The following is a 115343-nucleotide window of genomic DNA, read 5'->3' on the forward strand; positions in this document are numbered from 1 at the left end:
TCAACAATTTGATAAAAATCAATCTTTTACTTGTGGATAAAGTGCCTTCATAATACCCGGTCTTGGGTCGCTTATTTGGCCAACTGAACGTAATAAATGTATGATTTTTAATCATTAATGATGTGCGGGAATAAAAATTATATCTCTGGGAGTTTAACTGTGTATCTGTCGGTTTGGCAAAGTTGTTTATATGTATTGCAAGATGAGCTGCCTTCGCAGCAATTCAGTATGTGGGTAAGACCACTACAAGCAGAAAGTACCGAAGATACCTTAACTATTTATGCACCTAATCGCTTTGTACTTGATTGGGTGAGAGAAAAATACCTAAATAGAATTAACGAATTATTAGTAGAAATTTGTGGTGTAGAAGCACCAGAGCTGCGTTTTGATGTAGGTAGTAAGCCTTTATTAAATACCCAAGCTGCACCAGCTGTTGAAACTCAATCAGCGCCAAGTGCTCAGCAAACAGCTACAAAACAACAGCCGCGTGAACAAAAGCCTGTTGTTGAACCTGCTCCTAAGTCAGGTTATAAATCTAATATAAAAGAAAACTATACCTTTGATAGTTTTGTTGAAGGTAAATCTAACCAATTAGCAAAAGCTGCAGCAACTCAAGTTGCTGATAATCCAGGCTCTGCTTTTAACCCTGTATTTATATATGGCGGAACAGGTTTAGGTAAAACTCACTTATTACATGCAGTAGGTAATGGCATTATGGCAAATAAGCCTGATGCTAAAATTGTTTACATGCATTCAGAGCGCTTTGTACAAGATATGGTTAAAGCACTACAAAATAATGCGATAGAAGAATTTAAGCGTTACTACCGTAGTGTTGATGCATTGATGATCGATGACATTCAATTTTTTGCTAATAAAGAGCGTTCTCAAGAAGAATTTTTTCATACCTTTAATGCGCTACTTGAAGGTAATCAACAAATAATTTTAACCTCAGACAGATACCCAAAAGAAATTGAAGGCGTTGAAGACCGTCTTAAATCTCGTTTTGGCTGGGGTTTAACTATTGCTATTGAGCCACCAGAACTTGAAACGCGCGTTGCTATTTTGATGAAAAAAGCCCAGCAGAGTAAAATTAACTTACCGCACGAGGTGGCCTTTTTTATTGCTAAAAAATTACGTTCTAATGTACGTGAATTAGAAGGTGCACTTAACCGTGTAATAGCTAACGCCAATTTCACGGGTCGTCCTATTTCTATCGACTTTGTAAAAGAAGCACTGCGTGACTTATTAGCACTGCAAGACAAGCTTGTAACTATAGATAACATTCAACGCACGGTAGCCGAGTATTACAGAATTCGTGTATCAGATCTGCTATCTAAGCGCCGTAGTCGCTCTATAGCAAGGCCTCGCCAAGTAGCAATGGCGTTATCTAAAGAATTAACTAATCACAGCTTACCTGAGATTGGTGACGCATTCGGCGGGCGTGACCATACCACCGTATTACATGCGTGTCGTAAGGTAAAATCACTACGTGATGAAAGCCACGAAATAAAAGAAGATTATCAAAATTTAATAAGAACATTGTCATCTTAGGGCTGACTTTATTATGCAAATAACAATTTCAAGAGAACAATTTTTAAAGCCATTAGTGCAAGTATCGGGTGCTATAGAGCGTAAGCATACGTTACCTATTTTATCTAACGTATTGTTAGTGGTAGAAAACGGACAACTTTCAATGACAGGGACAGACCTTGAAATTGAGTTGGTTGCAGGCGTTTTTGTAGGTGATGATATTGCCGATACAAAATTAACGTTACCCGCTAAAAAATTACTCGATATTTGTAAAAGTCTACCAGATGGTTCAGACCTTACTTTAAGCTTACAAGAGCACCAACTACTTTTAACAAGTGGTAAAAGTCGCTTTTCATTAACTACACTTGCTGCTGAAGACTTTCCTAACTTAGAACAGTGGGATGGTGAAGTTGAGTTTCAACTTACTCGCATAGAGCTTCGTAAATTACTAGAAAGCACGCATTTTTCGATGGCTAATCAAGACGTACGCTATTACCTAAATGGTATGTCGTTTGAGGTCGATAACACTGATATAAAAACAGTTGCGACTGATGGCCACCGTTTAGCTATTGCTCAAAAAGAGCTGACGCAATCACTTAATACACAGCGCCAATTAATTATACCGCGTAAAGGTGTGCAAGAAATTATGCGCCTTATGGTTGCTGATGATGAATTAGTAACTATTCAATTTGGTGCTAATCATATTCGTATTATTGATGTTGAGTTTACTTTTACCAGTAAATTAGTTGATGGGCGCTTTCCTGATTACCGTCGTGTATTACCACGTGGTGGTGACAAAGTGATTACAGCTAATCGCGAGTGGTTACGAAATGCTTTCCAACGCGTATCTATTTTATCTAACGAAAAATTTAGAGGCGTGCGATTAAATCTTTCAAATGGTTTACTTAAAATTACAGCTAACAACCCAGAGCAAGAGCAAGCTGAGGAAGTGGTAGAAGTAAATTACGAAGGTGATGATTTAGAAATTGGTTTTAACGTATCTTATGTACTTGATGTTTTAAACACATTAAAAACAGAAGATGTTTTATTTACATTAGCCGATTCAAACAGCAGCGCACTTATCGAAGGTGCAGGCGATGAAGAAGCTATGTACGTAGTTATGCCAATGCGCTTATAAGACTATAAATATATAATGAGCTTAAGTCATTTGAGCCTCAAATATTTTCGTAATATTGAGGCATTGACGCTAGAACCAGTCAACGGCGTTAACATAATTTATGGTGAAAACGGCAGCGGAAAAACCAGCCTTTTAGAAGCTATTTATTACCTTTCTCACGGCAAATCTTTTAGAACACCAAAACATAAAAGCATTATTTCGCATCAGCAAGAACAATTTGTAATTCATGGGCGTAAGGCGCTTCACGATTTATCGATCCCAATTGGTATTAGTAAAACCCAAAGTGGTGAAACTAATTTAAAAATCCAAGGCAAAGCAAGTAGGAAAATGTCTGAGCTTGCGCAGTTAATGCCGGTACAAATTATTACGCCTGAGAGCTATTCTTTATTTTTTGGTGGTCCGAAAGAACGCAGGAAGTTTTTAGATTTAGGTTTGTTCCACGTGGAACATGAGTTTTTTTCTTATGGCAGTCGTTTAATAAAGTACTAAAACAACGTAACGCGCTACTTAAAACTAAGCCTAAGAATTATTTTGACCAAATTAGGTTTTGGGACAAAGAATTTGTTAGACTGGCTGAACAAATAAATAAATTAAGAATGGCGTATATAAGTAGGTTTAAGCAGCAATTTTTTGGTAAAATGTGTGCAGAATTAACGCTTATACGCGATTTAGAAATTAGCTATAACGCAGGCTGGAAAGAGACTGAATCTCTTAACGATGCATTAGAGCAAAGCTTTGAGCGAGACTCTCGCCAAGGATTTACAAGTAAAGGGCCTCATAAGGCTGATTTTAGTTTTAGTGTCGCTGGCAACAGTGTTGAGAACACGTTCTCTCGCGGTCAATTAAAGCTGCTATTGTATGCGTTAAAAGTAACGCAAAATAGTTTAATTGAGTCAGAGACAGATAAGCAATCTATATTGCTAATAGATGATTTACCTTCAGAGCTAGGCGAAGATACAAAAGAGAAAGTGGGGCAATTGCTTGCTCACTGCAGTTCTCAAATTTTTATATCTTCAATTTTATCTGAAAGTATTTCTGCTGTGGTGGAACCCATGCAACGAGAACTACAAATGTTCCACGTGAAACATGGCAACCTAATAACAAGATAAGTGGGATTAACCATGTCTGAGAATTATGACTCGTCGAGTATTAAAGTACTTAAAGGATTAGACGCAGTAAGAAAGCGTCCTGGAATGTATATAGGGGACACCGATGATGGCACAGGCTTACACCACATGGTGTTTGAAGTAGTTGATAACTCTATCGATGAAGCCTTAGCAGGTCATTGTGATGATATTTATGTAACTATTCACTTAGACGGTTCTGTCTCAGTACGAGATAACGGTCGTGGTATCCCAACTTCTATCCATGAAGAAGAAGGCGTATCAGCAGCCGAAGTTATCATGACGGTACTTCATGCTGGTGGTAAGTTTGATGATAACTCTTATAAAGTATCAGGTGGCTTACACGGTGTTGGTGTTTCAGTTGTAAATGCGCTTTCTGAAAAGTTAAAGCTTACAGTTCGCCGTGAAGGTAAACTTCATGAACAGTTTTATACTATGGGTGTGCCAGATGCACCACTCGCTATTATTGGCGACTCTGAAACAACAGGTACTGAATTACGTTTTTGGCCAAGCGGCGAAACATTCACAAACCTAGATTTTCATTATGATATTTTAGCTAAGCGTTTACGCGAGCTTTCATTCTTGAACTCTGGCGTTAGTATTATCTTAAGTGATGAGCGTGAAGAAAATAAATCTGACCACTTCAAATACGAAGGTGGTATTCAGGCATTTGTTGAATACCTAAACCGTAATAAAACACCGGTACATAAAGGTGTATTCCACTTTACTCACGAACGAGAAGAAGATGGTATTAGCGTTGAAGTATCAATGCAGTGGAACGATGGCTTCCAAGAAAACATCTACTGTTTTACAAACAACATTCCACAACGTGATGGTGGTACTCACTTAGCCGGTTTTAGATCTGCGCTAACACGTACACTTAATAACTATATGGAAAAAGAAGGCTTTAACAAAAAAGCTAAAACAACCAGTAATGCAACGGGCGATGATGCACGTGAAGGCTTAACTGCAGTTGTTAGTGTTAAAGTTCCTGATCCTAAGTTCTCATCACAAACGAAAGACAAGCTAGTATCAAGCGAAGTTAAATCTGCAGTTGAACAAGCAATGGCTGAAAAATTCACTGATTTCTTATTAGAAAATCCAATGGATGCCAAAATTGTTGTAGGTAAGATTATTGACGCAGCTCGTGCTCGTGAAGCGGCGCGTAAAGCACGTGAAATGACACGTCGTAAAGGCGCAATGGATTTAGCTGGCTTACCAGGTAAGCTTGCAGATTGCCAAGAAAAAGACCCAGCCCAGTCTGAACTATACATAGTGGAAGGGGACTCTGCTGGCGGATCAGCCAAGCAGGGACGTAACCGTAAAAATCAAGCTATTCTTCCGCTAAAAGGTAAAATTTTAAACGTAGAGAAAGCGCGTTTTGATAAAATGTTATCTTCGCAAGAAGTAGCTACGCTAATTACTGCATTAGGTTGTGGTATTGGCCGCGATGAATATAACCCTGAAAAACTACGCTATCACCGTATCATCATCATGACCGATGCGGACGTGGATGGTTCTCACATTCGTACGCTACTACTTACTTTCTTCTACCGTCAAATGCCGGAAATTGTTGAGCGTGGATATATCTACATTGCACAGCCGCCGCTTTATAAAGTGAAAAAAGGTAAGCAAGAGCGTTATATTAAAGATGATCCAGCACTCGTTGATTACTTAACTTCGTTAGCACTAAATAATGCTGCACTTTATACAAGTGCAGATGCAGGTGCGATTGAAGGTGAAGCACTAGAGCAAATCGTTCATGATTACCAAAACACAGTTAAAGTAATTGAGCGCTTAAAACGTAAATACCCTAATACGGTAATGGAACGTTTAATTTATCAAAGCGAGCTGAAAACAGATGACCTTTCAGACGAAGCTAAAGTAATTGCTTGGACTAAAGAGCTTGTTGATGACCTTATTGAACGTGATGAAGACGCAACAATTTTCCATGCGGGTACTGAGCATGACGCTGAGCGTAACCTATACTTCCCGGTTGTGAATATTCGTCAGCACGGTGTTGATAAAGCACACGTACTTCATTATGACTTTATTGCATCACGTGACTACCAACGCATTGCTGTGACTGGTACTAACATTGCAAATATCCTTGGTGAAGGCGCATATATTCAACGCGGTGAGAAAACAAAACCTGTTGATAACTTTGTGGATGCTTTGGGATGGTTGATCACAGAATCTAAGCGCGGGATCTATATTCAACGCTATAAAGGATTAGGTGAAATGAACCCTAGCCAACTGTGGGAAACTACAATGGATCCTAGCGCTCGTCGTATGTTACAAGTAACTATTGAAGACGCAGTTGCTGCGGATCAATTGTTTGCAACATTAATGGGCGATCAAGTTGAGCCTCGTCGTGAGTTTATTGAAACGAACGCACTACGCGTAGTTAACTTAGACGTGTAAAAAATTATACTTACATCTTAAAAGGAGCCTAATGGCTCCTTTTTTATTTTATCAACAGCACAAACTGCTTAAAACCTGAGTGTGCACAAGGTATACTGAGGGTAATTTTCACGCTACTTCTCAGATAGTAAAAAGCCAAATATGCAAAAATATGACGTTAAAACCTTCCAAGGTTTGATCCTGGCTTTACAGGATTATTGGGCGCAGCAAGGCTGTGTCATTATTCAACCACTTGATATGGAAGTGGGCGCAGGGACATTCCACCCGCAAACATTTTTAAAATCGATTGGCCCAGAGCCAATGTCGAGCGCGTACGTTCAGCCATGTCGTCGTCCTACGGATGGTCGCTATGGCGAAAACCCAAATCGCTTACAACATTACTACCAATTTCAAGTAGTACTTAAGCCATCGCCAGATAACATCCAAGAGCTTTACTTAGGCTCGTTAGCGGCAATGGGTATTGATACCCTTACTCACGAAGTTCGCTTTGTAGAAGATAACTGGGAATCACCTACGCTAGGTGCATGGGGCTTAGGTTGGGAAATCTGGTTAAACGGTATGGAAGTAACTCAGTTTACCTACTTTCAGCAAGTAGGCGGCTTAGAGTGCTCACCAGTAACAGGTGAAATTACTTACGGCCTAGAGCGTTTAGCAATGTACATTCAAGGCGTAGATAGCATTTACGACCTAGTATGGGCTGACGGTCCACTAGGGCGTGTAACATACGGCGACGTGTTCCATCAAAATGAAGTAGAGCAATCTACTTATAACTTTGAACATGCAAACGTAGAAGACTTATTTGCACAGTTTGATAAGTGTGAAGCAGAAAGCCAAAAGTTAATTGAAGCTAACTTACCACTACCTGCATACGAGCAAGTAATGAAAGCATCGCACGCATTTAACTTGTTAGATGCTCGCCACGCAATATCGGTAACAGAACGTCAGCGTTATATTTTACGCGTTCGTGCGTTATCTAAAGCGTGTGCACAAAGTTATTACGATGCACGTGAAGCGCTTGGTTTCCCGCTGTGTAAGGATAAGTAAAATGTCAGCACAAAATTTATTAGTAGAAATTGGCACCGAAGAGTTGCCACCAAAAGCACTGCGTAAATTAGCAGAAGCCTTTGCTGCAAATTTAACTCAAGAGCTAGAAACACTAGAGTTAGCACACCAAGGTGTAAGCTGGTATGCATCGCCTCGTCGTTTGGGTTTACAAGTAAAATCGCTTGAAGCTAAGCAACAAGACAAAGAAGTAGAAAAGCGCGGCCCAGCTACAAAGGCAGCGTTTGATAGTGAAGGTAACCCAACTAAAGCAGCTATGGGTTGGGCACGTGGTTGTGGTATTGACGTAAGTGAAGCGCAAACACTTGAAACCGATAAAGGTGCTTGGTTATTGCACATTGCTAAAGTAGTAGGGCAAGAAACTAAAGCGCTAATGACAGATGCCATCGCTAAAGCATTAAGTAAATTACCAATCCCTAAGCCTATGCGTTGGGGCGCGAATAAAACACAATTTATTCGCCCAGTTCATACAGTAACTATTTTATTTGGTAGTGAGTTACTAGAAGGCGAAATACTTGGTAAACAAGTAAGTAACCAACTACAAGGCCATCGTTTCCACCATCCAGAAAAAATTAGTATTAACCATGCTGATGATATTTTTGATGTACTTAAATCGGCTTACGTTATTGCTGACTACGAGCAGCGTAAAGCGCAAATACGTACACAAATAGAAGAGGCAGCAAGCGCAGTTAACGCTGTTGTCGCGATGGATGAAGACTTACTAGAAGAAGTAACATCACTTGTAGAGTGGCCAGTTACTTTAACTGCTACATTTGAAGAAGCATTTTTAGATGTACCAGCCGAAGCGCTAATTTACACCATGAAGGACGATCAAAAATACTTCCCGTTATTAGATCAAAACGGCAAACTTTTAAATAAGTTTTTGTTTGTATCTAACATCGAAAGTAAAGATCCAAGTGTGGTTATATCAGGTAACGAAAAAGTAGTGCGCCCACGTTTAGCTGATGCACAATTCTTCTTTGAAACTGATAAAAAGAAAACATTAGAAAGCCGTCTAGAGTCGCTTGATACCGTTTTATTCCAAAAGCAGTTAGGTACGCTTAAAGATAAATCTGTACGTATTAGCGAACTTGCTGGATACATTGCTGAGCAGTTAGGCGCCAACAAAGACCTTGCTAAGCGTGCTGGTTTATTAAGTAAAACAGACTTAATGACCGAAATGGTAATGGAATTTACCGACGTACAAGGTGTTATGGGTATGCATTACGCTCGCCACGATGGTGAAGCTGAAGATGTAGCTATAGCGCAAAACGAGCAATACATGCCACGTTTTGCAGGCGATAGCTTACCTACAAACCTAATTAGCTGCGCGGTAGCGATTGCAGACAAGTTTGATACGCTGGTGGGTATTTTTGGTATAGGCCAAGCACCAAAAGGTGATAAAGACCCATTTGCGCTTCGTCGTGCTGCTATTGGTGCACTACGCATCATGGTAGAAAAAGAGCTCCCACTTGATATTTTAGACCTAGTAGCAAAAGCACAAACATTGTTTGGCGATAAGTTAACTAATCTAAATGTATCAACGGATGTATTTGATTTTATGCTAGGGCGTTTTCGCGCATGGTATCAAGATGAAGGTATTGAAGTAGACGTAATTCAAGCTGTGCTTGCACGCCGTCCTACTAAGCCAGTTGATTTTGATCGCCGTGTTAAAGCGGTAAGCCATTTCCGTACATTAGACGAAGCAGAAGCGCTTGCAGCGGCTAATAAGCGTGTAGGTAATATTCTGGCTAAAAACAATATTACTAGTCAAGGTGATGTTGATGAGAGCTTATTAAGCGACGACGCTGAAAAAGTATTAGCATCACAAGTGGCAAAATTTGCCACTGAGCTTGCACCACTTTATGCAGATGGAAACTACCAAGAGGCGTTAAGCCAATTAGCGGGTATTCGTCAAAGTGTTGATAACTTTTTTGACAACGTAATGGTTATGGCCGACGATGAAGCAGTTAAGCAAAATCGTCTTGCGCTACTAAGCCAGTTAAGCGGATTATTTTTAGGTATTGCAGATATTTCTGTGTTACAAAAATAAGCTAACTTAGCAATTTAAAAAGCCAGCGATTTGCTGGCTTTTTAGTTTTCACAGAACGTAAAGGATACCTATTGATGATCCCAATGAAACGAATTTTAACCCTTGCTATTGCCGGCTTACTTACAGCCTGTACTAGCCAAATTTCTATTAACGACGTACTGCCACAACAAGAGCTAGATAAAACCATTTACTTAAGAGGCGACTTTACGCTTTGGGATGCTGAACCTCAGTATCAATTTATGCCAGTAGGTCCTGCGCTCTACCAAGCAGAAGTTAAATTTAGTACGCCAGGTAAAGTATACGAGTTTAAAATAGCCGATGCCGATTTTAGTGAAGGCTACAACTGTGGCTATAGCGACGTACAACCTGAAGGGCAAAAACTAACACTTGGCCAACCAGCGCTTGCCGACTGTAATACTATTTATAATTACTTTAGCTACTCGCCCGCAATAAAAGGCACCTACATAGTAAGCATTGATTACAGTGACTACGATGAGCCGAAAGTGACTATAACTAAGAAGTAAGAGCTGTAAGCTATAAGCCGTCAGCTTTTAGCTTTTAGCTGCCCGAGTGAGTTGATAGATTTATTAGTAAAGGGATTTAGTTGCGCAAATGAAAAACTATATAGAGTATTATATTCAGGAAGGTGACGGCCAAGGCTATAGCATCAAAGCTAAAGAACTAACAATTGATGAAGCTGTAGAGTATCAGAAGAAATATAAAGCACTGTCTCGAAAGTTTGAAATTGAAAATATTTTTGATGTTTTTATAGAAGAGTTTAAAAGGTTCAAAATATTACTAACTGAAGCTCAGTTTTCACAAGAAATGGATAATCATTCAGGCCCCAGTGCTAATATAGAGGATCACAGGACTAGAACAAAGCTGAATGTATCCTATTTAGGTATTTTAAATACAGGGAAGTTATTACTTGATCGTTTATATTATGAAAATAAAGAAGGTAATAGTATTTCTTCAATAATAAAAGAAATTGACGAGTCAGTTTTAGCTGCATTTAAAAAAGTAAGAGATAGGGTTTTCGTTGATAATAATTTTTATGCTTTTGCTTGTAAATATAGGAACCTGTGTCAGCATAAGCTCCTTCCAATAAACTTATTAATTTTATACGAGAATTTGAATAAAAAGAGAAGTAAGTTTTCTATACCATTAGAACTCAATTCATTAGGTAGTAAAGATAGAAGGGATCTTTTTTCAAAACTCAATACTGACTTTAAAGAAAGTATCAAAAGAGAGGGTCAAATAGACTTGAATCATGTCATTGATGGCTACTTTGAAGGTATATTTGATTTAATCATAAGCTTAAGAAAGCTAGTTAAAGAGGCTATTAGTGAAGCTGAAAATTATTTAACTAATAAAGATGACAATTTTGGTAGGCAATTAAAAGCGCCTGTTTTGTATATAAATGAAAAAGAGGAATTTAATTTTAATTTTGAGTGGTTTGAGGTTGCTCACTTTTTAGAAAAAAAGAATTCAACATATTTAAAGAGCTCCGTGGTAACTAGAGCATAATATATTGATGAACCTAGAACCTAGAACCTAGAACCTAGAACCTAGAACCTAGAACCTAGAACCTAGAACCTTTACAGTCCTTTCTTCACCACATACCTATACGGTGCTTCTTCAACATCTTTAGCCACCAGCGTGTGATCCATAAACGTACAAAAGCTTGGAATGTCACGGGTGGTTGATGGGTCGTCGGCAATGATAAGCAGTGTTTCGCCTTCATTAATTTTGCGAATAGCAGCGCGTATCATCATTACAGGTTCTGGACAGCGTAGGCCCATGGCGTCTAATTGGTGATCGGGATTATCAAAGCTCATAAAAAGTTACCTGTAAAAATATTCGCGGCTTGGTTAGGTCCGGTAGTTTAGCGCAAATAAACCTGTGGGTTAACTATTTTACATATAACGAATCAGCTCAATAAAGTAATAAATAATCTGGCTTAAATTTAATACACCCGATCACATTATTCATTTAGCTGGTGGCACAATAAAAAAAGGCGAACTGATTTGCATCAGTTCGCCTTTTTAATCACCAAGATGGTTTACATGTTTAAGCTAATAGTTAGTCTTGAACACGTTCAAATACAGTGGCAATGCCTTGGCCTAAACCAATACACATAGTTGCTAAACCGTATTTTGCATTTTTGTCTTCCATTAAGTGAATAAGCGATGTGCTAATACGCGAACCCGAACAACCTAGAGGGTGACCAAGTGCGATTGCGCCGCCGTTTAAATTCACTTTTTCGTCAACCACATCTGCTAAACCTAAGTCTTTAAGTACAGGCAGTGATTGTGCTGCAAATGCTTCGTTAAGTTCTGCTACGTCAATGTCATCAATGGTAATACCGGCTTGTGCAAGTGCCTTTTTACTTGCTGGTACTGGACCGTAACCCATGATTGATGGATCGCAACCTGCAACAGCCATAGCTCTAATGCGTGCACGAATTGGTAAGCCAAGCTCTTTTGCTTTTTCTTCGCTCATTACTAACATGGCTGATGCGCCATCAGAAAGAGCAGAAGACGTACCTGCAGTAACCGAGCCTGTAGCTGGGTTAAATACTGGGCGAAGCTGAGATAAACCTTCAACCGTTGTTTCAGGACGAATTACTTCATCATCTTCAACTAAAATAAGTGAGCCATCTGCTGCGTGACCTTCCATTGCTAAAATTTCGCGGCGGAAACGTCCTTCAACTGTTGCAGCATGTGCACGTTGATGTGAGCGATAAGCAAACTCATCTTGCTGTTGACGGCTAATACCGTGAATAGTAGCAAGGTATTCAGCTGTTAAGCCCATAGAGCCAGACGCTTGTGCAATTGAAGTTGCTAAGCCTGGGTGAAAGTCGTTACCGTGAGTCATAGGAACGTGGCCCATGTGCTCAACACCACCAATTAGGTAAGTGTCGCCAGCGCCTGTCATAATAGCGCGTGCTGCGTCGTGCAATGCTTGCATTGACGAGCCACATAAACGGTTAACGGTTGTAGCTGGTACTGAGTGTGGAATACCCGCAAGCAGTGATGCGTTACGTGCAACGTTAAAGCCTTGCTCTAATGTTTGCTGTACACAACCCCAATAAATGTCGTCGATTGATGCTGGATCAACCGCTGGGTTGCGTTCTAGTAAGCCCTTCATTAAATGAGCGCTTAAGTCTTCCGCACGCTTGTTTTTAAATACGCCGCCTTTTGAGCGACCCATTGGTGTGCGGATACAATCTACAATTACTGGATTATTCATGATATTAACCTTCCACCTTATAGAAAACACGACCTTCTTCGGCCCATTTGCGAGTTTGCTCTGATACTTGGTAAATCGCACCTAGGTGAGCATATTTGTCTGCTGATGCAACAAAGTTAGCTAAACCAGTTTGATCTAAGTAACGGAACGCGCCGCCTCTAAATGGAGGGAAACCAACGCCGTATACAAGGGCCATATCAGCTTCTTGAGGAGAAGCAACAATGCCTTCTTGTAAACAAAGTAGTACTTCGTTGATCATTGGGATCATACAACGGTCAATGATTTCTTGTTTATCAAATTCTTTAGGTGCATCAGTAATTGGTGCTAGTAGCTCAACTGCTGTTGCATCGCTTGATTTTTTAAGACGACCACGGCGGTCTGTTTCGTACTTGTAGAAGCCCGCTTTGTTCTTTTGACCAAAACGTTTTTCGTTAGCAAAAACAGTTACCGGATCTTTTTCTGCACGTGCCATACGCTCAGGGAAACCGTCTGCCATTACGCCAGTACAATGGTAAGCCGTATCAATACCTACAACATCAAGTAGGTAAGCTGGGCCCATTGGCCAGCCAAATACGTTTTCCATTACTTTATCTACTTTTGCAAAGTTAGCGCCTTCAACCACTAATTTGCTAAAGCCTGCAAAGTACGGGAATAAAACTCGGTTTACAAAAAAGCCAGGGCAATCGTTAACAACGATAGGTGACTTGCCAAGTTTAAGGGCGTAATCAACTACCGCATTAATTGTTTTATCAGAAGTTTTTGCACCACGGATAATTTCTACTAACGGCATTTTTGGCACTGGATTGAAAAAGTGCATACCACAGAAGTTTTCTGGTTTATCGAGTGCTTCTGCAAGCAAGTCGATACAAATAGTCGATGTGTTTGATGTAAGTACAGTGCCTTCAGGCATGTTCTTTTCAAGATCAGCTAATACGGCTTGCTTAACTTTAGGGTTTTCTACTACGGCTTCAACAATAATGTTGGCATTTTGTAGGTCGGCATCGTTAAGCGTTGGTTTAATTTTGCTAAGCGTTGCCAGCATTTTTTCCATTGGCATATGGCCGCGTTTAACTTTTGCACCAAGTAGTTTAGACGCTTCGCCCATACCTAAATCTAGCGCATCCTGCTGGATGTCTTTCATTATGATTGGTGTGCCTTTATAAGCTGACTGGTATGCAATACCGCCGCCCATAATACCTGCGCCTAATACAGCGGCTTGTTTAATTTCAACATCGCTGTGCTTAGCAAGTTTGCGTGCTTTGCCTTTAATGAACTGGTCATTTAAGAAAATACCGGTTTGTGCTGCAGCTTCGTTAGTGCGCGCAAGTTTTGCAAAGTTAGCATTTTCGATTGCCATTGCTTCATCGCGAGTACAGTTTGCCGCTGCTTTAATGGTACGTACTGCCATAACCGGTGCAGGATAGTGGCCTTTGGTTTTACCCATTACCATACCTTCTGCCATAGCAAAGCTCATGCCTTGCTCAACGCGGTTTAATTTAAGTGGCTGTAGTTTTACGTTGCGCTTTGCTTGCCAATCTAACTTGCCAGCAATTGCTAATTCAAGTGTTGCTACGCTTGACTCTAGTAGTTTGTCAGTACTAACTACCGCGTCAAACGCACCTACTTTAAGGGCATCAGCTGCGCGGTTTTCTGCGCCTGAGGTAATCCACATCATTGCGTTATCGGCGCCAATGATGCGTGGTAAGCGCACTGTGCCTCCAAAACCAGGCATTATGCCAAGTTTAACTTCTGGTAGGCCCATTTTAGCTGTTTCGCTTGCAACACGATAATCGGTAGCAAGTGCCCACTCACACCCACCGCCAAGTGCCATACCGTTTATAGCGCTTAGTGTTGGGAATGGTAGATCTTCGATTGCATCAAAAACGTCGGTTGCGTTTTTGATCCACGTTACTAATTCTTCTTCTGGTTTAGTAAACGTAGGTAAAAATTCGAAGATGTCGGCACCAATAATAAAGTGGTCTTTATCACTGGTAAAAATCATGCCTTTGATATCAGTATTAGCGGCTAATTCTTTTAATGCTGCCGCGCAATCTGAAAGAGTTTTTTGAGATAGAGTGTTTACAGAACCTGCAACACAAAACTTAAACTCGGCGATGTTTTCCTTAAGGAAGCTAACTTCAAAGGAATCGCTTTTATATAACATTATTATTCTCCCTAGTTGACGAACTAAGACTGGTACGATGAGTTTGCATTTCAATCAGTGTGCTTGCTTTAAATTAAAAATGCAACGAAAAATTTAACTCGGTTACAAACGGCTGGTTAAAATATAGCTGGTTTGGTGCTAAGGTGTGATGGAAAGTTTTTAGTCATCGCTTTAATTTTTTATTAAAGGACATTATGAAAAAATATTTATTAAACGTTGCGGCAGCTGCATTTATATTTCCTCTTTACTCTGCCGGGGCGAGTATCGATAACGATGCATTTTTAGATGCTGAAAAAAAAGCACGTTACGGTAGTTATCAAGACTTTAAAGAAGCGGTTAGTGGACTTAATCATCCGCTAAAACCGTATGTTGAAAAAACCTATTGGCAGCGTAACCCAAACTTTAAATACCAGGCTGAAATAGAAGACTACTTAACTGTTTATCAGCATACGCCATTAGAATGGCCTGTGCGAAAAGCGTGGTTAGAGTACTTAAAAGATAAAAACAAAAAAGCGGCATATATTCGTAATTATCGCCAAACCTCAAATGCTGAGCTTACGTGTGCTTATTTGGATTTTCAGCTTGATTTAGGGGCTCCTGAAAAAGCAATTTTTAATCAGGTTACTGATTTGTGGGCTGTTGGAAAGTCGCAGCCCAATGAGTGTGATGCGCTTTTTTCTCAGTGGCGGAAAAAAGGCTACATGAAAGAAGAAACCGTATGGCAACGCGTTACACTCGCAGCGCAAGGCGGTACGCAAAGCTTATTACCTTATTTAAAAACACTATTGCCTAAAAATGAACGCTATTTAGCTGATTTATATTTAAAAGTACGCCGCGATCCAAGCGCAGCGGCTGGTTTATATCGTTATAAAAATAAATCGGCTAAAGAAGGCGAAATAGCCCTTTATGGGGTTAAGCGTTTAATTTGGCGCGACAAAGAGCTTGCATTAAAAGCATGGGAAAAGTTAGAAAAAATATTTAACTACAGCGAAGCTTCTAAGGCTGATGTGTATTACACCTTTGCGCTATCGCTTGCATCAAGCGGGCACAAACAAGCTAGCTTTTGGTTAAATAAAGTACCTAAAGACCGACAAGATAAAAAGTTAATACAATGGCAGCTGGGTAATATGCTCAAAACCCAAGATTGGGAAGGTATAGCTGCATTTTTTACAGGCAAAGAAGATTTAAGCTTAGGCCAACAATATTGGTTAGCGTATAGCTACGCTAAACGAGGCGAGCAACAAAAAGCGGATGATATTTGGAAAAAAGTGGCTGCTAATCGCGATTATTACGGCTTTTTAGCTGCTGCGCGTTTAGGGCTGCCTATTGATTTAAATAACCACCCTTTAGCGGTTGATCAAAAGTTGGTAGATAAAGTGAGTAATGCACCAGGGTTTAAACGTGCAAAGGCGCTTTACGATATAGAACGATTTACCTCAGCGCGTCGTGAGTGGAATTACTTAACGGATACCTCTAGTGCTGACGAAAAGTTAGCTGCATCAATACTCTCTACCGATTTAGGTTGGCACGACAGCACTATTTTTACACTTGCTAAAATAAAAGCGTGGGATAATGTAGAGCAGCGTTTTCCGTTTGCATATCAAGATGTATTTGAGCGTTACAGCAAACGTAGCAAAATTGATCCAGCTTGGAGTATTGCAATTGCAAGGCGTGAGAGCTCGTTTGCGCCCGATGCTCGCTCGCATGCTAATGCGCGTGGGTTAATGCAATTATTGCCAAGTACTGCTGAGTACGTAAATAAAGGAAGTGTATCGAGTAATCGTTTGTATCAGCCTAAAACTAATATTAGATTAGGTACAAGTTACTTACAGTATTTAAAAAAGAAAAACCACGGCAACGAAGTACTAGCAACAGCTTCTTATAATGCGGGGTATCATCGTATAAAACGTTGGTTACCCGATGAAGCAATTCCGGCTGAGTTATGGGTAGAGCTTATTCCGTATCGTGAGACCCGCGACTATGTAAAAAATGTATTTGCATATAGGCAGGTGTATCACACTCGAATGGGCAGAGAAGGTAATATACTTGCGCCGCTGCTTGAAATGAAAATGGGTGGTTGAATATATAATACCCACCGAGTAATAACTTAACACGATTGGTATAAGCATTAAGAAGGGGGATATTTACATGTTAAATATCCCCCTTTTTTGAGCGCTCAGCCTTTAAGTGGTAGACTCAAAGCAAGTTAAATTTAACAGATGGATTAACAATGGATAAATTAGCCGTTTTATACGCCGAACATATTGCAACACTGCAACAGCGTACTCGTACAATTTGTGACCGTGAAGGGTTAGAGGGATTAGTTATTCACTCAGGCCAAGCTAAGCGCCAGTTTTTAGACGACATGTATTACCCATTTAAAGTTAATCCACAATTTAAAGCTTGGTTGCCTGTAATAGATAATCCACATTGCTGGGTTGTGGTTAATGGTAGCGATAAGCCAAAGCTTATTTTTTATCGTCCAGTTGATTTTTGGCATAAAGTACCTGACGAGCCACGTGACTTTTGGGCTGAGTACTTTGATATAGAGCTATTACTACAGCCTGATCAAGTAGAAAAGCTACTTCCATACGATAAAGCTAAATATGCGTATATGGGCGAGTACATTGAAGTAGCACAAGCACTTGGTTTTAGTTTAATGAACCCTGAGCCTGTATTAAATTACTTTCATTTTCATCGTGCATACAAAACGCAGTACGAGCTTGAATGTTTACGCCAAGCTAACCGCATTGCAGTAGACGGGCATAAAGCTGCACGCGATACGTTTTACAACGGTGGTAGCGAGTTTGATATTCAACAAGCGTACCTTATGGCTACACGCCAAAGCGAAAACGAAATGCCGTACGGTAATATTGTTGCGCTTAACGAAAACTGCGCTATTTTGCATTACACACATTTTGACCCTAAAGCGCCGCATACTCATAATTCGTTTTTAATTGATGCAGGTGCAAACTTCAACGGTTACGCTGCTGATATTACTCGTACATACGATTTTAAAAAGCAGGGTGAATTTGCTGAGCTTGTTAATACTATGACGGCTACGCAAATTGAGTTAGGCAAAGGTTTAAAACCAGGTATGTTATATGGCGATTTACATGTTGAGTGCCATAACCGTATTGCGCAAATTCTTAGCGACTTCAAAATTGTAAACTTACCAGCGGCAGAAATTGTTGAGCGTAAAATTACGTCTACTTTTTTCCCGCATGGACTCGGGCATCATTTAGGTTTACAAGTTCATGATATGGGCGGTTTTATGAGTGATGAAAAAGGAGGGCATCAGCCGTCACCAGAAGGGCACCCATTCTTGCGTTGTACTCGAAAAATTGAGAAAAACCAAGTATTCACTATAGAGCCGGGTTTATATTTCATTGATTCACTATTAGGTGATTTAGCACAAACCGACAACAAACAGTTTATTAACTGGGATAAAGTTGAGACATTTAAACCTTATGGCGGTATTCGTATTGAAGACAACATTATTGTTCACGAAGATAGCCTAGAAAATATGACTCGTGATTTAGCGCTCGACTAAATCCTTATAAAGACGAGTTAGCTAATACGCGCTAAAATACGCGAATACAAAGGGGCCTTTTGGCCCCATTTTTAATTGAGCTTTAACTATGTCTGAATATAAATACCCTGCCGAAGATGTGTTTCACCAAGAAGAAATTAAAAAAAGCACTTTTATTGTTCATATAGCTCATACACCTGATTTAAATGCAGCTAAAGCGTTTATTAAAAGCATTGAAGAAAAGTACTCAGATGCTCGCCATAATTGTTGGGCGCATGTAGCAGGTAATCCTGGTGGCAGCCATGTTTATGGTTTTTCAGATGATGGAGAGCCAAATGGCACAGCAGGCAAACCTATGTTAAATGTGCTGGTGGGATCGGGGCTTGGTGAAATTACCGCAGTGGTTACACGTTATTTTGGGGGTATTAAGTTAGGCACGGGTGGTTTAGTGCGTGCTTATGGCGGCTCGCTTAATAATGCGCTTACTCAACTTAAAACAGTCACTAAAGTACCTAGCGTAGAAATTATTGGCCAAAGTGAATACAACATGCAAGGTGCAATAGAGCAGTTATTAAAAACCAGTTATCAGGTACTTAATATTGATAAGCAATTTACTGCTAATATTGAATGGGTGATCACAATAGATAGCCGACAAGCCCAGCAAGCAATAAAAGATATTTTTGATTTAAGCCACGGCGCAGTTGAGTTAACTATTAAAGAGTAATAACCTACACAAATTGCATTTAATGCATACCTGTTTAATTTGATCTGATTGAAGTTACTCAATCTCAGTTTACTAATAATAAAAGCGATAAGCTAAATGCAATTTCGTACCATCATAAAAATTCTTGGCCAACTTGTTGCGCTGTTTAGTATTACCATGGTGCCACCGGCACTGGTGTCTTTAATTTATAAAGACGGTGGTGGTGTTCCGTTTGTTTTAGCATTTATATTCAGTGTTGTTATTGGCATGATGGCTTATTACCCAAACCGCCATGAAAACGGCGATTTAAAAGCACGCGAAGGCTTTTTGATTGTTGTTTTGTTTTGGTTGGTACTTGGGGCGTTTGCGTCCTTGCCGCTTATATTTTTACAAGAGCCAAACTTATCTTTGGCTGATGCCGTATTTGAGGCATTTTCAGGCCTTACAACCACCGGTGCTACTGTACTAACGGGTATTGAATACTTGCCAAAATCAGTATTATTCTATCGCCAGCAACTCCAGTGGTTTGGCGGTATGGGTATAATCGTACTTGCTGTCGCTATACTGCCCATGCTTGGTGTGGGTGGCATGCAGTTATACAGAGCTGAAATACCTGGTCCTGTTAAAGACTCTAAAATGACCCCTCGCATAGCCGATACTGCCAAGCACCTTTGGTATATTTATGTGTCGTTAACTATTACGTGTATGCTGGCTTATTGGGCTGCAGGAATGGAGTGGTTTGATGCTATATGCCATGCGTTTTCTACAGTCGCGATAGGTGGTTTTTCTACTTACGATGCGTCTATGGGTCATTTTGACAGCCCAATGATTAACTTTATTTGCGTGTTCTTTTTAATTATTGCCGCCGTCAACTTCTCTTTGCATTACGCCGCAGTGGCGAGCAGAAACATTCAAGTATATATACGTGATCCTGAGTTTAAGGTGTTTTTATGTATTCAATTAGCGCTGGTGGTTATTTGTTTTACTGTGCTTTCATCCAACGAAATATTTGCCAATGGCGACGAGACCCTCGATCAAGCTTTGTTTCAAGCGGTATCTATGAGTACAACAGCAGGCTTTGCTACCGATAACTTTTCTACTTGGCCGCTGTTTTTACCTATTTTACTTATATTTTCGAGCTTTATTGGTGGCTGTGCAGGCTCTACCGGTGGCGGTATGAAAGTAGTAAGAGTGTTTTTACTTTACTTACAGGGCGTACGTGAACTTAATAGGCTTGTACACCCACGCGCTATATGCTCTATTAAACTCGGCCGTAAAGCATTGCCAGATAAGGTTGTAGAGGCCGTGTGGGGCTTTTTCTCGGCATATGCACTGGTGTTTATTATTATTATGCTGGCGCTTATGGGGACTGGTATGGATAACATAACGGCGTTTTCTGCCACTGCTGCATGTTTAAATAACTTAGGCCCAGGTTTAGGTGATGTTGCCTCGCACTATGGTGCAATTACCGATGGCGCAAAATGGTTGCTAACTATTGCTATGGTATTTGGCCGGTTAGAAATATTCACGTTATTAGTATTATTTACGCCTACTTTTTGGCGCGGCTAAACGCTATTAAACTAACTCAGGGGTAGAGTATGCCAGCGTCAAATCTAAATAAATTACACCAACTCATTACGAGTGGCTTGGTTGACTTAGAAATACTCACTCCCACCGACAGTAAGCGCATTAAAACCGAGTTTGTAGGCTTGCTCGAAAATAAATTTATTATTTTAAATTACCCTAGTTCAAAGCGCTTGCCTGCGAGTAGTGATTATTTACGCGATGGTGTAATGGTTATAGTAAGAGCATTAATAGAGGGCAGTGGCGGGCAGATTATTGCATTTCGACAACAAATAATGTCGGTGGCTTCTCATCCTGCTAGGTTGATTTTTATTAACTACCCTAAGCAAGTACAGCTTTTTGCTCTGCGCTCTCAAGCACGCATACCTACCTTATTACCGGCTAAATTAAAAGTGAGCGATGACAGAGTACTTGAAGGCATCATCAAAGATATTTCACTCACTGGTGTTATGTTTGATGTTAGGGGCGATCAACAAGACGAAGACTTAAAAAACATGCAATGCACTGTAATACTAGATACCAATAGTAAGGATTTTCAGGGTGAGATTTGCAGTGTGAAAGAGCACTCATCGGGTGTTAATTGCGGAATTAGGTTATTAGCCAGTGAAGATGAAATGAAAGCATTTATGAAAGAACATTTTATCGACCCATCAGTACTTGATATGGCTGTAGAGTAGTAACGTTTCGCCTTTTTGCAACAAAAAGGTATTTTGTGTAAAAATTTAAAAATACTTCTTCATTTAATTTAAAAATAAATATAATTTCCTTAAATAACAGTTTGTTGAGTTAGTTGAAAATAGAATTATCATTTTCACTGCAAACCTACTTAGCTTATAGTTTACTTAAATTTTCTAGGAAAGCCCCCTCATTTCTATTAAATACTCAAAACTGTAGCTTTTTACTTAATTGTAACTATCTGTTTTTGTTTAATTTAATTTCTTCATTATAAATCGCGTTGCTAAATAGCAACAAAAATCACAGCTAAAATCTTCAAAAAACGAAGGTGTTATCTTAATGCATTGATATATATAAACTTTTAAATGTTGGCATTTAAGTTGTAATAGTCTAAGTGTACTGAACGAAAACGTGATTTACAGTGAAAGACTTAATCGCACACACATAAATTTGAAGGATACATATTATGAAAAGCATTGATAAAACTTTAGCACTAATCGCTATTGCATCTTCATCAGCAGCTTTTGCAGCATCAGATTTCGATACGTTAGATGTAGATGGTAATGGCGCAATTAGCCAAGCAGAAGCATCGGTAGATGCAAAGCTAATGAGCATGTTTTCAGAGCTCGATACTGACCAAAATGGTGAGTTATCAAAAGAAGAGTTTTCAAAAGCTTAATTTAAAGTGATTTATCCTGAGTTGCCAAAGACAACCTAAGCAGGCAAGGGAGCTTACGAAAGAGGATAACAAGGAAGTGAATTTGACTTTAATTTTAGCAAACCAATTTTTTGATAAAACATTGAATATGAAGGAATACGCTATGAAACATCTAAATAAAGCACTTGCTCTTATTGCTATCGCATCTTCTTCAGCTGCATTTGCAGCATCAGATTTCGATAGTTTAGATATCGACGGCAGTGGCACTATCAGCCCAAGCGAAGCGGCAGTAGATACAGATTTAATGGCTGAATTTATTGAGCTAGATACAGACGGTAGTGGTGAGCTTTCTAAAGAAGAGTTCTCAAATTACTAATTAACCTATAAAGGTTAAGCATTTTCACAGTTAGGGATCTTTGAAAAGGACTTCCCATCTTACTAGGAATATTATTATGAAAACATTAAATACAACACTTGCAGTTTTAGTTTTAGCATCTTCATCAGCAGCTTACGCAGCAGTAGACTTTGCCTCATTTGATGCCGATGGTGATGGTGCAATCACTAAGCAAGAAGCGCAAGTAAATGCACAATTAGTAAAGATTTTTGATGATTTAGATGCAGATGGAAACGGCGAGCTTTCAAAAGAAGAGTTTGCAAAAGTACAGTAAGCACACGCTTCATACTCCACTAAAGCCGCCTTAGTCAGCGGCTTTTTTGCGTTTATGCTAAGTGATTATAAGAATATAGCACTTACTTGGAATAGCTTTTCTACAACGGTAATGTGTTTTTTGTCGATTAAAAACATTATTACATGGTCGCCCGACATGATAATTGTATCGTCGTGGGCTATAAGTACATCGTCGTTACGTACTATTGCGCCAATAGTAGTACCAGCAGGAAGTTTAATATCGGCAATGGCACGGCCAACAACTTTTGAAGTGTTTTCGTCGCCATGAGCGACGGCTTCAATTGCTTCTGCTGCACCTTTACGTAATGAGTAAACATTAACAATATCACCACGGCGTACATGAGTAAGCAATGCCGATATAGTGGCCTGTTGCGGCGATATGGCTATATCTATTTCCCCACCTTGTACTAAATCAACGTATGCACCACGCTGAATAAGTACCATGGTTTTTTGTGCACCCATTCGTTTTGCAAGCATAGCCGACATAATATTTGCTTCATCGTCGTTAGTTACGGCAATAAATACGTCAACTTGCTCTATATGCTCTTCAGATAGCAGTTCCTGATCTGATGCATCACCACAAAATACCACTGTGTTGTCGAGCATTTCAGATAGTTGCTCAGCGCGCTCTTTACTGCGCTCAATTAATTTAACACTGTGGTTTTTTTCAAGCGAGCGGGCAAGGCCGGCACCAATGTTACCGCCACCAGCAATCATAATTTTTTTGTAAGAGCGTTCTAGCTTTTGTAGCTCGTTCATAACCGCGCGAATATGCTTGGTTGCGGCTATAAAAAAGACTTCATCGTCGGCTTCAATTACTGTAGTACCCAAGGGTTTAATGGCTTTACCTTGGCGGTAAATAGCCGCAACGCGAGTTTCTACATTAGGAATGTGCTCTTTTAAAGCAGAAAGCGCATAACCCACTAATAAGCCACCGTAATAAGCTTTAACAGCCACTAAAGAGAGCATACCATCGGCAAATTGTAATACTTGTAATGCACCAGGGTAGTCTATTAAGCGGCGAATATATTTGGTAACGAGTGCTTCTGGGGCAATATAATGGTCGATTGGTAAATCGTCATTTTGGAAAAGTTTTTCGCGGTATTTTAAATATTGCTCTGAACGTATTCGAGCAATTTTAGTGGGGGTATTAAAAATACTGTACGCTACTTGGCAAGCAACCATGTTCACTTCATCTGAACTGGTTACCGCTATAATCATATCGGCATCTTCAGCGCCAGCACGGCGTAATACATCAGGGTGCGCGCTGTGGCCCATAACCCCTTGTAGGTCGTACTTATCTTGAAGCTCACGCAAACGGTTGCCGTCTATATCTACAACCGTAATTTCGTTTTGTTCGCCAACTAAGTTTTCAGCAAGCGTAGCGCCAACTTGCCCAGCTCCGAGTATGATTATTTTCATTATTTACCCGTATTAGTAATCAACCTAAAAAGAGATTAATTACCGTTTAATTAAAAAAATAGCCATTTAATATCTCATAAATGGCTAACTATTTAGTGTACGGTTATTAGGCTTTTTTAACTAGCTTAGCGTAATAAAATCCATCACTTTCGCCCGGTAGTAATTGCAAACCCGGGTTAGTAACAGTGTCGTTCTCGTGCAATGGAATATGTACTACATCGTCATTATTAGCTAAAAACTTAGCAACTTGTTGCTGGTTTTCTTGTGGGAGTACCGAACACGTAGCGTATACCAGTGTGCCACCTGGTTTTAGTAGTGGCCAAATGCTATCGATTATATCACTTTGCAGTTTAGCTAGATCTTCGATGTCTGATGCGCGGCGTAACCATTTTATATCTGGGTGACGGCGTATAACACCAGTTGCAGAACATGGCACATCTAATAATATACGATCAAACTGTTGCTCATCCCACCAAGTATGAGGCTGTGAAGCGTCACCACATTGTAAATCGGCACCTAAGCCAATACGCGTAAGGTTTTGCTTAACACGCTCAAGGCGAGTTGAGTCGCTATCTAGGGCTAATACTTCAGCATCAGCAAGCTCTAATATGTGACATGTTTTTCCACCAGGCGCTGCACAGGCATCTAAAATGTATTCATCAGCTTTAGGTTCTAAAAAGCGTGCTGCAAGTTGTGCTGCTGCATCTTGCACCGAACATGCACCTACATCAAATTCTGGCAGCGAGAATACATCACGCGGCTTAGCTAGCTTAATACCGTCAACAAACTCTGGGTTTAATGTGTGTTCAATATCGTTAGCCGTTAACATTTCGCTGTATTCTTGCGTGCTGTATTGAGCTTGATTTACACGCAGCCACATAGGGGCTTGTTGCTGATTTTCTTCAAGCAATGCTTCCCAGCTATTTGGGTATGCAGCTTGCACTTGTTTAATAAACCAATTTGGATGGTTGTATAAACACACCGGTATTTGCTTCGCTTTTTCTTCAAGCTCGCTCTGTTGGCGTTGAAAGCTACGTAAAATAGCATTTATTAGGCCTTTTAAACCCAGTGCGCGCATTTGAGCGAGTGCATTTACGGTTTCTGATATTGCGGCATGCGGTGGCACGCGCATGTGCTGTAGCTGGTATATGCCTACATATAACAAAAACTGAAATATTCTACGCTTACCTTTTAACGGCTGCTCTACTAAGTGTTGGCAATAGTTTTCAAGGCTTGGTAAGTATCGTAATACGCCATAACAAATTTGCTGCAGTAAAGCTTTGTCTTTTGGGGGTAAGCCTTGGCTCGCAAAAGGAAGCTCTTGATTAAGCGATGCGCCTTTATCAACGACGTTATATAAAGTTTCTGCGGCAAGCGCGCGTACATTTGGAACATTACTCATTATTTTCGCCTAATACTGTACCCGGGGTTACCCAATCACTACGACCATTTAAAAAGTCACTAATTGCCATTGGCTTTTTGCCTTGCGGCTGTAATTGCGTAATGCAAATAGCATGTTTGCCACACGCTACAACCACACCCGTTTTATCGCTGGATAAAACTTGGCCTGCACTACCTGTTTGATCAACTACTTGCGCTTGATAAATTTTTACCGTTTGCTCACCCATTTGTGTAAAGCACACAGGCCAAGGGTTGAAAGAGCGAATATTTCGCTCTATTTGAGCTGCATCCATAGACCAGTCAATATTTGCTTCGTCTTTAGATAGCTTTTTAGCGTAGTTAGCCTGCTCATCGTTTTGAGGTTCAGCTTTAAGCTCGCCTTTTGCTAATTTATTAACGGTTTCTATAAGCGCATCAGGGCCAAGCTCGGCCAGTTTAGTGTATAAACTGGCACTGGTTTCATCAGCATTAATTGCACAGCGACTAATATGTAACATGTCGCCGGTATCAAGCCCTTCATCCATTTGCATAATAGTTACGCCGGTTTGCTCATCACCCGCCCAAATTGCACGTTGAATAGGTGCTGCACCACGCCAGCGCGGTAATATAGAACCATGCACATTTAGACAACCTAAACGTGGAGCTTCTAATATTGCTTTTGGTAAAATTAGCCCGTAAGCCACTACAATCATAATGTCGGCATTTAAGTTTTTAAGCTCTACTAATGCGTCATCATTTTTTAACGACTGTGGCTGAAAAACCGGTAAGTTATGCTCAAGCGCTAGCGCTTTAACTTCACTGGCTTTTAATTTTTTACCTCGGCCAGCAGGGCGGTCAGGTTGGCTGTATACACCTACTATTTGGTGCTCGCTTTGTATAAGCGCTTGTAAATGACGAGCGGCAAAATCCGGCGTACCGGCAAATATAATGCGTAATGGTTGGGTCACTGAGTTTTCCTAAGGTGCTTATTACTGTGCTGCAAATTTAGCTTCTTTTTCAAGCTTTTTACGAATACGTTGGCGTTTTAGTGGTGATAAGTAATCAATAAATAGCTTACCTTGTAAGTGATCAAGCTCGTGTTGAATACAGATAGCCAGTAATTCGTCTGCATCTAATACAAACTCTTCACCGTTTTCGTTAAGCGCTGCAACAGTTACTGTTTCTGCACGGTCTACTTTTGCGTACGAGTTAGGTACTGATAAACAGCCTTCTTCGCTTACGGTAGAGCCGTCTTTTTTGATAATTTGTGGGTTAATAAGTACTAAAGGCTCATCGCGCTCTTCAGATACATCAATTACCACGATGCGTTGATGAATATCTACTTGCGAGGCTGCTAAGCCAATACCATTTTCATCATACATAGTTTCTAGCATGTCTTTAACAATTTGGCGTACTGTATCGTCAACTTGTTCAACGTCTTTTGCTACTGTACGTAAACGCTCATCTGGGAATCTTAAAACTTCTAACCTAGCCATAGTTACCTTTTTACACTTGTGCTTAATTTAGGGTATTGTATGCTCTTATTTTAGCCATTAGCGTTCCCCTTTAACAGGTTTTGGACAATAATAATGAAAAAACAATACAAGGAAGCTCAATGAAATCTCCATTACTTGCAATCATGCTTGCGTTAAGTGCTGCTTTTCCGGCAGTTGCTGATGTACTTAAAATAAAAAAAGATGCACCAAAACAGTATGTTGTAAAAAAAGGCGATACACTTTGGGATATTTCAGGCATTTATTTAGATGAGCCATGGCTGTGGCCTGAACTTTGGCAAATGAATCCACAAATTGATAACCCTCACCTTATTTACCCTGGTGATGCGCTCGCTTTAATATATGACGCTGATGGAAATCCACGTTTGGTGATTAATAAAGCGTATAGAAAACTATCTCCTCAAGGGCGCATTACACCAAAAGGCACTAATGCAATAACTACTTTACCACTTGAAATGATCAAACCTTACATCAGTTACGAGCAGGCAATTGATAGTGACGATATAAAAGATATGCCTTATGTTTTAGGTGCAAACGAAAATACTAAAACACAAACCTTAGGCCATATTTTGTATGTTAAAGGTGACTTAAAAGTACACAAAGCGTATGCCATTTATCATGAAGGCGAACCTTATACCGACTTAGAAACCGGTGAAGTACTCGCAACGCGTGCCTCTTATGTGGGTATGGCGCGTGCATTTAGAACGGGCGATGAGCAAAATGGAGTACCTTCATCATTACGTGTTGAGTCTGTTAAACGTGAAATTCAGCAAGGTGATTTTTTAATGCCAGCAATGCAAGGGCAATTACTTCCTGCATACTTTAATATTCATCGCCCAGACAATGCAGTATCGGGTCATGTTATTGCATCTCCGCGCCAAGTAAGAGAATTCAGCACAATGGATGTTGTAGTGCTAAACTTAGGTCGCGACCAACTAATAGAGCCAGGGCATGTGCTTGATTTAGAACGTCAGTCTCCGACAGTTATTGATGGCCCTCGTGGTCCTCGTTATCCTGAGGATTCGAGTAAATTCGAAAAATTACTATCTGACGCTAGTCAGTTATTTGGTGATGAGTCTGATGAAGAAAATACTACGTGGACAATGCCTAAAGAAAAAGTTGGAGAGCTTATTGTTTTCAAAGTGTATGACAAAGTAAGTTATGCATTAATAACTAAAAATCAGCACCCAATTCGCATTGGAGATATTGCAGTTATTCATTAAGAAGTAGCGAGTCGGTGCTCTAGGAGAGAGCATGGATCAATCATCTGGCAAGCTAGCCCACTGGCTTGCCTTTTATATGTGTAAAGGGTTGGGCATTAAAACCCTTTTGGCACTATCTCAAACACATTCCCTTGTTTCGTTATTTGATTTGTCGAGTAATGAGCTTCAGCAACTTGGCTTAACGGCAAATCAGGCCAGTAATTTACTTGGTACTAATTGGCAGCAAGTTGATTATTACCAGCAACAAATAATGCAAAACAATATAACTGTTATATGCTTTTTTGATGCGCTTTACCCCACCGATTTAAAGCAAATAGCCAGTGCTCCATTACTTTTGTTTTGCAAAGGCGACACATCATTACTTTCCAGTCCGCAAATAGCGATTGTCGGTAGTCGAAATGCCACACCGACAGGGCTTGAAATAGCGTCAGAATTTGCATATCAACTTACTCTTGCGGGTATAACGGTAACCTCTGGTATGGCGCGAGGAATAGATGGTGCAGCACACAAAGGAGCCTTAGCCGGAAGTGGAAAAACAATTGCAGTGTTAGGTACTGGGGTTGATATTTACTACCCAAAGCGCCATAAATTATTAACAGACCAAGTGTTAGAGCATGGTTTGCTGATCAGTGAGTTTTTACCTGGTACGGCTGCTAATGCGCATAACTTTCCTCGCCGTAACCGTATTATTTCAGGGCTATCGTTAGGGGTTTTAATAGTAGAGGCTGAAATTAAAAGTGGCTCGTTAATTACTGTACGTTATGCACTTGAGCAAAATAAAGAGGTGTTTGCAGTACCGGGTTCTATTAAAAACCCGCTTGCGCAAGCAAGTCACTTTTTAATAAAGCAGGGTGCAAAACTAGTTGAAAACGTAACTGATATATTAGATGAAGTGAGCTTTTCTTATCAAAGCGGTCTATATAATAAAGACGAACCTGTTAACGAAGAGTCAGACTGTGAGGTATTAAATAGTATTGGTTTTGAGGTAACCAGCGTTGACGATATTGTACGCCGCGCTCAGTGGCCTATAGATAAAGTATTGGCTAGGTTGCTTGATCTAGAGTTAGACGATCAGATTGAGCGAGTGTTAGATGGCTACATAAAGTTAAGTACCCGGGGGTAATATGTTTGATATTCTTATGTATCTTTTTGAAAACTACATCCATAACGAGGCCGATATTTATGTTGAGCAAAATCAGCTAACGGATGAATTACTTCGTGCTGGTTTCAATAAACCTGAAATATTTAAAGCGTTAGATTGGTTAGAGCAACTTGCAGATTTACAGTACAGCGACGAGTCGCCTTACTTAATTACTAAGCCTCAACATGCCATAAGGGTGTTTACCGACAGTGAATGCCAAATGCTTAATGTTGAATGCCGTGGTTTTTTAATGTTTGTTGAGCAAATAGGCGTTATTAATAGTGTAACCCGAGAAATGGTTATGGACCGCCTATCAGCACTAGATAAACCATATATAGGATTAGACGATTTAAAGTGGGTAGTGCTCATGGTGCTCTTTAATGTACCTGGCTCTGAAGAGGAGTATGGACAAATGGAAGATTTAATTTTTGACGAACCCAGCGAGCTTTTACATTAAAAGCTCGCTCAAACTACTTAAAGGCATATGCACAGCTTGTATCTTTAAGTGGTTTGGGTATATTAGGCGAAAATTCATTAACCTTTAGGATCAGCATGAGTAAAATCGACCATTCGCTTTTCTCAGCGGATAAGCACGCCTTAGAAAAAGAATACGAAATATGCCCACAGTGCGGTTCTGAACTGGTTATACGTAATAGTAAGTCGGGTCCATTTTTAGGCTGTGCTAGTTACCCTAAATGCGATTTTATTCGCCCTCTTGCTCATCACGACAGCAATGAAATTAAAATACTTGAAGATTCGGCTTGCCCACAATGCACTAAACCGCTGGTGGTTAAGAATGGCCGTTATGGTATGTTTATTGGTTGTACGGGGTATCCCGAGTGCCATTACATTGCTAACGAAGATGATGAAAAGCAAAACGAAGAGGCGTTACCTCCTTGCCCTAAATGCAAAAAGGGGCACTTAGTTGCGCGAAGTAATAAGTTTGGAAAAACGTTTTACTCCTGCGATAGCTACCCTAGTTGTAAGTACACATTAAATAATAAACCTATAGCAATACCATGCCCAGAATGTGATTGGCCACTCGTAATCGAGAAAAAAATGTCCAATGGCACTGTGCTACAATGCCCGCAAAAAAGTTGCATGCACAAGCTTGCCCCAACTAAATAACGTTTAATCAATTTTGGAGAGTATTTTGTCAAACCCCTCTAATACGCCTACGGCTGTTTCGTGTTTAGAACAAGGTGGCGTTATTTTATATCCAACCGAAGCTGTTTTTGGTTTAGGTTGCGATCCAGATAACCAACAAGCTGTAGAGCAGTTATTGGTTATTAAACAGCGACCAGTAGAAAAAGGTCTTATTTTAATCGCTGATAATTACGGTCAGTTATTAAAGTATGTTGACGATGCTAAATTACCAATGGATAAGCGCGCTGATATATTCTCTAGTTGGCCTGCACCTATTACTTGGGTTATGCCAGCAGCTAAAAGCACACCTAAATGGCTAACTGGCCAATTTGATACCATCGCTGTGCGCGTTAGCAACCACCCAACAGTAAAACGTTTATGCCAGGAGTTTGGTAAGCCACTCGTTTCAACAAGTGCAAACTTAACGGGTCAAGAAACCGTAACAAGCATTGCACAAGCCCAGCTGCAATTTGCAGAGCAAGTAGGCTTTTATGTTGACGAGCCGTTAGGCGGTAACACGCAACCAAGTACAATTAAAGATGCCATGACCGGCAAAGTGTTTAGAGGTTAATATGCAAAGCGAATTATTAGAACAAGTAAAAGCCTACTTTATGGCTTTGCAAGACACTATTTGCCAAGGCTTAGAAAGGGCTGATGGCAGTGCAAAGTTTGTAGAAGACAGTTGGCAGCGCGCCGAAGGTGGCGGGGGTCGTACCCGAGTAACCACTAATGGTAACGTAATTGAACAGGGCGGCGTTAATTACTCTCATGTATTTGGCGCATCCATGCCAGGCTCTGCTACTGCGCATAGGCCAGAGCTTGCTGGGCGTAGCTTTCATGCTTGTGGTGTATCGTTAGTTATTCATCCTAAAAACCCACATGTACCTACAAGTCACGCCAATGTACGCTTTTTTATTGCTGAAAAAGAAGGTGAAGAGCCTATTTGGTGGTTTGGTGGTGGATTTGATTTAACCCCTTTTTACCCTGTATTTGAAGACGTACAGCATTGGCATCAAGTAGCACACGATATTTGCGCACCGTTTGGCAGCGACGTTTATCCAAAATACAAAACCTGGTGCGATGAATATTTTTACTTAAAACACCGCGACGAAACACGTGGTGTGGGTGGGCTATTTTTTGATGATTTGAACGAGCTAGGGTTTGAGCAGAGCTTTGCATTTATGCAATCTGTGGGCAATGGCTTTTTAGATGCTTACTTACCTATTATCGAACGTCGCAAAAATGATGAATTTACACAGCAACAACGTGATTTTCAGCTTTATCGTCGCGGTCGCTACGTTGAATTTAATCTAGTGTGGGACAGAGGCACGTTATTTGGGTTGCAAAGTGGTGGGCGTACTGAGTCTATATTAATGTCTATGCCACCATTGGCGCGCTGGGAATACAATTATAAACCAACTGCAGAGAGTGCTGAGGCTGACTTATATCAATACTATTTACGCCCTCAAGACTGGCTAACAACTCAACCAAATGATTTGATAGCCCGGGAGTGGCAGTTGTAAATAAGCGCTAAATGTTTAAATACATTTTAGGATAAGACAAATCCACTTACTAAATAGGCGCCTAACAGCGCCTTTTGCTATTTAGGGCTCATTAATCATATGTGTGGCAAGTTGACCAAACGATTGCTTCAAGCCTTCACGCAGTAGTGGGTTATCCACTTCTATATCGAGGGTTTTATTCATGCAATACATCCATTGATCACGTAGGTCTTTATTTATTGAAAAAGGCATATGGCGTTTACGCAGCATAGGTTGGCCATGTTTTTCAGTAAATAGGCTAGGTCCGCCTAACCAACCAGATAAAAATTCAAAAAATACTTGGCGAATTCGATCTAATGGCAGAGGATGCATATCATATAATGGTTTAGCGTATTCATCTGACTCCATTATGTCGTAGAATCTATTAGCAATAGCACGGACACCGGTTTCTCCACCAATTATTTCGTACGGTGTTTTTTCAGGAGTAGGGGCTTGTTGCTCAGGAGTTGGCTTAGATTTAGAAAAAAGTCGTTTAATCATATTACTTATCATCGTTAATAGGCAGTGTTATAGCTGCAAAGAGGTTGCTTTAAAATGGACAAATATGCGGTTTTTGGAAATCCAATCAAACACTCAAAATCCCCCGCGATACATAAACAATTTGCTATCTCACTGGGTGAGCAAATCGACTACCGCGCAATATTAGCACCTATAGATAACTTTGAAAAAACAGTATCGTCTTTTTTTGAGCAAGGTGGTAAAGGTGCCAATGTAACAATGCCATTTAAAGAGCAAGCTTTTGCTATGGCTGATGAACTAACTCCTCTTGCAAAAATAGTGGGCGCGGTTAATACACTCAAAAAAAGAGATGATGGTACATTATTAGGAGATAACACCGACGGTGTCGGCTTTGTAAATGATCTACTTGCAAATGAAGTAGTGATTGCTGATAAGCGTATTTTAATAATTGGTGCGGGCGGTGCTGCAAGGGGAGTTATATTACCTTTGCTTGAACAAAAACCCGCAGAAATCATTATTGTTAATCGCACAGCTCAAAAAGCACAGGACCTTGCTCAATTATTTTCTGAATATGGATCTGTTTCTGGCTTTGGTTTTAATGACTTACCAGTAAGTGATTACTCACTAATTGTCAACTCCACCTCTAGCAGTATGAATAACGAGTTACCCGCACTCAATAAAAAGTACTTGAAAGGCTGTGATGTTGCATATGATATGTTTTATTCGCAGACAAACACTATTTTTATGAGCTGGGTTGAAGAGCATAATAACAATACTAAGCTTTTAGATGGCAGTGGTATGTTAGTAGGGCAGGCAGCACAAGCATATTATGTATGGCATAACAAAATGCCCGAAATCCTCCCTGTAGTTAAAGCGCTTAAACAAGGCTCACTAAAATGAACCAAGCTATACAGTTTATAGATAGACTCGAATTTAGAGAGCCTGATCACCAGTTGGTGTTTTTTGCTCAAGTGAGTGGGATGCTGGTGGAGTGTGTTATTGCAGTCAAAACACTTAAACTAACTGATGAAAGTCATGCTACAGATTATTTTGAAAAATATCGTTTTGAATACGAAGAACGTGCCGAGCAACTAATAGAAGAAGAAAGTTATAACTCGGCAGGACAAATAGAGGTGGGCTTAGTAAACCTCAACTAAATATTCATCTTTTAGTTGCACATAGTTATCTGCAGATATTTTTAAAAAGGCGAGTTCCTGCTCAGTCAATGGGCGGGCTTGCTTTACAGGGCTTCCTACATACAGATAGCCTGATTCCAAGCGCTTATTTGGTGGTACTAATGAACCCCCACCAATAATAACATCATCTTCTACAGTTACATTATCCATAACAATAGCACCCATACCCACGAGTATACGGTTTCCAAGTACACACCCATGCAGCATCACCTTGTGACCAACCGTTACATCATCGCCTATTATAAGGGGGTAACCGTCTGGATTATTTTTAGTTGCACGCGATAAATGTAATACACTGCCATCTTGAATGTTAGAGCGCTCACCAATACGTATATAGTTAACATCGCCACGGGCAGCAACTAAAGGCCATACGCTACTATTATCACCCAGTTTAATATCGCCAACCAAAACTGATGACTCATCAACGTATACAGATGAATTAAACGAAGGCATTACACCTTTATAAGAACGGATTGCCATAGTTAGTACCTTTTTAGATAATAGTTATTAGCTCTGAGTGTATCAGTAAGGTTATTTCTGTACCACACAGGGTTCTTTTTGATTACAAAAGTATCAGTTTTAGGGGGGGGAGTTCAGATACTGACCGAACAGACTGTTTTTTTAGTTTTTCTTTAAAAAAGTACTTGCGTAAAAATCTGTTCTCCCTATAATGCGACCCCACTGAGACGGGAAACGCCGACGCATAGCAAGGCAGCAGCGGCTCAGAGAGTTAAATAAAACTTCGGTTTTGAATCTTCTAAAAAGAAAGTTTAAAACAAAGTGTTGACTCGAAAAATAAAGGGTGTATTATTCGCATCCCTTGAGACGCTAAAGCGACTCAAAACGTTCTTTAACAATATAAAGCAATCATCTGTGTGGGCACTCGTACAGATTGAGTTCTAACAGCCAACCTACTTCGGTAGCGAGGCAAACAAATTAGAGTCTCAATTGAAACTGAGTGACCAACAGAGTAATTACTTAGGTAGTTATTCAGCACAGTCAATTCAATATCGAAAGATATTAAATAAATTCAGAATTCATTGAGCTGTCGAAAGACATAAAACTTTTTTAATTGAAGAGTTTGATCATGGCTCAGATTGAACGCTGGCGGCAGGCCTAACACATGCAAGTCGAGCGGTAACAGAAAGTAGCTTGCTACTTTGCTGACGAGCGGCGGACGGGTGAGTAATGCTTGGGAACATGCCTTGAGGTGGGGGACAACAGTTGGAAACGACTGCTAATACCGCATAATGTCTACGGACCAAAGGGGGCTTCGGCTCTCGCCTTTAGATTGGCCCAAGTGGGATTAGCTAGTTGGTGAGGTAATGGCTCACCAAGGCAACGATCCCTAGCTGGTTTGAGAGGATGATCAGCCACACTGGAACTGAGACACGGTCCAGACTCCTACGGGAGGCAGCAGTGGGGAATATTGCACAATGGGCGCAAGCCTGATGCAGCCATGCCGCGTGTGTGAAGAAGGCCTTCGGGTTGTAAAGCACTTTCAGTCAGGAGGAAAGGTTAGTAGTTAATACCTGCTAGCTGTGACGTTACTGACAGAAGAAGCACCGGCTAACTCCGTGCCAGCAGCCGCGGTAATACGGAGGGTGCGAGCGTTAATCGGAATTACTGGGCGTAAAGCGTACGCAGGCGGTTTGTTAAGCGAGATGTGAAAGCCCCGGGCTCAACCTGGGAACTGCATTTCGAACTGGCAAACTAGAGTGTGATAGAGGGTGGTAGAATTTCAGGTGTAGCGGTGAAATGCGTAGAGATCTGAAGGAATACCGATGGCGAAGGCAGCCACCTGGGTCAACACTGACGCTCATGTACGAAAGCGTGGGGAGCAAACAGGATTAGATACCCTGGTAGTCCACGCCGTAAACGATGTCTACTAGAAGCTCGGAACCTCGGTTCTGTTTTTCAAAGCTAACGCATTAAGTAGACCGCCTGGGGAGTACGGCCGCAAGGTTAAAACTCAAATGAATTGACGGGGGCCCGCACAAGCGGTGGAGCATGTGGTTTAATTCGATGCAACGCGAAGAACCTTACCTACACTTGACATACAGAGAACTTACCAGAGATGGTTTGGTGCCTTCGGGAACTCTGATACAGGTGCTGCATGGCTGTCGTCAGCTCGTGTTGTGAGATGTTGGGTTAAGTCCCGCAACGAGCGCAACCCCTATCCTTAGTTGCTAGCAGGTAATGCTGAGAACTCTAAGGAGACTGCCGGTGATAAACCGGAGGAAGGTGGGGACGACGTCAAGTCATCATGGCCCTTACGTGTAGGGCTACACACGTGCTACAATGGCGCATACAGAGTGCTGCGAACTCGCGAGAGTAAGCGAATCACTTAAAGTGCGTCGTAGTCCGGATTGGAGTCTGCAACTCGACTCCATGAAGTCGGAATCGCTAGTAATCGCGTATCAGAATGACGCGGTGAATACGTTCCCGGGCCTTGTACACACCGCCCGTCACACCATGGGAGTGGGTTGCTCCAGAAGTAGATAGTCTAACCCTCGGGAGGACGTTTACCACGGAGTGATTCATGACTGGGGTGAAGTCGTAACAAGGTAGCCCTAGGGGAACCTGGGGCTGGATCACCTCCTTATACGATTTAGAACTTATTTGTTCGTAGTGTCCACACAGATGATTGTTAATTGTAAAGAGAACAACACTTATTGTTTGGGTCTGTAGCTCAGCTGGTTAGAGCGCACCCCTGATAAGGGTGAGGTCGGTAGTTCAAATCTACTCAGACCCACCACTTCTTCTTAATCTTATCACTAAGCTTAAAATGAAGTTGGTATACAAACAGTAAGACCAGCATATGTGGGGCTATAGCTCAGCTGGGAGAGCGCCTGCCTTGCACGCAGGAGGTCAGCAGTTCGATCCTGCTTAGCTCCACCACTTTACTTCTTAAAAATAAATATTCTTTATCGGGCAGCAAAATCGCCTGAGAATAGAGTGTGTTTAATTTTGAGAAGTTTTTGATTCTCTGCTCTTTAAAAATTTGGAAAAGCTGATAATAAAATTCTGATAGATACTTTGTATTTATCAAGAGTTTTCAAAAGTAAAAAAGAATGATAGCAGTATCATTCAGTGCCATTTAATCACTCTTTGAGTTGATTGATTGGTATCTACTTTAGTATTCAATATTAACTTCTGGCGAAGTTAAACTGTCACTAACAAAGACCCGTTTGGGTTGTATGGTTAAGTGACTAAGCGTACACGGTGGATGCCTTGGCAGTTGGAGGCGATGAAGGACGTATTAACTTGCGATAAGCCTAGTCAAGCTAGTAAAAAGCGCTTGAGACTAGGATTTCCGAATGGGGAAACCCACCTGCTTGCAGGTATCGTTAACTGAATACATAGGTTAACGAGGCGAACGCGGAGAACTGAAACATCTAAGTACCCGTAGGAAAAGAAATCAACCGAGATTCCGAAAGTAGCGGCGAGCGAAATCGGAACAGCCCTTAAGCTTATTATGTGTTAATGGAAGGCTCTGGAAAGTGCCACGATACAGGGTGATAGTCCCGTACATGAAAAGACATTTTAAGTGAAATCGAGTAGGTCGGAGCACGTGAAACTTTGACTGAATATAGGTGGACCATCATCTAAGGCTAAATACTCCCAACTGACCGATAGTGAACCAGTACCGTGAGGGAAAGGCGAAAAGAACCCCTGTGAGGGGAGTGAAATAGAACCTGAAACCGTGTACGTACAAGCAGTAGGAGCCTACTTGTTAGGTGACTGCGTACCTTTTGTATAATGGGTCAGCGACTTATATTTTGTAGCGAGGTTAACCGTATAGGGTAGCCGTAGGGAAACCGAGTCTTAACTGGGCGATTAGTTGCAAGGTATAGACCCGAAACCCGGTGATCTAGCCATGAGCAGGTTGAAGGTTGAGTAACATCAACTGGAGGACCGAACCCACTAACGTTGAAAAGTTAGGGGATGACTTGTGGCTAGGAGTGAAAGGCTAATCAAACCGGGAGATAGCTGGTTCTCCCCGAAATCTATTTAGGTAGAGCCTCGGACGAATACTTACGGGGGTAGAGCACTGTTAAGGCTAGGGGGTCATCCCGACTTACCAACCCTTTGCAAACTCCGAATACCGTAAAGTAATATCCGGGAGACACACGGCGGGTGCTAACGTCCGTCGTGAAGAGGGAAACAACCCAGACCGCCAGCTAAGGTCCCAAAGTCATAGTTAAGTGGGAAACGATGTGGAAAGGCCCAGACAGCCAGGAGGTTGGCTTAGAAGCAGCCATCCTTTAAAGAAAGCGTAATAGCTCACTGGTCGAGTCGGTCTGCGCGGAAGATGTAACGGGGCTAAACTATGCACCGAAGCTGCGGATTCAACGTTTACGTTGAGTGGTAGGGGAGCGTTCTGTAAGCCGTTGAAGGTGTGCCGGGAGGCATGCTGGAGGTATCAGAAGTGCGAATGCTGACATGAGTAACGATAATGCGGGTGAAAAACCCGCACGCCGGAAGACCAAGGGTTCCTATCCCATGTTAATCAGGGTAGGGTAAGTCGACCCCTAAGGCGAGGCCGAAAGGCGTAGTCGATGGGAAACGGATTAATATTTCCGTACTTGGTATAATTGCGATGGGGGGACGGAGAAGGCTAAGCAAGCATGGCGATGGTTGTCCATGTGAAAGTGAGTAGGGCGTTTGTTTAGGTAAATCCGGACGAACATTAAACCTGAGACACGAGACGAGTCACCAAGGTGATGAAGTTGTTGATGCCATACTTCCAGGAAAAGCCTCTAAGCTTCAGATTATACCGAATCGTACCCCAAACCGACACAGGTGGTCAGGTAGAGAATACTAAGGCGCTTGAGAGAACTCGGGTGAAGGAACTAGGCAAAATCGTACCGTAACTTCGGGAGAAGGTACGCTCCTATCTGTGATGAGACTTGCTCTCTAAGCGGACGGGAGCCGCAGTGACCAGGTGGCTGGGACTGTTTATTAAAAACACAGCACTGTGCAAAATCGCAAGATGACGTATACGGTGTGACACCTGCCCGGTGCCGGAAGGTTAATTGATGGGGTTATCCTTAGGGAGAAGCTCTTGATCGAAGCCCCGGTAAACGGCGGCCGTAACTATAACGGTCCTAAGGTAGCGAAATTCCTTGTCGGGTAAGTTCCGACCTGCACGAATGGTGTAACCATGGCCACGCTGTCTCCACCCGAGACTCAGTGAAATTGAAATCGCAGTGAAGATGCTGTGTACCCGCGGCTAGACGGAAAGACCCCGTGAACCTTTACTACAGCTTGGCACTGAACATTGAACCTACATGTGTAGGATAGGTGGGAGACTTTGAAGCAGAGACGCTAGTTTTTGTGGAGTCGTCCTTGAAATACCACCCTTGTAGTTTTGATGTTCTAACGTTGGCCCCTGAATCGGGGTTACGGACAGTGCCTGGTGGGTAGTTTGACTGGGGCGGTCTCCTCCCAAAGAGTAACGGAGGAGCACGAAGGTTGGCTAAGTACGGTCGGACATCGTACGGTTAGTGTAATGGTAGAAGCCAGCTTAACTGCGAGACAGACACGTCGAGCAGGTACGAAAGTAGGTCATAGTGATCCGGTGGTTCTGAATGGAAGGGCCATCGCTCAACGGATAAAAGGTACTCCGGGGATAACAGGCTGATACCGCCCAAGAGTTCATATCGACGGCGGTGTTTGGCACCTCGATGTCGGCTCATCACATCCTGGGGCTGAAGTCGGTCCCAAGGGTATGGCTGTTCGCCATTTAAAGTGGTACGCGAGCTGGGTTTAGAACGTCGTGAGACAGTTCGGTCCCTATCTGCCGTGGGCGTTTGAGAATTGAGAGGGGTTGCTCCTAGTACGAGAGGACCGGAGTGAACGAACCGCTGGTGTTCGGGTTGTCATGCCAATGGCATTGCCCGGTAGCTACGTTCGGAACTGATAAGCGCTGAAAGCATCTAAGCGCGAAGCAGGCCTCGAGATGATTTCTCACTAGACTTTTAAAGTCTCTGAAGGGCCGTTGAAGACTACAACGTTGATAGGCAAGATGTGGAAGTGGTGTGAGCCATTAAGCTAACTTGTACTAATTACCCGTGAGGCTTAACCATACAACGCCAAACGCGTTTTGTGACAGTGAAGCGACAGAAGTTAATAACTAGAGTAGATAGTTACTGAAAGACTTAAAAAATATTATCAGATATTTTCCAAATTTATGAGGTGACTCTTAGCGCGTAGCGTTAACATTGAGGCACCTTGCGCAAAGGAAAAAGCAGCACTACGTGCTTGTCATTACTCCTTTGCACCTAATTTGCTTGGTGACAATAGCGTTTTGGACCCACCTGATTCCATGCCGAACTCAGTAGTGAAACGAAACAGCGCCGATGATAGTGTAGCATTTGCTATGTGAAAGTAGGACATTACCAGGCTTCAAATTGTATAAAGCCCGACTAGAAATAGTCGGGCTTTTTTACGTCTGCAGAAAAGTAGAATACGCTTAGTTAATATAGACTCATCAAGCCTCTATCGCGTAGGTCGGGCGAAGCGTTTCCTGACGCTAAAATCACCGCAAGTACCTTTTTAAATAGGTGCTTCAATTCGAACCTTATTATATAGCTTCATATTTCACTAAATCATACTCTGATTACAGAGATGCTCGTTTCTTCTCACTTTGTTGCAATTTCATTCTTGGTTTAATAAGTGACCTGTGTAAAACTGTTGCGGTTAATTTTGTAAATCAGGTGACATGAATGTCGAATATAAAAGCTTGGAAACTTATGAGCCTGTTTTGTTTGTTCGCAGTGCTTATGGGTTGTCAATCTAAAGAAGAGCAGTTGCAACAAACAATTCAAGAGTCTATTAAAAAGGCAGATGTTGAGCTATCACAGCTTGGTACCGCGCTTGATAATGGGAGCATACGTAATGCTGTACTTTTAAAAGAGTACGGCCAACTTCTAAAACAGCAGCAACCAGAACTAAGTAAGGTTGTTGATGTAATTACCCTTGATGCCACAAGGCAAGGTGCACTTTATAGTGGTTTAACACAGCGACTTAAAGACATTAAAGGGACTTACTTAATTCCACCCTACGAAGATACGCTCCACAGTATTGATTTACTGCGTGAAGCTGTAAAGCCTACGTTGTTTTCAGATGCGTTGACCGATCCTATTAATATGCTTGCTGATATGTCAAAAGGCAGCCTTGCTCGTATTGGTGCAATTAGCCAGCAAGCTGAAGGAGAGGGGGTTGGTAACCAAATGGTAGGTAACCCTAATTATGGAAACTGGCAAACTAATAGTAACGGGATTAGCTTTTGGCAGTGGTACGGTATGTACCGTATTTTAGGTGATGTGTTCGATCGTGTTGAATACGGTAGCTGGAGTAAGCGTCGCAAGTATAGTTATTACAATGACTATGGCCGTGCTCGTTACTCAAGCCCTAAGCAAATTAAAACACAAAGCGCGCTTGAAACACGTACACGCCAATCATACCAACGCCAAGGTAAGCAGTTTACAAGCCCATATGCGAGCAAAAAAACAGGTGCAACGGGTTTAAGCCGTAGTAGTTATACGCCACCTAAAAGCCGCAGTAGTTACTCGCGTTCGAGCAGCTATAGCAATAGCTCAGGATCGGTACGTGATAGCGGTAGCAGAACCTCTCGTGGCGTGAGCCGTGGTAAGTAAAGAATAAGTTGGAGTTAGAAATATGTACGAATTTAATGGAATAACTATGTGGTCGCTACAAGCACTGGCGATTGATTTTGCAATTATTGTGTTGCTCTTTGTAAGCCTAAAATACATTAAAGGTTGGGTTTCAAATTTACATGCGAATGACGAAATAACAGAGCGCGATAACTTTGCTTTTGGTATTAGCTTTGCCGCAGGCTTGGTTGCCCTTGCAATTGTATTAACGGGCGTGAGCAGTGGAGCTTTTGCAGCGTCGCTTCAGCAAGAAGCACTGCAAATGCTAGGTTATGGTGTGCTAGCGATTGTATTAATTAAGTTAGGCCACTTTTTTCAAGATAAAGTAGCGCTACGTAAAGTAAGCCTACACGATGAAATTGTTAAAGGTAATGTAACAGCCTCTATAATTGACTTTGGTCATGTAGTGAGTGTTGCTATTGTTATTCGCTCTGCACTTTTGTGGGTAGCAACAGAGGGCTGGCACGGTCTGCCAATTGTAGTGGCAGCATTTATTATTGGAAGCTTTGTATTATTACTAGTAAGCCAATATCGCGTGCAACTATTTAAACGCACTAATAAAAGCGGCGACTGCTTACAACAAGCAATTATTGATGGAAACTTAGCAGTAGGCATCCGCTACGCTGGCTTTTTAGTTGGTAGTGCATTGGCAATTACTGCAGCAACAGGTATTGCACCTTATGCAGCCGATAACATCAATGCAAGCTTGCTTTACTGGGCTGTTAGCGCGGTTGTTTGCTTAATTGCATTTATTATTTTGCACTTAGTGACAATAAAAATTATTTTATCTGGCTGTGATATTTCAGATGAAGTAAATCGCCAAAAAAATGTAGGCGTAGCTACTATTTCTGCAGCGGTATCGTTTGCTGTTGGTATTACTATGGCAACTTTATTAGGCGCATAATCAGTGTCATTAACTAACACTAGCCCAAGTAAAGCACGTTTACTTGGGCACGATATATTACTTATTACGGTTATGGCCATACTCGCAGGGTGTGGCCTTATTTATGAATACTTACTTTCGCATTACGCAGGGCGTGTACTTGGCTCTGTAGAAAGCGCAATTTACGCCATGATTGGCACGATGATAGTGGCTATGGGCTTAGGTGCTTTTTTAGCTCGTTGGTTTAAAGATGCATTTACCGCTTTTGCTTGGCTAGAAAGTATAATTGCATTAGTTGGCATGGGCTGCATTTTAGCTATTGCTGGTGTGATTGCTGTAAGTTATTCGCTCCCTCATTTATTTTCTAGTATTTTTAATTTACCTCCCGATGTTGTACTTAACGGCTATGTATTTCAAAAGTTGCAAGAGTGGTCACGATTCCTTCCTTACGTATTTGGTTTAATACTGGGTTTATTTATTGGTATGGAAATACCGTTAATAGCGCGTATTCGCCAACATGTGTACGGGCGGTTTTTAGAAAACAACGCAGGAACAATTTACGGTGCCGATTATATTGGCGCAGGTATTGGCGCGGCTATTTGGGTAAGCATTATGCTCTCAATGCCTATAATGCAAGCTGCAGCGTGGACAGCACTTTTTAATATAATCGCAGGGCTTGCCTTTCTATGGCGCTACCATGCGCATGTGCGCTTTGCTAAGGCACTTTTAGTTTGTCATATCGTATTGCTGGCATTATTTGGGTTTATTTTAGTGCTGGGTAGTAGTTGGATGAATAGCTTAAGTAACGTGTTATATAAAGATAAAGTTATTTACTCTCAAGCCACTAAGTACCAGCATGTAGTGTTAACCGAACGCTTAAGTAAAAATCAGCCAGAGCCTATTACTGATTTATATTTAAATGGGCGCTTGCAGTTCTCAAGTATTGATGAGCAAATATATCACTCGATGCTGGTTTATCCGGCAATGCTTGCCTCAAACAGGCACGACCGCGTATTAATTATTGGTGGTGGCGACGGGCTTGCCCTTAGAGATGTTTTAAAATGGCCTGTGAGCGAAGTAACGCTGATTGATTTAGATGCTCAGCTGCTTAATTTATTTGGGCATAAAGACGGTGATTTTACGCCCCCAGAGCCTATTAATAACCGCCTATTAAAGCTAAATAATAAATCTATGCAAGACTCTCGTGCACATATAATTGTGGGTGATGCATTTTTAGAGGTTGAAAAATTACTCGATCAAAGTAAGCAATTTGACACTATTTTAATTGATTTACCCGATCCTAATCATCCCGATCTTAACAAAATGTACAGTGACTACTTTTATAACCATGTACGTCAACTATTGGCACCCGATGGCGCAATGGCAGTTCAATCAACATCGCCTTATCATGCTAAAAAAGCGTTTTTAAGCATAGCCAAAACGGTTAAAGCAGCAGGGTTTAGTTATGTTGAGCAATATCAGCAAAATATTCCTTCGTTTGGGCAATGGGGCTGGACTATTGCCACTAAAATGGGTCAACCCGCAAGTGGACGAATTAAAAACATAAGCGAAATGCCTGTGCCATCTAGGTGGGTTAGTAAAGAATATTTACTGGCAAGTTTTGTGTTTCCTAATCAGTATTTTGAACAAGTAAAAATCATTGAGGTCAATAGGTTAGGCTCTGGCCAGTTATACGATTATTACCGTACAGCTTGGCAAATAGAAAGCGAATTGTACAAAAATTAATAAAATAGGGTTGACATAATATGTCGGCCGTGCGAATCTTAACTCAGACATAATATGTCAAACGACAAAAAAGGCAGAGACATGGAATTAAATGAACTTTCAATAAAATTAGCTTCTTTTGAAACTGAAGGTGCTAACTTTGAGTCTTTCTTGATTGCCAATCCAGGTGAGCAAGATGTTTTACAAGTCATTGTTGACGGAAACGATGAGCTTCCAATTTTTGTTACGCAAACTCAAGAGCAGTTGTTATGTATTAGCTACTTGTTTGGCGAAGACGAAGTAAAAAGTGAATTACGCAACGAGTTAAACGAAACACTACTACGTTTAAACGTGCCAATTCCACTGAGTGCATTTGCTAAAATCGATAACAAATACGCGATTTTTGGTGCACTGTCGGTAAATTCATCGTTAGATGACGTTACCCACGAACTAGTGACACTAGCTGACAACGCTATTGACGCACTAGAAGCCGTGACCTTGTATTTAAACGATTAGTAACTAGTTAGTGGAGTTAAGATTATGAGTATTTTAAAAAAATTATTTACAGCAGTACGTGGCGGCGCTCGTGAAGCAGGCGAAGCAATTGTAGATGCAAACGGTATCCGAATTTTTGAACAAGAAATTGCAGATGCACAAAATGCACTTCACCGTGCTAAAAAAAGCCTTACAGAAGTAATGGCTAAAGAAATGCAAACTAAGCGTAAAATTAGCGCTGTTGATGCATCAATTGCTGAGCACGAAGCATATGCAGGCCAAGCACTTGAAAAAGGTAATGAAGCCCTAGCATTAGAAATTGCCGAAAAAATTGGTGACTTTGAAGCTGAAAAAGCTGAAAACGAGCAAGTATTATCTGGTTTTAGCAATCATATTGTGGCGCTTAAACAACAAGTTAAAGACGCTGAAAAGTCGATTAAAGAAAACCAACGTCAGCTTACTATGGTTAAAACCACAGAAAGCGTACAGCAAGCTACTATGGCTGTTAACAGCACGCTTAATACTAATAGCTCGTCTATGACATCGGCTCGCCAGTCGCTTGAGCGTATTAAGCAACGCCAACAGGATCGTAGCGACCAGCTTGGTGCTGCAAAGCAACTTGAGTCGGACGTAAATGGCGACGATTTAAAAGCAAAAATGGCTGAAGCCGGTATTGGCGATACAAGCCCAAAAAGTGCTGATATTTTAGCGCGCATTAAAGCCAAGCAAAACGGCTAATAGTTAGTACATTATTTATAAAAGGTAATTAAGCTTAGCTTAGTTACCTTTTTTGCTTAGGGATGCCTCATTATGTTTAATTTTTTCAAATCTAAAAAAGAGCCAGAACGTCAGCTTAATCATGCAAGCGAGCTTAAAAAAGGCGATATGTTTAGTGTTATCGACTCATTTGCATATCCGTCGTGGTTAAAAGGTGAAACGTTACGCGTTACTGATATTCAAACATACCAATATCAGCACAGTAGTGACACTGAGTTTGTGCTTGAGACCAACAGCGGACAGGTTGTATTTTTACAAATTGAGCAAGATGATGGTGAGCAGTTTGCTAACTTTTCAATAAAAATTCAGCGTGATGAAGTAGAGCAAATATTTGGATTAGATGACTTTGCGCGTATTTTTGATGAAGAATCATTAACTAATATCCAGGTGCAAAACACACCCGAGCGTTTTATGCAGTTTTTAGCTAAAAGCTATCAACAAAGTGAATCGCCATACGTATGCTACTTCCATAATAAAGACTTTCGTGGCCAGTCACTACCGCGTTATGAGCAAGAAGGTGGTGAGCCATGTGAAATGATTTGTTTAGCATCGCCTGACGAAGGGCATGGTTTAAATATCGAAATATGGGAAGGCGGTGAAACCGAAGTATCGCTAACGCTTACACGGCCAATCACCGATATCGTCGACTTATTTCCAGGAGATGCTAAGTGAGTGATGCTAAAGATAAGTGGTTACGCCAAGAGCAAGCCGTGCGTGCCACACAAATGGCATTTGATTTAAGTAGCGAAGTACAAAAGTCGATAAAAAAACAAGCCATCGATCAAGAGCTCACGCCATCAGACATGATCCGTAAAATTTTAGGTTTGGACGTAAAATCTAAAAAAACACGCCAGCGTTTATCGTTTAATTTAAATGACGACGAAATAGCACAACTCGCAACGCGGTTTGATGTACAAAGCGATGATAAGCGAGCCGTAAAGCAACAAGTAGCAGAGTTATTAATTGCTCATACTAAAAACACTAAGTAGTTAATTTAGATTTATATGAATATTATTTTAATTGCTTACCTAATTATTTTTGCTTTATTTGGCACAGCTGCGAGTTACTTTGTGCGATTTATTTATGCGTACTGGGTGCTTAAGCAAATGCCAATGAAATACATCATTAAAGCGGGAGTGTGCGTGGTGATGGTGTTAATAATTTCAGCGTTAATACCTTTTATAGGTTAACGCTGAAATTGACGTTTAAGCTATTTAATATCAAACGACTGGCATTGCTTATTAATACATAACGATTGCACTTCAAGTACAGGAGAGCAATCGGTTAAGCCTTGCGCTTTATTTTGTATCTCTTCTTGTTTTGTTATTTGTTGAGCAAGCTGTTCCGCTTCTTCTTGAGAGGTGTTTAGCGTTGAATAAACCGCGTATGTACTCGGTCCACCGCATGCGCGGGCGCCAACTTCAAGGACTTTGCACTGAAAGCTCGCGGTGCAACTATTATTGCTCACCATGTTATTCAGATCGTAGTTTAAGTCAGATAAAGTTTTGCTTTGTTCATTACCTGACGTTGCCGTGCTGGCACAGCCACTTAGTAATAAAAAGCTGCTAGCAATGCTTATAATTGATAGTTTAACTGCCGATGGTAAACAACTCATAACGTTATCCTTAAAATGCACTTACCGCTGAGCCTTCAAGTTTAACACATTTATTTTCAACACACTGCGTGCTTGGTGTCGTTAAATGCTGACAAATACTCATCATTTCATTTTGAGCATTGTAGTGGCTTTCAAGAGACGTGATTTTTTTACTTTGTGCTAAAACGTCAGTTTCATTAGCGGTTTTAGTTGAGTAAACGGCAAAGCTACTAGGGCCGCCACATGCACGACTGCCAACAGGGGTAACCCTACACTGCTCACTGGTGTCGCATTGATTATCAGCAATGAGCGAATTTAACTCGGTTTTAGCTGTTTTTATATCCTCAACAGATACTTTTTTTAACTCGGTATTTGAAAGTTTTTGTGCTGCTGATTTTGAGTGTTCTTTTTTATTTTCAACAAGCGTTGTTTGCGGTACTTCTTTTAATTTATTTTGAGTAGTTTGCTCTGTATCGGCTGATGTTGTTTCTAGGCAAGCAGTTAAACAAAGCGGTAAAAGTATGGCTAACAATGGGGTACGCATAACAAACCTTAATAGTGATGAAATATTCATCACTATCATACACGGTGCATTTTTTACGGCAATAAAAACTATATAATCAAGTAATTAAAGCCGTATTTAGATTTTCAAAAAACTACAAGCCACCTTGTGTGAGCTTAGTAGGGTTTAGTAGTTTTTCGAGCTCTTCGCGTGGTAAGTCAGTTTCTTGCTCGGCTACATCGATAATAGGTCGGGCTTCTCTGTAGGCTTGCTTAGCTATTTTTGCGGCTTTTTCGTAACCGATCACCGGATTAAGCGCTGTAACTAAAATTGGGTTTTTAGCCAATGCTTTGTCTATATTGGGTTGGTTAACTTTAAAGCTCGCAATAGCTTTATCTGCAAGGGCTTGTGCGCTATTAGCAAGTAGCTCAACACTTTGTAAAATATTATGCGCAATAACAGGTAACATCACATTCAGCTCAAAATTACCGGCTTGGCCTGCAACGGTAATAGTTGCATCGTTTCCTATTACTTGAGCGCTTACCATGGCTGCCGCTTCTGGGATCACCGGATTTACTTTACCCGGCATAATAGACGAGCCTGGTTGTAGTGCTTCAAGCTCTATTTCGCCAAGACCAGCAAGTGGACCTGAGTTCATCCAGCGTAAGTCGTTTGCTATTTTCATTTGTGCTACAGCGAGTACTTTTAACTGCCCTGAGAGCGCTACAATGGCATCTTGCGAACCAATATTATAAAAAAAGTTACTGCTTGGTTTAAAGCTTATACCCACATTTGCGCTTAAGTTTTTAGCAAACTTTGATGCAAACTCGCCATCGGCATTAATACCGGTACCAACAGCTGTACCACCTTGAGCAAGCTCACATACTCGCTCTAAGCTATGGCGAATGCCTGAGGCTGCGTTATTTACCTGTGATTGCCATGCACTGAGTGTTTGCTCAAACGTAACGGGCATCGCATCCATTAAATGTGTACGGCCTGTTTTAACTATTGCGCCAACTTCTGCCTTTTTTTGCTCTAAGCTTTGCGATAGTTTTTCAAGTGATGGTAGTAATTCATAAACTACGTTAATGGCACTACTAAGGGCAATGGCTGTAGGGACTACATCGTTAGAGCTTTGCCCCATATTTACGTCATCATTAGGATGAATTGACTCATTACCAATGCGAGTTGCAAGCGTTGCGATGACTTCATTGGCGTTCATGTTAGAGCTTGTACCTGAGCCGGTTTGGAAAATATCGACAAGGAAGTGCTCATAATGCTCGCCATCAATAATTTGTTGGCAGGCTTGCTCTATGGCCGTCGCTTTACTTTTACTCAAATGATTTAGCTCAAAATTACTCTGTGCAGCGGCTTGCTTAATGTAAGCAAGCGCCGTAATAAATTGCTTGGGCATTGTTAAGCCGCTAATTGCAAAGTTATTTACTGCGCGTTGGGTTTGCGCTTGATATAAAGCATCAGCAGGTACCTGTAACTCGCCCATACTGTCTGATTCTGTTCTAAAGTTACTCATATTTTACTCCTTAAAAAGGGTTGAATTCGTGACTAAGAACGCGCGCTTCACGTTCAAGTAATAAAAACTTGGCTGTGTTGTTATGCGTTTTGTAATAACGTTTTAATGCCAGTAATGGTTTATATAACTGCTCAAGGCACTGTTTGCGAATGGCATTGTGTATTAGAGGGTCGCACATTTTGTTGATAATTTCATATAGTGTGCGTTTTAAATAAAGCTCTTGAAGTAGAGGATTGCGTTGTTTTTCAAAGCTTTTAGCTAAGCTTAGAGCGGTTTCGATGTAGTTTGCCACGAGCATAGGGGCATGAAGGCCCGGACGTAAGCAATGACATGTTAGTTCATGATGATAATTACGCAGAGCGTGATCTGAAGACATAAAAAACCGACCTAAGTTAACGATAATAGTTATCATTACATTTAATCGGTTTCAGTGTAAACAGTTATTGTAAAAATTATTTACGGGTTTAAATTTAGTATCAATTGTAGCCAAGAATGAATATTTGGTCTGTTTCATGTTTTTTTAGCGCCTGTTGATTTTGGTTACAGTGAGAAAGTAAATCGATTACAGTGGCTCTACTATCACAGGCGCTACTAGGCTTTTCTATGTTTTTTTCTGTTACTGAGACAACAGCGTCTACAGCAGTGTATGGGGGTAAATGCATAATTTTGATCCTCTTTAATTAATATAAGTTGAGCCTTTTACAGACTCACTATAAAAAAGCATAATATATACCAATAAAATAGCTAACTTTTAATATATTGATAAATATAAAAATTTTATTTTTTAGGGTTTTACTAAGTACAAAGTAATCAAAATTTGCTTTACTGTTGTGCATTAGCCTACAACTTTGGTGCAAACCTATGACAAAGCCATTTTCACAAGCGTGTGAAAACAACAAAGCTCCTATTTTGGCGCAGTTAAAAAAAGCATTTAAATCAAGTTGCAGTGTGCTTGAGATTGGTTCTGGTACGGGGCAGCATAGCGTGTTTTTTGCCGAACAATTACCTCACTTACAATGGTATACAAGTGATCGCGCTATAAACCATGAGGGGATCAGGTTATGGCACGCCCAGGTAAGCCTCAATAATTTACACGCACCACTTACGCTTGATTTAAGCCACGATTGGCCGATTGATAAAGTAGATGCAATATTCACGGCAAATACGTTTCATATAATTAGTTGGCAGTTGGTAGAGCGTTTTTTTGACGGAGTTAAGCGCCATTTAAATAACGAAGGTATGTTATGTATTTATGGGCCGTTCAAATATCAAGGTAAATTTACCAGCCCAAGTAATGATGACTTCAATACGTTTTTAATAGATCGCGACCCGTTAAGCGGGATAAGGGATTTTGAAGCAGTTGAGGGCTTGGCAAAACAGGCAGGACTTTCGCTTATTAGCGATACAGCCATGCCTGCAAATAATCAGTTACTCGTTTTTAAACGGCAGTAACTCAGCACACTGATCTTTATAGATATGAATGTGTTGGCTCTCTCTTTTAAGGTAATCACTAATAGCATTACTAAAGTCGCCATCAACAATGTGGTGAGCAGAGTAGGTAAGTACGGGCTCAAACCCGCGCGCTATTTTATGCTCACCTTGCGCCCCAGAATGAAAGCAGCTCAGGTTATGCTTAATAGCAAACTCAATACCTTGGTAATAGCACAGTTCAAAATGCAGTGAATCAACATCCTCGTTTGCACCCCAATAGCGCCCATAAAGCGTGTTTTCGCCAATTAAACTAAGTGTTGCTGCAATTACTTTATCGTCTTTTTTTGCGAGCATAATAACGAGTTGTTCGCTCATTAGCGCATGTAACAGTATAAAAAATTCCATATTTAAATACCCTAAATGCCCAGAGCGCTTTAAATAAGTACGCTGATAAAACTCGCAAAAAAGCTGCATGATTTCGGGGGTTATTTGCACGCCATGTAGCCATTCAATAGTTATATTTTGCTGGACTATTTTAGCGCGCTCTTTTTTAAGTGTTTTACGTTTTCGTGCAGTTAAGGTCTGTAAAAAGTCATCAAAGGTATTAAAGCCTTTGTTAAACCACTGAAACTGCACTCCCACTCTTTGCATTACTCGCTCTGTACAAAGTGAATTTGCCTGTGCTTGTTCACAAAAATTTATATGCCAGCCAGACCAACTTTGATCAATGCTGTGTGTGTTTAGCTGCTCTTTTATGTAGTGATATACCAAGTCGTGATCATTGTGCTCTATGGCAATTCGCTTACCTTCAATAGGGCTAAAAGGCACACCACATAGCCACTTAGGGTAATATTCTAACCCGTGTTGCTCGTATGCTTCTGCCCATGCCCAATCAAATACGTACTCTCCGTATGAATGGCTTTTTAAATACCCAGGCGCTAATGCAATGAGTTTATTATTTTCATACACTGCTAGGTGCTTAGGCTGCCAGCCTGTTTGCTCATTTACGCATTGGCTTTGCTCCAAGGCATATAAAAATGCGTGGCATGTAAAGGGCTCGCTGCCAAATAAGCGTTGCCATTCATTGGCATCTATTTGATTTATGCTTGTAAACCATTGGTGCGAAAGAGCACTCATAACTGCTTACCTTTTATGTGTTCTAGGTTTTTAATAAATATTGAAATTTGTTTTTCCAGCTCGTTAAAGTGTGGATTAAAAGTGAGCCGCTGTAATGCAGGATAGTTTTTTAAATTTGCTTTTGTACGTTCACCTAATTGTGGGTGTGGTGTTGTTTTACAGGTTTGATACTGAGCATCGTCGTTAATAAAACTACCACAATTACGATAGGTAGCATCTACGCCGTAGTGTGGGTTTTGTGGCGAGTTAACAATCGCAATATGCGATATACCATGAATACTTTTACATCGTTTTGTCGTGCACTTTGGGTTTATTACTTTGTAATTAGCAGCAAATCCTGCAGGCAAAGTATCAGTATTGCCATAAAATACTAAAGTATCGCGTGTTTTATATTTAGGCGAGTTACCCTTATGCAGGGCACTTAATAATTTAAGCGAAGCGCGCGTATCAATTGTGGTATCAATATCACTAAGTACACTAAAAATAGGTAGTTTAAGTGCGGAGCGTTTACTTAATTGATCAATACTTACCAATTGCATGGCATCGTATGAGGCTGCAGCAGCATGAAAAGGGAATGACTCATACTTAGCAAAATCAATATCAGCGTCTTTATCTATCCAATCTACAAATGGAATAGCGTCTATCCATTTAGCAAGCCAGCCATTTTTATTATGTGGCTCAGTACCAGGTGAATACAACATAAGTGCTTTAATTTTAGGTGATGGCGTTTGCTTTGTTAGGTAATCAATAACGAGTGCAGCACCTGTAGAGTAGCCACCTAATATGACCTCATCAAAATCGGTTAAAGCGCGGTTTACTCCATAATTTACTGCTTTTTGCCATTGCTTTACGTCTACGTTTTGTAATGCACTCGCAGCGCTTCCATGGCCGGGTAATAAAAGCGTGCGAACGCTATAACCTTGCTCGTAGTAAATGCGTGCTAAATCGTGATAAGTAAAAGGGGAGTCTGTTAGTCCGTGTATTAACAAGGCAACCTTGTTACTTGCTGGGTGCTTAAGTTCAAAGGGGGCAATAATATCGGCAATATTAGGATTTGTGGTTCGTACACCTTGCTTAACAAGTTGTTTGTAGGTATCAGTTATTACAGGGCATGGTAAGTTTGCACGCGGGTTTGCTTTATTAATATGATCATACGCATAATCTAAATAGCGCTGAAATGGCAAAAGGGCTTGATAATTGAATGACTGGTGGGTGTGCTCGTTTTCAAACCTAAATAACCCTTGCTGCTTAGCTTTTAGTATAAAGCTAAAGCTGCTGCTTTGAGTAATACAGTCTTGAGCTGCAGCAAGGTGAGATAAAATACTTAAAACAAAACCTATACAAACTTTTAAAACTAACCCGTTATTGTTCATTTACTTCTGCATATTGGACAAGGCACTCGGTTAGCTTAATGAGTTCGAGTGGTTTTGCAAGGTGCAGATTAAACCCTACTGCACGAGCATGCGCTTTATCCTCTGGCATTACGTCGGCAGTTAAAGCAATAATGGGTAGCTCTTGTTCTGTTTTAAATTGCCTAATTAGCGCTGTGGCTCTATAGCCATCCATAACCGGCATTTGGCAATCCATAAGTACTAAATCAAATTTTTGTAGTTTTACTGCATTAACAGCAAGCTCACCATTATCTACAATTTTTGGCACTATGCCTAAAGAGCCCAGCATTGCTTTAATCACCATTTGGTTAACAGGGTTGTCTTCGGCAACGAGAATGTCTAGTGATGCAATATTTGTATCTGCATATGCAATTTCAGGTGACTCCTCAGGCTCTGTAGTAGGAAGAGTGATAGCAAGTGTAAAGGTTGAGCCTTTTCCAAGCTCACTTTGTAGAGCTAAATTAGCCCCCATTAGTTGGCTCAGCTCTTTTGCTATTGTTAAACCAAGCCCTGTACCACCAAATTGCCTTGATGTGGAGCTATCAGCTTGAGTAAATGCATTAAATAGTTTTTTATGTTGGCTTGGTTTTATGCCAATTCCCGTATCTATTACATCAATGGTAATTTGTACTTTATTAGCGGCAGTAAATTCACCTGCAATATTTAATGCAACGCTTCCTTCATTTGTAAATTTAACCGCATTACTGCACAAGTTAAGGAGTATTTGCTCTATACGCATTGGGTCGCCAATGTACCACGTGTTTACTGGTAGCTTGCACTCTACTTGCCAGTTTATTCCTTTGTTAAAGGCGCTTTGTTCAAACATATTATTTATACGAGAAACTAATGCATGAAAGTCGAATGATATCGATTCCATCGCGAGCTTTTGCGACTCTATTTTTGATATGTCGAGAATGTCGTTAATTAAATTTAATAAGCTTTTAGATGAGGAGTTTATTTTGTCTAAGTAGCCTACCAATGTTTTAGTGTCGTCGACTTCGCGTGCTAACGACGAAAACCCAATAACAGCATTAAGAGGTGTGCGTATTTCGTGACTCATATTAGCCAAAAATTGACTTTTAGCCTGATTGGCAAGATCAGATTGCTTTTTAGCTTGCGCCAATGAATGGGTGCGCTCTGCTACTTGGCGAGTAAGCTCTACTTGCTGCTGATTAAATAATAATAAAATAAGTAAAATAAGTGAGCACACAGCGACCTGTAAAATAAGTAGTAGTAATGTAAGTTGGTTGTTGTGCTGGGCTAAAAACCCTTCTTTAAGCGCAAGTTTAACAATCCACCGCTGACCACTAAAATCAACATTAAAAGTCATAATTCGACTCCCCGCAGCTTGGTCAAAGCCTTTGGAGTTACTATAAAAGGGGGGGTTATTAATATCCTCATAAATATTAATAGCGAACATATCTGATTGCGCTTTTGAAATAGCCTGATTAATAATGTTGTCTACTAAAAATACACCCGTTGCATAGCCTTTAACAGGATCAGCTTCATTATCTTGATAGTACACAGGAGCAAAAAGTAAGTAAGCGGGGGTCGGTTCTTTGGTTTGTACGAGCTGAATAATTTTAGTACCTACAGGTTGAAATCTTATAGTCGGGTTAAGTAGGGATTCTTTTCTGTCAGCATTTGAAAACACATTAAAGCCAATCGCTTTTTGGTTACCATTAAATGGCGCTATGTATTTTACAATAACCATGGGGTCGTCTTTTTCTAACGGCTCACCGACTACATCGTAATCTAAATGGTAAATGTCAGAAATGGTTTGGGTAAACTCTTTGCGCTCGTCTTGTGATATTTTTACATTCCATGAAAGGGCTTTTATAAAAGAATGCTGAGTAAGTAACTCGCTCGCATAAGCGTAAAACTCTTGCTGACTAAGCTGTGAAGACGATTGTACTTGGCTTGCCAAACTCTGCACGGCAATAAGGCTGCGGTTAGTATAACGATAAAGGCTATTTTCAATTACGTGGACTTCTCGTTCGGCTATTTTTATTGTATTAGTGCGATTTTCACTATCGTAAAGCTGAGTTGTTACGGCTACCGATACAAATAAAACACTACACACAGCAATGGTTGGTATGGCAGAGATATGGTATTTACTTGAGGTTTTAGGTAATAACAAGAGTAAAAATGGCGTGGCAATTAATACGCCTAAGGTATCGCCAAGCCACCAATAAATCACGTTTCGCCAATGGTTATCTATACTGTACGCGGGGTTAAACTGGCTAAGTGCAAACACCCCAAAGTTAGCCGATATTAAGCTGGTTATGATTGCGACAAAAACAATAAAATAAATAATATTTTTACGGTTTTTAAAGCGCAGCGGATGGCCAAGCCAATATTTTAAAAGGGCTGCCCCCACCATCGCCTGAATAACAACTCCAAAGGCAATATACATAGCCTCATTAAACGAATTGCCAACAAGTACCATTTCGTGTGCTGAGTTATCAAAAATACTTAAATTAAATGTAATTGCAGCAATAAATAATGGCGGGATGAATCGCCACCACCAAATATAGCACCCAACTAAGGCAATGCCGGCAGGTAACCAAATAGGAATAATTTGCGAATTAAAGGCGAGCTTAGTAAGCGTAATTCCAACAAAAATATATGCCAAGGCAAACAAGATGTAAAAAATACTAGAGTGATATTTTGAATTAAAATCTTTCACTTAGGTCCTTGGCAATTATTGTTATTACTTTTTGAATAATCAGTATAGCTAACAGTAGCTTATTTGAGGAATTTTTTATAATGGCAATTGTTTTTTACTAAATGATTGTTTAAGTACTACGGTCGATTCTATATTTGCAATACAGCTCAATCCTCCTAGTTGGTGTTTTACAAACAGCTCATAGCTCTCTAAATCATGAGCTATTATTTTAAGTAAATAGTCATAACTTCCCGATATAACTGAGCACTCTAATACATGGGGGAGCTTTTCTACATGTTGTTCAAATTGCTGCGCTGCACTCACTGAATTTTGACCTAAGCGTACAAATGCATAAACCAAAACATTCAAATTAAGTGCTTTTGGATTAATTGCTGCATGATACCCCGTAATTACTCGCTCTTGTTCAAGCTTTTTAATACGCCTTAAACATGGAGTGTCTGAGAGATTAATGCTATTTGCTAATTCGCTCACGGTTAGACGAGCTTGTGCCTGTAAAGCGATAAGTAGTTGCTGATCTTTTTTATCTAACATGTTTGTTGGCTTTCATTATTTATTTTTATATTTATAGTGATTATTGCTAACTAAGACCATTTTTACTAACTTTTTTGACGTTTTACCCTCCTTGAACTCTGCTACATTTAATAAAAAATAATAGAGTACACACAATGAACACACATACGGCTATATTTGACCGCTGGATAAGAAAAGGTTTTGTAGAGATAAATAGCGAGCTTGAAAAGCTTTATTGGCAACAAGCTGATAAAGCAAATGTAGAGGGTATTGGAGAGACACTAAAAGAGCAGTTAGCCCTCGAAGGTAATGCGCTTATTATTAACTTACTCGCCGAGGGTAACACAGATGAAGGCTTTGATAGCGCTTTTGATTTACTAGGAAACGTAGGGCTTTTTATGGCCGCATGCCGCCGCCATGAAATAACTGAGCCAAGTCGTGAGAGTGCATCACCACTTGTTGAGGCATCAGCATTAGCAATGCATATTGGCGCCTCCATAGGCGTAACTCCTCGCTTTGCAACTGCACATTTAACCACACACAATAAAGCGGTCAATGGTATTTATAAGCGCTTTACTGATCTAGCCGACGAAAAATTATTTATAGATTACAACACTCAAGGTATTTTGGCTTATAAGCGCGCAAGTGATGCATTATTAAAAATAGTACCCCTGGGTATTTCACACCCCTTATGTGGTGAGCTTTTAAAAGTAGTTAAACATGCACTTATTGATGTTATTGAATCTAATAATGCGCTTTATGAGCAGCTAGATACAGAGCGCTTTTTTAATTGCGTACGTCCTTATTACAAGCCATACCGTGTAGGAAAAGAGATTTATAGAGGCGCCAATGCCGGTGATTTTGCAGGTATTAATGTGATCGACATGCTACTAGGAGTATGTAGTGCTAACGAGCCTAGTTACTCACAAATGCTGGTGGATAAATTTTTATACATGATGCCGGAAGATCAACAAATATTGCGTGAAGCAATGCGAATACAAAGCTTTATGGATGATTTCCTACAAGCGCAGCACTATAAAAATACCGACTGGTTTAAATCGCATGCAACGCTATTTATACAAGTATGTAAGTTACATGGAGACACGGCAATCGGTCATCATAATCAGCTAGTAGAAAAATTTATTGCCCAACCTTCAAAAAATATGCAAGAGCAACACATGAGCAAAGTGACAGCAAGCGGGCCGCCATTGCATGTGCTGCTTGACTCGCTTGAAAAACTCAGAGATAGACGTGCTTGCGCTAAGCGCGCTGATATTCAAACGCGATTTGACGACCTCAATACTTTAAAGCAGTGGGTGTAATAATATGTATAAAAATGATTTTTGTATGGCCGAGGGCAGCTATTTACTTAATCACTCAGTGGGGCGAGCGTTCAAAAATACTCAGCAGTACTTAGCTCAGCATTACTTTGCACCGTGGCAAGACTCTAATAAAGAGCCATGGCAGCAATGGCTACCTGCTGTTGAGCAATTTACTAAGGCATTAGGGGATTTATTTAACGCGCCGAGTCGCGAATTTTGCCCACAAGTAAACTTATCAAGCGCCTTAACGAAGTTATTGATGTCGCATCCTCAAATACAAAAAAAACAGTGTAATGTACTTATGGCGCAAAGCGATTTCCCTAGTATGGGTTTTGCTATGCAAAAATCGCTGCCCAAAGACGCAAAAATAACATTTATCCCGGAGTATGAAAATTTATCTGATATTAATGTGTGGGAGCAGTATTTAACTCCAAATATAGATTTAGTTTTTATTAGCCATGTTTATTCAAATACAGGAGTGCAGGCCCCTGTAAACGACATAGTGGCTTTGAGTAAGCGCACTAGTAGTTTATCTATCATTGATGTTGCTCAATCTGCAGGTGTTTTACCGCTTGATTTAACTGCACTTAATGCCGACTTTATGATTGGCTCAAGTGTTAAGTGGTTATGCGCAGGTCCTGGTGCTGCCTACTTATGGGTAAACCCTGAGCAGTTAGCTAGTTGCGAGCCTAAAGATGTTGGTTGGTTTTCACATCAAAACCCTTTTGAATTTAATATACATCACTTTGAATATAACAGCAGTGCACTTAAATTTTGGGGAGGAACGCCCTCAGTTGTCCCCTATATTATTGCTGCAAATAGCATTATGTATTTTGCAAAGCTTGGGGCTGACAAAGTAAGAGATCACAATTTTGCAATGCTAACGCTTATTCATCAGCAGCTAAAAGAGTACGTTGTGTCACCTACACATAGGCAACATTGCAGTGGGACGGTTATTTTAAACTTTGCAAAACATCAAAATGCAGTGCTTAAAGCGTTGGATGAGGCAAAAATTAGTGTCGATGAGCGAAAGCAGGGGATACGAGTATCGCCACATATTTATAATACGCGTGACGATATTACTCAATTTATTTTAGTTATACACAAAGTGCTTAAGGATTTTGGCTAAGTAGCTGCTTTTGTTGTTTTAAAGCGTTTATTTGCTGCTGCATCTGGTTAATTGAGGCGTCATAAGCCTCTTTTAACGCTGCTGTTTTAGTCGCTCTGGCATCGGCAATAGAAGATGCTCCTAAACGGTTTGCTTGATCTTGAGTTATATAACTAATTTGCTGGGCCTTTGCGGTGTATTCTTTTTGGCTTTGTTTTATTTCCAACTGTAGCTTTTTTATTTCACGATCTATTTCTTGAACTTTTAAAAAATTATCGACGGATGAGTCGGTAATCCCCTTACCTGGCGTTGAGCTTTTATATGCCTCAATCACATTTATTTCTTTAAGGGTGATAACTTGTGCGTCTTTTGCACAAGGTGTTTGGCTAAAAGTAGGCACGCCTTTAATAACACATTTATACACAGTCGTATTTTGTGCAAAGGAAATAAATGGTACTGCACACGCAAGTAGCAATATGAGCCTGATCATAGCTAAACCTAAATTGGCTAAAGTTATATCAATAATGCACTAAGTTATTGTTTGGCACAATTTGTTTAATTTTTATGAGGGATAGAAGGGCCTATAGAGGGCGTTTTAAAGGCGGCAATCATGGATAACATCATAAATTTATAATCAAGCTAGCGCTTACTAATCTATTTATGTGGTATCACTAAATTTTAGGCACAAAAAAACCACAATTAAGTGGCTTATATATAGTATATGGTGGAGAGGGAGGGATAGACTTGCTTACATCCATGTAATCAATCGCTGCGCGACGCTTGCAGCGGTCTAAAATGTTCCAGGCATTTTGTCGAACCCTGTCGAGGGTTCTCACCCTCCCAATTTAGTATTGGTGTTAAATTTTAGGCACAAAAAAACCACAATTAAGTGGCTTATATACAGTATATGGTGGAGAGGGAGGGATTCGAACCCTCGATAGAGCTACAAACTCTATACTCCCTTAGCAGGGGAGCTCCTTCGGCCACTCGGACACCTCTCCAACGCATAACCGTTTGTATTGATGGAAGTAAAATAAAGCCACCAATTAAAATGTGGTGGAGAGATAGGGATTTGAACCCTAGATAGGCTACAAACCTATGCCGGTTTTCAAGACCGGTGCATTCGACCACTCTGCCATCTCTCCGTGACGCAGAATAATACTTAGGTGATACCGCTGTGTAAATAGCAAAATGACTGTTTGCCTAAAAAATGTACGTAAATGAGGTTTTTTTTGTAAATAAGGGGAAATTAAGGCAATTTTTAATAAAATAAATAGATTGCAGCAAACAAGAGGAGCTAAATAAGTGACTTAATTTAGTGGTTGGGTGTTTGCTGCACCGAAAAAATAATCATAGTTGGGTGATTATTTATATTGAGCTGTGCCGCTAAGTGCTAGTCTTTTACCAATACGGTTAAGCTTGGCTAACATTTTTGCTTTGCGGTTAGTTGGTTTTACTGCAACGTGAGTATCAGCTGTTTGGTTTGGGGTATTTATTGGGTTCATTAATTTGCTCCGGGTTGTATCTGTTGAAATCGTGTGCATTTTGCACGTTGTTTGATTAAAAATAAAGCAATAAAAATTGAGCCTGAAGCATTAGTTAAACTAATGCGATTTTTATTTGTTAAGATTCGATTCAGTAAGTTTTTTTGTTTTTCTGCATAGTTATGTATATCTGGATAGTCTTTTTGGTCTTTTATATTGGGGTGTAGCCAGTTTTTTATTTTTTAGCATGCATTTAACTTATTATTTTTTGATTAGTTATTCAGATTAAAAAAATTTAATTAAAGCACTGATTATCTCGTTATCTATTTTATAGTTGGATATAAAAATTTGTCATTACTGATAATTGTTAAACCAAGCACTAAAAAACACAGTAAAAAGTCTTTAAATTGGCTTTTAGATACCTGTGAAACACGCCAGCTAACTTATTGTATTTTTTTTACTACGGGAAACTTTGAACACGACTGTGAACAAATAAAAGTGCAATTAAGTAAGGTCAGCAAAGTCGTTGTATTAGGTGGCGATGGTACTTTGCATTTGGCCGTTAACGCATTAATAGGGAGTCATTGTTCTTTAGCGCTGCTGCCCTGTGGTACCGGAAATGATTTTTCAAGAGGGTTTGATTGCCATATAGAACAATGGCGACAAGCGCTATTTAATCCACCCATTGCAATTGATATAGGAAAAATAAACACTCGTTACTTTATTAATATTGCCGGAGTGGGTTTTGATGCTCATGTAGTAAAAGCTATTAATGCTAAAGCGTGTTTTTCAGCGTTTGATTACAGCTGGATAAGCGCAAAAGAGTTGCTTTATTATAACGCTCAGCAATTAAAAGGAGTATTTAGTACCCAAACTATGCAATACCCTAATTTAATTACGGTGTTTGCAAATCATAAATACTTTGGCGGTGGCTTAAAGATTGCTCCCAATGCAGATTTAAGTGATGGACATCTTGAGTGTTATCAAATGCGCTCTGGCGGAGTGTTTTATAATGTACTGAGTTTTATAAAATTATTGTTTAAGCGCCACCAACATATTCAAAATCTTACTTATAGCCGCTTAACTAGCGCAGAAATAATGACTCAAGGCTTACTAATAGAAGCGGATGGAGAGCTGGTTGGAGAAACACCAGCAAAGATTAGTGTTCATACTGGTGCTTTACTTTTTCATTGCCCAATAAAAAAGCGCCTACAGTAGGGTAGGCGCTTTTGTGTTAGTTGCGTTAAACGCTTCTAACTGGGGACGGAGCCATTTTTAGCAATTACTCTATTTGCTAAAAAGGCATTAATTTGTTTTGTAGGGGTAAGCACGATGGCATTACCTAAAAGTACTAAGCTAAATCCTGCAAAGGTATTTGCATGCCACTCAAAGCCTTCAAAAAAGCTACTGAGTGTTACCGCAACAAGCGGGAACAGTACAATAACGTAGCTGGCTTTCTCAGGGCCAATATTTTTAAGTAGCGCAAAGTAGCAGCTAAACGCTATTACAGTGCCAAATATTGATAAATAAAGTAATGAAAGCCAGTAACTACTTGGTGCGTTTAAACTAAATTGCACATCGCTCATTAGTACATATAAAACTAAACCAATTGCGCTGTATAACATGCCCCAGGCATTGCCTTGGAGTACGCCAATTTGCTTGCGTGAGTTTCTTACGCTTACCATGTTTCCTAATGAAGCCACAAAGGTGCCACTAAGAGCAAGTAGTAACCCGACCAACGCACCATTACTCAAGTCGAACTGCTGTAGTTGTGGCCAAAATAGACACGTTATGCCCAGTACAGCAAGTACTGCGCCTGCATAGATTCGCTTAGATATAGGCTTTCCAAAAAATAATCGTGTATTTACTATATTCATAACCAGAAGCATAGAAAATGCAATTGAGGTCATGGCTGACGTTAAATAGTTTTGCGCCCAATAAAGCATTAAATAATTTAGGCTAAAGTTACATATTGCCAACAGCACAAAAAAACCATGGTCTACTAATGAAAAGCGCATGTCGGGTTTTTTGTACGCTACGTATAACCACATTAGCGCGGCTGCGATAGCAAAGCGATATAATAGCGACAGCTCTACAGCAATATCACCTAGCTGAAACTCTATAGCTAGCCAAGTAGAACCCCAAATTAAAACAGTTGTAATGTATAGCGCTGCACTTTTCATTGTCGATCCTAAATACCAGGTGAGTGGTTATTTTAAGAGCTAGCTGTATACTTACCATATACAGAAAAGTAAAAATGTAACCTATACAGATTTGGTGTGCGATGAACTTAAAAACCGTAAACAACAAACCCCCTGAATTTTTATATCAGCAAGTTATTCAACTTATTAAAGATATGAGCGAACAGCATGTTTTGTTGCCCGGCGAAAAGCTTCCATCTCTAAGAAAAATGGCTACTAACCTAAACATAAGTATTCCTACAGTAAAGCAGGCTTATCAAACGCTTGAAGATCAAGGCTTAATAGAGGCAAGAGAAAAATCAGGCTATTTTTTAAAAGCCGTCGCTATAGCACGCAGTCTTCCTAAGCGTGTAAAGCTAAGCCGCGAGCCTGTTATTGTTAATAAACAAGCGCTAATAGAGCAAGTATATAGTGCGATTCATCAAGTTAACGTAGTGCCTTTTGGTATCGCAAACCCCGTTGCGGCTGCCCCAACCGATAAAGCACTTGCGAGAAATATGCGCCGAGTGATGACAATTGCTGGTAACAGCGCCATTAATTATGGCCCAATGGATGGTTTTGTACCGTTAAAAAAGCAGCTTATACATTATTATTTGGGTTTTGGTATAGGTATTAATATAGACGAGCTGGTGATCACGAATGGCGCGCAAGAGGCGCTTGCAATAGCGCTTAAGTGTGTAACAAAGCCCGGTGATGCAGTTGCCATAGAGACCCCGTGTTATCACGGTATTATTGAATTAATAGAAAGTTTAGGCTTAAAAGCACTCGAAATACCTCTGTGTCCAGATAACGGAATTTGGCTTAACGACTTAGAGCAAGCATTAAACGATCACGACATTAAAGCATGTTTATTTTCTACTGCGATTAGCAATCCAGTTGGCAGCTTTATGAACGATAAAAATCGCAAGCAAATGGTAGAGCTAATAGAAAGCCATAACGTGGTACTTATTGAAGATGACGTTTACGGCGATCTATACTTTACCCCACAGCGAGGTACACCAGCGCAAACCTATTCAAAAAAAGGGCTCGTAATTAGCTGCTCCTCTTTTTCTAAAACGGCAGCGCCTAGCTATCGTGTTGGTTGGTTAATTGCAGGTAAGTACGCTCAGCAAGCTCGGCGCTATAAGCGCGCTTTAAGTTGCTCAACATCGTTAATTAATCAATGGACGTTATCGGAATTTATTGCCAGCGGTGAATACGATAGAAACTTAAAGGTATTAAGGCAGCGCTTGCGAACGAACAAAGACCGTATGCGCTTTTGTTTACAACAAGCCATGCCAAAAAATACCCGCATAAGTGACCCTCAAGGCGGCTGTGTTATTTGGCTCGACTTAGGTGGCGAGTACGATAGTCAAAAGCTTTTTTTACTGGCGCTTGAGGTAGGTATAAGCATAACGCCTGGGCTTATATTTTCTGCGACGAGTAAATATAAAAGCTGTTTTAGATTAAGTTATGGTGTGCAATGGAGTGAGCAAATGGAGCGCGCTATTATTACATTAGGTGAGCTTACTTTATTAGCTAAAAAATAATGTAAATCAGTACATAAAAAAGCAGCATTTAAGTAAACTTAAATGCTGCTAAAGGGATATTAAATATGGTTACTTGGGTTACTTAGTTGGTTTAATTGTAAATAACTCATAGCCTTGAAGCTCAGGTAACTGTGCTACTAATTGCTCTTCTTGCTTAGCAATGTCGGCAAAGTTGCCACATAAATCGTTAGCACGTTCTTCAAGTGCATTAGCATGTAGTTCTACTTTTTCTTCTATTTGTGCGCCCATATTTTCCATGCGCTGCTCAAATGCTTCCATATCACCACCTGAGCCTAATAATTCAGAGCCTAGTGCAACTAAAATGCTGCCCATTGATTGCATAACAGCAGACTCAACAGCCGTTTCTATTTGATTTTCGAATTGCTGCTCAAAGTTTTCACCAAACTGATTAAAGCTTTGCTGGCCCATAACAAAGGTGCCTTGCTGATAAAAAGTGTTTTCTACTTCTACTTTAATATCGTCCATCAGCTCAGACATATTATCTAAGCCATCAATATTAAATGCGTTGCCTACTTCAGCTAGTGCAACACCCGCAATTTTAACGCCTTCTAAAGCTATATTAGCTACTTCAGGTAATTGAGTGCGTAAGCTATCAGAGTAGGTGTTTAACGCTGCGCGTTGGTTGCTATTAAGGTTAATTAACTCACCGTTTATAGTTAAATCACCGTCAGTAGTGAACTGCATGGTGCGATTATTAGCTGTAAAAATTTCTAGTTCGTTTGGCTTAATACGTACATCATTTTTAAATTCAACATTGCACTGTTCATTACTAAATGAAATTGCAGAATCGTTATCGTTGTGAGCCATTGCAGCGGGCGTACAAATTAAAGCACTTACTAATAGTAATTTTTTCATGTTTGTTCTCTACTTTTTTGTTGATGACTATTAACTAATAACAAGTTTAGTGCCAGTTTTATTTGTTTATTATAAACAATGGGTTACGTGTTTATAGGCGGCTTAATAATGATGCTTTCATTAAGTAAATAACTATTTTTTAGTCAAATTGGCTAAAAAATAAAAAGTGATAAATTTTATTTATCGATACGATAAAAAACTCTCACTTTCCTCAATTCGAATTTAGCGCTATTTATTCACAATACTGACATGAAGACTATTTACGATAGCTACATGGCTTTATTTTGGTACTAATTTGTAAATCATATTTAGTACTGAACATTTTTAATTTCACCAATTATTGCGATTATAAAATCCTTAATTGGTCTCAAACACTTTATGGAGTGGGTTGTGGGTAAGACATTTAGTTACGATGCGCTAGATGATGATTTTGTTGAAGACGAATACGAAATGGTCGGGCGTAATCAACATGATAAAAACAAGCAAAAAGTTAAGAAAAAGTTGGAAGACTATCTTGAACAAAAACGCTTGCGTAAAAACCTAGGCGAAGACGATTTAAGCGATTACATAGAGTAAATTGTACTAGTAAAAATACATCGCCAGTTTTGTTTAGGTATTTATACGTGTGGTTATAAACATGTTTAACGCTTAGTTTTAACTGGCAATAAAGAGGCTATACGCCTCTTTATTAATTTTATGCCGTAATGTTTTTAAGTGCTTTTTGAATGGTTATTTCTAGCTTTTCAGGTTTAGTAAAAGGAGCATAGCGTTTAATTGGTGTGCCATCGGCCGCTATTAAAAACTTAGTGAAGTTCCATTTTATTTTACGTGTTAAAAAACCAGGTAATGCTGATTTTAGATAACGAAAAATAGGATGGGCATGCTCACCGTTTACATCGACTTTGGCCGACATTAAAAAACTAACACCGTAGTTAATTAAACAGCCTTGCTCTATTTGGGTGGCGTCGCCGGGCTCTTGCTGACCAAATTGATTACACGGAAAACCCAAAATAACCAAACCCTGGCTTGCATACTTATTATGTAAGGCCTGAAGAGACTCATACTGGTAGGTAAACCCACATTCACTCGCGGTATTTACGATAAGTACAACCTTCCCCTCAAAATCACTAAAGTTAATGGGCTGGCCTTGTAAGCTAGTTGTGCTTAATTGATAAAATTTGTGCATGATTGACGCTTATTATTGTTTCAAGCATTCTACTCGCTGATGCATACATCGAAAAGTATAAAGTTTCACCTGCAGTAATAAAAATCTATTAATAAATGTAGGGTGCTTAATTAAGTATTAAAAAAAGACCCATTCCAGCAAGGGTGGTGTAATAAATATTATGTGTTTTGTAAGCCACAATAACGGCCACAATAGCCGCGCTTAAATATGGGTTTTGCCAATTAAGGTTAATACCTTCTTCACTTAAAAATACAATAGGGACCCAAATAGCTGTTAGTACGGCTGGGGCACTAAAGCTTAAAAATTGCTGCATCTTGGGGCCTACCTTAAATGGTAAGGCACGGTGCAAAAATAAGTAACGCGTAAAAAAAGTAATACACGCCATAAGTAATATTGTGATCATCATTAGTGCGCGTCCTTCTTTGTGGTTATTCTTGATGTGAAGTAGCCTGCGCACATAGCAAGTAAAGCCGAACATACTAACCACAGCTCAAACCCTGTGCTTTTTAATAGAGTTGCGCTTATACCCGCTACTATAACGGTGACTAAGGTGGCTAAGTTTTTAACCCCCGGAATAACTAACGCTATAAACGTAGCTGCAATTGCAAAGTCTAGCCCTAGATTGGTTAAGTCAGGCAGCATAGAGCCCGCCACAATACCAATGAGTGTCCACAAGTTCCAAGCTATATAAAAGCTAAACCCGGCACTAAGTGCGTATATTAATCTTGTTTTTGTTCTATATGCTTTGCGATGATGCGAAAAAGCAAATAGCTCATCGGTTAATACAAAGCTGACCGGTAAGCGCCAGCGCATGGGTTTATCAATGACTTTATGACGAACAGCGAGGCCATATAAAAAATGACGAGAGCTGATAATAAACGTAGTAAATAAAATAGTGAGCAGCGGAGTATTACCCGCCATAAGCTCTATAGCGACTAATTGCGCAGAGCCTGCAAAAACTAAAAGTGACATAGCTTGGGTTTCTAAAGCGCTAAAGCCATTTTGAATAGCTAAAGAACCACACAAAATACCCCACGGAATAACCGCCAAACAAAGCGGCAGCATATCTAAAAAGCCCTTTAAAATAGCTTTTTTAGTTCCTTGCATGGTTTTTACTCATATGACTTGTAGAATGACTCATAAGGATACCTTAATATGATGATGTTAAAGTAGATAACATATTAAATAGTACTGTTTTATTTAGGGTGGGCGCAATGTCAAAAGTACAGGTTTGGGATAGCTTTATTAGAAGCTTTCATTGGTTATTAGTAATTAGTATTGCTGCGTTATATTTTAGTGCCGAAGAGGGCATGATTGAGCTACATTTTGTAATGGGCTTTTTTACGCTTGCACTTATTGTTACGCGCTTTATTTGGGGAGTGTTTGGCAGTAAAACAGCTAAAATTAGTGCGCTAATACATTCACCAAAGTCGGTAATTAGCGCATTTAAAACACCTACAGATGCACCAGGGCACTCCGCGCAGGGCAGCTATATGGTCATTTTGTTTTTTATACTTATTAGTACTCAGCTTTTAACAGGGCTAATGAGCAGTGATGGCATTTTAACAGACGGACCATTAGTTGAATATGTATCGAGCGATACCGTAGATTTTGCTAATTGGCTACACCACCTTAATTTTGACATTTTACTATATGCTATCGGTTTGCATGTGCTGGCTATTATTGTGTATAAATTTAAAGGCAAGCCTCTTGTAAAAGCAATGATTACAGGTACAAAAGAGCTTAGTAATGAAAATGCACAAGTAAAGCTTACTAAATCATCTTGGCCTGCGTGGGTGATCTTTTTGGGACTATTAGCGGTGCTAGCATTTAGCTGGGCCAAAGAGCCGTTAAATTATTTATTTAGCTAATAAATATACTAAAACCAATCTTTAAGGGTTGGTTTTTTCCATTGGTTACATTCTTTTGTTTGATTGTTGTGCGGTTGCTAATTATAATCGCCGAATTGTTGGCAAACTAACCTAAAGGTTAGGACGCAAAGTTTCCGGTCTAAGGTTTTACTTGTTAAAACTACGATAGCGGGGCTGCTGCACTGTGTATTATCGTGTATCTCTTGCCCTCAATGTATTTATTGTGTATCCATATACCATGGATAAAATTTTGTGACTCTAAGGTGTTGCTGTGTTTATGCATATGTCGCTGGCCTGCGGAACATGGTCAGCAATAGGTTGCTTAAATCATCATACCCAATTATTTATTGGTGATGTGGTGAGTGTAACTTTTTACGACATGCAAGGAGTGCTCGTTGATTTATCGTTTGATTATAAAATTACCTCTCTTGAAGAAGGTGAACCCCATGCTTGGCCACGTTTAGTCGCCGAGTATATAAACGTGCATGTGCCTTTAGTAAGTGCAGGACGAATGACTGAACAAGGGTTGGTTGTGGCGTATCGTCATAATGAAGTATTTGCTCTAGAAACAAGTGGTATTTGCAAAGCTGAAGTTAATTTTCATTGTATTGCTAAGTGCCATGAAAGCCCTGAAAAGTGCAGCCAGCAATACGATTATATATATCCAGAAAATATTAATAACTACAGCGCTGGTACAAAGGTACTACAACCTAAAACAGGGCATGTTTATCAATGCAAGCCATGGCCATTTAATGAGTTTTGCCGTGCAAGCGATGATGAAAAGCCTATGTTTGAACCTGGTGTAGGCAAAAGCTGGGCTATGGCTTGGCAAAAAGTACCTAGTTAAGTAAGTGTATTAAAGAGACTATCTTCCCAAAGGTATAACGGTTTTAGTGATGAAGCGTGTACCGTTTTAGCCCACCTAAGTATTGGGTGGGCTTTTTTATTTTTATGATAAACTGACCACATTGTTATTTTTTATATTGGTTATTTTGTGCCTCGTCCTGATTATTCTTTAAGTTTATTGCCTGATTTCCCTGTTGCTAAAAAGCAAGCTTATACATTAACTACTCACAATAAAGCGCGAGTCGATAATTATTATTGGATGCGTGATGATGAGCGTCAAAACGAAGATGTATTAGCGCACCTAAAAGCAGAAAACACCTATTGTGGTGCACAACTTGCGCCAATGAAGCCACTGCAAGAGGCTATTTTTGAAGAGCTAAAAGGGCGCATTGTAAAAGATGACAATACGGTGCCTGTAAAAGATGGTACTTACTGGTATCACTCAGAAGTACGTGGCGATGATGAATACTCTCGCCATTACCGAAGTACTAGCATGAGCACAGACAATAAAAGTCTGCTATTAGATGTAAATGAGCTTGCTACGGGTTATGAGTTTTTTGAATTAGGTGAAGTTGCCCTTAGCCCATGCGAGCAGCTGATGGCATATTCTGAAGATACTGAAGGGCGTCGAATTTATACCGTACGTTTTAAGAGTCTTTTAACAGATGAAATGCTTGATGACGTACTTGAAAATACCGAAGGGCAAATTGTTTGGGCAAATGATAATAAAACTGTTTTTTATGTAAAAAAAGACCTGCAAACGCTATTAGGTTTTCAGGTGTTTAGACACGAACTGGGTACCAAACAAAGTCAAGATGTGATGGTTTACGAAGAGCACGACAGTAGCTTTTTTATGGGTCTTGGCAAAAGCCGCGATGAAAGCTTAATTATTATTGATTTAGCGAGTACAGAAACAAACGATACATGGGTACTAGATGCTAATAACCCAAAAGGTGAGTTTAAAGCATTAATGCCCCGCGAAGAGGGTCACGAGTTTGATGTAGACAAACTTGGCGATACTTTTTACATAGTGACTAACTGGCAAGCTCAAAACTTTAGATTAATGACGGCGACTAGCCAAACTATTGAAGATAGAGCGCTTTGGCAAGAACATACTGCGCATCGCGAAAATGTATTGTTAGAGGGCGTTGAATTATTTAACGACTTTTTAGTACTGAGCGAGCGAGAGCAGGGGCAGGCGCGTTTCGTAGTTGTGAATAAGCACAATGAGCGTATGACATTAGAGTTTGATGACCCTTGTTATTATGCCGCAGTAGCGATGAACCCAGAGCCTGAGTCTAAAAGCGCGCGTATCTATTATTCGAGCCTAACAACGCCAGGTTCTTTATATGATGTTGATTTAACAACTGGTGCTAAAACATTACTCAAACAGCAAAAAGTGCTAGGTAGCTTTAATGCCGATGACTATGAATCTGAACGCTTAATGGTAACCGCGCGCGATGGTATTAAAGTACCTGTATCAATAGTGTATAAAAAAGACAGCTTTAAAAAGGATGGGACAAATCCTTTGTTTCAATACGGCTATGGCGCGTATGGTTATACAATTGATCCAAGTTTTTCGAGTACATCACTAAGCTTGCTCGATCGTGGGTTTGTATACGTAATTGCCCATGTTAGAGGCTCTGAAATGCTGGGGCGCCAATGGTATGAGCAAGGTAAAAAAGAGCACAAGCAAAATAGCTTTAACGACTTTATTGATGTAACTAAGGCATTAGTAGCGCAAGGCTATGGCGATAAAAATAAAATATTTGCATCGGGCGGTAGTGCTGGTGGCTTATTAATGGGTGCCGTTGTAAACCAAGCTCCAGAGCTATACTGCGGTATTGGTTGTCATGTTCCATTTTTAGATGTGCTTACCACAATGCTTGATGAGAGTATTCCACTTACCACCAACGAGTATGACGAGTGGGGTAACCCTAACGATCCTGCATTTTATAATGTAATTGAAGATTACTCACCGTACGATAATATTAGCGAGCAAAACTATCCGCATATGTTAATAACGACAGGCTTTCATGACTCACAAGTACAGTATTGGGAGCCAATGAAATGGGTAGCAAAAATGCGCGAGCTAAAAACTGATAGTAATATATTGGTGTTTAAAACTGACATGGATGCAGGCCATGGTGGTGCTTCAGGGCGATTTAAAAGCCTTGAAGAAAAAGCGCTTGAGATGGCCTTTTTTATTGCGCTTATAAATTAGCTGCAAAATTAAAAATTTGTATTAAGCTTTAATGAAGCACTGATATATAAAAGGTTATTTATGTTTGGAGCGCATGGCGAGTTTAATATTTGTTCTCAGCTGCCCACCATGTATTTAAAGCTGGTGGGGAGCTTTAATAATGAAGGAGTAACCTCATTAACTAATGGGGTTGTTCAGGAGTTAAGTACGCATCCTAAAGGGTCTATAAAGTTTGTTGTAGTCAACTTAGAAGAGTTTGAGCTACTAACAGTGGATAGCATGGATTCATTAGAAACTTATTTTTCTAGCGTAAAAGAGCGCGGCTACCAGCGAGTTGATTATTTATATGCCAACATTATTGCTAAAAATATGTTTGAAAAAGTCTGGCATAACAGCGATGTAGAAGTAAACTTTTATAAAAATTCAGAAAGTTACCTACATCAACATCCAGATGATGAGTATATAAAAACATATTGGCTGTAGTTTCACTATTACTAAGCCTCTAAGTTATGGGGCTTATTATACTTTCTAAGCAACCTTTATACCTTCTTGATAAATTTAAGAAAGTATCATTTTTAAGTTTTACTTTGTAATCGCCGCTATCAGTTGGCATTAGCTCAGTTATGGCTTGTTTTCTGACAAGCGTAGAGCGGTGTATACGTATAAACCCTTCTGGCTCTAATTGTTGTTCAATGTTTTTCATAGTTTCGCGATGTAAAACTGGCGCGCTCCCTTCAACAAAATGAAGCTCTACGTAATTTCCGGCACCATTAACCCAAACAATGTCTTTAATATCTATTAAGCGTACTTTACCTACATCTTTTACTACAATATGTGACGATGGCAATTTAGTATGTTCTTCATTAATATTTTGTTGGTATTTTTGCTCAGCAGCACTGGCGATTGGGCAAAGGTGAATAAGTTTTTCGAAGCACTTTTCTATTCTTGAGGTGGTTACATCGGTGGTTAAAAAGTCCACGGCTCCCACTTCAAAAGCAAAATTTGCAAAATGTCCTGACTGAGCAATAATCACTAACTTTAATTTTTTAGCAAGCTCAGTTAAATGAACTATTTGAGTCGGATCAGAGAGGTTAGTTAGCTCATAAAATAGCACATTATGTTGTAAAGTATCTATTTGATCTAAACGCTTATCAGGTATGTGAAGTTGAGAATTAAAATGCCTATGCGCTTGCACATGCTGAGTTAAAAATGTTGCAAATTTTGATGTGCTAATGTGAGTTAATGCGTGAAACGAAGCAATCATTATTGTATATCTCCTGCTGTATATAATAATAAAGACCGTGCATTTAAGAAAATATGTGACCAAATATGGTTTTTTATTAATATAAAATAGAAGTCGAAGTCTTTTACCCCATCAAACATGCCCTTTACACCAAATAAAAAGCCGACTGAATAAACCTTATAGAGTCTTAAATTTATTCCCCTTAATGTTGCATTCCTTGTAACCAACTAGTTACAAAAATAACAATTCAGGGGAGTTAATATGAAAAAAATAAACAATACAGGTGCACGAGTATTTAAAAAGTCGTCGCTAACAGTAGCGTTAAGTGGTGCAATACTCGCAGGCTTTTCGTTTCAGGGTTTAGCGGCTGAAAACGACGAGATAGAAAAAATAGAACGAGTGCAAGTAACTGGCTCGCGTATTCGCTCAGCTGAGGCTATGTCGTCTGCACCTATTCAGGTTGTAAGTGGTGAGGCTATTGATGCCTCTGGTTCTTTAAATATTCAAGACTTATTATTAGAAAATCCAGCATTTGGCTCGCCTGCTATAAGCCGTACCAACTCTAACTTTAATACTGCCAGCGCAGGTGTTGCAACGGTTGATCTACGTAACTTAGGTTCTAACCGTACGCTTGTTTTAGTTAATGGCCGTCGTTATGTATCAGGTGTACCAGGAAGCTCTGCGGTAGATTTAAACTCTATTCCGAGCCAGTTTATTGAACGCGTAGAAATTATGACCGGCGGTGCCTCATCGGTTTATGGTTCTGATGCGGTGGCAGGTGTAGTTAACTTTGTACTTAAAGATGATTTTGAGGGTTTAGAGTTTGAAGGCCAATATGGCGAATCGAGCGAAGGCGACGACGAATCTCGTCAATTCTCTTTCACTTCAGGTTTAACGAGTGATGATGGCAAAGGCCATGCAATGTTTCATTTAGGTTATTCTGACCAAGGAGCTGTGTTCTCGCGTGACCGTGAGCGCTCTGCTGTAGATCAATTTTCAGGTATTTATTTTGAGGATGATCCGGTTGCAAACCCAGGGTCTATATTTGATGCACAAAGCCCGTTTTTATCTTCATTCCCTCCTCAGGGGCGTTTTAGCGCTGGTGATGATACATTCACTTACGATGCAAATAATAACCTACAAGACAGCTTTAGCACCAATGGCGGTGACGGAGTAGGTGCGAACGGCTTTAATCGTAGTGGCGTAAGAACAATCGCAATACCTACTGAGCGCTATTTGTTTGCTTCAAATGGTAGCTACGAGCTAAATGATAAGCACAGCTTCTTTTTTGAAGGTACGTATGCATCTAGCACAACTAACTCAGAGCTAGAGCCATTTCCGTTTGCATCAGACGATATATACGCTAATGGGCGTGTCCCCATTGAATTTGACGTAAATGGTGAACTTTTACGTAATGCGTTTGTTCCCGACGATATTTATAATGCCGCAACCGATACCGATGGTGATGGCGCACGAGACATATTTTTTGCTAAGCGCTTAAGTGATGTAGGTAACCGCGGTGCACGCGCCGAACGTGATACTTTTCGTTTAGCACTAGGCTTTCAAGGTGAAATTACCGATAACTGGTTTTACGATACTTACTATGTATATGGTAAAACAAAAGAGTTGCAGGTTTCTGGCGGTTTAGTTAACGTACAAAGCTTCCGTCAAGGGTTAGAGGCTGTAATTGATAGCCAAGATTTAGATGGCGACGGCATTACTAATGAAGCTATCTGTATTGATGCAACTGCGCGTGGCTTTAATTGTTCGCCTGTAGATATTTATGGATTTAACTCCCTTTCGCAAGGTGCTATTGATTTTGTAAGTGCACCCAGCACGCTTTCGACCTCTGTTGAGCAAGAGATCATAGGCGGAAATATCTCTGGTGATTTATTTGAACTGCCAGCAGGTATGGTGGGTATAGCGGCCGGTTTTGAATACCGTGAAGAGTTCTCACGTAGTGAGTTTGATGCGCTTCAGCAAGCCGGTCTTAATGCGGGCAATGCTATTCCTGCAACCGAAGGCTCATTTGATGTGACTGAGTACTATGTTGAGGCAAATATTCCAGTACTTGATTCTGTAACTATGAATGCAGCCGTTCGATTATCTGACTACTCAACGGTAGGCAACACAGAAAGCTGGAACGTAGGCGTAGATTGGGAAGTAATAGATAGCTTACGCCTACGCGCTACACGTGCTCGCTCTACTCGTGCGCCCAATATTGATGAGTTATTTTCTCCACCTTCGCAAACTTTCCCAAGCGGGTTGAACGATCCTTGTTTAGGTATTACAAATAGCGGTGGCGGAGCTGCAGGTGATGCGTGTCGTGCGGATGTAGGTGTCGCTAATAATATTGCATCAAATGGCGAATTTACGCTTAACCAGTCAGACCTTCAAGGTATTAGTGGCTTTAACCGCGGTAATCAAGATCTCAAAGAAGAAGTCGGTGACTCAGTAACAGTAGGTTTGGTATTTACACCGGAAGAGTTAATTTCAGGCCTTGATATAACACTTGATTACTTTGATATTGAGATCACTGATGCAATTGTATCAACACCTCGTCAATTTATACTTGATCAATGTTACGGTGGTGGCGATACAAGCTTTTGTGATTTTATAACTCGACGCAGTGGCCCGTCAGGTAATAATAGCGCTGGTTCGCTTGAGTTTATCGACAGCGGTGTATCAAATAGCGGTGGTTTAGGAACAGAAGGTGTTGATTTAACATTAACATACGCTACAGATATTGGCCCTGGCGCGTTTAGAACTCGCCTTGCCTACACCTACTTAATGGATGGTTATAGCATTCCACTTCCGGGGGCTGACAAAGATGAATTCGCTGGTGAAATTGGCGCATCAGAGCACAAAGCTAACTGGAACTTTGGTTATAAACTTAATGATTTTGATTTTAACTGGAGCCTAACTTACATTGGTGCTGCTGACTTTGATGATCAATTTTTAAGTGGCTTTGGTATAGCTCCAGGTGGTATAGGAATAGGCTCAGTAACGTATCACGATGTACAAGCAAGCTACCATATTAATGATTCAATGGAGTTATATGCAGGTGCTAATAATTTATTTGATAAAGAGCCACCACGCATTTTATCTGGCGTAAGTGGCTCAAGCACCGGTACTGAAACCGATGCAGGCACGTATGACCCAATTGGCCAGTCATTTTACATAGGCTTTAGAAGCAAATTCTAACCAATAGAGCGATTTAAATAGCATTGTTTAATTAATTACGTTCGCAAAGCCCCAACAACTACTGGGGCTTTTTTATTTGAGCGGAATAATACCAACCCGCATGAATCTTTGATCAATTTAACGAATTAAATTGCACTATAACGTCGTTAAAAATTTTTTATTTAGAACAACTAGATACAAAAGTTTCTGCCTAGTTCTAGCATAATTTTCTTAACGTTAAATAGGCCTCATATATAAGCAGATTGGTACAACGGTGACTATTTAAATGATTTAATTTCCGCTTAAACCAAAAACAACGCCACTGGTAACAGGGGTGTTGTTTAGTATTGGGAGGTGACTAATATAGTAACCGAATCGCTTAGTTATTTAACGATTTATCCCTATTTGTGCCCTCATTATTGAGGGCTTTTTTTTGCTTAAATTTAATCTAAGTAAGCTTTAAGCATCCACACAAGTTTTTCTTGCTCTGAGATGTAATCACCCATTAATGATGCAGTACCTTCATCGTCTGCCTCACCTGCTTGGCTTAATACTTCGCGTTGCATTTTAATTAGTGTGCTGTAACCCGCTAGTAGGTTTTCTACTGCAGCTGTACCATCGCTAATGTTTTTGGCTTCTTTAATTTCACTTACTTCTAAGTAATCTGAAAACGCATGCAGTGGCGCGCCATCTAGCGTCAAAATACGCTCTGCAATTTCATCTACTTTTTCAAGTAGTAAATTATAAATTTCTTCAAATTTGATATGTAATTCAAAAAAGTTACGACCTTTAATATTCCAGTGAAAGCCACGCGCATTCATGTACTGAATTTGGTAGCTGCTCAATAAAGTATTGAGAGATTTTACGATGTCTTCACTTTTTTCGCTGTTTAAACCAATGGCATTTACATGTGACATAACTTGCTCCTTGAATAACGGTTTGTTTGTTAACTTGTGATAAGTATTACGGATTTTAATTATTTAGTAAAATCGTTTAGAATTATTAAAGTGATAGCTTTAACCTATCAATGTTTACAAATACTTACTCATTTTACTCTATTATTAGACATGGGTTTGATTAATTAAAATACCACCCCTTGGACGTAAATAAATCCTAAAGTTGTGTAAATTATGATCTAAAACAAACTTTATCCAAGGCAGAACTACGAGCTTTTTATTTATTGATTTAGGTCAAAAATCACACGTTTTATTGGCGCATAATTATGTTATCGAAATAATCGGGAGAGATAACATGCATGCAAAAACAGCAAAACAAAATAAAGCAGAGTTAATTGTGGTCGGTATCGCAGTGGTTGCATTTTTACTGGGAGTGATAGCGCATTTAGCTGGAGCAAGTTTGGCTAACTCAGATACGTTTGGCTACATAGCCGCGCCAATACCGCTTATTTTAGGTACCATATTTTTAATTAGCTATAAAATAGCAGCCAATGCAGAGGACTAATCGTCCTCACTCAAGCATTTTAAAATGTAATCGAGCACTTGGCGCGAATAAATCATACTGGTATGGCTTAAGTGAAACACTTTATGTTCAGCCATACCTTTGAGTTTAGTTTCATCTAGTAATACAGTGCCATCTGATTGGCTGCCTTTAACTATTAATGGCATTAGCCCTATAGGTAAGTCGCCGGCAATACTATAAAGCTTGGCTTTAAAAGGCCAATTACCATTTTTAGTTAATAAAAATTCCACGCTATTTTTTAAAAATGATTCAAACCCTTTTTGCTTCATTTTTTGCGCAATATGGCTACCTTTATGTGGCGTACCTAGGGTAATAACCTTAGTAACATGCTGACTAGCAGGGGAGTTTGCTTCTAAATATGCACGCGCAATAAGTCCACCCATAGAGTGGCATACAAGCGCTGAAGGTTCGTTAGCTATACATTCATCAATTTGAGCAAAAATAGTATCGCGATTTGGGTCAAGCGTATTGTAGGTAATATTTAATACGGTCATCCCCGACTCTTCAAGGCGTGAGCAAAGTGGGCGCATAACAAAGCCAGACATATACAAACCATGTAAAACAATAACGTGCTTAACTTTCATATGCCCCTAATACTAATTTTATTAAAACATGATCATTCTAGCGTATTAAATAACCCGCTACCTGCGTTAAAAATTATTTATATAGAACAACTATATAAATAATTTCGCCTTGTTACCGACTTATTTCCTTGTCGCTATAATAGATAACTAATTTAATGCAATTGGTATAACCTATCTTAGTTACATTAATTGCTGCGGCTTAATTTCAATATTAGTTGTATCGGTGCTTACCCATATTTCACCATCTTGTACGGTAATAGTGAGTTTTATATTTCGATCAACTAAATCGGCTAATGCTTGAGTAGCTGCATAATCGAGGCTAAAAATACTTAAGTTTTTAAATTCATATAACTTAGGCTGATGCTTTTGCCACCAAATTGTTTGATTATTTTCGCCGTAAGTATAAAGCACCACTTTTTTAGATTTATTGCAGGCCTTTTTAAGGCGTTTTTCATCAGGTAGCCCCAACTCAATCCATAGCTCTATTTCTTCACTGTAGTTTACATGCCAAAGCTCTGGTTCATCATCAGCACTTAACCCCTTAGTAAATTCTAAACCATCGCAACTATTTAGCGCAAAAGCGAGTAAGCGAATCATCAAGCGTTGATCAGTTTCTGATGGGTGCTGCGCTAAGGTTAAATTAAAATCTTGGTACACGTAACGATCCATATCGCTAAGCGATAACTGCGCTTTAATAATGGTAGATTTAAGAGCCATAATGTCTAATCTGAAAAAATTTGCGCCAGTATAGCGCAATTAAATGAATTGCCAGTTAAAATAGCGTCAAATTATACGTTAGGAGTTAAAAATGGCTATCCAGTGGTTCCCTGGGCACATGAATAAAGCCCGAAATGAAATTAAAGAAATAATGCCACAAATGGATGTGATCATTGAAGTGCTAGATGCACGCATTCCTTATAGTAGCGAAAACCCAATGGTGACAACTTTGCGCGAAGGTAAACCGGTCATCAAAATTCTAAATAAGGCTGATTTAGCCGATCCTAAAATGACCCAAGCGTGGAAAGATTACTTTGAGCAAGAAAGTGGCGTTAAAGCCATTGCTTTTGGGCATGATAAAGCAGCTGAAGTACACCGTATTAACGAGCTTTGTAAAAAATTAGTGCCGCATAAAGTAGGTGCCGATAAGCAAATTAAAGCCATGATAATGGGTATTCCGAACGTTGGTAAATCTACATTAATAAATGTATTGGCTGGGCGTATAGTGGCAAAAACAGGTAATGAGCCTGCAGTTACTAAGGCGCAGCAACGCATTAAGCTTGAAGATGGCATTATGCTTTACGACACACCAGGAATGCTTTGGCCTAAAGTAGAGAACGAAAACTCAGGTTATCGTTTAGGTGCAACTGGTGCAATACGTGACACAGCACTGGAATACGAAGAAGTAGCAAGTTACACCGCTGAGTATTTACTACGTGCATACCCAGAGCTTTTAAAAGCTCGCTATAAAATTGCCGAACTGCCAGAAAGTGACTGGGAATTTGTAGAAATGGCCGGTAAAAAGCGCGGCTGTATCCGAGGTGGTAATCAAATAGACACGTATAAAATGTCTGAAATACTCATAAACGAACTTCGTGATGGCATTATTGGTCGCATCACCATGGAAACCCCTGCCATGCGTGAAGAGGAAGAAATTATGGTAGCAGGATTACGCGCCGCTGCAGAAGCTAAAAAAGCAGCTAAAGAAGAAGAGAAAAAACAGCGCCGTGCACGCGCCCGAAAAAACCGCCGTTAATGGATTAATTTATGTGAGTATGCGACTCACTAAATTACAGACATAAAAAAAGCCCGAAAGGGCTTTTTTAGTTTCATATCTACCGTCACCGATATGAGCAATGTAGCAAGTAAAATAGTAGGGCGGTTACTTATCATCAACATCAAGGGGCGTTGCGGTTCATAACAAGTAACCATAGCTGTTTACGTGCGCCACACGTTGTTTCAGGGTCGAGAAACAAATCAGTTCATTCCTTAACAAGGGGTATGTATTCCGTCTTGTTGATATTGATTATCAGTTAGATCTAGTAAACTGTCAACACCCAAATACAAATAATTCTTATTTTATTTCGTGCGTTTTTTATTCAGGTTCTGAGCGAGCGGTTAACGCTGGCTTGTTTTTTAATTTTGTTCATTTTGCTCATGGTTTTAATGAACAAAAAGCACTTAACGATCATCAATGCACCTTTCCCTCAAAATATTTCGTTAATTTCCCGTTAACAATAAGCTGCGCGTTAGATAGCAGTTTGTCGTCGCATATCTACCTGACAATAAATACACAAACACAGCGTGGAGAAAATAATGAAAGCAAGTAACACACAGCTCGCTTTGGCAATTACAGCAGCATTAGTTAGCACATCTGCTTTAGCTGATAACGATACTCAAAAACTACAAGCGCAATTAGATGCATTGCAAAAAGAAGTTAACGCTTTAAAAACATCAAGTAGCTTTAATTTAGAGTTTGGAGGGCGAGTACAGCTTGATTACAACTATTTTGAAGGTGCCTATAACGCAGGTAATGATGGCTCAGGCGGGAGCGATTTTTTCCCTCGCCGTATTCGTACCTACGTAGAGAGTGAGCATGGTAACTGGGATCACAAATTACTTTTAGAATTTGGCGAAGGTGACGCCGAAATTGTGCTTGCACGTGTACGTTATGCATTTGAAAACGGCCTTAAAATTAAAGCCGGTAAAATCCGCGAAGACATGTCGCTAAACGCACTTACTAGCTCAAAACATATTAATACTATTGAGCGTAGTGCTGTTGCCAATACTTTCTCGCCCTTTTTTCGTTGGGGCGTATCTGCTTATCAATACTTTAAAGACTCAGGTTTTCGTTTTGCCGTTGGGGTTTATAAAAATGATGCCTTTGGTGCAACGGGTAATAATGAAAACGACCGCCTAACGCTTGCTCTTACAGGGCGTGCTACGTGGTCGAGCGCAGCGCCAGGCGACGTAATTCATTTAGGTGCGTGGCATTCATACCGCGATATGGGTGGCAATGAACTAGGAGCGCGTTTTGCCCGTGGTGAAGTACGTGAAACTAATGTACGCCTAGTTAATTATGCTGCAGGCGGGACAACAGTTGCACTGGATAGCTTATCGCAGTCGGGGCTTGAATTTGCTTTTCAGGCTGACTCTTTAACATTAGAGGCCGAATACGCAAGCCGCGCATTAGATGCACTTAATAGTAGCGATGACTTAGATGCAGAGCGTTTTGACGGCTTTCATGTCTCAGCAAGTTACTTTTTAGGGGGGGGAGCAACGACAGTACAAAGCAGGTTCTGCTCTATTTGTACAACCTAAAAATATAAAAAATGCATGGGAGCTTGTTGCGCGTGTTTCACAAATGGATGCAACGAGTAAAAACCAAGGCAGTGAAGTAACCACTTTCACCCTAGGAACAAGTTATTACGTCAGTAGCGACATTAAATTTATGGGCAACCTTATCTACAGCGATGTAGAGGGCCCAGGCACCGCTGCGCTTGTAGGTGATGAAGACTCTGGTATGGGCTTTAGTGCACGTATGCAGTATTTATTTTAAGGAGACACACAATGAAATTATTTAAGTCAGTTAAAACAACTTTATTAGCGGCATCATTAGTACTAAGCAGCCCCATGGCAATGGCCGATATTCACTTTTTAGTTCCAGCAGGCCCAGGAGGCGGTTGGGATACAACAGCACGCGGTGTAGGTGAAGGTTTAGTAAAGGCAGGCATCGACAACAATGCGTCTTTTCAAAATATGTCAGGTGGCGGCGGTGGACGAGCAATTGCCTACTTAATAGAATCAGGTACTAAAAAAGGTGATATTTTAATGGTTAACTCAACGCCTATAGTGTTGCGAGCATTAACCGGAAAGATTCCTTACAGTTACCGAGATTTAACACCAGTAGCAAGTATGATTGCTGATTTTGGCGCATTTGTTGTACGTAACGATTCACCTTATAAAACGTGGCAAGATGTCATTAAAGCACTTAAAGAAGACCCAAGTTCAATTAAAGTAGCTGGTGGCTCAGCTCGTGGCAGCATGGATCATTTAGTTGCTGCACAAGCGGCTAAAGCGGGCGGTGTTGACGGTCGTAGAATTCGTTATATTCCATATGATGGCGGTGGCAAAGCAAAAGCAGGCCTACTCTCTGGTGAGGTTAACTTACTTTCGACTGGTTTAAGCGAAGCATTAGAAGTTGCCAATGGCGGACAGGCTCGTGTGTTAGCCGTTACATCGCCTGAGGCTTTAACTGATTACCCACAAATACCGACGTTCAAGTCGATGGGTTACGATATGGAATTTGTTAATTGGCGTGGTTTTTTTGCAGCCCCTAACTTACCTGCTGATAAGTTAGCTCAATACACTGAAAAGCTTCGTAAATTACAATCAACCCCTGAGTGGGAAACCGTTCGTGCGCGAAATGGCTGGTTAAATCTTTTTCAGGAAAAAGATGAATTTATTAAGTCACTCGAAAAACAAGAAGCGCAGCTTAGAGTGGTTATGCAAGAGCTTGGCTTTATTCGTAAAGCGGATTAATCGAGGTTTTTATGATGAAACGCGAACTACTAGGGCCAAGTTTATTCTTGGCGCTATTTACTCTTTACGCCGTGGTGGCGTGGCAAATTCCACTATTGCCATTTGAAGAATACGAAACGGTTACTTCTGCTACGTTACCAAAAGTGTACGCTGCTTTTGGTATTGTGGTGTGCTTGCTTTCTATTGGTTCCACTTTACTTAGGCCAAACGAAAAAGCAGCAGAAAACCAGCCATTAGAAATATCGCATGTTGTACGCACTTTAGGCTTATTAGTTTTAATGGTGATTTATAGTGCGGTGTTAGAGCCTGTGGGCTTTTTAATATCTACAAGCGCTTTTTTATTAGCAGGTTTTTTTGTAATGGGTGAAAGGCGCAAGAAAATTTTATTATTTGCCTCTATTCCTGTTGCTGTGGTGTTTTGGTTTTTGATGACTCAAGTATTAGGTATTTACTTGGTTCCGGGCGATTTGTGGAGTTAAGTTATGTTTGATGGAATTATGCTTGGTTTGTCGACCGTGCTCGACTTTAATAATTTAATGTACGTGATAGCTGGCTGTTTGGTCGGTACGTTTATTGGTATGTTACCTGGGCTTGGGCCTATAACTGCAATTGCTCTGATGATCCCCATTACTTATAGCATAGGCGCTGATTCGGGTATGATTTTAATGGCCGGTGTTTATTATGGCGCAATTTTTGGCGGCTCTACATCATCTATTTTAATTAATGCACCGGGGGTGGCGGGTACGGTGGCTTCATCTTTTGACGGCTACCCACTAGCAAAGCAAGGTCATGCAGGTAAAGCTTTGGCTATTGCTGCTTATTCCTCCTTTATAGGCGGAACAATAGGCGCCATACTACTTATGGTTGCCGCGCCTTTATTAGCAAAGGTGTCGTTGAGTTTTCAGTCTCCTGATTATGTTGTACTTATGTTTTTAGGTTTAACAGCCATTGCTGCATTTTCAAATAAAGGCCAGTTTTTAAAAGCAATGATGATGACCGTATTTGGTCTAATGCTGGCAACGGTAGGTATAGACCCTTCATCGGGCACTGAGCGCTTTACCTTTAGCCAAGCCGACTTACTTGATGGCATTAGCTTTTTATTAATTGCAATGGCAACGTTTGCCCTTGCTGAGGCATTAATTAATGTTGTTAAGCCAGAGAAAAAAGACGCTAAAAGCCTTAATGATTCAGACACTCCACAAATTGGCTCAACTAAATTAACAAAAGACGAAGTTAAAGATATGGCACCGGTTGTTGGCCGTTCGTCATTCTTAGGGTTTATTGTTGGTGTTTTACCTGGCGCTGGAGCCACTATTGCAAGCTTTATGGCGTATGCCACTGAACGAAATTTGGCACCTAAAGGCCTAAAAGAGAAGTTTGGTAAGGGCTCTTTACGTGGTTTAGCCGCTCCTGAATCAGCGAATAATGCTGCGTGCACAGGTTCATTTGTTCCTTTACTAACTTTAGGTATTCCAGGCTCTGGCACTACGGCTATTATGCTTGGGGCACTAATCGCTTACGGCATTCAGCCAGGCCCTATGCTTATGCAAGAAAACCCTAGCGTGTTTTGGTCTGTAATTGTAAGTATGTATTTTGGCAATATTGTTTTATTAATTTTAAACCTGCCACTCATTCCTTATTTCGCAAAAGTATTGGCAATGCCAAAGTCGGTATTAACTATTATGATTTTGTTCTTTAGCTTAATTGGTGTGTACTTGGTGTCGTTTAACACATTCGACTTATTTATGATGGTTGGCGTTGCTTTGGTTGCGTTAGTATTGCGCCTATTGGCCTTTCCAATGGCACCGTTGTTACTGGGCTTTATTTTAGGAGACATGATTGAGCGTAACTTTCGTCGCTCAATGATGATTTCTGATGGCTCTTTAAGCTTTTTATGGGACAGACCACTTACGTTAAGTATTTTTATACTGTCTATTTTAGTGCTGTTGTTTCCTTTAAAGGATTACTTAAAGCAGCGCCGTGCAGATAAAACAGCGTCTAAGTTACAGCAAGAACAAGCTCAATAGAGAGATAAATGATTAACACCAACAAGCTAAACCCTTTGCAAAGCATGGTCAAAAAACCTAAACGATTAGAAACACGTTTAATTATTTGGGTAACAGGGCTATGTGTTTTACAAGCAATATTGTTTGGGGCGTTGGTGTATCAGCTTACAGCGCAAAGTTTACATAACCACATAGGTGATAAAGCACTGGCGGTAGCTAATAGTATTGCAACACGTACAGATGTAATAAATGCGTTAGAGATAAAAAACGACTTATCAGCGTTTAACTCGCAAATAGAGACCCTCACAGAGCTCACAGGTGCTGACTTTATTGTAGTTGGCGATATTAATGCACTGCGCATTATACATCCAGATGAGCGAAAAATTGGTAAACCTATGGTTGGGGGAGATAGCCAAAACGCTCTTAATGGTGAACGCTATATATCGGTTGCGCATGGCAGTATGGGGGAGTCTATTCGTGGAAAAGTACCCGTATATAATGCTAATAATGAAATTATAGGATTAGTGTCTGTTGGCTTTTTGGTGCAATCAATTAATCCGCTTATTTTATCGCGTAGTGCTGAAATACTTATTTGGGGACTACTGCTTGTTGGCTTGAGTATTGTAGCGGCTGTTTATATTGGGCAGCGAGTACGTAATGCAATATTTGGATTACAACCTGATGAAATAGGAAGGTTATTTTCAGAGCAGGATGCTATTTTAAATACGGTCCGAAGCGGTATTATTGCACTTGAACCCGATGGCAAAGTCCGAAAGTTAAACCAACGTGCCTGCGAAATTTTGGATAAACCAACATCTACAATTAATAAAAACCTCACCCTTGAAGATCTACTACCAGAACATGCTGAATTTTTACTGCGAAATCAAAGCCGTAAAATTGTTGGGTTTGAGCTGTTTGCAGCAGATAAACGGATTATTTTGTCGCGCTTTTCTTTACAGGTTCAGGGCCAGACCGATGGCATTTTACTCAGTATGCGCCCATCTGATGAACTGGAATATTTAAGCCAGCAGCTAACAAAAGTACAAGCATTTGCGGAGCTACTACGTGTGCAAACCCATGATTACTCAAATAAACTAAACCTGATTGGGGCTTTGGTGCAAATGGGTAAAAATGAGCAAGCAATTGAACTTATAGGGCAAGAGAGCCAGGGCTCTCAAGCGCAAATTCATAACTTACTTGAACGAATTCAAGACCCTGTACTAGCCGGTTTGCTAGTGGGTAAATACCATAAAGCACGAGAGCTTAATGTTACATTAGAGCTAAACCCAGATAGCCTGCTAGGTGTTATAGCGCGCAAAGATATGCTCGAAAGGGTAGTCTCCATCTTAGGCAACTTAATAGATAACGCCATAGAAGCGGCTATTAGAGCTTCAGATACTCGCGACCCGGTTGTAAGAGTGACGGTGGATGAAACCAGTCAAACTTTATTGTTTGATGTAGAAGATACCGGGTTTGGCTTAGGTTCAGACCACGAGGTTATTTTTACGCCACAATTTAGCTCTAAATCTGGGGCGCAACATGGTATCGGTTTGTATTTGGTTAAAACCAATTTAGACTCGTGCCGTGGTAGTTTAGAAATAGGTGAGTCTGATTTACTAGGGGCGCGCTTAAGTGTTTATATTCCAAAATAATAAGAGTAATTGAGCATGACCTATTCTGTAATTATAATTGAAGACGAAGTTGAAGTAGCGCAGCTAATTGCACAGTATTTATTGCTGCCAGGCGGTGCTGCGGGAAGTCAAATTGCAAAGCAGAGCTTGCGCCAAGCGCAGTATCAAGTGGTTGGTATTGCAGGTAATTTAAGTACTGCAACAGCCTTGTTACAAGCGATAGAGGCTGATCTTATTTTACTCGACATACACCTGCCTGATGGTAACGGACTGGATTTACTATCGGATTTACGCCGTCGTGAAATCAAAAGTGAAGTAATGCTGCTAACGGCGGCTAAAGAAGTCGAAACGCTTGAAAAAGCAATGCAACTAGGCGCCTGCGACTTTTTAGTTAAACCGTTAATGTTAAACCGCTTAGATCAAGCGTTAGCGCGTTTTGAAACGCGCCAGCAATGTTTTTCTGATGCAAACGAAGTAACACAATCTATGGTCGATTCTTTGTTTGGCTCTAAAGAGCAAACTAAACCAACGGTTAGGTTACCAAAAGGGGTTGATCAGCTTACCTTACAGAAAATTCATGATGCATTTGTACAACATGACGCCTGTGCCTTTACTGCTCAACAAATGGGCGATCTAGTTGGGGTGAGTCGTTCAACTGCTAGGCGCTATTTAGAGTTTTTACTAGAGTCAGAAAAGCTAAGTGCTGATCAAAGCTACGGCAGTATTGGTCGACCGGAGCGTTGCTACAAAATAATTAATTAACTTTCTAAAACCAAAATTACAAGAATAAAACATAATAGTTTTAGTGGCTTATATAATAATCAGTGTTATTTAAATACCACATCTTTCAAATCTAAAAAATTTTTATTGAATTGATTGCATTTTAAGCGACTTGTATGGTGATGTTCGCTTGAAGTAATGCTATACTCCCGCCGAATAATTTATCGACTTTATTAAGAGTAAAATAATGGCAGATTTATCGAAGTACAGAAACATTGGTATTTTCGCGCACGTTGATGCGGGTAAAACCACTACTACTGAGCGTATCCTGAAGCTTACAGGTACTATCCACAAAACTGGTGAGGTTCATGATGGTGAATCTACTACAGATTTCATGGATCAAGAAGCTGAGCGCGGTATTACTATCCAGTCTGCGGCAGTAAGCTGTTTCTGGAAAGATCACCGTTTCAACGTTATCGATACTCCTGGACACGTTGACTTCACAGTTGAAGTTTACCGTTCACTTAAAGTATTAGATGGCGGTGTTGGTGTATTCTGTGGTTCTGGTGGTGTTGAGCCACAATCAGAAACTAACTGGCGTTACGCTAACGAATCAGAAGTTGCACGTATTATCTTCGTAAACAAATTAGACCGTATGGGTGCTGATTTTTACCGTGTAACTGAGCAAGTACGTAAAGTACTTGGTGCTACTCCACTAATCATGACTTTACCAATTGGTATTGAAGATGATTTCGTTGGTGTTGTAGACGTGCTAACTAAAAAAGCATACATCTGGGACGAAACTGGTCTTCCAGAAAACTACGAAATCACAGACGTTCCTGCAGACATGGTAGAAAAAACTGAAGAATACCATGAGATGCTTATCGAAACTGCTGTAGAGCAAGACGATGACCTAATGGAAGCGTACATGGAAGGTGAAGTACCTTCTTTAGAAGATATCAAGCGTTGTATCCGTAAAGGTACTCGTGACCTTGCTTTCTTCCCTACATTCTGTGGTTCTGCATTCAAAAACAAAGGTATGCAACTAGTACTTGATGCTGTTGTTGATTACTTACCAGCACCTACAGAAGTTGATCCTCAACCTCTTATGGATGAAGATGGTAACGAAAACGGCGAGCATGCAATTGTATCTGCTGATGAACCTTTCAAAGCGCTTGCATTCAAAATCATGGATGACCGTTTCGGTGCATTAACATTCGTACGTATCTACTCTGGTAAGCTTAATAAGGGTGACACTATCCTTAACGCGTTTACAGGTAAAACTGAGCGTGTTGGCCGTATGGTTGAGATGCAAGCTGATGAGCGTAAAGAATTAACTAGCGCACAAGCTGGTGACATCATCGCTATCGTAGGTATGAAAAACGTGCAAACTGGTCACACTTTATGTGATCCTAAGCACCCAGTAACACTTGAGCCAATGGTATTCCCAACTCCAGTAATCTCGATTGCTGTACAGCCTAAAGATAAAGGCGGTAATGAGAAAATGGGTGTTGCTATCGGTAAAATGGTTGCAGAAGATCCATCTTTCCAAGTTGAGACTGATGAAGATTCAGGCGAAACTATCCTTAAAGGTATGGGTGAGCTTCACTTAGATATCAAAGTTGATATCCTTAAGCGTACTTACGGTGTAGACCTTATCGTTGGTCAACCACAGGTTGCTTACCGTGAAACTATCACTCGTGAAATCGAAGATAGCTACACGCATAAGAAACAATCTGGTGGTTCTGGTCAGTTTGGTAAAATCGACTACCGCATCAAGCCAGGCGAAGTTGCTTCAGGCTTCACGTTTAAATCATCAGTTGTTGGTGGTAACGTACCTAAAGAATTCTGGCCTGCAGTTGAGAAAGGCTTTAAGTCAATGATGGGCGAAGGTGTTCTAGCTGGCTTCCCAGTACTAGACGTTGAAGTAGAACTTTTTGACGGTGGCTTCCACGCAGTGGATTCATCAGCAATCGCGTTCGAAATCGCTGCTAAAGGTGCTTTCCGTCAATCGATCCCTAAAGCGGGCGCACAACTTCTTGAGCCAATCATGAAAGTTGACGTGTTCACTCCAGAAGATCACGTTGGTGACGTAATCGGTGACCTTAACCGTCGTCGTGGTATGCTAAGCGACCAAGAAGCTGGTTTAACTGGCGTTCGTATTAAAGCTGATGTTCCGTTATCAGAAATGTTCGGTTACATCGGTTCACTACGTACAATGACATCAGGTCGTGGTCAGTTCTCTATGGAGTTCTCACACTACGCAGCATGTCCACAAAACGTAGCTGATACTGTAATCGCTGCAGAAAAAGAGAAAAAAGCTGCTAAGTAATTAGCACTTTAACTCTTTAAAAAAAACCCGCACATGTTGCGGGTTTTTTATTGCCAAAAATTTATATTAGTTATTTAGTGTTGCTTTTTAATTATGAGTAAGACTATATGGTTAGTTAATAATAATGTATTAGATAGACATTTTATTTACCAAAGTATTCAATGCGTTGGTTTATAACACTATTTTTGTAAATTAATTGTAAGCTTATGAATTTAATAAAGATTTATTGATGGTAGTGATTGCCTAATGTAAAATACCAGCACTTTTAGATGAGTACCCTAGAAGTAGATAAGGAAGTCTCCGCAGAAGAGACGTTTGCTATATTTATTTTATATAAGACGTAACTACATGAATTCTATTAAACTAGCTCCAAATTGGTCATTACAATTTACTAAATGTATTTTAGTACTTTGCTTACTGTTCTTAACTCAAAGCATATTTTCAATTTCTATTAAAACTGCTTTTTTGTTTTTATTACCTATGTTTTTGGTAATAACCCTTTTAAATATCCTTCACCTTCGCTTTCTCAATTGTTATAAAGCAGGAATAAACTACACACGCTTTTTGAACGAGTGCTATATCAATAGCGAAGAAATAAAATGTGTTTCATTTAAACCATTGTTTATTTGTACTGTTTTTAGGGTTGAGCTAGAAAATGGTAAGTCTGTTAATTTCTATAATTGGCGACTCACTGAACAAACGCAAGCTGATATAGCTAAGCTTTATAAAAGTAAAATATGTGATAAAGCCAATTTTTCAAATAATTCGCAATGTAATGCTTAACTGCATTATTTATGGTAATAAAAAAGGAGCAACTTATTGCTCCTTTTTTGATTTTTATGGCCTTTTATTTAGCGCTAATTAAACTTTTTTATCGCTTTAGCTTTTAGCGCTTTCATCTTTAGCTTGCGTGACTTACTAAAGCTTTGGATAGGCATTGTAACCATATGCTCTTGAGGAAGAGATGGGGTAGTTTGTGGATAAGCACCTTCCTTTGGTACTGAAATCTCTTTCAAGTGCGTTTTAAGCGCCTCTAATGTTGTGTCGTTATCAACTTCACTAGGGCAAATAAATATTCCCATTTTTCTTAGTTGTACACCAAGCTTGATACTACTTGTGTAGCGAATAATTGGAGCTCCCAAAATCAAACCGAGTAAAATAGGAGATAACCACCAAAAGAATACAGGCGTAAAGTAATACGCAACACTACCCCAAGCTATGGCCACTAAAGTTGAAAATAATGTATAACCAAATGCTTCTTTCCATGGGACCATTCGCCCTTCGCGAGGTTGAGCATCCCATTTTACTTTTTTACCTAAAAATACACACAGTACAAAATAAGCATGAAAGACCATCATTAATGGCGCAACAATAATTGCAAATACGGTCTCGATAATTGAGCCCAGTATAAGTCTAATTGAGCCACCAAAGCGTTTGTTTCTGTGGATAAGAGTAACAATTACGCCCATCAATTTAGGCATTAATAAAATAACGATCGTTAAGTAAAGTAACGAATCAATTAGATCTGTTTTAGCTATTTGCCAAGTAGGGAATAACTGATAAACACGGTTAAAGTAAACGTCACTGTTTAGCGCACGAGTAACAGCATCTATAGTGCTAAGTGCAAGCATAGAGAGCCAAATTAATGACGAGATATATGCTGTTGCACCTAATAAAAAGTGCAGTTTACTCATTAGTTTTAATTTTGATGAAGATAATAGCCCTAAGTGCTGAATATTACCTTGTACCCAACGTCTGTCACGTACAGCGTAATCTAGAATATTACTTGGTACTTCTTCATAACTACCTTCAATTTCAGATAGTAGTAGTACATCCCAACCAGCACTATGAAGTAACGACGCTTCAACAAAGTCATGACTTAAAATTTCGCCGCCAAAAGGTGCGTTACCTTCAAGTGTTGGTAAACCACAATAATTAATGAATGCTTCAACACGAATAATTGCATTGTGGCCCCAGTAGTTGGCTTTATCTGTTTGCCAAAAAGCAGAGCCAGTAGCGAGCATTGGGCTATAAAGCACCGAAGCAAACTGTAAAAAACGGCCAAAAAAGGTGTCTTGGCGCACAGGGATAGGGATTGTTTGAATTAAGCCAGCTTGTGGGTTATTAATCATGCTAGTTGTTAGTTCTAACATACATTTACCCGTCATTACGCTATCGGCATCAAGTACAATCATGTGATCGTACTGGCTACCCCAACGTTCGCAGAAGTCGGTAAGGTTACCTACTTTACGGTGTTTGTTGTCTTCGCGGCGACGATAAAATACGTGTTTGGCAGTATCACCAAGACGTTCACATAATGCATGCCAAGCACTTAACTCATTTTTAGCTATTTCTGAGTCTTGTGTGTCACTTAATAAATAAAAATCAAAATTATCAAGCTGACCAGTTTCTTTTAAAGATTGCAGGCTAACTTCAAAGCCAGCAATAACTCGGTGAGTATCTTCGTTATAAATAGGCATAACTACAGCCGTTTTTTGCTGAGCAAGGGCTGTATTATCAAACTTAATAGGTTTAATACGTTTTAATGTTAATGGGTCGATACGAAATAATTGCAGCACAAAACCAATTGTACCACTGCAAAAAGCCGTTACTATCCATGCAAAGGTAATAGAGAATAAAACCAAAAGGGCATATTCAAGCAAGGTCATACCGTTTGAGCTTAAAATCTCAAACATAATAGATATGCCGTACCCCGATGTGCCTAAGGCAGCAATGGCAAATAACCATACTCTGAGTGTTTTGAATGGCATGGGTGTGCCTTTTCCTCTATTACTTGATGTCATTTGGGTACCAAACATAACTCCATACCTCGCTAATTTCTTTGTCACGTAATTTTAACGATAAACGCATATCAACGGGTTGATCGTCCTGTGGTGCAATTTTAAAGGCTACACGCCATCCTTGTGAATTTGGAAGTTTTTGCACATTTACATCGGTTACTTCACCCGTTGTAAGTTGAATGTCTGCGTCTAGTATTAGTTGCTCAGAAAGGTGATTTATATCTGAGCCTGTAAAGTCTACGGTAAATTGGCGGTGACTTGGTGGTGGCGGATTATCTTCACCTGGCAAGGCTGCGCTACCAATTCTTGTTCGTAGTACACGCGCTTTTTCATGCTGAGTTAAAAAGGCATTAAAGGTAGTCATTTTGTAGCTTAGTTTTAATGAATCCCCAGCTTTCATTGGCTTTTCAGGTACCCAGTAACTTACAATATTGTCGTTAGTTTCTGTATCGGTCGGTATTTCTACTAGCTCTACACGGCCATTTCCCCATTCGCCTTTCGGTTCAATCCATAGGCTAGGGCGGTTATGATAATGCGCTTCTGTATCAAGGTAATTATTAAACTCACGGTCACGCTGGGCTAAACCAAAACCTTTTGGATTATTGTATGAGAACGATGTAACACTTAACTGAGAAGGATTGTTAAGTGGGCGCCATACCCATTTATCATCGGCTGATTGAGTTAGTAAGCCGTCTGAGTCATGAACCTCAGGGCGGTAATCATCAAAAAACTTAGTGCTGTTTTCGCCGTGATAAAACATACTTGTTAGCGGTGCTACACCCAGCTTTTGAATATCTTTACGCGCAAAAATTTGCATATCAACATCAACAAGCATGTTTGTTGTAGGGTCTACATTAAACTTATATGCGCCAGACACTGAAGGGCTATCTAGTAGAGCAAAAATAGTAATATTAGTTTGATCTGGTTTTGGTTTAGCCAACCAAAACTCTTTGAACATCGGAAACTCTTCACCTGAGTTTTCAGCGGTATCTATTGCTAAGCCGCGAGCAGATAAACCATACACTTGGTTTGGTCCAACAACTCTAAAATACGATGCTCCCTGAAATACCATCACTTCGTCTTTATACTCGTTGGTATTTAATGGGTAATGCACACGAAAGCCCGCATGGCCTAACTGAGTGCCGGCAACACTCTTTGCTATTTCTTCTTGTAAAGGGGCTGCTGTTCCATCGTATTGGTAAAAGTCAGTGCTAAAAGGTAAGCGGCTACGGTTAGAGTCGCCATCAACAGTATTTATTGTAACTGGTGTTTTATATAAAAATCCTGGATGGAAGAGTTGCAATTCGTAAAGGCCTTCGTCTTTCCAAACTGACTTATCTTTTTTAAATCGAATTGAACGGTAGTCTTGGTAATCAATATTATTTAGCGCTTCAAGTTCAATATTTTTAGGTGGTACATATTCTTCGCTTGCGAGCTTTTTAGCGCGAGCGCTAATTACATCAAATAAGCTACTTTGCGGGATTGCTACGTCACCTGTTGCGGCTATTGCTTGGTTGATATTGCCCCAAGTTGAAAAAATAATAAGTAGACCCAGTAATGGCGCTGACTTCTTTGGCCACTGTGGCAGTTTTTGGGTTAATTGTTTCATTCTCATTCCTTAATAAAAACACACTTATTTTTACGTATTAGGGTAAATATTGATTTTTGTTTTAGTTTGTAAATATCGGCTTACCACTTACAGCAAAATCTGAGCCCGTTTAAAAAGTTCAGCTTTTTCAATGAGTAATTAAACCTAAAAAATAAAAATTAGTTAAGTTGTGTAAAAATCACTCAAGGTTGTGTAGTTGTTACTGATTAATTACTAGAGTATTTACAGATAGTATGACCATATTACGGGGGCTTTAATGAAGCTTGTCTGAATTACATTTGTATAAAAATAAAAAAGCCGCTAAACAAAGCGGCTTTTTAGCTAACTATTTTAAGTTATTTCTTTTTAAATCTGCGAAGTACAGAAAGTGGTGCTAAAAGAAGCGTTAACCAAAGTAGTGAACCGGCATCATTGTCATCATCTGAGCGTAGGTTATTTACTTTTACAGCAACTGTTTCAGCACTTGATACATTGCCAGCACTGTCTTGCGCTTGGACTATTAAAGTAATGCGGTTTTCAAATTCATAATCAATATCTTTGGCAACGATTAGCTGGCCTTGATTATTAATTGAAACGCTATCGTTACCTGAAACAATAAACTTAACTACAGGAGACTCGTCTGCATTTGGGTCGCTAAAATCTAGCGTGCCAATAACTGTACCTATAGGGCTATTTTCATCAATTGCAAAAACCTGATCAGGCGCTATTACAGGAGTTTGTTCTTCTGGAGTTAGTACAACTTCAGACTTAATATCGATGATTACAGGATCGTGATCTGACGCGCGGTATGCACTTTCTGAGTAAAGCGTTGATTGGTGACCTTCACTTTTATATTCAAGGTTGTAATCAAGCACAATTGGCTCATCAGCGTTAATATGCCAATCATTTGCTGCAACAACTTTACTAAGTAACGACTCGGTTGCTAAAGCGTGGTCAAGGCTACCTGCACGGCCAGAGAAGCTGTAAGAGTAGCTAAGTGTATCGCCATCCAACTCAGCCACTACGTTTTTATAGCCTTTTTCGTCAAACTTACGGATTGGATCTTCCATTGCGTAAGCGTTCATATCACCAACAAGAATGATATCTTCGTCTTCTACACCGGTTGGTTTTCCATCAAGCCAGTTGCTAAATGCGGTCGCAGCTTCGGTACGAATTTCATTCCAACAGCCTTGGCCATCACCTAGGTCGTCGTTATTGTCATCGCCACAGCTACCTTTAGATTTAAGGTGCGCCACAGACACTGTAAATACTTCATCTGTTGAAAGTGATTTAAAGCTTTGCGCAATAGGGGCGCGGTTGCTGTAATCAAATGGGTAATCAGTAGTGATTGCCGCAGTGCCTACCTCTTCTACTTTATCTGCGCGGTAAATAAGGGCAGTAGTAATTGCATCTGTACCAATTTGGCTTACATTAAAGTCAACATAAGCGTAATTGTTAGCTGTATCAGCATCGTTTAGTGCATTTACTAAACTTGCAATAGCGCTAAATTCACCAAAGCCATCGTTTTCAATTTCCATTAGGCCAACAACATCTGCCTGCATGGCGCTAATAGCGCTAACAAGCTTAGCTTCTTGGCGAACAAGCTCTTCTTCTGAATCAGCACCGCGGCTAGTTGGGAAACCACCGCCTTGGCCATCACCATTAAAGTAGTTAAGCACGTTAAAGCTAGCGATTCGTAAATCGGCCTCTTCACTTTGCTCCGGCGCATCTTCACGCGCATTGGTTGCTATAAACTGCGGTGTAACCGTTGGATGAATACGGTACGTGCTAAAGCTGTATGTAACTACCCCTGTTACTGCATTTACAGTATCGCCAGTACGTAGTGTGTTTTCTGCAGATAAACCTGCAGCTGGGTAAGCCGTTGGATCTGAGTTTTGCGCTGTAGAGCCATCGTCTAATAAGATTTTTTTAGTTAGGTTAGCCGCTTCAACAGCGTTTGCTGCATCACCTGGCAATGCAATTTGAGTACCTTGGTACAAACGCTCAGTGGCAAGTTCTACTTCACCATAACGACCTAAGCCGTAATTATTAGTAACAACCAATGTTTGATCTAGGCTTACGAGCATACCTTCGTAGGCTTCTAGATCAGCTTGGCTGTCTAATGGTAGGCTTATTGTAGTTGCAGAGGCGACTTCGCCAGTACCACATACTGCAATTTGTGTTACATCTGCTAGTTGTGTTGAGTCGTAGTATTCATCAACTGTACCTTGTACGCGTACGTGGTCACCTACATTTACATCGGTATCGGTAAAGTATACAAATAGACCTTCTGAGGTCATTGGGTCGCTATCTACATCTGCTGCTAATGAGGTAACAAAGAAGCCATCTAAGCCATCTTCACCTTGAAAATCAGCGGTTACAATGCCTTCAATTTCAACAACAGTATCCACTAATGGGCTTGCATCGCCTGCGCCTTGTACAGCGCTAATAAGCGTTTTATCAGCGTCACATATAAGCGGTTCTAGTGGCTCTGGCTCAGGGTCTGGCGCAGGAGCCGTACCACCATCGCCAGCATGCGAGCCTAAGCCGTCAAAGGTGTCAATATCAAACTGTTCCCATTCATCACTAGGATTAAAAGTTGCAGTTGAATTAGTTCGTCCCGTTGTGATGCTATTTTTTCTGCGCAGCGTTTTGTTGGCTGTAGCCACACCGCCTTCAGACCACTCTGAGCCTGGATCAACACCCACTTGGCCAAAGCTATCAACTACCACACCGTCTTTAGTTAAAACAAGGGCATCGTCACCGTTATAATAAGTTACTGTGCTGGTTGTATCTGCAATGTTAAGAATGGCAGTGGCGGCACTAGGATTTGAAATGATATAGGTTGTATTGGCAGCCAATGTACCTGTTAAGTCAATTGAGTTGCCAACTGAGCTGCTACCATTTGAATAGAGCCCTAAAGTATAACCTTCAAGAGAAAGTTCAGTGTCTGCATTATTATAAAGCTCAATTGCTTTATTGTTGCTGCTTCCTTCAATGTATTCAGAAATGATTAGATCGGCGGAGGCTGGTGCACTGAGACTTGCTATAACAAGTGCTAGTGGTGTTATTTTTGTTTTAAACATTTTTTATTATTCCCGTGTATTAATCCCAAAATGGGACAACCAGTGTAGAGAATATAAATGACAAAAATAATACAGAAATGTTAACGAATGTAAATGAGAAGGCGGAAGTGCCTTCTCGAAAAATGATTTACTTATTATATAGGTACAGTGCGGCTTGCTTTGCAAAATAGGTTAAAATACCGTCAGCACCAGCACGTTTAAATGCGAGTAAAGATTCCATTATGGTGGCCTCTTCTGCTAACCAACCGTTATCGATTGCAGCTTTATGCATTGCATATTCACCGCTTACCTGATATGCGAAAGTAGGTACACCAAACTCATCTTTTACACGGCGTACTACATCAAGGTATGGCATTCCTGGCTTCACCATCACCATGTCTGCGCCTTCTTGTAAGTCAAGAGCCACTTCACGTATAGCTTCGTCTGAGTTAGCAGGATCCATTTGATAAGTTTTTTTATCGGCACCTTTTAAATTACCGGCTGAACCTACAGCATCTCTAAATGGTCCGTAATAGCTAGATGCATACTTAGCTGAGTAAGCCATTATGCGAGTATGAATGTGACCATCCGCTTCAAGAGCCTCACGAATAGCGCCAATACGACCATCCATCATATCCGAAGGAGCAACTACATCTGCGCCAGCTTGCGCATGTGAAAGCGCCTGCTTAACCAAAATTTCGGTTGTTACATCGTTAATTACATAACCTTCGTCATCAATAATGCCGTCTTGCCCGTGAGTGGTAAATGGGTCAAGTGCTACATCAGTTATTACACCTAGCTCAGGGAAAGCTTCTTTTAGTGCACGCACGGTACGCTGTGCAAGCCCATCATCGTTATATGCCTCTTCAGCAAAAAGAGATTTTTTATCAGAAGGTGTAACCGGAAAAATAGCTATTGCCGGTACACCTAATTTAACAAGTTCTTTTGCTTCATCTAAAAGCAAATCAATTGATAAGCGCTCAATACCAGGCATAGACTCAATCGTTTCGCGTCGGTTTTTACCTTCAAGTACAAACACCGGAAATATTAAATCGTTAACTGTTAATTGGTTTTCAGCCATTAAGCGGCGAGAGAAATCACTACGGCGCATTCTGCGCATGCGGGTATATGGAAAAAGGTCGAGTCCTGATTGGGCCATAATCTATGCTCCTACTGTGGTATTGGAAAACTAATTACTTGGTTACGACCGTTTTGCTTGGCGTAATAAAGTGCTTTATCGGCATTATGAGTAAAAAGCTCAGGGTTGTTTATATCATCTGTAACGGCGGTGTATGTTCCCGCGCTCACGGTGACATTAATAAATGTGCCTGCTACATTTATTTGATTAGTTTCAATTGCTTTACGGATCCTATCTGCAATTTCTAGTGTGCCATCGTGAGGCGTATTTGGTAATAAAATTACAAACTCTTCCCCACCATAGCGTGCAACTTCATCAAGTGGACGCTTTAAATGTTGCTTAATGGTATCAGCAACTGCACGAATAACTTGATCGCCGGTTAAGTGCCCGTAGTTATCGTTTACACTTTTAAATCGGTCTATGTCGAGCATAATAATACTCAATGGTGTTTGCTCACGTCGAGAGCGACGAAGTTCCATAATGAGTTTTTTATCAAAAAAGCGTCGGTTTTTAACACCTGTAAGTGCATCTTCCATATTAAGCTGCTCAAGCTCGTGGTTTTTATCTTCGAGTTCACGAAGTGTTACTTGCAGCTCAAAAGTACGCTCATCAACTTGTGACTCTAGTTCCTTTTGAGTTTGTTCTTGCAACATTAAACGCTCTTTTAAAAGTGTATCTTGGGCTGCATTTTCAGCAATCAAGGTTTGTTGTGTAATTACTTGCTCATCTCGCTCTAAAATAAATAACTTCATTACTGAGTAACACAAACAAAAAGTACTACTAAAAAAGCAAACAAATACAAATCCTAAGCTACTTCTACTAAGCGGGTACAATCCAAAAACAGCAATAATGAGATAAATCAGAACAAGTAAAAAGAGTGCCAGTGCAACTATCAGCGCTTGTATAGGTTTTGATGGTGTATTGCGCATGCATATTATTGTTGTAATTAGGTAATAGCAAACAACAATAGGTGTGGCGATTAAGCAATAAATAGTTAGTAAAGCGTTAGGCAAAGCCCAAATAAAGAGTAAAGTAACAGCAAATATGCTGGTTACTATGCTTTGCCCTGTAATTAATTTAGATGTTTTTGTTTGGCATAATTGTTTTTGTAGTGGTAAAAAAATTAGCGTTGTGAGCATTAATAATACTGGGATCATAAACTGCTGTGCAGCAGGTACATTAGGATGAAAGTAGCGAACCCCAAAGCCACATAAATATGCAAGTAGTACGCCTAGAGTGAGGGTTATTACACCAGCGTAAGCAAAGTATAATTTGCGTGAAAAGCCGTATAAAACTAAGCAGCTCATAGCAAGCGAAAATAAAAAGCCAATAAGTAACCCAAAAACTAAATTAAGCTTTGTTTTATGGATTAGATATGCGTCTTGCTGCCAAAGCGTAATAGGCACGCGTAGCCCCGCAGCATTATTTACTTTAATAATTACAGTACTCACACTATTTGCAGGTAACGTTAGCTTTGCCAGCAGAGATTCACTTTTTAATGTTCGCTTAGCAAACGCAAACGAATCGCCAAGTTGGGTATGGGATAGCAATTTTGAGTCATAAAAATGATAAACCTGAACTTCGTTTAAAAGTGGGTTATCAAGAGATAACAAAGGGCTGGTCTTTACTGACAAAGTATTTTTAACCGTAAAGGATAGCCATACAGGGCGCTGCTCAAAACCTAAGTTTAAAGGCTTATGAGCTATTTTCTGCCAATCATCACTATTCTTTTTATAGGCATTTTGTGGTGAGGTAGGTGAAAACGAATAACTTAATGTATCCACTTTTATTGATTTAAAGTTTTTTGTTATGACGGGGTTGGCGAAAGAGCAAAAAGCACAAAGGAGCATTAATAGGCTTAAAAATGCCTTTGCGCACGTCATTAACGATTCTCTAAACCAAAAATGCGGTAAAAGTTTTTTGTCGTTTGATTTGCAACTATGCTTTCATCAATTTGATAAAGCTGAGCAATTGTTTGGCAAATATAAGGCAGTAACGCAGGTTCATTTTTGCGTGATTTCGGCTTTGGTTTGACGGTTCGTGGAATCAAAAAAGGTGAATCTGTTTCTATTAGTAATCGTTCCAAAGGGATACTTGGTACTAGCTGTTGCAACTCTTGACCACGTCTTTCATCACATACCCAGCCAGTTATGCCAATATACAAACCTAACTCTAAATAGCTTTTTAGTGCTTGCGCATTACCCGTAAAGCAATGAAGTACACCCCGCACGTTATATTCTCGCAGAATACTCAGCATATCATCACTTGCATCGCGTTCATGCAAATATACTGGTAAATCTAGCTTTTCAGCCAAGGCGAGTTGGCGCTTAAAAACATTACGCTGTACATCTCGAGGTGAAAAATCACGATTATAATCTAGGCCACATTCACCAATCGCTATAACTTGCTTGTTGTTTGCAAGCATAGTTAATTGCTCTTCTAATTCATTTGTAGCTAATTTAGCGTCGTGTGGATGAATGCCTGCCGTTGCGTATTGATGGTGCTTTATAGCAAGCTCAAGTGATTGCTTACTGCTTACTAGATCACAACCTATAACAAGCATTTTTTTAACGCCCGCAGCATTAGCGCGGGCAATTACGTCATCATGAACTTGAGCAAATTGATGATTAGTTAAATTAACGCCTGCATCAATTAAATTATCGATCATTACTGAGTGCGCTTCACACGAATAGAGCGGTTTTGCCCATCTTTGCGCAATAGGAATGAATTAAATACTCCACGACTAATAACAACAGTGTCAGACTTTTTTAGTTTAAGGCTATCTGAACCAATTTGACGCCACTCTTGGCTATTATCAAGGCTAATAATAAGTTCGCCATATGGTGCTTTTTTTACTGATGATACGAGAGCTGTAATATTTTCATCTTTATCTTTGGTAATTTCTTTATGCTCTAATCCAAAGTCATCGTCTTTAGCTGCTGGAGCAGAAGCTGTTACCGCAGCAACGGGAGCGCTTACGTTAGGCGTTATATTAGCGACTGGCTTTGGCGGCGTAAGTGTTTTTTTCTCGCTTGGTTTTGTTAGCGGTTTGCCTGCAACTGTGTTGTCGTAGCAAAGTAAGCGATTAAAATCATTTTCAATAAAGCTGCATGCTTGTAATGCTTGAACGTTAATTTCTTGCGCTGTAACGGTAGGAGCGCTTAGTAAAACCAGTAGTGAGAGTAGTTGTTTTTTCATTTTATTCCTCAGATTCCTGTTGTTCTTTAGCGCTATAAAATCTCGCTAAAATTAAACCTAGCTCAAATAAAAGCAGCATAGGAAATGCTAATAATGTTTGTGATAGCACATCCGGTGGCGTTAAAAACATAGCCACTACAAATACGCCAACCACAATATATGGGCGTTTTTCTTTTAAACTTTGTGTAGTTGTTGCACCACTCCAACATAGCAGCATTATGGCTACGGGAATTTCAAACGCCACACCAAAAGCAAAAAACAGCTTAAGTACAAACCCTAAGTAGCTACTAATATCCGGCGCTAGGGTCATCATTTGTGGCCCTACACTGGTAAAAAAACCCAATATAATAGGCAGCACTACAAAGTAACAAAAGGCAATCCCACCATAAAACAATAAAATGCTTGAAGCCAAAATTGGCATTAGCATGCGTTTTTCATGTTGGTATAAACCAGGCGCTATAAACCCCCAAATTTGGTGCAATATCCACGGAATAGCGCCAAATAAAGCAATAAACAGCGTTAATTTAAAGGGTGCAAAAAAGGGCGCAGTGACATCTGTGGCAATCATAGTCGCTGTACTTGGTAAGTGTGCCACTAAAGGTGCTGCTACAAACTCATATATATCATTAGCAAAATACACTAAGCCAATAAATATTACGAAAATGCTTAAAAGCGCTTTAATAAGCCGATCGCGAAGCTCAATTAAGTGAGCCACAAACCCTGATTTAGCTTGCTCAGTCATTATTTTCTATACCATGTAATAAGTTGACCACAAATAGAGGAATTAATTTCACTTTTTTTCATCAGGTTGTTCGTTAGCTGGTGTGCTTGAGGGGGTTTTATAGCTATGGGTAACCGACTGAGCTGCCTTTTGCAGCTCGTCAACCGACTGCTGTAGCTCTGGGCTTAAATCTTTGAGTTCTTGTTGCTCTGCTTTTTTAAGGTTTTCGTGTAGCTCATGAATACGTAGCTCTTCACTTACTTCTGCCTTGACCGAATTAGCCATCGACTTTACCGTTTTTACCCAGCGCATTACGGTACGAATAGCTACCGGTAAACGCTCAGGGCCAAGAACAACTAAGCCTACGATAAAAACTATAACAAGCTCCCACATTCCCATACTCGTTAAACCTTAGTATCGTCTTTGGTTTTTTCAGTACTTTGCGTATCTGTTGGGGTGGCTTTTTGAGATTCTTGGATCTGCTCTGTTTTTTCGCTGTCCGAATCTTTATTTTGATCATCAGACATTGCTTTTTTAAAGCCTTTTACTGCGCCGCCTAAGTCTCCGCCCATACCGCGTAGTTTTTTAGTGCCAAAAAGAAGTACGATAATTGCTAAAACAATTAATAATTGCCAAATGCTAATGCCACCAAGACCCATGGTTATCTCCAACTTATAAATGCTTAAATGTTTATTTTAAGTACTAATTATACGCCCTGTGGCATAAATAGCACTTAGTTTATGTGTTGCGCCACGCCGCTATAAAACTAATTGCCGAAGCTGCTATTACCACACCCGACGCGATGTAGTCGCGCTGCAGATAACATAGCGCTGAAACAATAAGTGTAGCGCTACCAAAAAGGCTAAGCACTAATGCTTTATGTGACACTTTATTAGGCTGTGAATACTGTGCTTGCGGACTACGCTTTAAATTTTGATAAATTAAATCAGGTAGTTCTGGCATTTTTTCAGCCCAAAATGGCAGGTTAGCATACATTTGTTTCATTACTGATAACGGGCCAACTTGCTGTTTTACCCATTCCTCTAAAAATGGTTTAGCTGTTTTCCATAAGTCGAGCTGTGGATATAACTGACGGCCTAGCCCTTCAACATAAAGTAATGTTTTTTGCAGTAATACCAGTTGCGGCTGTACCTGCATATTAAAACGTCTTGCTGTATTGAATAAATTAACCAGTACATGGCCAAATGAAATTTCAGCCAGTGGCTTATTAAATATAGGTTCGCATACGGTACGTATTGCAAATTCAAACTCTTCGATGCTGGTATCGGGTGGTACCCAGCCAGAGTCAACATGAAGCTGTGCAACTTGACGGTAATCGCGATTAAAAAAGGCAATAAAGTTTTCTGCTAAGTAGCGTTTATCTTCTTTATTAAGTGTGCCAACAATACCGCAATCTATGCCAATATACATCGGGTTTTCTGGATGCTCGCGGGAGACAAAAATATTGCCCGGGTGCATATCGGCATGAAAAAAGCTGTCTCTGAATACTTGTGTAAAAAACACTTCAACACCACGCTCCGCCAATAATTTCATGTTGGTGTTCTGCGCCATGAGTGAGTCGGTATCTGATACTGGAATACCGTAAATACGTTCCATTACAAGCACATTACTACGGCTATAGTCACTGTAAACAGCGGGAATATATAATGATTCTGAGCCTTCAAAGTTTCGCTTTAATTGAATGCCATTGGCCCCTTCACGCATTAAATCGAGTTCATCTAGTAGTGTTTTTTTGTATTCTTTTACTACTTCTACGGGGCGAAGACGCTTAGCTTCGTTAAGCACCTTGGCCAGCACTTTAGCGAGCTTTTCCATTAGCGCTAAATCAGCATTAATTTGTTCGTGAATGTTTGGCCTAATTACTTTTATTACTACGTCTTGCTCAATGTTTTGAGCATCAATCAATTTTGCTGTGTGCACTTGCGCAATAGAAGCTGATGCCAATGGCGCTTGCGAAAACTCGCTAAATAGCTCGTTTATATCGTTAATTTCGAGTGATTTTTCTATTATTTGTTGTGCAAGTTCACCTTCAAATGGCTCAACTTGGTCTTGTAAAAAGGCAAGCTCTAATGCGATGTCGTGTGGGAGTAAATCTCGGCGGGTTGAGAGCATTTGGCCAAACTTGATCCACACAGGGCCGAGCTCTTGCAATGCTAAACGTAACCGCAGTCCTGCAGGTTTTTCTTTGTGCTGATTACGCAGCCAAAACAAACTACCACGCGCTACTTTACCAAACCAAGGTATCTTATGTTTTGGAATTAGTTCGTCTAGCCCATAGCTAAGTAATGTTTTGGTGATGTTATACAAACGTGCAGTCGACACAAAAAATCCTTAGCGAGGTTTCGAAGATGAAAAAGAGTTTAATAAAGCATTTATACGTTGCTCAACAGCAGCAACTTGACCTTTAAGTTCTCTATTTTTTTGTTTAAATTGCTCAAGCTCTAACGGATGAATGGTTATCGCGAGCTCATCTTGGAACAAGCTGCTAAGCATACTACTTATTTTTGAGTGAGCTTTAGCGCCTTGATGTTTGAGCATCGTTAGATTTTGAAATAACAGTTGAGCAGGAGCATCACCAATATAGCCTGAGAGTTGCTCAGGCCAATCAATATCTAGGCTTGAAAATGCATTACTATATGTCTGTGCAATGTTTAAGTCGCCTTGTAAGTCGAGCTTATCTTGACGAATTAATTGGGTTAGCATTGCCGGGTTTTTAAGTGCTAGCAGTGTATTTATATCGGCGCTTATCATGCAATCTGCATTTTCGTTATTTAGTGCGCTGTATAAATGCAATTGCTCATCACTGTAAATTAGCTGAATACTTTGCTGCCAGTCTCTTACTTCAACTACTAAGCGCTGATGCTTAACTGCGCTTAGCTTTTGTGACAATTGCGGATCAAGTTCAAGTGCTTGATTTAGTACTCGCTCAATAAGCGATAATACAAAGTTAGGTAACATAAAAAATTCAGCGGGTGTTACGCCACTATTATTGTTAACTGTATTATCAAGCGCCATAAATGCCTGCCTTAATATTTAAAACCACGGTGTAGAGCAACAATTCCGCCAGTAAGATTTTGATATGTTGTTTGCTCAAAGCCGGCATCTTCCATCATCGCTTTTAAAGTATCTTGATCTGGATGCATACGAATGGATTCTGCTAAGTATTTGTACGATTCGCTATCGTTAGCAACTACTTTGCCCATGGTTGGTAATAAATTAAACGAGTAAAAGTCGTAAGCTTTGCTAAGTAGCTCATGCTCAGGTTTTGAAAACTCTAAAACAAGTAAGCGACCACCTGGCTTTAAAATACGGTACATAGAGCGTAGTGCTTTGTCTTTATCGGTTACATTACGTAACCCAAAGGCAATGGTGATCACATCAAAGCTATTATCTGGGAATGGTAGCATCTCGGCGTTCATTTGAACGTAATCAATATTGCCTACTAAGCCAAGGTTATGCAGTTTTTCGCGGCCAACTTTAAGCATAGATGAGTTAATGTCGCCCAATACCACTTGACCAGTTTCGCCAACCAATTGACTAAATTTTGCCGTTAAATCGCCAGTACCACCGGCTAAATCAAGAACGTGGTGACCTTTTCGAACACCTGAACTTGCAATGGTTTGACGCTTCCATAAACGATGCACACCAAAAGACATTAAATCATTCATTACATCGTATTTTGCAGCAACTGAGTGAAATACATCAGCAACCATCGAAGCTTTGTCGTTCTCGGCTACGGTTTTATATCCAAAATGCGTGGTCTTTTGTTCGGTTTCGTTCATGATTAATCTCTATCGTGACAATAGAGGTTAGTGTACTTGATTGTACGCGGTAGGTGCAATTTGAATATGATTTATCAGGTAATTTATTGTCCAGCGGTGTAGCTGCTTAGCCCTAAAGAGCGAGCTTTAAATGCCGCATGAGAGGCTTTTTTTGCTAACTTATTAAAATCATCTTCGTGTTGATGCTGAGCAATTCCTAAAGATAGGTCAATACTAGGCAATTTAACTCCAGTTTTTGAGCTGACAAAGCGAAGTTTTTCCACACCATTACGTACCTTTTCAGCAATGACATTCGCTGTTTCAGGGTCAATATTAGCAAGTAAAACAGTAAATTGATCTTTAGCTGTACGCCCAGGTAATCCACTTTGAAAAACATATTTTTGCACTTGCTTTGCGACCTTGTTCAATATTACCTCACCAATAATGTCTCCATAATTATGTGTAAAGTGATCAAGGTTATCTATTTGAATTGCTATGGCACAAATAGACTTTTGTTGATTGCTCCAAGTTTGGGCTTGCTGCGTTAAATAATGGCGCTTATAGAGCCCTGTTTGGGTATCGACTATATGTTGCTTTCTAAGTTGGGTTAGTTGTTTTTGTGTTCTTTGATGCAGCTGTTTAGCTTTACTTAATTCTTGTTTAAATAGCTTATGCTGATTTAACAGTTCTGCTGTTTGGTTGTTGAGCACTTTAAGCGCTTGGCGGCTTTGCTCTATATTCTTTTCGTCAAGTGTATGCACGCATTCACTTACTTGACCCGCAAAACGGATTATTTGTTTTTCTGTATTTTGCGCATTATTTGAAAGCGAGTTTATAACACCATCCACATTTTGAATCATGCTCACTTGCGTTGTATGGCCTGTATTTAAAAACTCGCTATAGAGCTGTTCTATTAAAACACTATCAATATTATCATTTGCAGAAATTGCACGGTCTAAAGCGGTATTAAGCTTGTTATTTACTTGGCTAGTATAAGTGTAAATAACTTGATAGTTCAGCGGTGTAGGAGGAAGCGAAAAGCGCTCTAAAAAAATACACACTTTAGTCATTTTTTCTTGAGCAATAGCCATGGAATCATGGAACATCATTATTTAATACCAACTAAGTACGCATAAGTGCAAATTTGAAATATCTCATTCCATGAGGCGGTTATGCGTCCCAGCTTTTTATTGTTTTTTACTACAGTAATCGTTATATCGGCTATTTAAAAGCAAAAATGAGGGTTAGGGAACATAAATTTAACTTTAACGGCTCAATAGCTGTTTTTCTCATCAATTAAGCTTGTTTTTACATATTTTAACGTATTAAACCTTGTTATTAGTAAGGTTAATGCGATTAGGGCGTGTTGATCTTTGCGGATTGAAATTTGTTCAATCTAGGGGCGATTAAATCGCGGCGCGAGGTTTGTAACCTAGTGGGCTAAGTAAAAACCGAGTAAAGCTTCCGCGTCCTGCTCACGCCCCTTACCTACATCCATGTAGGCAACAAAGAGTTTATCGCCCCTAGGAAGAACCCGAAGGGCAGCGCATGTTTAGCATTTATGCTGCGTTATCGCCTATTTATGTGGAATAACCACACTACATAGGCTCTGCCTTGCCTAAAAACCAAACATACTGCTGCAAATTCAACCATCAAAGATCAACACGCCCTAAGCTTATCTCATTTACTTGCTATTTATTTACCCTACGATAGCTTAAAGCAATCTGTTGTATTACGAAGCTAAATTATAATGAATTATTTATTCCCCAAAACATTTCGTCAGTCTCTTTTTAGTATGGCTGTTTTATGTTCATTAAGTGCATGTCAAATAACAACGCCAAATGCAAATGAGCAATTTTCTAAAGTTGCACAATCTATTGTTCAATATAGAGAAAGTACAAGTCCTTATAGTAGCCCTCAAGGTGTTGATGGTTATTTGTTAGCTAACTTGTCGCCTGAATATTTAGAGCAAGAATATAAAAATAAAATACAACTCTTAGCTGATTTAGATGCAGTTGATATCGCTAAATTGAGTGATGAAAATCAGATTAACTTTAGTATTATTCGTGCACAGGTACAAAACAGTGTTGATGAATATGTATTTCATGCGCACTACATGCCGCTTACTTCTGAATATGGCTTTCATTCTGGATTATCTTACATGGTAAATAGCTCTCAATATAAAAAAGAGCAAGATTTAGAGGTATATCTAGCACGTTTGTCACAAGTTCCACGATTTTTTGAGCAAAATATTTATTGGATGAAAAAAGGCTTGGAAACAGGGCTCACTCAGCCAAAGGCGGTACTTAAAGGTTACGAAGACTCTATAACAACTTATATTGTTGACGATGTAACTAAGTCAGAATTTTATAAACCATTTTTAACTAATACTGCAGGTTTGAGTGATAGCGACTTTTATGCTCTTCAGCAACAAGCTAAGGCAGTTTTAAAAAATAAAGTTATCCCTGCTTATAAAGAATATTTAAGGTTCTTCACTGAGCAATACCAACCTGGGGCTCGTACTAGTATTGGTATTTCAGATACGCCTAATGGTGAGGCATTTTATAAAAATAGAGCTAAATACTACACCACCACGGATATGACACCTAAAGAGATCCACGAGTTAGGCTTAAAGGAGGTGGCTCGTATTCGTAGTGAAATGGAAACGGTCATAGCAGAGGTGGGCTTTGAAGGCTCGTTTGCTGAATTTGTTCATTTTTTACGAACCGATCCACAATTTTATGCAACAACACCAGAGCAGCTTTTAAAGGAAGCGGCTTATATAGCAAAAAAAATGGATGCGCAGCTACCTAAGTTATTTCATACATTACCGCGTATGCCCTATGGTGTAGCGCCGGTGCCTGGAGCTATAGCGCCAAAATACACAACAGGGCGCTATTCAGGCTCAAGCCGTGACGATCAGGCTGGCTTTTATTGGGTAAACACGTATGCGCTTGATAAAAGGCCGCTTTATGTTTTAGAAGCGCTTACGTTACATGAGGCTGTACCTGGGCATCATTTACAAATATCACTAAATGCCGAGCTTGAAGATTTACCGAGCTATCGTCGAAATGCGTACCTTTCTGCCTTTGGTGAAGGGTGGGGGCTTTATTCTGAATACTTAGGAATAGAAGCTGGCTTTTATCAAGACCCATATAGCCGCTTTGGACGTTTAACGTATGAAATGTGGCGAGCTGCTCGCTTAGTGGTTGATACTGGCATGCATATGTATGGCTGGAGTCGTGAGCGTGCTATGAACTTTATGAGCGAGAACACGGCGCTTTCACTTCATAATGTAAAAACCGAAACCGACCGTTATATATCGTGGCCTGCGCAGGCACTTTCATACAAAATTGGTGAGCTAACAATTAAACGTTTACGCACTGAAGCCGAGCAAGCACTAGGGCAAAACTTTGATATACGTGAGTTCCATCATCAAGTATTGCGACATGGCTCTGTGCCATTATCGGTGCTAGAAACACAGGTTCGTTTATACATTAAAAATGAGCTAGAAAAATCGCAAAATTAACGCTCAAGGCGTATAAACCTTGAACAAATAAAGGTGTTGTGTCATTTTGGCGCAACACCTTTTTTTATTTTTTAAAACAGCCATCAAGGGGCCTTGGATGAGCAATTTTATAATTTTTAGCATTGATGTATTTGCGAGTATTTTTATTGTCGCACTTGGGTTAATTGTTCTTACTGTTATTATTTTTTATTTTCGTGATATTACACAAACAAAACATGCAATTAGGCGTAACTACCCGGTTATTGGCCGCTTTAGGTATTTTTTTGAACGCCAAGGTGAATTTTTTAGGCAATACTTTTTTGCCCAAGACAGAGAAGAAATGCCATTTAACCGCGCAGAGCGAAGTTGGGTTTATCGTGCGGCAAAAGATGTAGATCGCACAGCGGCATTTGGTTCAACGCAAAGTCTGGAAGTAACTGGTACGGTCATGTTTATGAACTGTGCTTTTCCTACTTTAGATGAAGAAGCACTCGACCCAAGTAATGTTACCCTTGGGCCGCATTGCAAAACACCTTACACCACAAATTCATTATTTAATGTGTCAGGTATGAGCTTTGGTGCACTTTCAAAACCGGCGGTACGTGCTTTATCAAAAGGGGCAAAGCTTGCTGGATGTTGGATGAACACGGGTGAAGGGGGCTTGAGCCCTTACCATTTAGAAGGTGGGGCCGATTTGGTATTCCAAATTGGGACAGCAAAATATGGCGTGCGTGATGAGCATGGAAACTTAAGTACCGATAAGCTAAAAGAAATTGCAGCTCATGATCAAGTTAAAATGTTTGAGCTTAAAATGAGCCAAGGTGCAAAGCCAGGTAAAGGGGGCATGCTACCTGGGCGCAAAGTAAATGCTGAAATAGCAAAAATTAGAGGAATACCCGAGGGGCAAGATTCAATTAGTCCAAATGGTCACCCTGAAATTAAAAAGCCTAGCGATATTTTAGATATGATTGCCACGGTACGAAACGTGACAGGTAAGCCGACTGGCTTTAAAGCCGTAATTGGTGATTACACTTGGCTTGAAACACTCTTTGCTGAAATAAATCATCGTGGTATAGAGTCAGCTCCTGATTTTATTACTATTGATAGTGCCGATGGTGGCACGGGCGCTGCGCCACAGCCGCTATTAGATTCGGTTGGTTTGCCACTGCGCGAAAGCTTACCGCTTGTAGTTAATATGCTTGAAAAGCATGGTCTTAGAGAGCGTATTAAAGTTATTGCATCGGGTAAACTTATTGTTCCTTCAAAAGTGGCGTGGGCACTTGCGCTTGGCGCCGATTTTGTTGTGTCTGCTCGCGGACATATGTTTGCACTAGGGTGCATTCAGGCAATGCAATGTAATAAAGATACCTGCCCAACGGGAATTACCACTCATAATGAACGATTGCAAAAGGGCTTAAATGTTGCAGATAAAGCGCAGCGGGTTGCTAACTATAATAGGTATATTCATTATGGCGCTGGATTAATTGCTCACTCATGTGGTGTAACAAGTGCGCGCGAATTAGGGCGTAAACATGTGCGAATAGTGCAAGAGAGCGGGCTTTCTGAGCCGTTAGATAAAATTTATGAGAACTATCAATAAAAAACATCATTAAGCACTATCAACAAAAGCTTGAATTAAAAGGCGCAAAAGTGCCTTTTAATTCAGTTGGCTTATTAACAAGCTAAAAAAAGCATCTTTAGTATCGCAACTGCAGGCGTTAATAATAAGTTGCTCACCCAGAGCAAGAGTTTGCTTTTGTACGTCAAGGCGTGTGTTCTCATCGCTAATGCTATCAATATCAACTACATGTGCTAACCCTATGGTGCGTCTAATAAGCTCTGCGCCACAGTAACCTATAGCATCTTGCAACACGTTTTTTATAAAATATTGCGCATAAGCGTCGTTATTAAGTGCTTCATCTACTGTTTTGGTATTAATTAAATTAAGCCAGTGTTGTTCAAACAAGTTGTAGGTTTCGACAATACAGCTAAGTAAATGTGTTTGATAGTTACGGCGCGTGACAAATTCTTCTATATGTCCTGTTTGTGCGCAGTAGTTTAGTAGTAAGTTGCCAATAAAAGAGCCAATATCAAATCCTATAGGGCCAAAAAAGCCAAACTCAGGGTCAATCATCTTAGTTGTGTTTGTATCAACAAAAATACTGCCGCTGTGCATATCGCCGTGTAGTAATGTTTGCGGGTTAGATAAAAAATTAGCTTTTAATTTAGCGATTTCTAACTTAAGTACTGGGTTATCGCGAAGAGCTTTCACTTGCGGGGCTAGCTGCGCAGGAAAGTTATTGCGCTCGTGATCTATGTACGGATCGCTAAAAAATAAATCTTCGGTTATTTGGCAAAGCTCAGGGTTAGTGAATTGCTTAACTAATGCTTTTTTGTGTTGAGCGGCTAAGTAAAAATCTGAGTTGTAAAAACCTGTGTGGCTTAAGTAAGTAGCCACATGCTGGGCTAATTTAGGGAATTGCTGCGCGTTATTTTGTGCAGAGCGCAATATTTGTAAGCTGCCTAAATCTTCTAAAATAGTGAGTGCATAGTCATGATTGTAATGCAGCACTTTTGCCGTGTATTTGGGGCAAATAGCACCATGATTGAGTAATACTTGCGCTTCAATGCGGGCTCTATCAAGCGTTAATGGCCACGACTCACCCACGCAGCGGGCATAAGGTAGTGCCTGCTTTAAAATAATGCTGTTGTTTTGCTCATCACTAACTCTAAAAACTAAATTAAGGTTGCCGTCACCAAACTCATACGCAGATAAGTTTTGCCCTGCGATAAAAAAATCACATTGCTTAGAATCAATTAACGAATTTACGTATTCGATTACGCGCTGCGCATTAAAAGCGACATAGTTAGCCATGGTCAAATCTCACATTACCTTTTCAGGCATTCTATACCTTTAAATGTTTAGATGTCTACAAGTCTAACTTGAGAGTTATTCAAACTGATGTAAAATACCTTTACGCATTTAAATTAAGCAAAGTCACCATGCAAAACTTAGTAGCAAGCAGTTTAAAATATGAAAACGGTACATTGAGTGTGCTAAACCAATATTTACTCCCGCATCAGCAAGTGTGGTACGAGTGCAACAGTGTTGAAGCCATGAAAGAGCTGATTATCAGCCTAAAAATTCGTGGTGCGCCCTTAATTGGTTTAGGCGCTAGTTTACTCGTTGCTCATTTAGCAGAGCAAGGCACTACAAAAGCGGCACTTGGTGATGCAATTAATGAACTGGAAGCCACACGGCCAACGGCGGTTAATTTAATGCATTGTATGGCGGCACTACGTAAAGCTTTAACACAAAGCGATTATGTTACCGGTATTGTTACCACTGCTGAGCAGTTGTTTTTAGAAGATATAGCGCTGTGCGAGCGAATGGCAAACCGTGGCGCTGAACTAATAAATAGCGGCGACAACATATTAACCCATTGTAATACTGGGGCGCTTGCAACCGCGGGTATTGGTACGGCACTGGGTGTTATTTATAAAGCGCAGCAAAAACATGGCAACGTACATGTGTGGGTTGACGAAACACGACCATTATTACAAGGCGGGCGTTTAACTGCGTTTGAGCTTGAGCGCTGGCAAGTACCTTACACACTCATTTGCGATAATATGGCGGCAAGTTTAATGGCTGCAGGCAAGGTAGATAAAATAGTAGTTGGGGCTGATCGTATTGCCGCTAATGGCGACTTTGCTAATAAAGTAGGAACGTATAATTTAGCTGTGTTAGCGCATTTTCATAATATTCCTTTTTATGTTGTAGCCCCCGTGACCACACTTGATACACACACCATTTGCGGAAGTGATATAGAAATAGAGCAGCGAAATAGCGCAGAAGTACGTGGTGTAAGTGGCAGTTTTGGTGAAGCGTTATGGGCGCCAACTAATGCCAATGTTTACAACCCCGCGTTTGATGTAACACCTGCAGAATTGGTAACAGGTTGGGTATTAGATACCGGTGTTTACGATAACAGTGATGTAGAAAGTGGGGCATTAGCGGCGCTTAAATAGTTTTAAATACCGCTCCACTTTCCCCTTTGTGGAGCGTATTACCTTACCTATGGAAGCAACGGAAATTGCTTCGCAATCTCAGATTCAGTGCTTTTTGCAACCCAGCCCTCGGTGTTATTAAATAGTCTAATAGCGGTAAATTCTGGGTCGCTACCCATATCAAACCAATGCGGGGTAAGGGTTGGTACTGAGATAAAATCGCCTTTTTGGCATAACACGTGGTAAATTTTAGTGCCAATATGTAGACAAAATAGCCCTTGGCCTTTTACAAAAAAGCGTACTTCGTCTTCACTGTGAGTGTGCTCAAATAAAAAATTTTCACGCATTTGTGGCGCTGCTGAGTTCCCTTTAGCAAGCGAAATAACATCTACAGTTTGGTAACCGTTTTGTTCTTTTAAGCGTGCTATATCATTTTTATACGCATCAATGATCTGCTCATTTGTAGTGCTTTCGTTAATTTGAGCATTTGCTTGCCACTGCTCAAAGCGCACATTTACTAAAGCTAATTGCGCTGCAATTTCATCTGCATTTTCTGTACTGGTAAGTACATTTTTAGGGTTGTTGTCAGCATAAATTGTTAATTGGCTCATATAAATTGCTCTAATTTAACATTGGTAAAGTCGTGCACGTAGGGATGCTCGCTTTGCGCTTGTCCATCACGTATTAAATGAAGTGTTTTAAGGCCTGCGGCTTTTGCAGCATCTAGTTCTGCGGCTACATCACTTAAAAATAATACCTCGCTTGCATCAAATGGCAGCTGTTCAATAATGGTGTTATATGCTGCTTGCTCTTGCTTTGCGCCTACTTTTGTATCAAAAAAGTCGTTAAAAAGAGCGCGAATATCACCGTAGTCGCTGTATTTAAATAGTAACTGCTGCGCTCTTACTGATCCTGACGAGTATACATAAAGCGCAATATTTTGTGCATGTTGAGCTTGTAAAAAGTCGAATGCATCTGGGTATAAGTGACCTTTAAAATCACCATGTTCGTAACCAGTTTGCCAAATAAGCCCCTGTAATTGCTTTAAAGGCGTTATTTTTTTATCTTCTTCAATCCAAGTGAGTAAAACGCTAATGACTCGTTCTAAATCGGCGTTAGGCTCATCAATAATCGTTTTTACAGCCGCTATTTGCTCTGCAACATGGGCTTTTTTAGTGTTTAATCGTAAAAAGGTAGGCAGCTGCTTTTCGGCATACGGGAATAGCACGTCTTTTACAAAAGAGATGCGTGTAATGGTGCCTTCAATGTCGGTTAAAATTGCTTTTATCATTATAGGCTTGCCTCAATGCCTTCTATTTTTATGCGTTCTAGTTCACAGCTAAATAAAAACTCTAGGCCTTCTAAGTGGCGAAGTGCTTCTTTGTAATTACGCCCAACTACGTACACGCCATGCCCACGAATTAATACAGCATGCTCAATAGGGGTATGTAAGTGATGATCGCTTAACAGCAAACCTAAGCGTTCTATATCTTGGTCGTTTTCAAAAATAGGGATGCTCAGGGTATCTAAGTGTGAGGTAACACCACTGAGCGACTTTTGCATTTCGTAACCGGATAAATTTAACGTATGGCTTTTTATAACTCGCGATAATACGGTTGCTGCAACCGAGTGCGTATGCAGCACTACGTTAGCGTGCGGTATAAGTTTGTACATACCTAAATGCAGTTGCGTTTCGGCCGATGGGTTGCCAGCACCTTTAATGCGTTTTCCTTCATGGTCAAGCTCAATGAAGGTGTGTGTACCCAGTTGGCCTTTATCAAAGCCGCTAGCGGTAACTACAAACCCTGATGCAGTGCGCGATGAAAAATTTCCACCAGTTGCAGGTACCCAGCCTTTTTGGCTTACCCACTTTCCAGCTTCAATAAGTTGTGAAATAGCGGTATTGTTTTGCATACGTTCCTCACTAATGAGCATTAAGTTTGTTATTTTAGACGGCTATACTTCTGTTTTAAGCAATGATAGCATCGCTTTGAGCGCAAAACCATCATTAAGGGCATCACGTGTTTGAAAGTAAATTACCAAATTTAGGTGTTAGTATATTTAGCCAAATGAGTGGCTTAGCTAATCAGTTTTCAGCAATTAACTTATCGCAGGGCTTTCCTGAATTCGACGCTCCCGAACTTTTAAAAACACAGTTGAATTACTATGTTCAGCAAGGTGTAAATCAGTATTCGCCCTCAAGCGGTGTACCACGATTACAGCAGCAAATAGCCAATTTAGTTGAGCGAAAATACGCTGCAAAAATTAATGCGGCAGAGCAAGTTACGGTTACATCAGGTGCTACTGAGGCGCTATTTGTTGCTATTCAAACTATAGTACGCCCTGATGATGAAGTCATCGTATTCGACCCCGCTTATGACTCTTACCAACCCGCTATTGAATTAGCGGGCGGTAAGTCTGTACATGTTGCGTTAAATGCGCCAAATTATACAATTGATTGGCAGATAGTAAGCCAAGCAATCACTAAAAATACCCGCGCTATTATTGTTAATACGCCACATAACCCAAGTAGTAAAATACTGCAGCCGCAAGACATAAAAGAACTTAAAGAGTTGGTAAGTGCTCACAACATCTTTGTAATTAGCGATGAGGTTTATGAGCACATCACTTTTGACGGCCAGCAACATTTAAGTATGCTGCGCGACGAGCAACTAAGAGAAAAAAGCTTTGTTATATCAAGCTTTGGTAAAACATTTCATAGTACAGGTTGGAAAATGGGTTACTGTATTGCACCTACACACCTAGCTACTGAATTTAGAAAAATCCATCAATACGTTACATTTTCAAGCTTTACGCCAGCGCAGCATGCACTCGCCGATATGCTAGAGCAACAAGGTGAGCATGTAGATGAGTTAAGTGATTTTTATCAGCAAAAACGCGATTTATTAATAAAGCACTTGAGTGATAGCCGCTTTAACATTTTACCAAGCCAAGGCACTTACTTTTTATTACTCGATTATAGTGATGTGTCTGACTTAAACGATGTTGATTTTTGTCACTGGCTTGTAGAGCAGGCAGGTGTTGCGGCAATTCCGCTTAGTGTGTTTTATAAGCAGCCCTCAAATGATAAAGTGATTCGGCTATGTTTTGCTAAAAACGATGAAACCTTAATAGAGGCTGCGCAAATATTATGTCAACTTTAACGCTTACCTTAGTGCAAAGTGAGCTGCACTGGCTCGATAAAGACGCCAAT

At 40.2% G+C, this 115343-nt stretch carries 103 protein-coding genes, 4 tRNA genes, 3 rRNA genes, 2 pseudogenes and 1 riboswitch (1 of these 113 running past the window's edge); of the genes and pseudogenes, 63 read left to right on the forward strand and 49 right to left on the reverse strand.

The window, feature by feature from the left end; all coding sequences use genetic code 11:
- The first annotated feature begins 159 nt into the window (after window positions 1-159).
- The 8 genes and pseudogenes from dnaA to ALFOR1_RS00040 all read left to right on the forward strand — a co-directional run bounded on the left by dnaA (window position 160) and on the right by ALFOR1_RS00040 (window position 10858).
- Window positions 160-1551 (forward strand): chromosomal replication initiator protein DnaA, encoded by a 1392-nt coding sequence (gene dnaA, locus ALFOR1_RS00005; protein WP_104641676.1) that lies wholly within the window; start codon window positions 160-162, stop codon window positions 1549-1551.
- A gap of 13 nt (window positions 1552-1564) precedes the next feature.
- Window positions 1565-2668, forward strand: a complete 1104-nt coding sequence (gene dnaN, locus ALFOR1_RS00010) for a DNA polymerase III subunit beta (RefSeq protein WP_058548188.1) — start codon at window positions 1565-1567, stop codon at window positions 2666-2668.
- Between the two features lie 15 nt (window positions 2669-2683).
- A pseudogene (gene recF / locus ALFOR1_RS00015) lies at window positions 2684-3777 on the forward strand (DNA replication/repair protein RecF).
- Between the two features lie 12 nt (window positions 3778-3789).
- Window positions 3790-6216, forward strand: coding sequence for a DNA topoisomerase (ATP-hydrolyzing) subunit B (gyrB, locus tag ALFOR1_RS00020; protein ID WP_104641677.1), 2427 nt, complete (start codon window positions 3790-3792; stop codon window positions 6214-6216).
- Between the two features lie 141 nt (window positions 6217-6357).
- Window positions 6358-7260, forward strand: a complete 903-nt coding sequence (gene glyQ / locus ALFOR1_RS00025) for a glycine--tRNA ligase subunit alpha (RefSeq protein WP_013463645.1) — start codon at window positions 6358-6360, stop codon at window positions 7258-7260.
- Window position 7261: 1 nt separating this feature from the next.
- Window positions 7262-9331 (forward strand): glycine--tRNA ligase subunit beta, encoded by a 2070-nt coding sequence (glyS, locus tag ALFOR1_RS00030; protein ID WP_104641678.1) that lies wholly within the window; start codon window positions 7262-7264, stop codon window positions 9329-9331.
- A gap of 74 nt (window positions 9332-9405) precedes the next feature.
- Window positions 9406-9855 carry a hypothetical protein gene (locus ALFOR1_RS00035; RefSeq protein WP_104641679.1) on the forward strand — a complete coding sequence of 150 codons (450 nt, stop codon included), beginning with the start codon at window positions 9406-9408 and terminating at the stop codon, window positions 9853-9855.
- A gap of 88 nt (window positions 9856-9943) precedes the next feature.
- Window positions 9944-10858, forward strand: coding sequence for a hypothetical protein (locus ALFOR1_RS00040; protein WP_104641680.1), 915 nt, complete (start codon window positions 9944-9946; stop codon window positions 10856-10858).
- Between the two features lie 71 nt (window positions 10859-10929).
- On the opposite strand, the gene tusA is transcribed toward ALFOR1_RS00040, so the two are convergent.
- The 3 genes from tusA to fadB form a co-directional block, all read right to left on the reverse strand.
- Complete coding sequence (gene tusA, locus ALFOR1_RS00045) at window positions 10930-11169, reverse strand: sulfurtransferase TusA (RefSeq protein WP_104641681.1); 240 nt, start codon at window positions 11167-11169, stop codon at window positions 10930-10932.
- Between the two features lie 244 nt (window positions 11170-11413).
- Window positions 11414-12583: an acetyl-CoA C-acyltransferase FadA gene (fadA, locus tag ALFOR1_RS00050; protein WP_058548179.1), complete on the reverse strand. Its 1170-nt coding sequence runs from the start codon at window positions 12581-12583 to the stop codon at window positions 11414-11416.
- A gap of 4 nt (window positions 12584-12587) precedes the next feature.
- Entirely contained in the window at window positions 12588-14747 is a 2160-nt protein-coding gene (fadB, locus tag ALFOR1_RS00055) for a fatty acid oxidation complex subunit alpha FadB (protein ID WP_058548178.1), read from the reverse strand.
- A gap of 194 nt (window positions 14748-14941) precedes the next feature.
- On the opposite strand from fadB, the gene ALFOR1_RS00060 reads away from it, so the two are divergent.
- From ALFOR1_RS00060 to ALFOR1_RS00095, 8 genes are all read left to right on the forward strand, one after another.
- Window positions 14942-16828: a transglycosylase SLT domain-containing protein gene (locus ALFOR1_RS00060; RefSeq protein ID WP_104641682.1), complete on the forward strand. Its 1887-nt coding sequence runs from the start codon at window positions 14942-14944 to the stop codon at window positions 16826-16828.
- Window positions 16829-16977: 149 nt separating this feature from the next.
- On the forward strand, window positions 16978-18300 hold the full coding sequence (gene pepQ, locus ALFOR1_RS00065) for a Xaa-Pro dipeptidase (protein ID WP_104641683.1): 1323 nt from the start codon (window positions 16978-16980) through the stop codon (window positions 18298-18300).
- A gap of 88 nt (window positions 18301-18388) precedes the next feature.
- The gene (locus ALFOR1_RS00070; RefSeq protein WP_058548175.1) at window positions 18389-19003 is read left to right on the forward strand and encodes a YigZ family protein; all 615 of its coding nucleotides are present in this window, start codon (window positions 18389-18391) and stop codon (window positions 19001-19003) included.
- Between the two features lie 96 nt (window positions 19004-19099).
- Complete coding sequence (locus ALFOR1_RS00075) at window positions 19100-20551, forward strand: TrkH family potassium uptake protein (RefSeq protein WP_104641684.1); 1452 nt, start codon at window positions 19100-19102, stop codon at window positions 20549-20551.
- A gap of 29 nt (window positions 20552-20580) precedes the next feature.
- Window positions 20581-21243, forward strand: coding sequence for a flagellar brake domain-containing protein (locus ALFOR1_RS00080; RefSeq protein WP_104641685.1), 663 nt, complete (start codon window positions 20581-20583; stop codon window positions 21241-21243).
- Between the two features lie 464 nt (window positions 21244-21707).
- Window positions 21708-21920: an EF-hand domain-containing protein gene (locus ALFOR1_RS00085; protein WP_104641686.1), complete on the forward strand. Its 213-nt coding sequence runs from the start codon at window positions 21708-21710 to the stop codon at window positions 21918-21920.
- A 142-nt stretch (window positions 21921-22062) separates the two neighbouring features.
- On the forward strand, window positions 22063-22275 hold the full coding sequence (locus tag ALFOR1_RS00090; RefSeq protein WP_058548171.1) for an EF-hand domain-containing protein: 213 nt from the start codon (window positions 22063-22065) through the stop codon (window positions 22273-22275).
- A 76-nt stretch (window positions 22276-22351) separates the two neighbouring features.
- On the forward strand, window positions 22352-22567 hold the full coding sequence (locus ALFOR1_RS00095; protein WP_058548170.1) for an EF-hand domain-containing protein: 216 nt from the start codon (window positions 22352-22354) through the stop codon (window positions 22565-22567).
- A gap of 65 nt (window positions 22568-22632) precedes the next feature.
- Here the strand turns inward: ALFOR1_RS00095 and trkA are convergent, their stop codons facing one another.
- The 4 genes from trkA to def form a co-directional block, all read right to left on the reverse strand.
- The gene (gene trkA / locus ALFOR1_RS00100) at window positions 22633-24009 is read right to left on the reverse strand and encodes a Trk system potassium transporter TrkA (protein WP_058548169.1); all 1377 of its coding nucleotides are present in this window, start codon (window positions 24007-24009) and stop codon (window positions 22633-22635) included.
- Window positions 24010-24115: 106 nt separating this feature from the next.
- Window positions 24116-25411, reverse strand: a complete 1296-nt coding sequence (rsmB, locus tag ALFOR1_RS00105) for a 16S rRNA (cytosine(967)-C(5))-methyltransferase RsmB (protein WP_104641687.1) — start codon at window positions 25409-25411, stop codon at window positions 24116-24118.
- Window positions 25404-26357, reverse strand: coding sequence for a methionyl-tRNA formyltransferase (fmt, locus tag ALFOR1_RS00110; RefSeq protein ID WP_104641688.1), 954 nt, complete (start codon window positions 26355-26357; stop codon window positions 25404-25406). Before fmt ends, rsmB begins: the two co-directional genes overlap by 8 nt.
- A gap of 21 nt (window positions 26358-26378) precedes the next feature.
- Entirely contained in the window at window positions 26379-26885 is a 507-nt protein-coding gene (gene def / locus ALFOR1_RS00115; protein WP_104641689.1) for a peptide deformylase, read from the reverse strand.
- A 119-nt stretch (window positions 26886-27004) separates the two neighbouring features.
- Here def and ALFOR1_RS00120 point away from each other — a divergent pair, with 119 nt between their 5' ends.
- The 6 genes from ALFOR1_RS00120 (at window position 27005) to hemF (ending at window position 31936) form a co-directional block, all read left to right on the forward strand.
- Window positions 27005-28126: a LysM peptidoglycan-binding domain-containing protein gene (locus ALFOR1_RS00120; RefSeq protein ID WP_058548165.1), complete on the forward strand. Its 1122-nt coding sequence runs from the start codon at window positions 27005-27007 to the stop codon at window positions 28124-28126.
- A 31-nt stretch (window positions 28127-28157) separates the two neighbouring features.
- Window positions 28158-29249, forward strand: coding sequence for a DNA-processing protein DprA (gene dprA, locus ALFOR1_RS00125; protein ID WP_104641690.1), 1092 nt, complete (start codon window positions 28158-28160; stop codon window positions 29247-29249).
- A 1-nt stretch (window position 29250) separates the two neighbouring features.
- Window positions 29251-29724, forward strand: a complete 474-nt coding sequence (locus ALFOR1_RS00130) for a DUF494 family protein (protein WP_104641691.1) — start codon at window positions 29251-29253, stop codon at window positions 29722-29724.
- A 95-nt stretch (window positions 29725-29819) separates the two neighbouring features.
- Window positions 29820-30395, forward strand: coding sequence for a DNA topoisomerase family protein (locus ALFOR1_RS00135; RefSeq protein ID WP_058548162.1), 576 nt, complete (start codon window positions 29820-29822; stop codon window positions 30393-30395).
- 25 nt (window positions 30396-30420) lie between these two features.
- Window positions 30421-30984: an L-threonylcarbamoyladenylate synthase gene (locus ALFOR1_RS00140; RefSeq protein ID WP_104641692.1), complete on the forward strand. Its 564-nt coding sequence runs from the start codon at window positions 30421-30423 to the stop codon at window positions 30982-30984.
- Window position 30985: 1 nt separating this feature from the next.
- Window positions 30986-31936 carry an oxygen-dependent coproporphyrinogen oxidase gene (gene hemF, locus ALFOR1_RS00145; RefSeq protein WP_058548160.1) on the forward strand — a complete coding sequence of 317 codons (951 nt, stop codon included), beginning with the start codon at window positions 30986-30988 and terminating at the stop codon, window positions 31934-31936.
- Between the two features lie 81 nt (window positions 31937-32017).
- Here hemF and ALFOR1_RS00150 read toward each other — a convergent pair whose 3' ends face one another.
- Entirely contained in the window at window positions 32018-32455 is a 438-nt protein-coding gene (locus ALFOR1_RS00150; RefSeq protein WP_104643590.1) for a group II truncated hemoglobin, read from the reverse strand.
- A 54-nt stretch (window positions 32456-32509) separates the two neighbouring features.
- Here ALFOR1_RS00150 and aroE point away from each other — a divergent pair, with 54 nt between their 5' ends.
- Both aroE and ALFOR1_RS00160 read left to right on the forward strand, forming a co-directional pair.
- Window positions 32510-33334: a shikimate dehydrogenase gene (gene aroE / locus ALFOR1_RS00155; protein WP_058548159.1), complete on the forward strand. Its 825-nt coding sequence runs from the start codon at window positions 32510-32512 to the stop codon at window positions 33332-33334.
- Window positions 33331-33591 carry a DUF1488 family protein gene (locus ALFOR1_RS00160; RefSeq protein ID WP_104641693.1) on the forward strand — a complete coding sequence of 87 codons (261 nt, stop codon included), beginning with the start codon at window positions 33331-33333 and terminating at the stop codon, window positions 33589-33591. Before aroE ends, ALFOR1_RS00160 begins: the two co-directional genes overlap by 4 nt.
- Here the strand turns inward: ALFOR1_RS00160 and ALFOR1_RS00165 are convergent.
- Window positions 33574-34110, reverse strand: coding sequence for a gamma carbonic anhydrase family protein (locus ALFOR1_RS00165; RefSeq protein ID WP_104641694.1), 537 nt, complete (start codon window positions 34108-34110; stop codon window positions 33574-33576). The genes ALFOR1_RS00160 and ALFOR1_RS00165 overlap by 18 nt on opposite strands.
- A gap of 589 nt (window positions 34111-34699) precedes the next feature.
- Between ALFOR1_RS00165 and ALFOR1_RS00170 the strand changes: the two genes are divergently transcribed.
- From ALFOR1_RS00170 to ALFOR1_RS20415, 13 genes are all read left to right on the forward strand, one after another.
- Window positions 34700-36235: ribosomal RNA gene (locus tag ALFOR1_RS00170) — 16S ribosomal RNA — on the forward strand.
- A gap of 76 nt (window positions 36236-36311) precedes the next feature.
- A tRNA-Ile gene (locus ALFOR1_RS00175) sits at window positions 36312-36388 on the forward strand.
- 67 nt (window positions 36389-36455) lie between these two features.
- A tRNA-Ala gene (locus tag ALFOR1_RS00180) sits at window positions 36456-36531 on the forward strand.
- A gap of 301 nt (window positions 36532-36832) precedes the next feature.
- Window positions 36833-39722: ribosomal RNA gene (locus ALFOR1_RS00185) — 23S ribosomal RNA — on the forward strand.
- A gap of 203 nt (window positions 39723-39925) precedes the next feature.
- Window positions 39926-40040: ribosomal RNA gene (gene rrf / locus ALFOR1_RS00190) — 5S ribosomal RNA — on the forward strand.
- Together the 16S, 23S and 5S rRNA genes with 2 tRNA genes alongside form the textbook arrangement of a ribosomal RNA operon.
- A 321-nt stretch (window positions 40041-40361) precedes the next feature.
- The gene (locus ALFOR1_RS00195; protein ID WP_058548826.1) at window positions 40362-41294 is read left to right on the forward strand and encodes a hypothetical protein; all 933 of its coding nucleotides are present in this window, start codon (window positions 40362-40364) and stop codon (window positions 41292-41294) included.
- 22 nt (window positions 41295-41316) lie between these two features.
- Window positions 41317-42216, forward strand: coding sequence for a DUF350 domain-containing protein (locus ALFOR1_RS00200; RefSeq protein WP_104641695.1), 900 nt, complete (start codon window positions 41317-41319; stop codon window positions 42214-42216).
- Window positions 42217-42219: 3 nt separating this feature from the next.
- Window positions 42220-43941, forward strand: a complete 1722-nt coding sequence (locus tag ALFOR1_RS00205; RefSeq protein ID WP_104641696.1) for a polyamine aminopropyltransferase — start codon at window positions 42220-42222, stop codon at window positions 43939-43941.
- Between the two features lie 81 nt (window positions 43942-44022).
- On the forward strand, window positions 44023-44436 hold the full coding sequence (locus tag ALFOR1_RS00210) for a YjfI family protein (protein WP_006793818.1): 414 nt from the start codon (window positions 44023-44025) through the stop codon (window positions 44434-44436).
- Window positions 44437-44460: 24 nt separating this feature from the next.
- Window positions 44461-45153, forward strand: coding sequence for a PspA/IM30 family protein (locus ALFOR1_RS00215; RefSeq protein WP_058548823.1), 693 nt, complete (start codon window positions 44461-44463; stop codon window positions 45151-45153).
- 72 nt (window positions 45154-45225) lie between these two features.
- Window positions 45226-45864, forward strand: a complete 639-nt coding sequence (locus ALFOR1_RS00220; protein WP_104641697.1) for a DUF4178 domain-containing protein — start codon at window positions 45226-45228, stop codon at window positions 45862-45864.
- A complete protein-coding gene (locus ALFOR1_RS00225) occupies window positions 45861-46181 on the forward strand; it encodes a hypothetical protein (protein ID WP_058548821.1) in 321 nt (106 codons plus the stop codon). The genes ALFOR1_RS00220 and ALFOR1_RS00225 overlap by 4 nt, the downstream gene beginning before the upstream one ends.
- Window positions 46182-46196: 15 nt before the next feature.
- The gene (locus tag ALFOR1_RS20415; protein WP_058548820.1) at window positions 46197-46382 is read left to right on the forward strand and encodes a hypothetical protein; all 186 of its coding nucleotides are present in this window, start codon (window positions 46197-46199) and stop codon (window positions 46380-46382) included.
- A gap of 20 nt (window positions 46383-46402) precedes the next feature.
- Here ALFOR1_RS20415 and ALFOR1_RS00230 read toward each other — a convergent pair whose 3' ends face one another.
- The 5 genes from ALFOR1_RS00230 to ALFOR1_RS00250 all read right to left on the reverse strand — a co-directional run bounded on the left by ALFOR1_RS00230 (window position 46403) and on the right by ALFOR1_RS00250 (window position 49481).
- Window positions 46403-46807: a hypothetical protein gene (locus tag ALFOR1_RS00230; RefSeq protein WP_058548819.1), complete on the reverse strand. Its 405-nt coding sequence runs from the start codon at window positions 46805-46807 to the stop codon at window positions 46403-46405.
- Between the two features lie 10 nt (window positions 46808-46817).
- Window positions 46818-47330 carry a hypothetical protein gene (locus tag ALFOR1_RS00235; RefSeq protein ID WP_058548818.1) on the reverse strand — a complete coding sequence of 171 codons (513 nt, stop codon included), beginning with the start codon at window positions 47328-47330 and terminating at the stop codon, window positions 46818-46820.
- 112 nt (window positions 47331-47442) lie between these two features.
- On the reverse strand, window positions 47443-48819 hold the full coding sequence (locus ALFOR1_RS00240; protein WP_104641698.1) for a class II fumarate hydratase: 1377 nt from the start codon (window positions 48817-48819) through the stop codon (window positions 47443-47445).
- Between the two features lie 10 nt (window positions 48820-48829).
- Window positions 48830-49195: a hypothetical protein gene (locus tag ALFOR1_RS00245; RefSeq protein WP_227006902.1), complete on the reverse strand. Its 366-nt coding sequence runs from the start codon at window positions 49193-49195 to the stop codon at window positions 48830-48832.
- Window positions 49196-49295: 100 nt separating this feature from the next.
- Entirely contained in the window at window positions 49296-49481 is a 186-nt protein-coding gene (locus ALFOR1_RS00250) for a hypothetical protein (protein ID WP_058548816.1), read from the reverse strand.
- Between the two features lie 199 nt (window positions 49482-49680).
- On the opposite strand from ALFOR1_RS00250, the gene ALFOR1_RS00255 reads away from it, so the two are divergent.
- Complete coding sequence (locus tag ALFOR1_RS00255) at window positions 49681-50271, forward strand: DUF938 domain-containing protein (protein ID WP_104641699.1); 591 nt, start codon at window positions 49681-49683, stop codon at window positions 50269-50271.
- On the opposite strand, the gene ALFOR1_RS00260 is transcribed toward ALFOR1_RS00255, so the two are convergent.
- The 4 genes from ALFOR1_RS00260 to ALFOR1_RS00275 all read right to left on the reverse strand — a co-directional run bounded on the left by ALFOR1_RS00260 (window position 50248) and on the right by ALFOR1_RS00275 (window position 55998).
- Window positions 50248-51387: a GNAT family N-acetyltransferase gene (locus ALFOR1_RS00260; RefSeq protein ID WP_058548814.1), complete on the reverse strand. Its 1140-nt coding sequence runs from the start codon at window positions 51385-51387 to the stop codon at window positions 50248-50250. The genes ALFOR1_RS00255 and ALFOR1_RS00260 overlap by 24 nt on opposite strands.
- A complete protein-coding gene (locus tag ALFOR1_RS00265) occupies window positions 51384-52760 on the reverse strand; it encodes an alpha/beta hydrolase (protein ID WP_104641700.1) in 1377 nt (458 codons plus the stop codon). The genes ALFOR1_RS00260 and ALFOR1_RS00265 overlap by 4 nt, the downstream gene beginning before the upstream one ends.
- On the reverse strand, window positions 52750-55467 hold the full coding sequence (locus tag ALFOR1_RS00270; protein WP_104641701.1) for an ATP-binding protein: 2718 nt from the start codon (window positions 55465-55467) through the stop codon (window positions 52750-52752). Before ALFOR1_RS00270 ends, ALFOR1_RS00265 begins: the two co-directional genes overlap by 11 nt.
- 75 nt (window positions 55468-55542) lie before the next feature.
- Entirely contained in the window at window positions 55543-55998 is a 456-nt protein-coding gene (locus ALFOR1_RS00275; RefSeq protein ID WP_104641702.1) for an Lrp/AsnC family transcriptional regulator, read from the reverse strand.
- 134 nt (window positions 55999-56132) lie between these two features.
- On the opposite strand from ALFOR1_RS00275, the gene ALFOR1_RS00280 reads away from it, so the two are divergent.
- Window positions 56133-57299 carry a PrnB family protein gene (locus tag ALFOR1_RS00280; protein ID WP_104641703.1) on the forward strand — a complete coding sequence of 389 codons (1167 nt, stop codon included), beginning with the start codon at window positions 56133-56135 and terminating at the stop codon, window positions 57297-57299.
- Window positions 57300-57303: 4 nt separating this feature from the next.
- Window positions 57304-58428 (forward strand): aminotransferase class V-fold PLP-dependent enzyme, encoded by a 1125-nt coding sequence (locus ALFOR1_RS00285; protein WP_104641704.1) that lies wholly within the window; start codon window positions 57304-57306, stop codon window positions 58426-58428.
- On the opposite strand, the gene ALFOR1_RS00290 is transcribed toward ALFOR1_RS00285, so the two are convergent.
- The 4 genes from ALFOR1_RS00290 to ALFOR1_RS00305 all read right to left on the reverse strand — a co-directional run bounded on the left by ALFOR1_RS00290 (window position 58412) and on the right by ALFOR1_RS00305 (window position 59912).
- A complete protein-coding gene (locus ALFOR1_RS00290; protein WP_104641705.1) occupies window positions 58412-58897 on the reverse strand; it encodes an RNA-binding protein in 486 nt (161 codons plus the stop codon). The genes ALFOR1_RS00285 and ALFOR1_RS00290 overlap by 17 nt on opposite strands.
- Before the next feature lie 418 nt (window positions 58898-59315).
- Window positions 59316-59408: transfer RNA gene (locus ALFOR1_RS00295), tRNA-Ser, on the reverse strand.
- A 53-nt stretch (window positions 59409-59461) separates the two neighbouring features.
- Window positions 59462-59552 (reverse strand) — tRNA-Ser (locus ALFOR1_RS00300).
- A 219-nt stretch (window positions 59553-59771) separates the two neighbouring features.
- Window positions 59772-59912: a hypothetical protein gene (locus ALFOR1_RS00305; RefSeq protein ID WP_173827025.1), complete on the reverse strand. Its 141-nt coding sequence runs from the start codon at window positions 59910-59912 to the stop codon at window positions 59772-59774.
- Between the two features lie 327 nt (window positions 59913-60239).
- On the opposite strand from ALFOR1_RS00305, the gene ALFOR1_RS00310 reads away from it, so the two are divergent.
- Window positions 60240-61109 carry a diacylglycerol/lipid kinase family protein gene (locus tag ALFOR1_RS00310; protein ID WP_104641706.1) on the forward strand — a complete coding sequence of 290 codons (870 nt, stop codon included), beginning with the start codon at window positions 60240-60242 and terminating at the stop codon, window positions 61107-61109.
- 35 nt (window positions 61110-61144) lie between these two features.
- Here ALFOR1_RS00310 and ALFOR1_RS00315 read toward each other — a convergent pair whose 3' ends face one another.
- Window positions 61145-62074 (reverse strand): DMT family transporter, encoded by a 930-nt coding sequence (locus ALFOR1_RS00315; protein ID WP_058548809.1) that lies wholly within the window; start codon window positions 62072-62074, stop codon window positions 61145-61147.
- 101 nt (window positions 62075-62175) lie between these two features.
- Between ALFOR1_RS00315 and ALFOR1_RS00320 the strand changes: the two genes are divergently transcribed.
- Window positions 62176-63621: an aminotransferase-like domain-containing protein gene (locus ALFOR1_RS00320; protein WP_058548808.1), complete on the forward strand. Its 1446-nt coding sequence runs from the start codon at window positions 62176-62178 to the stop codon at window positions 63619-63621.
- Between the two features lie 78 nt (window positions 63622-63699).
- Here the strand turns inward: ALFOR1_RS00320 and ALFOR1_RS00325 are convergent, their stop codons facing one another.
- Window positions 63700-64497, reverse strand: coding sequence for a YggN family protein (locus tag ALFOR1_RS00325; protein WP_104641707.1), 798 nt, complete (start codon window positions 64495-64497; stop codon window positions 63700-63702).
- Between the two features lie 390 nt (window positions 64498-64887).
- Here ALFOR1_RS00325 and ALFOR1_RS00330 point away from each other — a divergent pair, with 390 nt between their 5' ends.
- On the forward strand, window positions 64888-65073 hold the full coding sequence (locus ALFOR1_RS00330) for a PA3496 family putative envelope integrity protein (RefSeq protein ID WP_082660591.1): 186 nt from the start codon (window positions 64888-64890) through the stop codon (window positions 65071-65073).
- A 118-nt stretch (window positions 65074-65191) separates the two neighbouring features.
- Here the strand turns inward: ALFOR1_RS00330 and ALFOR1_RS00335 are convergent, their stop codons facing one another.
- The 3 genes from ALFOR1_RS00335 to ALFOR1_RS00345 form a co-directional block, all read right to left on the reverse strand.
- Window positions 65192-65683, reverse strand: a complete 492-nt coding sequence (locus ALFOR1_RS00335) for a glutathione peroxidase (protein ID WP_104641708.1) — start codon at window positions 65681-65683, stop codon at window positions 65192-65194.
- A 106-nt stretch (window positions 65684-65789) separates the two neighbouring features.
- On the reverse strand, window positions 65790-66089 hold the full coding sequence (locus tag ALFOR1_RS00340) for an AzlD domain-containing protein (protein ID WP_104641709.1): 300 nt from the start codon (window positions 66087-66089) through the stop codon (window positions 65790-65792).
- Window positions 66089-66790, reverse strand: a complete 702-nt coding sequence (locus tag ALFOR1_RS00345; protein WP_058548803.1) for an AzlC family ABC transporter permease — start codon at window positions 66788-66790, stop codon at window positions 66089-66091. The genes ALFOR1_RS00340 and ALFOR1_RS00345 overlap by 1 nt, the downstream gene beginning before the upstream one ends.
- 107 nt (window positions 66791-66897) lie before the next feature.
- On the opposite strand from ALFOR1_RS00345, the gene ALFOR1_RS00350 reads away from it, so the two are divergent.
- The 4 genes from ALFOR1_RS00350 (at window position 66898) to ALFOR1_RS00365 (ending at window position 71086) form a co-directional block, all read left to right on the forward strand.
- A complete protein-coding gene (locus ALFOR1_RS00350; RefSeq protein ID WP_058548802.1) occupies window positions 66898-67554 on the forward strand; it encodes a cytochrome b/b6 domain-containing protein in 657 nt (218 codons plus the stop codon).
- Window positions 67555-67644: 90 nt separating this feature from the next.
- A riboswitch (cyclic di-GMP riboswitch) is annotated at window positions 67645-67736 on the forward strand.
- A gap of 95 nt (window positions 67737-67831) precedes the next feature.
- The gene (locus tag ALFOR1_RS00355; protein ID WP_058549155.1) at window positions 67832-68401 is read left to right on the forward strand and encodes a hypothetical protein; all 570 of its coding nucleotides are present in this window, start codon (window positions 67832-67834) and stop codon (window positions 68399-68401) included.
- A gap of 147 nt (window positions 68402-68548) precedes the next feature.
- Window positions 68549-70624, forward strand: a complete 2076-nt coding sequence (locus ALFOR1_RS00360) for a S9 family peptidase (RefSeq protein WP_104641710.1) — start codon at window positions 68549-68551, stop codon at window positions 70622-70624.
- Between the two features lie 60 nt (window positions 70625-70684).
- The gene (locus ALFOR1_RS00365; protein ID WP_058548800.1) at window positions 70685-71086 is read left to right on the forward strand and encodes a hypothetical protein; all 402 of its coding nucleotides are present in this window, start codon (window positions 70685-70687) and stop codon (window positions 71084-71086) included.
- 19 nt (window positions 71087-71105) lie between these two features.
- On the opposite strand, the gene ALFOR1_RS00370 is transcribed toward ALFOR1_RS00365, so the two are convergent.
- Window positions 71106-71867 carry a LytR/AlgR family response regulator transcription factor gene (locus ALFOR1_RS00370; protein WP_058548799.1) on the reverse strand — a complete coding sequence of 254 codons (762 nt, stop codon included), beginning with the start codon at window positions 71865-71867 and terminating at the stop codon, window positions 71106-71108.
- 240 nt (window positions 71868-72107) lie between these two features.
- Between ALFOR1_RS00370 and ALFOR1_RS00375 the strand changes: the two genes are divergently transcribed.
- The gene (locus ALFOR1_RS00375) at window positions 72108-75050 is read left to right on the forward strand and encodes a TonB-dependent receptor domain-containing protein (protein ID WP_104641711.1); all 2943 of its coding nucleotides are present in this window, start codon (window positions 72108-72110) and stop codon (window positions 75048-75050) included.
- Window positions 75051-75472: 422 nt separating this feature from the next.
- Here ALFOR1_RS00375 and ALFOR1_RS00380 read toward each other — a convergent pair whose 3' ends face one another.
- Window positions 75473-75946: a Dps family protein gene (locus ALFOR1_RS00380; RefSeq protein ID WP_058548797.1), complete on the reverse strand. Its 474-nt coding sequence runs from the start codon at window positions 75944-75946 to the stop codon at window positions 75473-75475.
- 334 nt (window positions 75947-76280) lie between these two features.
- On the opposite strand from ALFOR1_RS00380, the gene ALFOR1_RS00385 reads away from it, so the two are divergent.
- The gene (locus tag ALFOR1_RS00385) at window positions 76281-76490 is read left to right on the forward strand and encodes a hypothetical protein (protein WP_104641712.1); all 210 of its coding nucleotides are present in this window, start codon (window positions 76281-76283) and stop codon (window positions 76488-76490) included.
- On the opposite strand, the gene ALFOR1_RS00390 is transcribed toward ALFOR1_RS00385, so the two are convergent.
- On the reverse strand, window positions 76487-77092 hold the full coding sequence (locus ALFOR1_RS00390) for a PGAP1-like alpha/beta domain-containing protein (protein WP_058548795.1): 606 nt from the start codon (window positions 77090-77092) through the stop codon (window positions 76487-76489). The two genes, ALFOR1_RS00385 and ALFOR1_RS00390, sit on opposite strands and share 4 nt — an antisense overlap.
- Window positions 77093-77272: 180 nt before the next feature.
- The gene (locus ALFOR1_RS00395) at window positions 77273-77809 is read right to left on the reverse strand and encodes a YaeQ family protein (protein WP_058548794.1); all 537 of its coding nucleotides are present in this window, start codon (window positions 77807-77809) and stop codon (window positions 77273-77275) included.
- 91 nt (window positions 77810-77900) lie between these two features.
- Between ALFOR1_RS00395 and ylqF the strand changes: the two genes are divergently transcribed.
- The 9 genes and pseudogenes from ylqF to ALFOR1_RS00440 all read left to right on the forward strand — a co-directional run bounded on the left by ylqF (window position 77901) and on the right by ALFOR1_RS00440 (window position 89103).
- The gene (gene ylqF / locus ALFOR1_RS00400; RefSeq protein ID WP_058548793.1) at window positions 77901-78845 is read left to right on the forward strand and encodes a ribosome biogenesis GTPase YlqF; all 945 of its coding nucleotides are present in this window, start codon (window positions 77901-77903) and stop codon (window positions 78843-78845) included.
- 560 nt (window positions 78846-79405) lie between these two features.
- A pseudogene (locus ALFOR1_RS00405) lies at window positions 79406-80648 on the forward strand (OprO/OprP family phosphate-selective porin).
- A gap of 11 nt (window positions 80649-80659) precedes the next feature.
- Complete coding sequence (locus ALFOR1_RS00410) at window positions 80660-81631, forward strand: Bug family tripartite tricarboxylate transporter substrate binding protein (protein ID WP_104641713.1); 972 nt, start codon at window positions 80660-80662, stop codon at window positions 81629-81631.
- A gap of 11 nt (window positions 81632-81642) precedes the next feature.
- On the forward strand, window positions 81643-82110 hold the full coding sequence (locus ALFOR1_RS00415) for a tripartite tricarboxylate transporter TctB family protein (protein ID WP_104641714.1): 468 nt from the start codon (window positions 81643-81645) through the stop codon (window positions 82108-82110).
- Between the two features lie 3 nt (window positions 82111-82113).
- Window positions 82114-83658, forward strand: coding sequence for a tripartite tricarboxylate transporter permease (locus ALFOR1_RS00420; RefSeq protein WP_104641715.1), 1545 nt, complete (start codon window positions 82114-82116; stop codon window positions 83656-83658).
- An 8-nt stretch (window positions 83659-83666) separates the two neighbouring features.
- Window positions 83667-85289: an ATP-binding protein gene (locus tag ALFOR1_RS00425; protein WP_104641716.1), complete on the forward strand. Its 1623-nt coding sequence runs from the start codon at window positions 83667-83669 to the stop codon at window positions 85287-85289.
- Between the two features lie 15 nt (window positions 85290-85304).
- Window positions 85305-86030, forward strand: a complete 726-nt coding sequence (locus ALFOR1_RS00430) for a response regulator (RefSeq protein ID WP_104641717.1) — start codon at window positions 85305-85307, stop codon at window positions 86028-86030.
- A gap of 205 nt (window positions 86031-86235) precedes the next feature.
- The gene (gene fusA, locus ALFOR1_RS00435; protein WP_058548791.1) at window positions 86236-88320 is read left to right on the forward strand and encodes an elongation factor G; all 2085 of its coding nucleotides are present in this window, start codon (window positions 86236-86238) and stop codon (window positions 88318-88320) included.
- A gap of 348 nt (window positions 88321-88668) precedes the next feature.
- Window positions 88669-89103, forward strand: coding sequence for a hypothetical protein (locus ALFOR1_RS00440; protein ID WP_058548790.1), 435 nt, complete (start codon window positions 88669-88671; stop codon window positions 89101-89103).
- Between the two features lie 74 nt (window positions 89104-89177).
- On the opposite strand, the gene mdoH is transcribed toward ALFOR1_RS00440, so the two are convergent.
- The 14 genes from mdoH to ALFOR1_RS00510 all read right to left on the reverse strand — a co-directional run bounded on the left by mdoH (window position 89178) and on the right by ALFOR1_RS00510 (window position 105704).
- Window positions 89178-91139 (reverse strand): glucans biosynthesis glucosyltransferase MdoH, encoded by a 1962-nt coding sequence (gene mdoH, locus ALFOR1_RS00445; RefSeq protein WP_104641718.1) that lies wholly within the window; start codon window positions 91137-91139, stop codon window positions 89178-89180.
- Window positions 91111-92730: a glucan biosynthesis protein gene (locus ALFOR1_RS00450; RefSeq protein WP_104641719.1), complete on the reverse strand. Its 1620-nt coding sequence runs from the start codon at window positions 92728-92730 to the stop codon at window positions 91111-91113. The genes mdoH and ALFOR1_RS00450 overlap by 29 nt, the downstream gene beginning before the upstream one ends.
- 335 nt (window positions 92731-93065) lie before the next feature.
- Window positions 93066-95795: an ExeM/NucH family extracellular endonuclease gene (locus ALFOR1_RS00455; RefSeq protein WP_104641720.1), complete on the reverse strand. Its 2730-nt coding sequence runs from the start codon at window positions 95793-95795 to the stop codon at window positions 93066-93068.
- Between the two features lie 127 nt (window positions 95796-95922).
- A complete protein-coding gene (hemB, locus tag ALFOR1_RS00460) occupies window positions 95923-96933 on the reverse strand; it encodes a porphobilinogen synthase (protein ID WP_058548786.1) in 1011 nt (336 codons plus the stop codon).
- An 11-nt stretch (window positions 96934-96944) separates the two neighbouring features.
- Window positions 96945-98795: a sensor domain-containing diguanylate cyclase gene (locus tag ALFOR1_RS00465; RefSeq protein ID WP_104641721.1), complete on the reverse strand. Its 1851-nt coding sequence runs from the start codon at window positions 98793-98795 to the stop codon at window positions 96945-96947.
- Window positions 98795-99580, reverse strand: coding sequence for a TatD family hydrolase (locus ALFOR1_RS00470; RefSeq protein WP_058548784.1), 786 nt, complete (start codon window positions 99578-99580; stop codon window positions 98795-98797). Before ALFOR1_RS00470 ends, ALFOR1_RS00465 begins: the two co-directional genes overlap by 1 nt.
- Complete coding sequence (locus ALFOR1_RS00475; RefSeq protein ID WP_104641722.1) at window positions 99580-100110, reverse strand: hypothetical protein; 531 nt, start codon at window positions 100108-100110, stop codon at window positions 99580-99582. The genes ALFOR1_RS00470 and ALFOR1_RS00475 overlap by 1 nt, the downstream gene beginning before the upstream one ends.
- Before the next feature lies 1 nt (window position 100111).
- Window positions 100112-100852 carry a twin-arginine translocase subunit TatC gene (tatC, locus tag ALFOR1_RS00480; RefSeq protein ID WP_058548782.1) on the reverse strand — a complete coding sequence of 247 codons (741 nt, stop codon included), beginning with the start codon at window positions 100850-100852 and terminating at the stop codon, window positions 100112-100114.
- 48 nt (window positions 100853-100900) lie between these two features.
- The gene (tatB, locus tag ALFOR1_RS00485) at window positions 100901-101224 is read right to left on the reverse strand and encodes a Sec-independent protein translocase protein TatB (RefSeq protein ID WP_227006904.1); all 324 of its coding nucleotides are present in this window, start codon (window positions 101222-101224) and stop codon (window positions 100901-100903) included.
- A gap of 11 nt (window positions 101225-101235) precedes the next feature.
- On the reverse strand, window positions 101236-101490 hold the full coding sequence (gene tatA / locus ALFOR1_RS00490) for a Sec-independent protein translocase subunit TatA (RefSeq protein WP_058548780.1): 255 nt from the start codon (window positions 101488-101490) through the stop codon (window positions 101236-101238).
- Between the two features lie 79 nt (window positions 101491-101569).
- Window positions 101570-103174: a ubiquinone biosynthesis regulatory protein kinase UbiB gene (gene ubiB / locus ALFOR1_RS00495; RefSeq protein WP_104641723.1), complete on the reverse strand. Its 1605-nt coding sequence runs from the start codon at window positions 103172-103174 to the stop codon at window positions 101570-101572.
- Between the two features lie 9 nt (window positions 103175-103183).
- A complete protein-coding gene (locus ALFOR1_RS00500; protein WP_104641724.1) occupies window positions 103184-103867 on the reverse strand; it encodes a ubiquinone biosynthesis accessory factor UbiJ in 684 nt (227 codons plus the stop codon).
- Window positions 103868-103878: 11 nt separating this feature from the next.
- Window positions 103879-104634: a bifunctional demethylmenaquinone methyltransferase/2-methoxy-6-polyprenyl-1,4-benzoquinol methylase UbiE gene (gene ubiE, locus ALFOR1_RS00505; RefSeq protein WP_058548777.1), complete on the reverse strand. Its 756-nt coding sequence runs from the start codon at window positions 104632-104634 to the stop codon at window positions 103879-103881.
- Window positions 104635-104717: 83 nt separating this feature from the next.
- Window positions 104718-105704, reverse strand: coding sequence for a diguanylate cyclase domain-containing protein (locus ALFOR1_RS00510; protein ID WP_104641725.1), 987 nt, complete (start codon window positions 105702-105704; stop codon window positions 104718-104720).
- Window positions 105705-106363: 659 nt separating this feature from the next.
- Here ALFOR1_RS00510 and ALFOR1_RS00515 point away from each other — a divergent pair.
- Together ALFOR1_RS00515 and ALFOR1_RS00520 are read left to right on the forward strand one after the other, a co-directional pair.
- Complete coding sequence (locus ALFOR1_RS00515; protein ID WP_104641726.1) at window positions 106364-108142, forward strand: DUF885 domain-containing protein; 1779 nt, start codon at window positions 106364-106366, stop codon at window positions 108140-108142.
- A gap of 97 nt (window positions 108143-108239) precedes the next feature.
- Window positions 108240-109721: an FMN-binding glutamate synthase family protein gene (locus tag ALFOR1_RS00520; protein WP_104641727.1), complete on the forward strand. Its 1482-nt coding sequence runs from the start codon at window positions 108240-108242 to the stop codon at window positions 109719-109721.
- 57 nt (window positions 109722-109778) lie between these two features.
- On the opposite strand, the gene mtnK is transcribed toward ALFOR1_RS00520, so the two are convergent.
- Window positions 109779-110996: an S-methyl-5-thioribose kinase gene (mtnK, locus tag ALFOR1_RS00525; protein ID WP_104641728.1), complete on the reverse strand. Its 1218-nt coding sequence runs from the start codon at window positions 110994-110996 to the stop codon at window positions 109779-109781.
- A 128-nt stretch (window positions 110997-111124) separates the two neighbouring features.
- On the opposite strand from mtnK, the gene mtnA reads away from it, so the two are divergent.
- Entirely contained in the window at window positions 111125-112150 is a 1026-nt protein-coding gene (mtnA, locus tag ALFOR1_RS00530) for an S-methyl-5-thioribose-1-phosphate isomerase (RefSeq protein ID WP_104641729.1), read from the forward strand.
- A 47-nt stretch (window positions 112151-112197) separates the two neighbouring features.
- Here mtnA and ALFOR1_RS00535 read toward each other — a convergent pair whose 3' ends face one another.
- From ALFOR1_RS00535 to ALFOR1_RS00545, 3 genes are read right to left on the reverse strand one after another with little or no spacing between them, the layout of a single operon-like run.
- Window positions 112198-112740 carry a 1,2-dihydroxy-3-keto-5-methylthiopentene dioxygenase gene (locus tag ALFOR1_RS00535; RefSeq protein ID WP_104641730.1) on the reverse strand — a complete coding sequence of 181 codons (543 nt, stop codon included), beginning with the start codon at window positions 112738-112740 and terminating at the stop codon, window positions 112198-112200.
- Window positions 112737-113420, reverse strand: a complete 684-nt coding sequence (mtnC, locus tag ALFOR1_RS00540) for an acireductone synthase (protein ID WP_104641731.1) — start codon at window positions 113418-113420, stop codon at window positions 112737-112739. The genes ALFOR1_RS00535 and mtnC overlap by 4 nt, the downstream gene beginning before the upstream one ends.
- Window positions 113420-114043 (reverse strand): methylthioribulose 1-phosphate dehydratase, encoded by a 624-nt coding sequence (locus tag ALFOR1_RS00545; RefSeq protein WP_104641732.1) that lies wholly within the window; start codon window positions 114041-114043, stop codon window positions 113420-113422. Before ALFOR1_RS00545 ends, mtnC begins: the two co-directional genes overlap by 1 nt.
- A gap of 107 nt (window positions 114044-114150) precedes the next feature.
- Here ALFOR1_RS00545 and ALFOR1_RS00550 point away from each other — a divergent pair, with 107 nt between their 5' ends.
- Entirely contained in the window at window positions 114151-115293 is a 1143-nt protein-coding gene (locus ALFOR1_RS00550) for a methionine aminotransferase (RefSeq protein ID WP_104641733.1), read from the forward strand.
- On the forward strand, window positions 115281-115343 hold the 5' portion of the coding sequence (locus tag ALFOR1_RS00555) for an amidohydrolase (protein ID WP_104641734.1). The gene runs 711 nt beyond the window's last position; the window shows 63 of its 774 coding nt (coding positions 1-63); its start codon is at window positions 115281-115283; the stop codon falls past the right edge of the window. The genes ALFOR1_RS00550 and ALFOR1_RS00555 overlap by 13 nt, the downstream gene beginning before the upstream one ends.

Source organism: Pseudoalteromonas carrageenovora IAM 12662, assembly GCF_900239935.1.
Taxonomy (GTDB): Bacteria; Pseudomonadota; Gammaproteobacteria; order Enterobacterales; family Alteromonadaceae; genus Pseudoalteromonas; species Pseudoalteromonas carrageenovora.

Excerpts from the sequence above, each read along its gene's own strand:
- dnaN (WP_058548188.1), top strand. The coding sequence starts at position 1,565 with ATGCAAATAACAATTTCAAGAGAACAATTTTTAAAGCCATTAGTGCAA.
- gyrB (WP_104641677.1), top strand. The coding sequence starts at position 3,790 with ATGTCTGAGAATTATGACTCGTCGAGTATTAAAGTACTTAAAGGATTA.
- glyQ (WP_013463645.1), top strand. The coding sequence starts at position 6,358 with ATGCAAAAATATGACGTTAAAACCTTCCAAGGTTTGATCCTGGCTTTA.
- glyS (WP_104641678.1), top strand. The coding sequence starts at position 7,262 with ATGTCAGCACAAAATTTATTAGTAGAAATTGGCACCGAAGAGTTGCCA.
- ALFOR1_RS00035 (WP_104641679.1), top strand. The coding sequence starts at position 9,406 with ATGATCCCAATGAAACGAATTTTAACCCTTGCTATTGCCGGCTTACTT.
- ALFOR1_RS00040 (WP_104641680.1), top strand. The coding sequence starts at position 9,944 with ATGAAAAACTATATAGAGTATTATATTCAGGAAGGTGACGGCCAAGGC.
- tusA (WP_104641681.1), bottom strand. The coding sequence starts at position 11,169 with ATGAGCTTTGATAATCCCGATCACCAATTAGACGCCATGGGCCTACGC.
- fadA (WP_058548179.1), bottom strand. The coding sequence starts at position 12,583 with ATGAATAATCCAGTAATTGTAGATTGTATCCGCACACCAATGGGTCGC.
- fadB (WP_058548178.1), bottom strand. The coding sequence starts at position 14,747 with ATGTTATATAAAAGCGATTCCTTTGAAGTTAGCTTCCTTAAGGAAAAC.
- ALFOR1_RS00060 (WP_104641682.1), top strand. The coding sequence starts at position 14,942 with ATGAAAAAATATTTATTAAACGTTGCGGCAGCTGCATTTATATTTCCT.
- pepQ (WP_104641683.1), top strand. The coding sequence starts at position 16,978 with ATGGATAAATTAGCCGTTTTATACGCCGAACATATTGCAACACTGCAA.
- ALFOR1_RS00070 (WP_058548175.1), top strand. The coding sequence starts at position 18,389 with ATGTCTGAATATAAATACCCTGCCGAAGATGTGTTTCACCAAGAAGAA.
- ALFOR1_RS00075 (WP_104641684.1), top strand. The coding sequence starts at position 19,100 with ATGCAATTTCGTACCATCATAAAAATTCTTGGCCAACTTGTTGCGCTG.
- ALFOR1_RS00080 (WP_104641685.1), top strand. The coding sequence starts at position 20,581 with ATGCCAGCGTCAAATCTAAATAAATTACACCAACTCATTACGAGTGGC.
- ALFOR1_RS00085 (WP_104641686.1), top strand. The coding sequence starts at position 21,708 with ATGAAAAGCATTGATAAAACTTTAGCACTAATCGCTATTGCATCTTCA.
- ALFOR1_RS00090 (WP_058548171.1), top strand. The coding sequence starts at position 22,063 with ATGAAACATCTAAATAAAGCACTTGCTCTTATTGCTATCGCATCTTCT.
- ALFOR1_RS00095 (WP_058548170.1), top strand. The coding sequence starts at position 22,352 with ATGAAAACATTAAATACAACACTTGCAGTTTTAGTTTTAGCATCTTCA.
- trkA (WP_058548169.1), bottom strand. The coding sequence starts at position 24,009 with ATGAAAATAATCATACTCGGAGCTGGGCAAGTTGGCGCTACGCTTGCT.
- rsmB (WP_104641687.1), bottom strand. The coding sequence starts at position 25,411 with ATGAGTAATGTTCCAAATGTACGCGCGCTTGCCGCAGAAACTTTATAT.
- def (WP_104641689.1), bottom strand. The coding sequence starts at position 26,885 with ATGGCTAGGTTAGAAGTTTTAAGATTCCCAGATGAGCGTTTACGTACA.
- ALFOR1_RS00120 (WP_058548165.1), top strand. The coding sequence starts at position 27,005 with ATGAAATCTCCATTACTTGCAATCATGCTTGCGTTAAGTGCTGCTTTT.
- dprA (WP_104641690.1), top strand. The coding sequence starts at position 28,158 with ATGGATCAATCATCTGGCAAGCTAGCCCACTGGCTTGCCTTTTATATG.
- ALFOR1_RS00130 (WP_104641691.1), top strand. The coding sequence starts at position 29,251 with ATGTTTGATATTCTTATGTATCTTTTTGAAAACTACATCCATAACGAG.
- ALFOR1_RS00135 (WP_058548162.1), top strand. The coding sequence starts at position 29,820 with ATGAGTAAAATCGACCATTCGCTTTTCTCAGCGGATAAGCACGCCTTA.
- hemF (WP_058548160.1), top strand. The coding sequence starts at position 30,986 with ATGCAAAGCGAATTATTAGAACAAGTAAAAGCCTACTTTATGGCTTTG.
- ALFOR1_RS00150 (WP_104643590.1), bottom strand. The coding sequence starts at position 32,455 with ATGATTAAACGACTTTTTTCTAAATCTAAGCCAACTCCTGAGCAACAA.
- aroE (WP_058548159.1), top strand. The coding sequence starts at position 32,510 with ATGGACAAATATGCGGTTTTTGGAAATCCAATCAAACACTCAAAATCC.
- ALFOR1_RS00160 (WP_104641693.1), top strand. The coding sequence starts at position 33,331 with ATGAACCAAGCTATACAGTTTATAGATAGACTCGAATTTAGAGAGCCT.
- ALFOR1_RS00165 (WP_104641694.1), bottom strand. The coding sequence starts at position 34,110 with ATGGCAATCCGTTCTTATAAAGGTGTAATGCCTTCGTTTAATTCATCT.
- ALFOR1_RS00195 (WP_058548826.1), top strand. The coding sequence starts at position 40,362 with ATGTCGAATATAAAAGCTTGGAAACTTATGAGCCTGTTTTGTTTGTTC.
- ALFOR1_RS00200 (WP_104641695.1), top strand. The coding sequence starts at position 41,317 with ATGTACGAATTTAATGGAATAACTATGTGGTCGCTACAAGCACTGGCG.
- ALFOR1_RS00210 (WP_006793818.1), top strand. The coding sequence starts at position 44,023 with ATGGAATTAAATGAACTTTCAATAAAATTAGCTTCTTTTGAAACTGAA.
- ALFOR1_RS00215 (WP_058548823.1), top strand. The coding sequence starts at position 44,461 with ATGAGTATTTTAAAAAAATTATTTACAGCAGTACGTGGCGGCGCTCGT.
- ALFOR1_RS00220 (WP_104641697.1), top strand. The coding sequence starts at position 45,226 with ATGTTTAATTTTTTCAAATCTAAAAAAGAGCCAGAACGTCAGCTTAAT.
- ALFOR1_RS20415 (WP_058548820.1), top strand. The coding sequence starts at position 46,197 with ATGAATATTATTTTAATTGCTTACCTAATTATTTTTGCTTTATTTGGC.
- ALFOR1_RS00230 (WP_058548819.1), bottom strand. The coding sequence starts at position 46,807 with ATGAGTTGTTTACCATCGGCAGTTAAACTATCAATTATAAGCATTGCT.
- ALFOR1_RS00235 (WP_058548818.1), bottom strand. The coding sequence starts at position 47,330 with ATGCGTACCCCATTGTTAGCCATACTTTTACCGCTTTGTTTAACTGCT.
- ALFOR1_RS00240 (WP_104641698.1), bottom strand. The coding sequence starts at position 48,819 with ATGAGTAACTTTAGAACAGAATCAGACAGTATGGGCGAGTTACAGGTA.
- ALFOR1_RS00245 (WP_227006902.1), bottom strand. The coding sequence starts at position 49,195 with ATGTCTTCAGATCACGCTCTGCGTAATTATCATCATGAACTAACATGT.
- ALFOR1_RS00250 (WP_058548816.1), bottom strand. The coding sequence starts at position 49,481 with ATGCATTTACCCCCATACACTGCTGTAGACGCTGTTGTCTCAGTAACA.
- ALFOR1_RS00255 (WP_104641699.1), top strand. The coding sequence starts at position 49,681 with ATGACAAAGCCATTTTCACAAGCGTGTGAAAACAACAAAGCTCCTATT.
- ALFOR1_RS00260 (WP_058548814.1), bottom strand. The coding sequence starts at position 51,387 with ATGAGTGCTCTTTCGCACCAATGGTTTACAAGCATAAATCAAATAGAT.
- ALFOR1_RS00265 (WP_104641700.1), bottom strand. The coding sequence starts at position 52,760 with ATGAACAATAACGGGTTAGTTTTAAAAGTTTGTATAGGTTTTGTTTTA.
- ALFOR1_RS00275 (WP_104641702.1), bottom strand. The coding sequence starts at position 55,998 with ATGTTAGATAAAAAAGATCAGCAACTACTTATCGCTTTACAGGCACAA.
- ALFOR1_RS00280 (WP_104641703.1), top strand. The coding sequence starts at position 56,133 with ATGAACACACATACGGCTATATTTGACCGCTGGATAAGAAAAGGTTTT.
- ALFOR1_RS00285 (WP_104641704.1), top strand. The coding sequence starts at position 57,304 with ATGTATAAAAATGATTTTTGTATGGCCGAGGGCAGCTATTTACTTAAT.
- ALFOR1_RS00290 (WP_104641705.1), bottom strand. The coding sequence starts at position 58,897 with ATGATCAGGCTCATATTGCTACTTGCGTGTGCAGTACCATTTATTTCC.
- ALFOR1_RS00305 (WP_173827025.1), bottom strand. The coding sequence starts at position 59,912 with ATGAACCCAATAAATACCCCAAACCAAACAGCTGATACTCACGTTGCA.
- ALFOR1_RS00315 (WP_058548809.1), bottom strand. The coding sequence starts at position 62,074 with ATGAAAAGTGCAGCGCTATACATTACAACTGTTTTAATTTGGGGTTCT.
- ALFOR1_RS00320 (WP_058548808.1), top strand. The coding sequence starts at position 62,176 with ATGAACTTAAAAACCGTAAACAACAAACCCCCTGAATTTTTATATCAG.
- ALFOR1_RS00325 (WP_104641707.1), bottom strand. The coding sequence starts at position 64,497 with ATGAAAAAATTACTATTAGTAAGTGCTTTAATTTGTACGCCCGCTGCA.
- ALFOR1_RS00335 (WP_104641708.1), bottom strand. The coding sequence starts at position 65,683 with ATGCACAAATTTTATCAATTAAGCACAACTAGCTTACAAGGCCAGCCC.
- ALFOR1_RS00340 (WP_104641709.1), bottom strand. The coding sequence starts at position 66,089 with ATGATGATCACAATATTACTTATGGCGTGTATTACTTTTTTTACGCGT.
- ALFOR1_RS00345 (WP_058548803.1), bottom strand. The coding sequence starts at position 66,790 with ATGCAAGGAACTAAAAAAGCTATTTTAAAGGGCTTTTTAGATATGCTG.
- ALFOR1_RS00350 (WP_058548802.1), top strand. The coding sequence starts at position 66,898 with ATGTCAAAAGTACAGGTTTGGGATAGCTTTATTAGAAGCTTTCATTGG.
- ALFOR1_RS00355 (WP_058549155.1), top strand. The coding sequence starts at position 67,832 with ATGCATATGTCGCTGGCCTGCGGAACATGGTCAGCAATAGGTTGCTTA.
- ALFOR1_RS00365 (WP_058548800.1), top strand. The coding sequence starts at position 70,685 with ATGTTTGGAGCGCATGGCGAGTTTAATATTTGTTCTCAGCTGCCCACC.
- ALFOR1_RS00370 (WP_058548799.1), bottom strand. The coding sequence starts at position 71,867 with ATGATTGCTTCGTTTCACGCATTAACTCACATTAGCACATCAAAATTT.
- ALFOR1_RS00375 (WP_104641711.1), top strand. The coding sequence starts at position 72,108 with ATGAAAAAAATAAACAATACAGGTGCACGAGTATTTAAAAAGTCGTCG.
- ALFOR1_RS00380 (WP_058548797.1), bottom strand. The coding sequence starts at position 75,946 with ATGTCACATGTAAATGCCATTGGTTTAAACAGCGAAAAAAGTGAAGAC.
- ALFOR1_RS00385 (WP_104641712.1), top strand. The coding sequence starts at position 76,281 with ATGCATGCAAAAACAGCAAAACAAAATAAAGCAGAGTTAATTGTGGTC.
- ALFOR1_RS00390 (WP_058548795.1), bottom strand. The coding sequence starts at position 77,092 with ATGAAAGTTAAGCACGTTATTGTTTTACATGGTTTGTATATGTCTGGC.
- ALFOR1_RS00395 (WP_058548794.1), bottom strand. The coding sequence starts at position 77,809 with ATGGCTCTTAAATCTACCATTATTAAAGCGCAGTTATCGCTTAGCGAT.
- ylqF (WP_058548793.1), top strand. The coding sequence starts at position 77,901 with ATGGCTATCCAGTGGTTCCCTGGGCACATGAATAAAGCCCGAAATGAA.
- ALFOR1_RS00410 (WP_104641713.1), top strand. The coding sequence starts at position 80,660 with ATGAAATTATTTAAGTCAGTTAAAACAACTTTATTAGCGGCATCATTA.
- ALFOR1_RS00415 (WP_104641714.1), top strand. The coding sequence starts at position 81,643 with ATGATGAAACGCGAACTACTAGGGCCAAGTTTATTCTTGGCGCTATTT.
- ALFOR1_RS00420 (WP_104641715.1), top strand. The coding sequence starts at position 82,114 with ATGTTTGATGGAATTATGCTTGGTTTGTCGACCGTGCTCGACTTTAAT.
- ALFOR1_RS00425 (WP_104641716.1), top strand. The coding sequence starts at position 83,667 with ATGATTAACACCAACAAGCTAAACCCTTTGCAAAGCATGGTCAAAAAA.
- ALFOR1_RS00430 (WP_104641717.1), top strand. The coding sequence starts at position 85,305 with ATGACCTATTCTGTAATTATAATTGAAGACGAAGTTGAAGTAGCGCAG.
- fusA (WP_058548791.1), top strand. The coding sequence starts at position 86,236 with ATGGCAGATTTATCGAAGTACAGAAACATTGGTATTTTCGCGCACGTT.
- ALFOR1_RS00440 (WP_058548790.1), top strand. The coding sequence starts at position 88,669 with ATGAATTCTATTAAACTAGCTCCAAATTGGTCATTACAATTTACTAAA.
- mdoH (WP_104641718.1), bottom strand. The coding sequence starts at position 91,139 with ATGTTTGGTACCCAAATGACATCAAGTAATAGAGGAAAAGGCACACCC.
- ALFOR1_RS00450 (WP_104641719.1), bottom strand. The coding sequence starts at position 92,730 with ATGAAACAATTAACCCAAAAACTGCCACAGTGGCCAAAGAAGTCAGCG.
- ALFOR1_RS00455 (WP_104641720.1), bottom strand. The coding sequence starts at position 95,795 with ATGTTTAAAACAAAAATAACACCACTAGCACTTGTTATAGCAAGTCTC.
- hemB (WP_058548786.1), bottom strand. The coding sequence starts at position 96,933 with ATGGCCCAATCAGGACTCGACCTTTTTCCATATACCCGCATGCGCAGA.
- ALFOR1_RS00465 (WP_104641721.1), bottom strand. The coding sequence starts at position 98,795 with ATGACGTGCGCAAAGGCATTTTTAAGCCTATTAATGCTCCTTTGTGCT.
- ALFOR1_RS00470 (WP_058548784.1), bottom strand. The coding sequence starts at position 99,580 with ATGATCGATAATTTAATTGATGCAGGCGTTAATTTAACTAATCATCAA.
- ALFOR1_RS00475 (WP_104641722.1), bottom strand. The coding sequence starts at position 100,110 with ATGAAAAAACAACTACTCTCACTACTGGTTTTACTAAGCGCTCCTACC.
- tatC (WP_058548782.1), bottom strand. The coding sequence starts at position 100,852 with ATGACTGAGCAAGCTAAATCAGGGTTTGTGGCTCACTTAATTGAGCTT.
- tatB (WP_227006904.1), bottom strand. The coding sequence starts at position 101,224 with ATGTGGGAGCTTGTTATAGTTTTTATCGTAGGCTTAGTTGTTCTTGGC.
- tatA (WP_058548780.1), bottom strand. The coding sequence starts at position 101,490 with ATGGGTCTTGGTGGCATTAGCATTTGGCAATTATTAATTGTTTTAGCA.
- ALFOR1_RS00500 (WP_104641724.1), bottom strand. The coding sequence starts at position 103,867 with ATGGCGCTTGATAATACAGTTAACAATAATAGTGGCGTAACACCCGCT.
- ubiE (WP_058548777.1), bottom strand. The coding sequence starts at position 104,634 with ATGAACGAAACCGAACAAAAGACCACGCATTTTGGATATAAAACCGTA.
- ALFOR1_RS00510 (WP_104641725.1), bottom strand. The coding sequence starts at position 105,704 with ATGGCTATTGCTCAAGAAAAAATGACTAAAGTGTGTATTTTTTTAGAG.
- ALFOR1_RS00515 (WP_104641726.1), top strand. The coding sequence starts at position 106,364 with ATGAATTATTTATTCCCCAAAACATTTCGTCAGTCTCTTTTTAGTATG.
- ALFOR1_RS00520 (WP_104641727.1), top strand. The coding sequence starts at position 108,240 with ATGAGCAATTTTATAATTTTTAGCATTGATGTATTTGCGAGTATTTTT.
- mtnK (WP_104641728.1), bottom strand. The coding sequence starts at position 110,996 with ATGGCTAACTATGTCGCTTTTAATGCGCAGCGCGTAATCGAATACGTA.
- mtnA (WP_104641729.1), top strand. The coding sequence starts at position 111,125 with ATGCAAAACTTAGTAGCAAGCAGTTTAAAATATGAAAACGGTACATTG.
- ALFOR1_RS00535 (WP_104641730.1), bottom strand. The coding sequence starts at position 112,740 with ATGAGCCAATTAACAATTTATGCTGACAACAACCCTAAAAATGTACTT.
- mtnC (WP_104641731.1), bottom strand. The coding sequence starts at position 113,420 with ATGATAAAAGCAATTTTAACCGACATTGAAGGCACCATTACACGCATC.
- ALFOR1_RS00545 (WP_104641732.1), bottom strand. The coding sequence starts at position 114,043 with ATGCAAAACAATACCGCTATTTCACAACTTATTGAAGCTGGAAAGTGG.